The 114512-nt window shown below is 70.4% G+C and carries 110 protein-coding genes and 7 pseudogenes (1 of these 117 cut by a window edge); 75 read left to right on the forward strand and 42 right to left on the reverse strand.

Annotation, left to right across the window (positions count from 1 at the left end):
- Positions 1–51 precede the first annotated feature (51 nt).
- The 12 genes and pseudogenes from GBA65_RS08600 (at position 52) to ptsP (ending at position 10437) form a co-directional block, all read left to right on the forward strand.
- Positions 52–462, forward strand: coding sequence for a transcriptional regulator GutM (locus GBA65_RS08600; protein WP_166396223.1), 411 nt, complete (start codon positions 52–54; stop codon positions 460–462).
- 54 nt (positions 463–516) lie between these two features.
- The gene (srlA, locus tag GBA65_RS08605) at positions 517–1113 is read left to right on the forward strand and encodes a PTS glucitol/sorbitol transporter subunit IIC (protein ID WP_166396224.1); all 597 of its coding nucleotides are present in this window, start codon (positions 517–519) and stop codon (positions 1111–1113) included.
- 12 nt (positions 1114–1125) lie between these two features.
- Entirely contained in the window at positions 1126–2169 is a 1044-nt protein-coding gene (srlE, locus tag GBA65_RS08610) for a PTS glucitol/sorbitol transporter subunit IIB (protein WP_166396225.1), read from the forward strand.
- 32 nt (positions 2170–2201) lie between these two features.
- Positions 2202–2630 carry a PTS glucitol/sorbitol transporter subunit IIA gene (locus GBA65_RS08615; RefSeq protein ID WP_166396226.1) on the forward strand — a complete coding sequence of 143 codons (429 nt, stop codon included), beginning with the start codon at positions 2202–2204 and terminating at the stop codon, positions 2628–2630.
- Positions 2620–3876, forward strand: a complete 1257-nt coding sequence (locus GBA65_RS08620; RefSeq protein ID WP_207956257.1) for an NAD(P)H-dependent oxidoreductase — start codon at positions 2620–2622, stop codon at positions 3874–3876. The genes GBA65_RS08615 and GBA65_RS08620 overlap by 11 nt, the downstream gene beginning before the upstream one ends.
- A gap of 6 nt (positions 3877–3882) precedes the next feature.
- Positions 3883–4856 (forward strand): annotated as a pseudogene (locus tag GBA65_RS08625) (sugar-binding transcriptional regulator).
- A 51-nt stretch (positions 4857–4907) separates the two neighbouring features.
- The gene (locus tag GBA65_RS08630; protein WP_166398412.1) at positions 4908–5825 is read left to right on the forward strand and encodes a thiamine pyrophosphate-dependent dehydrogenase E1 component subunit alpha; all 918 of its coding nucleotides are present in this window, start codon (positions 4908–4910) and stop codon (positions 5823–5825) included.
- Complete coding sequence (locus GBA65_RS08635; RefSeq protein ID WP_166396228.1) at positions 5818–6822, forward strand: alpha-ketoacid dehydrogenase subunit beta; 1005 nt, start codon at positions 5818–5820, stop codon at positions 6820–6822. Before GBA65_RS08630 ends, GBA65_RS08635 begins: the two co-directional genes overlap by 8 nt.
- On the forward strand, positions 6823–8103 hold the full coding sequence (locus GBA65_RS08640) for a dihydrolipoamide acetyltransferase family protein (protein WP_166396229.1): 1281 nt from the start codon (positions 6823–6825) through the stop codon (positions 8101–8103).
- 23 nt (positions 8104–8126) lie between these two features.
- Positions 8127–8468, forward strand: coding sequence for a hypothetical protein (locus tag GBA65_RS08645; RefSeq protein ID WP_166396230.1), 342 nt, complete (start codon positions 8127–8129; stop codon positions 8466–8468).
- A 75-nt stretch (positions 8469–8543) separates the two neighbouring features.
- Positions 8544–8801 (forward strand): HPr family phosphocarrier protein, encoded by a 258-nt coding sequence (locus GBA65_RS08650; protein WP_166396231.1) that lies wholly within the window; start codon positions 8544–8546, stop codon positions 8799–8801.
- Positions 8802–8805: 4 nt separating this feature from the next.
- The gene (gene ptsP / locus GBA65_RS08655; RefSeq protein ID WP_166396232.1) at positions 8806–10437 is read left to right on the forward strand and encodes a phosphoenolpyruvate--protein phosphotransferase; all 1632 of its coding nucleotides are present in this window, start codon (positions 8806–8808) and stop codon (positions 10435–10437) included.
- 46 nt (positions 10438–10483) lie between these two features.
- On the opposite strand, the gene GBA65_RS08660 is transcribed toward ptsP, so the two are convergent.
- Positions 10484–10963, reverse strand: coding sequence for a universal stress protein (locus GBA65_RS08660; protein WP_166396233.1), 480 nt, complete (start codon positions 10961–10963; stop codon positions 10484–10486).
- A 219-nt stretch (positions 10964–11182) separates the two neighbouring features.
- On the opposite strand from GBA65_RS08660, the gene GBA65_RS08665 reads away from it, so the two are divergent.
- The 14 genes and pseudogenes from GBA65_RS08665 (at position 11183) to GBA65_RS08730 (ending at position 25641) form a co-directional block, all read left to right on the forward strand.
- Complete coding sequence (locus GBA65_RS08665) at positions 11183–12016, forward strand: shikimate dehydrogenase (RefSeq protein WP_166396234.1); 834 nt, start codon at positions 11183–11185, stop codon at positions 12014–12016.
- A 290-nt stretch (positions 12017–12306) separates the two neighbouring features.
- The gene (locus GBA65_RS08670) at positions 12307–13164 is read left to right on the forward strand and encodes a CoA transferase subunit A (RefSeq protein ID WP_166396235.1); all 858 of its coding nucleotides are present in this window, start codon (positions 12307–12309) and stop codon (positions 13162–13164) included.
- A complete protein-coding gene (locus tag GBA65_RS08675; RefSeq protein ID WP_166396236.1) occupies positions 13161–13952 on the forward strand; it encodes a CoA-transferase subunit beta in 792 nt (263 codons plus the stop codon). The genes GBA65_RS08670 and GBA65_RS08675 overlap by 4 nt, the downstream gene beginning before the upstream one ends.
- Before the next feature lie 67 nt (positions 13953–14019).
- Positions 14020–15282 (forward strand): thiolase family protein, encoded by a 1263-nt coding sequence (locus GBA65_RS08680; protein WP_166398413.1) that lies wholly within the window; start codon positions 14020–14022, stop codon positions 15280–15282.
- Positions 15283–15295: 13 nt separating this feature from the next.
- The gene (gene pcaH, locus GBA65_RS08685) at positions 15296–16015 is read left to right on the forward strand and encodes a protocatechuate 3,4-dioxygenase subunit beta (protein ID WP_166396237.1); all 720 of its coding nucleotides are present in this window, start codon (positions 15296–15298) and stop codon (positions 16013–16015) included.
- The gene (gene pcaG, locus GBA65_RS08690) at positions 16012–16710 is read left to right on the forward strand and encodes a protocatechuate 3,4-dioxygenase subunit alpha (RefSeq protein ID WP_207956259.1); all 699 of its coding nucleotides are present in this window, start codon (positions 16012–16014) and stop codon (positions 16708–16710) included. The genes pcaH and pcaG overlap by 4 nt, the downstream gene beginning before the upstream one ends.
- Positions 16707–17933 (forward strand): class-II fumarase/aspartase family protein, encoded by a 1227-nt coding sequence (locus GBA65_RS08695; protein ID WP_207956260.1) that lies wholly within the window; start codon positions 16707–16709, stop codon positions 17931–17933. Before pcaG ends, GBA65_RS08695 begins: the two co-directional genes overlap by 4 nt.
- Positions 17930–18724: a 3-oxoadipate enol-lactonase gene (gene pcaD / locus GBA65_RS08700; protein WP_166396238.1), complete on the forward strand. Its 795-nt coding sequence runs from the start codon at positions 17930–17932 to the stop codon at positions 18722–18724. The genes GBA65_RS08695 and pcaD overlap by 4 nt, the downstream gene beginning before the upstream one ends.
- Complete coding sequence (gene pcaC, locus GBA65_RS08705) at positions 18721–19125, forward strand: 4-carboxymuconolactone decarboxylase (RefSeq protein WP_228281768.1); 405 nt, start codon at positions 18721–18723, stop codon at positions 19123–19125. Before pcaD ends, pcaC begins: the two co-directional genes overlap by 4 nt.
- Before the next feature lie 63 nt (positions 19126–19188).
- Positions 19189–19899, forward strand: a complete 711-nt coding sequence (locus GBA65_RS08710; protein WP_166396239.1) for an alpha/beta fold hydrolase — start codon at positions 19189–19191, stop codon at positions 19897–19899.
- 36 nt (positions 19900–19935) lie between these two features.
- The gene (locus GBA65_RS08715; RefSeq protein ID WP_166396240.1) at positions 19936–21204 is read left to right on the forward strand and encodes a cytochrome P450; all 1269 of its coding nucleotides are present in this window, start codon (positions 19936–19938) and stop codon (positions 21202–21204) included.
- A 2-nt stretch (positions 21205–21206) separates the two neighbouring features.
- Positions 21207–22802: a benzoylformate decarboxylase gene (gene mdlC, locus GBA65_RS08720; protein WP_166398415.1), complete on the forward strand. Its 1596-nt coding sequence runs from the start codon at positions 21207–21209 to the stop codon at positions 22800–22802.
- A 34-nt stretch (positions 22803–22836) separates the two neighbouring features.
- Positions 22837–24180 (forward strand): MFS transporter, encoded by a 1344-nt coding sequence (locus tag GBA65_RS08725; protein ID WP_207956261.1) that lies wholly within the window; start codon positions 22837–22839, stop codon positions 24178–24180.
- A gap of 202 nt (positions 24181–24382) precedes the next feature.
- Positions 24383–25641, forward strand: a pseudogene (locus GBA65_RS08730) (4-hydroxybenzoate 3-monooxygenase).
- Positions 25642–25666: 25 nt separating this feature from the next.
- Here the strand turns inward: GBA65_RS08730 and GBA65_RS08735 are convergent.
- The 3 genes from GBA65_RS08735 to GBA65_RS08745 all read right to left on the reverse strand — a co-directional run bounded on the left by GBA65_RS08735 (position 25667) and on the right by GBA65_RS08745 (position 30943).
- Positions 25667–28474: a PAS domain S-box protein gene (locus tag GBA65_RS08735; RefSeq protein ID WP_166396241.1), complete on the reverse strand. Its 2808-nt coding sequence runs from the start codon at positions 28472–28474 to the stop codon at positions 25667–25669.
- 496 nt (positions 28475–28970) lie between these two features.
- A complete protein-coding gene (locus GBA65_RS08740; RefSeq protein ID WP_207956263.1) occupies positions 28971–29390 on the reverse strand; it encodes a GAF domain-containing protein in 420 nt (139 codons plus the stop codon).
- A gap of 161 nt (positions 29391–29551) precedes the next feature.
- Positions 29552–30943 (reverse strand): amidase, encoded by a 1392-nt coding sequence (locus tag GBA65_RS08745; protein ID WP_407691080.1) that lies wholly within the window; start codon positions 30941–30943, stop codon positions 29552–29554.
- Between the two features lie 408 nt (positions 30944–31351).
- On the opposite strand from GBA65_RS08745, the gene GBA65_RS08750 reads away from it, so the two are divergent.
- The 3 genes from GBA65_RS08750 (at position 31352) to GBA65_RS08760 (ending at position 34141) form a co-directional block, all read left to right on the forward strand.
- Entirely contained in the window at positions 31352–32254 is a 903-nt protein-coding gene (locus tag GBA65_RS08750; RefSeq protein WP_166396244.1) for a polysaccharide deacetylase family protein, read from the forward strand.
- A gap of 86 nt (positions 32255–32340) precedes the next feature.
- Positions 32341–33435, forward strand: coding sequence for a spore photoproduct lyase family protein (locus GBA65_RS08755; protein ID WP_166396245.1), 1095 nt, complete (start codon positions 32341–32343; stop codon positions 33433–33435).
- A gap of 214 nt (positions 33436–33649) precedes the next feature.
- Positions 33650–34141, forward strand: coding sequence for a hypothetical protein (locus GBA65_RS08760; RefSeq protein ID WP_207956264.1), 492 nt, complete (start codon positions 33650–33652; stop codon positions 34139–34141).
- 25 nt (positions 34142–34166) lie between these two features.
- Here GBA65_RS08760 and GBA65_RS08765 read toward each other — a convergent pair whose 3' ends face one another.
- Both GBA65_RS08765 and GBA65_RS08770 read right to left on the reverse strand, forming a co-directional pair.
- Positions 34167–34646, reverse strand: a complete 480-nt coding sequence (locus GBA65_RS08765; protein WP_166396247.1) for a hypothetical protein — start codon at positions 34644–34646, stop codon at positions 34167–34169.
- A 112-nt stretch (positions 34647–34758) separates the two neighbouring features.
- Complete coding sequence (locus GBA65_RS08770; RefSeq protein ID WP_166396248.1) at positions 34759–35613, reverse strand: TrmB family transcriptional regulator; 855 nt, start codon at positions 35611–35613, stop codon at positions 34759–34761.
- Between the two features lie 90 nt (positions 35614–35703).
- Here GBA65_RS08770 and GBA65_RS08775 point away from each other — a divergent pair, with 90 nt between their 5' ends.
- From GBA65_RS08775 to GBA65_RS08785, 3 genes are all read left to right on the forward strand, one after another.
- Positions 35704–36120 carry a DUF2000 domain-containing protein gene (locus GBA65_RS08775; RefSeq protein ID WP_207956265.1) on the forward strand — a complete coding sequence of 139 codons (417 nt, stop codon included), beginning with the start codon at positions 35704–35706 and terminating at the stop codon, positions 36118–36120.
- A gap of 59 nt (positions 36121–36179) precedes the next feature.
- Positions 36180–36509: a cupin domain-containing protein gene (locus GBA65_RS08780; RefSeq protein ID WP_166396249.1), complete on the forward strand. Its 330-nt coding sequence runs from the start codon at positions 36180–36182 to the stop codon at positions 36507–36509.
- Positions 36510–36578: 69 nt separating this feature from the next.
- On the forward strand, positions 36579–36773 hold the full coding sequence (locus tag GBA65_RS08785; RefSeq protein ID WP_166394802.1) for a hypothetical protein: 195 nt from the start codon (positions 36579–36581) through the stop codon (positions 36771–36773).
- Between the two features lie 3 nt (positions 36774–36776).
- Here GBA65_RS08785 and GBA65_RS08790 read toward each other — a convergent pair whose 3' ends face one another.
- The 8 genes and pseudogenes from GBA65_RS08790 to GBA65_RS08825 all read right to left on the reverse strand — a co-directional run bounded on the left by GBA65_RS08790 (position 36777) and on the right by GBA65_RS08825 (position 43816).
- Positions 36777–37583: a cyclase family protein gene (locus GBA65_RS08790; protein ID WP_166396250.1), complete on the reverse strand. Its 807-nt coding sequence runs from the start codon at positions 37581–37583 to the stop codon at positions 36777–36779.
- Between the two features lie 219 nt (positions 37584–37802).
- On the reverse strand, positions 37803–39053 hold the full coding sequence (locus GBA65_RS08795) for a nickel pincer cofactor-dependent isomerase, group 22 (protein WP_166396251.1): 1251 nt from the start codon (positions 39051–39053) through the stop codon (positions 37803–37805).
- A gap of 40 nt (positions 39054–39093) precedes the next feature.
- A complete protein-coding gene (locus GBA65_RS08800) occupies positions 39094–39975 on the reverse strand; it encodes an alpha/beta fold hydrolase (RefSeq protein WP_207956266.1) in 882 nt (293 codons plus the stop codon).
- Between the two features lie 4 nt (positions 39976–39979).
- Entirely contained in the window at positions 39980–40948 is a 969-nt protein-coding gene (gene pdxA / locus GBA65_RS08805; protein ID WP_166398419.1) for a 4-hydroxythreonine-4-phosphate dehydrogenase PdxA, read from the reverse strand.
- A gap of 34 nt (positions 40949–40982) precedes the next feature.
- The gene (locus GBA65_RS26290) at positions 40983–41339 is read right to left on the reverse strand and encodes a nucleotide-binding domain containing protein (protein WP_166396252.1); all 357 of its coding nucleotides are present in this window, start codon (positions 41337–41339) and stop codon (positions 40983–40985) included.
- A gap of 354 nt (positions 41340–41693) precedes the next feature.
- Positions 41694–42101 (reverse strand): four-carbon acid sugar kinase family protein, encoded by a 408-nt coding sequence (locus tag GBA65_RS26295; protein WP_407691053.1) that lies wholly within the window; start codon positions 42099–42101, stop codon positions 41694–41696.
- 137 nt (positions 42102–42238) lie between these two features.
- A pseudogene (locus GBA65_RS26300) lies at positions 42239–42977 on the reverse strand (SDR family NAD(P)-dependent oxidoreductase).
- 50 nt (positions 42978–43027) lie between these two features.
- Positions 43028–43816 (reverse strand): DeoR/GlpR family DNA-binding transcription regulator, encoded by a 789-nt coding sequence (locus GBA65_RS08825; RefSeq protein WP_166396253.1) that lies wholly within the window; start codon positions 43814–43816, stop codon positions 43028–43030.
- Positions 43817–44134: 318 nt separating this feature from the next.
- Between GBA65_RS08825 and GBA65_RS08830 the strand changes: the two genes are divergently transcribed.
- From GBA65_RS08830 to GBA65_RS08885, 14 genes and pseudogenes are all read left to right on the forward strand, one after another.
- Entirely contained in the window at positions 44135–45595 is a 1461-nt protein-coding gene (locus GBA65_RS08830) for an Nramp family divalent metal transporter (RefSeq protein ID WP_166396254.1), read from the forward strand.
- Between the two features lie 228 nt (positions 45596–45823).
- A pseudogene (locus GBA65_RS26305) lies at positions 45824–46636 on the forward strand (alcohol dehydrogenase catalytic domain-containing protein); the annotation flags it as partial.
- Positions 46637–46952: 316 nt separating this feature from the next.
- Positions 46953–47594 (forward strand): SDR family oxidoreductase, encoded by a 642-nt coding sequence (locus GBA65_RS24175; protein WP_228281773.1) that lies wholly within the window; start codon positions 46953–46955, stop codon positions 47592–47594.
- Positions 47595–47873: 279 nt separating this feature from the next.
- Positions 47874–48767, forward strand: a complete 894-nt coding sequence (locus GBA65_RS08840) for a glycine betaine ABC transporter substrate-binding protein (RefSeq protein ID WP_166396256.1) — start codon at positions 47874–47876, stop codon at positions 48765–48767.
- Positions 48768–48818: 51 nt separating this feature from the next.
- Positions 48819–49484 (forward strand): AMP-binding protein, encoded by a 666-nt coding sequence (locus tag GBA65_RS24180; protein WP_228281774.1) that lies wholly within the window; start codon positions 48819–48821, stop codon positions 49482–49484.
- 169 nt (positions 49485–49653) lie between these two features.
- Positions 49654–51645, forward strand: coding sequence for a thioester reductase domain-containing protein (locus tag GBA65_RS08845; RefSeq protein WP_407691081.1), 1992 nt, complete (start codon positions 49654–49656; stop codon positions 51643–51645).
- 205 nt (positions 51646–51850) lie between these two features.
- Positions 51851–52633, forward strand: coding sequence for an SDR family oxidoreductase (locus tag GBA65_RS08850; protein WP_166396258.1), 783 nt, complete (start codon positions 51851–51853; stop codon positions 52631–52633).
- 220 nt (positions 52634–52853) lie between these two features.
- Positions 52854–53594 (forward strand): (Fe-S)-binding protein, encoded by a 741-nt coding sequence (locus GBA65_RS08855; RefSeq protein ID WP_228281945.1) that lies wholly within the window; start codon positions 52854–52856, stop codon positions 53592–53594.
- Between the two features lie 2 nt (positions 53595–53596).
- Positions 53597–55066, forward strand: coding sequence for a LutB/LldF family L-lactate oxidation iron-sulfur protein (locus tag GBA65_RS08860; protein WP_166396260.1), 1470 nt, complete (start codon positions 53597–53599; stop codon positions 55064–55066).
- A 3-nt stretch (positions 55067–55069) separates the two neighbouring features.
- Positions 55070–55729 carry a LutC/YkgG family protein gene (locus GBA65_RS08865; RefSeq protein WP_166396261.1) on the forward strand — a complete coding sequence of 220 codons (660 nt, stop codon included), beginning with the start codon at positions 55070–55072 and terminating at the stop codon, positions 55727–55729.
- Positions 55730–55736: 7 nt separating this feature from the next.
- A complete protein-coding gene (locus tag GBA65_RS08870) occupies positions 55737–56516 on the forward strand; it encodes an HpcH/HpaI aldolase family protein (protein WP_166396262.1) in 780 nt (259 codons plus the stop codon).
- 76 nt (positions 56517–56592) lie between these two features.
- Positions 56593–56949 (forward strand): cupin domain-containing protein, encoded by a 357-nt coding sequence (locus tag GBA65_RS08875; RefSeq protein ID WP_166396263.1) that lies wholly within the window; start codon positions 56593–56595, stop codon positions 56947–56949.
- 85 nt (positions 56950–57034) lie between these two features.
- Complete coding sequence (locus GBA65_RS08880; RefSeq protein ID WP_166396264.1) at positions 57035–57661, forward strand: SGNH/GDSL hydrolase family protein; 627 nt, start codon at positions 57035–57037, stop codon at positions 57659–57661.
- 57 nt (positions 57662–57718) lie between these two features.
- Positions 57719–58609 carry an alpha/beta fold hydrolase gene (locus GBA65_RS08885; RefSeq protein ID WP_166396265.1) on the forward strand — a complete coding sequence of 297 codons (891 nt, stop codon included), beginning with the start codon at positions 57719–57721 and terminating at the stop codon, positions 58607–58609.
- Positions 58610–58737: 128 nt separating this feature from the next.
- Here the strand turns inward: GBA65_RS08885 and GBA65_RS08890 are convergent, their stop codons facing one another.
- The 3 genes from GBA65_RS08890 to GBA65_RS08900 all read right to left on the reverse strand — a co-directional run bounded on the left by GBA65_RS08890 (position 58738) and on the right by GBA65_RS08900 (position 60376).
- Positions 58738–59064, reverse strand: coding sequence for a hypothetical protein (locus tag GBA65_RS08890; protein WP_166396266.1), 327 nt, complete (start codon positions 59062–59064; stop codon positions 58738–58740).
- Between the two features lie 179 nt (positions 59065–59243).
- Positions 59244–59975, reverse strand: coding sequence for a sulfotransferase family protein (locus tag GBA65_RS08895; RefSeq protein WP_166396267.1), 732 nt, complete (start codon positions 59973–59975; stop codon positions 59244–59246).
- Positions 59976–60076: 101 nt separating this feature from the next.
- Positions 60077–60376, reverse strand: a complete 300-nt coding sequence (locus GBA65_RS08900; protein WP_166396268.1) for a hypothetical protein — start codon at positions 60374–60376, stop codon at positions 60077–60079.
- A gap of 186 nt (positions 60377–60562) precedes the next feature.
- Here GBA65_RS08900 and GBA65_RS08905 point away from each other — a divergent pair, with 186 nt between their 5' ends.
- From GBA65_RS08905 to GBA65_RS08915, 3 genes are all read left to right on the forward strand, one after another.
- On the forward strand, positions 60563–62143 hold the full coding sequence (locus tag GBA65_RS08905) for a gamma-glutamyltransferase (protein WP_228281946.1): 1581 nt from the start codon (positions 60563–60565) through the stop codon (positions 62141–62143).
- A gap of 61 nt (positions 62144–62204) precedes the next feature.
- A complete protein-coding gene (locus GBA65_RS08910) occupies positions 62205–62411 on the forward strand; it encodes a hypothetical protein (RefSeq protein ID WP_166396270.1) in 207 nt (68 codons plus the stop codon).
- A gap of 38 nt (positions 62412–62449) precedes the next feature.
- Positions 62450–62809 carry a hypothetical protein gene (locus tag GBA65_RS08915; RefSeq protein WP_166396271.1) on the forward strand — a complete coding sequence of 120 codons (360 nt, stop codon included), beginning with the start codon at positions 62450–62452 and terminating at the stop codon, positions 62807–62809.
- Positions 62810–63025: 216 nt separating this feature from the next.
- On the opposite strand, the gene GBA65_RS08920 is transcribed toward GBA65_RS08915, so the two are convergent.
- Entirely contained in the window at positions 63026–64783 is a 1758-nt protein-coding gene (locus GBA65_RS08920) for a dynamin family protein (RefSeq protein WP_166396272.1), read from the reverse strand.
- Positions 64784–64945: 162 nt separating this feature from the next.
- On the opposite strand from GBA65_RS08920, the gene GBA65_RS08925 reads away from it, so the two are divergent.
- The gene (locus GBA65_RS08925; protein WP_166396273.1) at positions 64946–65317 is read left to right on the forward strand and encodes a hypothetical protein; all 372 of its coding nucleotides are present in this window, start codon (positions 64946–64948) and stop codon (positions 65315–65317) included.
- Positions 65318–65324: 7 nt separating this feature from the next.
- Here GBA65_RS08925 and GBA65_RS08930 read toward each other — a convergent pair whose 3' ends face one another.
- Positions 65325–66254: a delta(1)-pyrroline-2-carboxylate reductase family protein gene (locus GBA65_RS08930; protein ID WP_166396274.1), complete on the reverse strand. Its 930-nt coding sequence runs from the start codon at positions 66252–66254 to the stop codon at positions 65325–65327.
- Between the two features lie 188 nt (positions 66255–66442).
- Between GBA65_RS08930 and GBA65_RS08935 the strand changes: the two genes are divergently transcribed.
- Positions 66443–67222 (forward strand): glycosyltransferase family 117 protein, encoded by a 780-nt coding sequence (locus GBA65_RS08935; RefSeq protein WP_166396275.1) that lies wholly within the window; start codon positions 66443–66445, stop codon positions 67220–67222.
- 802 nt (positions 67223–68024) lie between these two features.
- On the opposite strand, the gene GBA65_RS08940 is transcribed toward GBA65_RS08935, so the two are convergent.
- Positions 68025–68984, reverse strand: a complete 960-nt coding sequence (locus GBA65_RS08940; RefSeq protein WP_166396276.1) for a hypothetical protein — start codon at positions 68982–68984, stop codon at positions 68025–68027.
- Positions 68985–69235: 251 nt separating this feature from the next.
- Between GBA65_RS08940 and GBA65_RS08945 the strand changes: the two genes are divergently transcribed.
- Together GBA65_RS08945 and GBA65_RS08950 are read left to right on the forward strand one after the other, a co-directional pair.
- Complete coding sequence (locus GBA65_RS08945; RefSeq protein WP_166396277.1) at positions 69236–70741, forward strand: prenyltransferase/squalene oxidase repeat-containing protein; 1506 nt, start codon at positions 69236–69238, stop codon at positions 70739–70741.
- A 249-nt stretch (positions 70742–70990) separates the two neighbouring features.
- Positions 70991–72796, forward strand: a complete 1806-nt coding sequence (locus GBA65_RS08950) for a putative bifunctional diguanylate cyclase/phosphodiesterase (RefSeq protein ID WP_166396278.1) — start codon at positions 70991–70993, stop codon at positions 72794–72796.
- On the opposite strand, the gene GBA65_RS08955 is transcribed toward GBA65_RS08950, so the two are convergent.
- Complete coding sequence (locus tag GBA65_RS08955) at positions 72793–73914, reverse strand: flavin-containing monooxygenase (protein WP_166396279.1); 1122 nt, start codon at positions 73912–73914, stop codon at positions 72793–72795. The two genes, GBA65_RS08950 and GBA65_RS08955, sit on opposite strands and share 4 nt — an antisense overlap.
- Before the next feature lie 97 nt (positions 73915–74011).
- On the reverse strand, positions 74012–74998 hold the full coding sequence (locus GBA65_RS08960; RefSeq protein ID WP_207956270.1) for an NADPH:quinone oxidoreductase family protein: 987 nt from the start codon (positions 74996–74998) through the stop codon (positions 74012–74014).
- A gap of 145 nt (positions 74999–75143) precedes the next feature.
- Here GBA65_RS08960 and GBA65_RS08965 point away from each other — a divergent pair, with 145 nt between their 5' ends.
- The gene (locus GBA65_RS08965) at positions 75144–75806 is read left to right on the forward strand and encodes a CBS and ACT domain-containing protein (protein ID WP_166396280.1); all 663 of its coding nucleotides are present in this window, start codon (positions 75144–75146) and stop codon (positions 75804–75806) included.
- Positions 75807–75842: 36 nt separating this feature from the next.
- On the opposite strand, the gene GBA65_RS08970 is transcribed toward GBA65_RS08965, so the two are convergent.
- Positions 75843–76751 (reverse strand): NAD-dependent epimerase/dehydratase family protein, encoded by a 909-nt coding sequence (locus tag GBA65_RS08970; protein WP_166396281.1) that lies wholly within the window; start codon positions 76749–76751, stop codon positions 75843–75845.
- 90 nt (positions 76752–76841) lie between these two features.
- On the opposite strand from GBA65_RS08970, the gene GBA65_RS08975 reads away from it, so the two are divergent.
- Positions 76842–77897 carry an NAD-dependent epimerase/dehydratase family protein gene (locus GBA65_RS08975; protein WP_166396282.1) on the forward strand — a complete coding sequence of 352 codons (1056 nt, stop codon included), beginning with the start codon at positions 76842–76844 and terminating at the stop codon, positions 77895–77897.
- On the forward strand, positions 77894–79075 hold the full coding sequence (locus GBA65_RS08980) for a zinc-dependent alcohol dehydrogenase (RefSeq protein ID WP_166396283.1): 1182 nt from the start codon (positions 77894–77896) through the stop codon (positions 79073–79075). Before GBA65_RS08975 ends, GBA65_RS08980 begins: the two co-directional genes overlap by 4 nt.
- A 26-nt stretch (positions 79076–79101) precedes the next feature.
- Here GBA65_RS08980 and GBA65_RS08985 read toward each other — a convergent pair whose 3' ends face one another.
- From GBA65_RS08985 to GBA65_RS09000, 4 genes and pseudogenes are all read right to left on the reverse strand, one after another.
- Positions 79102–79860 (reverse strand): sulfite exporter TauE/SafE family protein, encoded by a 759-nt coding sequence (locus GBA65_RS08985; protein ID WP_207956271.1) that lies wholly within the window; start codon positions 79858–79860, stop codon positions 79102–79104.
- Between the two features lie 28 nt (positions 79861–79888).
- Positions 79889–80353, reverse strand: coding sequence for a nucleoside deaminase (locus GBA65_RS08990; RefSeq protein WP_166396284.1), 465 nt, complete (start codon positions 80351–80353; stop codon positions 79889–79891).
- 54 nt (positions 80354–80407) lie between these two features.
- On the reverse strand, positions 80408–81433 hold the full coding sequence (locus tag GBA65_RS08995) for an LLM class F420-dependent oxidoreductase (RefSeq protein ID WP_166396285.1): 1026 nt from the start codon (positions 81431–81433) through the stop codon (positions 80408–80410).
- Positions 81434–81443: 10 nt separating this feature from the next.
- Positions 81444–82413: pseudogene (locus GBA65_RS09000) on the reverse strand (quinone oxidoreductase family protein).
- A 114-nt stretch (positions 82414–82527) separates the two neighbouring features.
- Here GBA65_RS09000 and pknB point away from each other — a divergent pair.
- The 3 genes from pknB to mdlC (GBA65_RS09015) all read left to right on the forward strand — a co-directional run bounded on the left by pknB (position 82528) and on the right by mdlC (GBA65_RS09015) (position 86477).
- Positions 82528–84201, forward strand: coding sequence for a Stk1 family PASTA domain-containing Ser/Thr kinase (gene pknB / locus GBA65_RS09005; protein ID WP_166396286.1), 1674 nt, complete (start codon positions 82528–82530; stop codon positions 84199–84201).
- 160 nt (positions 84202–84361) lie between these two features.
- Entirely contained in the window at positions 84362–84808 is a 447-nt protein-coding gene (locus GBA65_RS09010; protein ID WP_407691054.1) for a GrpB family protein, read from the forward strand.
- Positions 84809–84893: 85 nt separating this feature from the next.
- Positions 84894–86477: a benzoylformate decarboxylase gene (mdlC, locus tag GBA65_RS09015; RefSeq protein WP_166396288.1), complete on the forward strand. Its 1584-nt coding sequence runs from the start codon at positions 84894–84896 to the stop codon at positions 86475–86477.
- A gap of 28 nt (positions 86478–86505) precedes the next feature.
- On the opposite strand, the gene GBA65_RS09020 is transcribed toward mdlC (GBA65_RS09015), so the two are convergent.
- The 9 genes from GBA65_RS09020 to GBA65_RS09065 all read right to left on the reverse strand — a co-directional run bounded on the left by GBA65_RS09020 (position 86506) and on the right by GBA65_RS09065 (position 92654).
- On the reverse strand, positions 86506–86691 hold the full coding sequence (locus tag GBA65_RS09020; protein WP_166396289.1) for a hypothetical protein: 186 nt from the start codon (positions 86689–86691) through the stop codon (positions 86506–86508).
- Positions 86688–87257 (reverse strand): peroxiredoxin family protein, encoded by a 570-nt coding sequence (locus GBA65_RS09025; protein WP_228281775.1) that lies wholly within the window; start codon positions 87255–87257, stop codon positions 86688–86690. The genes GBA65_RS09020 and GBA65_RS09025 overlap by 4 nt, the downstream gene beginning before the upstream one ends.
- A gap of 316 nt (positions 87258–87573) precedes the next feature.
- Complete coding sequence (locus GBA65_RS23005; protein ID WP_207956274.1) at positions 87574–88374, reverse strand: hypothetical protein; 801 nt, start codon at positions 88372–88374, stop codon at positions 87574–87576.
- Positions 88375–88493: 119 nt separating this feature from the next.
- On the reverse strand, positions 88494–89264 hold the full coding sequence (locus GBA65_RS09040; protein ID WP_166396290.1) for a class I SAM-dependent methyltransferase: 771 nt from the start codon (positions 89262–89264) through the stop codon (positions 88494–88496).
- A 58-nt stretch (positions 89265–89322) separates the two neighbouring features.
- A complete protein-coding gene (locus GBA65_RS09045; RefSeq protein ID WP_166396291.1) occupies positions 89323–89952 on the reverse strand; it encodes a flavin reductase family protein in 630 nt (209 codons plus the stop codon).
- Positions 89953–89990: 38 nt separating this feature from the next.
- A complete protein-coding gene (locus GBA65_RS09050) occupies positions 89991–90719 on the reverse strand; it encodes an esterase/lipase family protein (RefSeq protein ID WP_166396292.1) in 729 nt (242 codons plus the stop codon).
- 37 nt (positions 90720–90756) lie between these two features.
- Positions 90757–91383, reverse strand: a complete 627-nt coding sequence (locus tag GBA65_RS09055; RefSeq protein WP_166396293.1) for a MarC family protein — start codon at positions 91381–91383, stop codon at positions 90757–90759.
- A gap of 132 nt (positions 91384–91515) precedes the next feature.
- Positions 91516–91875 carry a glycosyltransferase gene (locus GBA65_RS09060; protein WP_207956275.1) on the reverse strand — a complete coding sequence of 120 codons (360 nt, stop codon included), beginning with the start codon at positions 91873–91875 and terminating at the stop codon, positions 91516–91518.
- An 8-nt stretch (positions 91876–91883) separates the two neighbouring features.
- On the reverse strand, positions 91884–92654 hold the full coding sequence (locus GBA65_RS09065) for a lipoate--protein ligase family protein (protein ID WP_166396294.1): 771 nt from the start codon (positions 92652–92654) through the stop codon (positions 91884–91886).
- A 64-nt stretch (positions 92655–92718) separates the two neighbouring features.
- Here GBA65_RS09065 and cofD point away from each other — a divergent pair, with 64 nt between their 5' ends.
- The 9 genes from cofD to GBA65_RS09115 all read left to right on the forward strand — a co-directional run bounded on the left by cofD (position 92719) and on the right by GBA65_RS09115 (position 101992).
- Positions 92719–93660 (forward strand): 2-phospho-L-lactate transferase, encoded by a 942-nt coding sequence (cofD, locus tag GBA65_RS09070; RefSeq protein ID WP_166396295.1) that lies wholly within the window; start codon positions 92719–92721, stop codon positions 93658–93660.
- A complete protein-coding gene (cofE, locus tag GBA65_RS09075; protein ID WP_166396296.1) occupies positions 93657–95012 on the forward strand; it encodes a coenzyme F420-0:L-glutamate ligase in 1356 nt (451 codons plus the stop codon). Before cofD ends, cofE begins: the two co-directional genes overlap by 4 nt.
- Positions 95013–95301: 289 nt before the next feature.
- Positions 95302–96060 (forward strand): phosphoadenylyl-sulfate reductase, encoded by a 759-nt coding sequence (locus GBA65_RS09080; RefSeq protein WP_166396297.1) that lies wholly within the window; start codon positions 95302–95304, stop codon positions 96058–96060.
- A complete protein-coding gene (locus tag GBA65_RS09085) occupies positions 96047–97687 on the forward strand; it encodes a nitrite/sulfite reductase (protein ID WP_166396298.1) in 1641 nt (546 codons plus the stop codon). The genes GBA65_RS09080 and GBA65_RS09085 overlap by 14 nt, the downstream gene beginning before the upstream one ends.
- Positions 97687–99030: a Coenzyme F420 hydrogenase/dehydrogenase, beta subunit C-terminal domain gene (locus GBA65_RS09095; protein WP_228281776.1), complete on the forward strand. Its 1344-nt coding sequence runs from the start codon at positions 97687–97689 to the stop codon at positions 99028–99030. The genes GBA65_RS09085 and GBA65_RS09095 overlap by 1 nt, the downstream gene beginning before the upstream one ends.
- Positions 99031–99381 carry a hypothetical protein gene (locus GBA65_RS09100; RefSeq protein ID WP_166396299.1) on the forward strand — a complete coding sequence of 117 codons (351 nt, stop codon included), beginning with the start codon at positions 99031–99033 and terminating at the stop codon, positions 99379–99381. It begins immediately after the preceding gene.
- Positions 99378–100565, forward strand: coding sequence for a sulfate adenylyltransferase (gene sat, locus GBA65_RS09105; protein ID WP_166396300.1), 1188 nt, complete (start codon positions 99378–99380; stop codon positions 100563–100565). The genes GBA65_RS09100 and sat overlap by 4 nt, the downstream gene beginning before the upstream one ends.
- A 57-nt stretch (positions 100566–100622) precedes the next feature.
- On the forward strand, positions 100623–101192 hold the full coding sequence (cysC, locus tag GBA65_RS09110; protein ID WP_166396301.1) for an adenylyl-sulfate kinase: 570 nt from the start codon (positions 100623–100625) through the stop codon (positions 101190–101192).
- A complete protein-coding gene (locus GBA65_RS09115) occupies positions 101189–101992 on the forward strand; it encodes a sulfite exporter TauE/SafE family protein (RefSeq protein WP_166396302.1) in 804 nt (267 codons plus the stop codon). Before cysC ends, GBA65_RS09115 begins: the two co-directional genes overlap by 4 nt.
- Here GBA65_RS09115 and GBA65_RS09120 read toward each other — a convergent pair.
- The 3 genes from GBA65_RS09120 to solA form a co-directional block, all read right to left on the reverse strand.
- Positions 101989–102573: a uracil-DNA glycosylase gene (locus GBA65_RS09120; protein ID WP_166396303.1), complete on the reverse strand. Its 585-nt coding sequence runs from the start codon at positions 102571–102573 to the stop codon at positions 101989–101991. The two genes, GBA65_RS09115 and GBA65_RS09120, sit on opposite strands and share 4 nt — an antisense overlap.
- 110 nt (positions 102574–102683) lie before the next feature.
- Positions 102684–104177 (reverse strand): aldehyde dehydrogenase family protein, encoded by a 1494-nt coding sequence (locus GBA65_RS09125; RefSeq protein ID WP_166396304.1) that lies wholly within the window; start codon positions 104175–104177, stop codon positions 102684–102686.
- A gap of 4 nt (positions 104178–104181) precedes the next feature.
- Positions 104182–105336 carry an N-methyl-L-tryptophan oxidase gene (gene solA / locus GBA65_RS09130; RefSeq protein WP_166398424.1) on the reverse strand — a complete coding sequence of 385 codons (1155 nt, stop codon included), beginning with the start codon at positions 105334–105336 and terminating at the stop codon, positions 104182–104184.
- 176 nt (positions 105337–105512) lie between these two features.
- Here solA and GBA65_RS09135 point away from each other — a divergent pair, with 176 nt between their 5' ends.
- Positions 105513–106217 carry a queuosine precursor transporter gene (locus GBA65_RS09135; protein WP_207956276.1) on the forward strand — a complete coding sequence of 235 codons (705 nt, stop codon included), beginning with the start codon at positions 105513–105515 and terminating at the stop codon, positions 106215–106217.
- 54 nt (positions 106218–106271) lie between these two features.
- Here the strand turns inward: GBA65_RS09135 and GBA65_RS09140 are convergent, their stop codons facing one another.
- Together GBA65_RS09140 and GBA65_RS09145 are read right to left on the reverse strand one after the other, a co-directional pair.
- The gene (locus GBA65_RS09140) at positions 106272–106667 is read right to left on the reverse strand and encodes a type II toxin-antitoxin system VapC family toxin (RefSeq protein WP_166396305.1); all 396 of its coding nucleotides are present in this window, start codon (positions 106665–106667) and stop codon (positions 106272–106274) included.
- A gap of 6 nt (positions 106668–106673) precedes the next feature.
- Positions 106674–106922 (reverse strand): FitA-like ribbon-helix-helix domain-containing protein, encoded by a 249-nt coding sequence (locus GBA65_RS09145; RefSeq protein ID WP_207956277.1) that lies wholly within the window; start codon positions 106920–106922, stop codon positions 106674–106676.
- A gap of 17 nt (positions 106923–106939) precedes the next feature.
- On the opposite strand from GBA65_RS09145, the pseudogene GBA65_RS26310 reads away from it, so the two are divergent.
- From GBA65_RS26310 to GBA65_RS24190, 3 genes and pseudogenes are all read left to right on the forward strand, one after another.
- Positions 106940–107314, forward strand: a pseudogene (locus tag GBA65_RS26310) (LLM class flavin-dependent oxidoreductase); the annotation flags it as partial.
- A gap of 118 nt (positions 107315–107432) precedes the next feature.
- A complete protein-coding gene (locus GBA65_RS25150; RefSeq protein ID WP_166396307.1) occupies positions 107433–108053 on the forward strand; it encodes an LLM class flavin-dependent oxidoreductase in 621 nt (206 codons plus the stop codon).
- Positions 108050–109114 carry a TIGR03668 family PPOX class F420-dependent oxidoreductase gene (locus tag GBA65_RS24190; protein ID WP_228281779.1) on the forward strand — a complete coding sequence of 355 codons (1065 nt, stop codon included), beginning with the start codon at positions 108050–108052 and terminating at the stop codon, positions 109112–109114. Before GBA65_RS25150 ends, GBA65_RS24190 begins: the two co-directional genes overlap by 4 nt.
- A 29-nt stretch (positions 109115–109143) precedes the next feature.
- On the opposite strand, the gene cofH is transcribed toward GBA65_RS24190, so the two are convergent.
- Positions 109144–111537 carry a 5-amino-6-(D-ribitylamino)uracil--L-tyrosine 4-hydroxyphenyl transferase CofH gene (cofH, locus tag GBA65_RS09165; protein ID WP_166396308.1) on the reverse strand — a complete coding sequence of 798 codons (2394 nt, stop codon included), beginning with the start codon at positions 111535–111537 and terminating at the stop codon, positions 109144–109146.
- 109 nt (positions 111538–111646) lie between these two features.
- Here cofH and GBA65_RS09170 point away from each other — a divergent pair.
- From GBA65_RS09170 to argH, 3 genes and pseudogenes are all read left to right on the forward strand, one after another.
- Positions 111647–112527: pseudogene (locus GBA65_RS09170) on the forward strand (sulfurtransferase).
- Between the two features lie 13 nt (positions 112528–112540).
- Complete coding sequence (locus tag GBA65_RS09175; RefSeq protein ID WP_166396309.1) at positions 112541–112966, forward strand: iron-sulfur cluster assembly scaffold protein; 426 nt, start codon at positions 112541–112543, stop codon at positions 112964–112966.
- Between the two features lie 163 nt (positions 112967–113129).
- On the forward strand, positions 113130–114512 hold the 5' portion of the coding sequence (gene argH, locus GBA65_RS09180) for an argininosuccinate lyase (RefSeq protein WP_166396310.1). Its footprint extends 24 nt past the window's final position; the window shows 1383 of its 1407 coding nt (coding positions 1–1383); its start codon is at positions 113130–113132; its stop codon lies off the right edge, out of view.

Raw genomic sequence — 114512 nt, forward strand, 5'->3', positions numbered from 1 at the left:
CGGATGCTAACTCGCCATGGGGGGCGAGGATCGGGAAGGAGGAGAGCGTTTATGCAGTTCTGGGTGCTTCTGTTGGTGGTTCTGGGTTTTCTGTGGCTGTTGCAGGCGGTCGGGACGTACTTTCAGATGGCGCATTACCGGAAGGTTCTCGGCGGGATCACGGCCGAGGCGGACGAGGGGTACGTCGGGGTCGGCAACGCGAAGTCGTACTTCGGCAAGGGCGTCATCCTGATGCTGGTGGTGGGTGAGGACGGCGTCGTGGGCAGGGCGCTCAGGATGCGGGGCAGGACGGTCTTCGCCAGGTTCGAGGACGCCGATCGGCTCGTGGGGCTCGGGATCGACGAGTTGAGGGACGGGGAACGAGAGGGTCCGGAAGATCCGGGGACCATGGCGGCCGCGCGGATGGCCGTCGAGCAGATAGACCGCATCCGCGCGCAGAAAGCGGGGGCCGCCGTGAGCTAGGGGAGAGGCGCATGGGGGTTGGGGAACCGTTGGTTGGCCGAAGGAGGAGGATACATGCAAGGGTTGTTCGTCGCGCTGCTCCAGGCAGAGGGTGAGCAGGCGACCGCTCAGACCGGGGGCGTCTTCGGCGCCCTGGGGAGGGCCGCCGAGTGGTTTATCGGGCTGTTCCAGGCGGGGGCCGAGACGTTCGTCGGCTTCGTCACCGGGATCATCCCGCTGTTGATCGTGCTGCTCACGTTCTTTTACTTCTTGATCAACGTGATCGGGCAGGATCGCGTGCAGCGCGCGGCGCGTTTCGCCGCCGGCAACGTCATCACCAGGTACACGCTTCTGCCGCTCATCGCGGTCTTCTTCCTCACGAACCCGATGGCGTACACCTTCGGGACGTTTCTGGAGGAGAAGTACAAGCCGGCGTTCTACGACTCGGCGGTCTCGTTCGTGCACCCGCCGCTCGGGCTCTTCCCGCACGTAAACGCGGCGGAGCTCTTCGTGTGGCTCGGCGTGGCGACCGGGATACAGCGCCTCGGGTTGCCGCTCGGGGACCTCGCGGTCAGGTACCTCATCGTGGGGCTTATCGTGATCTTTATCCGCGGGCTCGTGACGCAGTACATAACCCAATTCCTGGCGCGTCGTCAGGGCGTCGAGCTGTAGGGGAGGGGCGACGTGCAAGAGAGAGTGTTCAGGGCCGTAAAGGTGGAGCGGGGTCCCCAGGGTTGGGGCGGGCCGCTCGTCATCCAGCCCACCGCGGAGAAGGACAAGATCGTCGCGGTCACCGGCGGGGGCATCCCGGAGGTGGCGAGGCGGCTGGCCGAGCTGACGGGTGCGGAGGCGGTGGACGGCTTCAGGGCGCCGCCGCCGGAGAGCGAGATCGCCGCCGTAGTCGTGGACTGCGGCGGGACGGCGCGGGCCGGCGTCTACCCGAGGAAGCGCATCCCGACGATCAACCTCACCCCCGTGGGCCAGTCGGGACCGCTGGCGCAGTTCATAAAAGAGGACATCTACGTCTCCGGCGTGCGGGAGGCCAACATAACCCCGGCCGACGGCGAGACGACGGCCGCAGCATCGAACGGCGGCCAGGGCGCGGCGGCGAACCCGTTCGTCTCCTCGACCACCGACAGGGGCCCGGCGGCGGGGTCCGAGGCCGCCGCCGACTCCGACCAGGTGCGGGCGGGCGGCTTCACCGGGTTTATCGCCCGGTTCGGGCGAGGGATCGGCGGGGTCGTCGGGATCCTGTTCCAGAGCGGGCGCCAGTCCATCGACACGGTGATAAGGAACGTCCTGCCGTTTATCGCGTTCGTGACGCTCCTCATCGGCATCATCAACGCCTCGGGGCTGGGGAACCTCATCGCCAACACCCTCTCGCCGCTCGCGGGGAACCTGGTGGGGCTGCTGGTGCTCTCGGTGATCGTGGGCCTGCCGTTCCTCTCGCCGGTCCTCGGGCCGGGGGCCGTCATCGCGCAGGTCATAGGCGTCCTGATCGGCGACCAGATCGCGCGCGGCGCAATAGACCCGTCGTTCGCCCTGCCGGCGCTGTTCGCCTACAACGTGCAGGTCGGCTGCGACTTCGTGCCCGTGGGGCTGGCCCTGGGCGAGGCGAAGCCGAAGACCATCGAGATCGGCGTGCCGGCCGTGCTGTTCTCGCGCCAGATCACCGGCCCCCTGGCCGTGATCATCGCCTTCCTGTTCAGCTTCGGGCTCTACCAGTAGGGGCCCCGAGGAACCCGTAAGGAGGAACCTGCGTGGAACCCATTTATTCGACGGAGATCAAGGAGATAGGTCCGGAGGTCGAGGCATTTCTCGAGGAGAAGTACCTGATCCTGTTCGAGGTCGGCGCCCCCCCGGAGCTCGCGGAGATGAGCGTCCTCCACGACTGCTCGCACATGCGCGAGGAGCCGCCGGCCCCCGGGGACGTTCTCGCCATCGGCGAGAAGGAGTTCCGCGTGACGGCCGTCGGCGAGAAGGCCTGGAAGAACGTGGCCGAGCTCGGCCACGCGGTCTTCGTGTTCAACGGCGCCCGGGAGGCCGAGATGCCGGGCCAGATCTGCCTCGAGGAGGGAAGTACGCAGGGGCTCGCGGAGGCGGTGAAGCCCGGCGTCCGTCTGGAGATGAGGGCGGGCGCCGGCATCGGGGCCGCGAGGGGCGGGGAGGACGCCGCGCGTGAGTCTTAGGCGGAAGCTCGAAGCCCTCGGGCGCGAGGGGAGGCCCGTGCGGGTCGGCCTCGTGGGGGTGGGGCAGATGGGCCGGGGCTTCGTCGCCCAGGTCGCCGGCATCCCCGGCATGGAGGTCGTGGTCGCCGCCGACATGGACCCCAAGCGGGCGATGTCGGCCTTCCGGGAGACGGGGCGAGACCCCATCGAGGGCCTGAGCGGCACCCCCGAGCGCCCGGCCGCGACGGACGACGCCCTCGGGCTCGTCCGCTCGCCCACCGTCGACGTGGTCGTCGAGGCGACGGGCGTCACGGAGATCGGCGCCCGCGTCGCCTACGAGGCCATACAAGAGGGCAAGCACATGGTCATGCTCAACGCCGAGACCGACGTCACCGTCGGGGCGGTCCTCGGCCGCATGGCCGAGAGCGCCGGCGTCGTCTACACCGGCTCGGCCGGCGACGAGCCCGGCGCCATAATGGAGCTCTACGACTTCGCCCGGTCTTTAGGCTTCGAGGTCGTCGTCGCCGGCAAGGGGAAGAACAACCCGCTGGACGTCTCGGCCACCCCCGAGTCGCTCGCCGAGGAGGCGGGGCGCAAGAAGATGAACCCCAAGATGCTCGCCTCGTTCGTGGACGGCACCAAGACGATGGTCGAGATGGCCTCCGTCGCCAACGCGGTCGGCTTCTCCGTGGACGTGCCGAACATGCACGGGCCCGCAGAGACGGTGCCGAAGAAGCTCGGTGAGGTTTTCAGCCTCGAGGAGGAGGGGGGCATCCTGTCGGGCTACGGCACGGTGGACTACGTGCGCGGGGTCGCCCCCGGCGTCTTCGTCATCGTGCGCTCGGGGGAGGGAGCCGTGCGGGAGACGATGCAGTACCTCGGCATGGGGGAGGGCCCGAACCACGTCCTCTACCGCCCCTACCACCTCACGAGCCTCGAAACCCCGATCTCCGTCGCCCGCGCCGCGATCTACGGCGAGCCCACGATCGTCTCGCGGCCCGTACCGTCGGCCGAGGTGGTGGCGGTGGCGAAGCGCGACCTCGTCCCCGGCGAGAAGCTCGGCGGCATCGGTTCGGCGGACTACTACGGCGGCGTCTACAACGTCGCAGAGGCCGAGGAGATGCTCCCCTTGGGGCTCGCCGCCGGGGCGCGCGTCACGCGCCCGATACAGAAGGGGAGCGTCGTGCCGCGCTCGGGGGTCGAGATGGCCGGGGACTCGTTCGTGGTGGACCTGCGCCGGCTGCAGGACGCGGCCCTGAGGCAGTAGGCCGCGATGATCTCCCGTTACCCGGCCGACCGCCGAAACCTCTCCGAGGAGGACCACCTCATCCTCAAGGTCCTCCGGCTCTACTACGAGCGCCACCTCACCCAGAGCGAGGTCGCGCGCAGGATGGGTTTCTCGCGGCCGAAGGTCTCGAAGCTTATCTCCGAGGGGAGGGCGCGGGGGCTCGTCAAGATCGAGATAGCCACGCCGGGCGAGGACTTCGCCGCGTTGGAGATAGCCGTGGAGGATCGCCACGGCCTCGCGGAGGCGGTGGTGGCCTCCTCCGTGGGGGACCGCGGGGTCACCGAGCTCTCGGTCGGCGCCTCCGCCGCCGCGGTCCTCGGCCGGATCTGCACCCGCACGACGGTGCTCGGGATCTCCTGGGGCAGATCCTCCCGGGCCCTGGCGGACGTCCTGATCCCGCAGGCTTTTCTGTGCGGCAAGGTGGTGCCGCTCGTGGGGGGGATGGGCAGGGCCGAGGCCGCGCTGCACTCCAACCAGATCGCGGCGACCCTGGCCGAGAAGCTCTCCGCGGAGGCCCTCTACCTCTCGGCCCCGGCCATCGTCCCCTCGCCCCAGAGCCGGGCGGAGCTTCTGGAGACGCCGGGGATCGAGGACGTCCTGGCGGAGGGGCCGCGTGCGACGTGGCCGTCGTCGGGATCGGGGGCATCCTCTCCTCCTCGACGCTCGTGGGGGCGGGGTACTTCACCCCGGAGGAGTTTCTCGGCCTCAAGGAACGGGGCGCCGTCGGGGACGTCTGCTGCCATTTCCTCGACGCGGGGGGGGAGGCTTGCCTCCCGGGCTTCTCCGAGAGGGTCGTCGGCCTCACCCTCGATCAGCTCCGCGCGATCCCCAAGGTCATAGGGCTCGCCGCCGGGGCCGAGAAGGCCGAGAGCGTCGCGGCGGCGATCAGGGGCGGCTACGTCTCGACCCTGGTCTGCGACCGGGAGCTGGCCGAAGCGTTGTTGGAAGTCGGAAGATAAAGGAGGCCGCAATTGCAGAACGACGGTAAGCGGGTGGAGCTTCTAAGACAGATGCTCCTCAGCCGCCACTTCGACGAGAAGGTGAACGACCTCTACGCCGAGGGCAAGGTCCACGGCACGGCCCACTTCTACGTGGGACAGGAGTCCGTCGCCGTGGGGGCCATAGCCGCCCTGAAGGAAGGGGACGTAATAACGTCCACCCACCGTGGGCACGGGCACGCGATCGCCTTCGGGCTGGACGTGGACCGGATGGCGGCCGAGCTTCTCGGCCAGGCGACGGGCTACTGCCACGGCAAGGGCGGCTCGATGCACATCGCCGACGTCGGCGCGGGGATGCTCGGGGCGAACGGGATCGTCGGCGGAAGCATGGGGATCGCGTGCGGCGCCGCCTGGGCGTTCAAGAGGCGCGGGCAGGACAACGCCGCGATCTGCTTTTTCGGCGAGGGGGCGACGAACGAGGGGATCTTCCACGAGACGCTGAACATGGCGGCGATCTGGAAGCTCCCCGTCGTCTTTCTGTGCGAGAACAACCAGTACGGGATGTCCATGAGCGTCAAGAAGGCGACCGCGATCGAGAACATCTCCGACCGCGCCTCCGCCTACGGCATGCCCGGCGTCACCGTCGCAGGCTCGACGCTCGACGAAGTCTACAACGCCACGCGGGAGGCGCTGGAGCGGGCGCGCGCCGGCGAGGGGCCGACGCTGATGGAGGCGATCACCTACCGCTACCTCGGCCACTCCAAGAGCGACGCGAACCTGTACCGCACCCGCGAGGAGATCGCGACCTGGCGCAAGCAGGACCCGATACAACGCTTCGCCACCGTCCTCGAGGGCGAGGGCGTCCTGGAGCGGGACGAGTGGCGCAAGCTCGACGAAGAAACACGGCTGAGGATCGAGGAGGCCTTCGAGAAGGCCTCCCGAGAGCCGGATCCCCAGCCCGAATCCGCCCTGGAGGACGTCTATGCCTGAGCGCGAGATCACCTACCGCGAGGCCGTCCGCGAGGCGATGGTCGGCGCGATGCGGGAGAACGACGAGGTCTTTCTGATGGGAGAAGACGTCGGCGTCTACGGCGGGGCCTTCGGCGTCAGCCGCGGCATGATCGAGGAGTTCGGGGAGGAGCGGGTGGTCGACACCCCGATCTCCGAGGCCGGCTACGTCGGCCTGTGCACCGGCGCCGCCCTCATGGGGATGCGCCCGATCGCCGAGATCCAGTTCTCCGACTTCATGACGCACTGCATGGACCAGCTCGTCAACCAGGCCGCCAAGATCCGGTACATGTTCGGGGGCGAGGGCCGCGTCCCGATGGTGGTCCGTACCCCCGGAGGCGCCGGCACGGGTGCGGCCGCCCAGCACTCCCAGTCCCTCGAAGCCTGGTTCGTCCACACCCCGGGCCTCAAGGTCGTCATGCCGTCGACGCCCTACGACGCGAAGGGGCTGCTGCTCTCCGCGATCGACGACCCGAACACGGTGATCTTTTACGAGCACAAGCTCCTCTACAACAAGAAGGGCACCGTCCCCGAGGAGCCCTACCGCGTACCTTTAGGCGAGGCGAACGTGAGCCGGATCGGCGACGACGTCACGATCGTGACGGCCGGCCTGATGCACCACTACGTGCTCGAAGCGGCCGAGGCGCTCGCCGACGCGGGCGTCGAGGCCGAGGTGGTGGACCTTCGCACCCTCTCGCCGATGGACGACGCGGCCGTGCGGCGCTCCATCGAGAAGACCGGCAAGCTCGTCGTGGTCGAGGAGGACGTGAAGACGGCGGGCTGGGGGGCCGAGGTGGTCTCCCGGATCGTCGAGGGCGAGAGCTTCTACAGCCTGGACCGTGCCCCGGCGCGCGTGGCGGGGGCGGACGTCCCGATCCCGTACAACCGCGACCTCGAGGCCCACGTCCGCCCGACGCCCGAGAAGGTGGTCGAGGCGGTCAGGAACCTCGTCGACGCCCGCAAGGGGGTGTACGCCTAGATGGCGACCGAGCTGAAGGTCCCGAAGCTCGGCATGGACATGGAGGAGGCGAACATCCTCCGCTGGATCGTCGAGGAGGGCCAGTCGGTCGAGAAGGGCGACCCCGTCCTCGAGATCGACACCGACAAGGTCTCCTACGAGGTGGAAGCGAACGCCGACGGCGTCATCCGTCGGGTGCGCGGCGAGGAGGGCGAGACGGTCCCCGTCGGCGCCACCCTCGCCTACATAGCGGCCCCGGGCGAGGAGTTCGAGGAACCCGTCGGCGCCAACGGAGCCTCCTCTCCGGCCGCGCAGCCTTCGCTCCCCGACGCGGCCCCCACGGCGACGGAGGAGACGAGGGAGCACCGCAACGGCCGCCGCGGGGTACGCGCCTCCCCCGCCGCCCGGAGGGCCGCCGCCACGCGAGGGATCTTCATAGAAGACATCCCGGGCTCCGGACCCGGCGGGAGGATCTACCTCTCCGACGTCCTCGAGGCGGACGTCCGCCAAGCGACGCCTGACGAGGTGCCTCAGGAAGCGCCGCCCCGAACGCCCGCCGTCCCCGCGACGGGCGCACAGCATCCATCCGGGGCGCCCGCCCCCGTCGAGCCCCCTCCCGCGGAAGATGCCGAGCGCGAGCTTCTCTCTCGGGTCCGGCGCGTCGGCGCGGAGCGGACGGCGAAGAGCTTCGGGGACGTGCCGCACTTCTACCTCACCCGGGACCTGGAGGCGGACGGCCTCTTGGAGCTCCGGGAGCGCCTGAAGGCGAAGATGTACCCGGCCCTCTCCCTGACGGAGCTTTTCGCGCTCGCCATCGCGCGGACCCTGAAGGGCCACCCGCGCCTCAACGCGCGTTACGTGGACGGCGGGTACGTGGACTTGAACCGGCGGGTGAACCTCGGGATCGCGACGGCGACGGACGAGGGGCTCGTGGTGCCGGTCCTCAAGGGGGCCGACTCGCTACCCCTGCGCGAGCTCGTCCCGGCCGTGAAGGAGCTTATTGGTAGGGCGCGGGAGGGGAAGCTCGGGGCGGACGACCTCTCCGGCGGCACCTTCACCGTCTCCAACCTGGGTATGATGGGGGTAGACGCCTTCGACGCCATAATCAACGCCCCGCAGGCGGGGATTCTGGCGCTGGGACGGGTACGGACGGTCCCGGAGTGGCGGGAGGGGGCGTGGCTGCCGCTGCGCGTGATCTCCGCGACGCTCTCGGTGGATCACCGGGTGGCCGACGGGGCGGACGGGGCGCGGTTCCTCGGGGACCTGCAGGCGGCCCTGTCGGACTGGGAACTGTTGTTGTGAGGGGGAGCTGAGAGGGGACCGGCGTGAAGGTCGAGAACGAGGCTATCCTGAGGTGTCCGAACTGCCGGGTGGAGGGGCGGCACGGGCTCCTGTACCTGTCGAACCGCCTGCGCGCCAGCCGCTGCGACAACTGCGGCTACACGCAGATGTTCTCCGGCCACATCTACGCCGAGTACGCCAGGGACGTGACGGACCGGGCCACCTCCCTCCCGCGGAGGCTGGCCGGGCAGGCGATCCGCCACCCGCTCGACGTCTTCGGGTGGCCCGCGAAGGCCCTCCTCAAACCCCTCGGGCTCCTGAGCGAGGTGGGCAAGGTGACGGACTTCGAGCGCCGGAGCCACCGGCGCCCGGCCACGCGCGGCTGAAGACGCCGGAGAGCCGATAACCCGAACCAGATCTACGACCACGCGGGAGGCCCGCGTGATAGGAGGAGCAGCGGTATGGTCGAGAAAGAAGCGGTCGTAGGCCCCGAAGCCGGCCTCCACGCCCGCCCCGCCGCCAACTTCGTCAAAAAGGCCAAGCAGTTCGACTCGGAGATCAAGGTGGTCAAGGGCGGGCGCGAGGCGAACGCGAAGAGCACCCTCAAGATCATGACCCTGGGCGCGAAGAAGGACGACAGGATCCTCATCCGGGCCGAGGGGGAGGACGCGGAGGCGGCGGTGGACGCCCTCGTGGAGCTTATCTCGGCGGAGGAGTAGGCGCGTGGGAGCCCCACTGAAGCTCACCGGCGTGGCGGCCTCCGAGGGGGTCGCCGTCGGCCCGGCCTTCGTGCACGCCCCCAGAGAGCTCCGCCCCGAGCGCGAGAGCATCCCCAAAGGGACCGTGGAGGAGGAGATCGGCCGTTTCCGGGGGGCGGTCGAGGCCGTGGTCCGGACGCTCACGCAGACGGCCGAGGAGATGCGCGCCTCGGGGAGCGGGTCCGAGGCCGAGATCTTCGAGGCCCACGCGGAGATGGCCGAGGACCCGGAGCTCCACTCCGAGGTCGAGGAGCGCGTGGGAGACCTGACGAGCCCGGAGGCCGCCGTGCTCGCCGTCGGCGAGGAGTTCGCCGCCCTCTTCGCCGAGGCCGACGACGAGTACCTCGCCGCCCGCGCCGACGACGTCCGCGACGTCTCCTCCCAGATCGCCGCCGAGCTTATGGGCGGCAGGGCCGCCGGCCTCGCGGCGCTGGAGGAGCCCTGCGTCGTCCTGGCCCGCAACCTCGCCCCCTCGGACACTGCCCGCATCCCCAGGGGCGTGGCGCTCGGCTTCGTCGTCGCCGAAGGCTCCCGGACCTCGCACGTCTCGATCATGGCCCGCTCGATGGGCATCCCGGCGGTCGTGGGCGTCGGGACGGCGCTCGAAGGGGCGTTCGGGGCAAACGTCGTCGCCGTGGACGGGACGGAGGGCTACGCGGTCGCCGACCCGGACGAGGCGACGGTCACCGCCTTCGAGGAGAGACGAAAGGGCGCCGCCGCGGAGGCGACCGCGCTGGAGGAGTACAAGGGGATCGAGGCTCGGACGGGCGACGGGCGGCGCATCGAGGTCTCGGCGAACATAGGCTCCGCCGGGGAGGCCGACGGCGCGATCTCCTGGGGCGCCGAAGGGGTGGGGCTCTTCCGCACGGAGTTCCTTTTTATGGAGCGGCCCGAGCTGCCGACGGAGGAGGAGCAGTACGCGGCCTACCGCGGGGTCGCCGAGGCGTTCGGGAACCGGCCCGTCATCGTGCGCACGCTCGACGTCGGCGGCGACAAGGACCTGCCCGGCGTCAGCCAACCCGAGGAGGAGAACCCGTTTCTCGGGTGGCGCGGCATCCGCATGTGCCTGGACGTGCCGGAGCTCTTCAAGCCCCAGCTGCGCGCCATCCTGCGCGCCGCGCGCCACGGCAACCTCAAGGTAATGTTCCCGATGGTCGTGGAGGTCGGGGAGGTGAGGGCGGCGAAGGCGCTCCTCGACGAGTGCCGCGGGGAGCTGGAGGGCGAGGGGACGCCCTTCGGCGAGGTCGAGGTCGGGGTGATGGTCGAGACGCCCGCGGCGGCGATCTGCGCCGCGTCCCTGGCCCCGGAGGTCTCGTTCTTCTCCGTCGGGACGAACGACCTGGTCCAGTACACGCTCGCGGCGGACAGGGGCAACGAGCGCCTGACCCGCCTGCAGAGCGCGGACCACCCGGCCGTCCTCGCCCTCATCGAACGAACCTGCGAGGCGGCGCGGGCGGCGGGCATCTGGGTCGGGGTCTGCGGCGAGGCCGCCGGGGAGCCCGCGATGATACCGAAGCTCATAGCGATGGGCGTCACCGAGCTCAGCATGAGCGCCCCCTCGATCCCCCGGGCGAAAAAGATCATCTCCGAGACGTAGAAACCCCCGAAACGCGCCCCGCGCGCGTCTCGGAGCGGCCGCGCGGCTAGCGGCGCGCGGCCTCGCGGCGCGGCTGCGACTCGGCCGCCACGAGGACGGGCCTGCCGGCCCCACGCGTGACGCGCTCGGCGACGCCCGCCCCCGAGAACATCCGCTCGTACCACGGGCGTCGCTTGCCGCCGACGACGATAAGACCGGCCTCGATCTCCTCGCCGAGGACGACGGTCTCCTTCTCCGGCTTGCCCTCCTTGTAGTAGGAAGCGGCCACGGTCCCGCCCAGCTCGGATTCTATGCGCCTCACCCGGGCATCCAGCACGGCGAGCCCCCTCAGCCTCCTCCGCTCCAGCATAGCCTCGCTCCGCTCCTTCGCCGTCGTGTGCGGGTAGGGCAGCTCCGGCGCCGTGGAGACCACGTGCACGACGCACAGCTCTGAACCGGTGCCGTTCGCCAGCTCCGCCGCCGCATCCTCGGCCACGGCGGCCTCCGCAGAGCCGTCCGTCGCTAGCAAAATCTTCGTCGGAAACAAACCTTCTCCTACAAGAGTCGAACGATAAGTGCTAAATACACATAGAGGCTACCCCGCAGGAGCCATCTTGCAAACGCGATATGTGAAGGGGGCCACCCCTGACCCGGGCATCGTTCCGCGGGCGGGCTTGTTCCGTGGCGGCGGGTGCGCGATCCGCTAGACTCCCGCTTTGCGGGGTCGGGGGGCGTGTCGGGCGGCGAGGCCGGGGAGGTGGGGCGGATGATCAGCGGGAGGACGGGGGTGCTGGCCCTGATCGGGCAACCCGTCGGGCACAGCTTGAGCCCCCGGATGCACAACGCGTCCTTCGCCGCCGAGGGGTTGGATTTCGTCTACGTGTGCCTGGACGTGGACCCCGCCGACCTGCCCGCCGCGGTGAGGGGTGCTGCCGCCCTCGGGCTCCGCGGCTTCAACGTGACCATGCCCCACAAGCGGGCGATGGTCTCCCTAGTCGACGAGCTGGATGAGGGGGCCCGGGTCTCCGGGGCGGTCAACACCGTAGTGATCGAGGGCTCCACGCTCCGCGGCTACAACACCGACGGCGGCGGGATGGTCGAGGCTTGCAGGGAGGCCGGGATCGGGCTCTCCGGCCGCCGCGTCTTGCTCCTCGGTGCCGGGGGGGCCGCGGCCTCTGTCGCCGTCGCCCTCGGCGGCGAGGGGATCGGGGAGCTGCGCCTCTACAACCGCAACGTCGAGAACGCCGAAGCCCTCGCGCAGAAGCTCAGCGCCGCGGGCCTGGAGACGGTCGGGGTCTACGGGGCCGGCGCGCTCGACGAGGCCGCCGGGGACGCGGACGTCATCGTGAACGCCACGCCCCTCGGCATGAAGGACGGCGACGCCCTGCCGGTCCCCGAGGAGCTTCTCGAAGCGGGCAAGGCGGTCTGCGACGCCGTTTATCGTCCCGGCGGAGAGACCCTGCTCGTCCGGCGCGCCCGCGAGCGCGGCGCGCGCGTCGTCGCCGGCGAACGGATGCTGCTCTACCAGGGCGTGCTCGCGCAGAGGCTCTGGACCGGCCGGGAGCCGAACGTCGAGGCGATGAGCGAGGCGCTCTCCTAGCGGTTCGCGGAGGCGCACCGGGTCCTCCGGCCCGTCGGAGACGGCTCCCTCTTGCCGCACGAAATGCTCTGCTCGCGCCCCGTCCGGGGTTTGCGCTGGGGACGGGGGGCGAGCAGAATGGCGGGCCAGGGAGACGAGGAGGTCAGGAATGGGTAGCCCGGGAACGAGGACCGGAGCGGGCCGCGCAGGAGGGAGACGCACGGTGGGACGCGGTCCCGGGCTACCCCCGGAGCGTGACGGGGAAGCGGGAGTAGGGAGGAGACGGATGCAGCGCACACGAGGGGGCGGCGTTGGCTGAGATAACGGGGTTACGAGAGGCGGTAGCCGGGCTCGTCGGCGACGGGGACACCGTCGCGCTGGAGGGTTTCACGCACCTCATCCCGTTCGCCGCCGCCCACGAGATCGTCCGCCAGGGGAAGAGGGACCTGACCCTCGTGCGGATGACCCCCGACCTCGTCTACGACCAGATGATAGGGATGGGCGCGGCGAAGAAGCTCGTCTTCTCCTGGGGCGGCAACCCCGGCGTCGGCTCCCTGCACCGCTTCCGCGACGCCGTCGAGCGGGGCTGGCCCCTCCCCTTGGAGATCGAGGAGCACTCGCACGCCGGGATGGCCAACCGCTACGTCGCGGGCGCCTCGAACCTCCCCTTCGCGGTCCTGCGCGGCTACGTAGGCACCGACCTGCCGAAGGTGACCCCTACGATCGAGCCGATCGCGTGCCCGTTCACCGGGGAGGAGCTGACGGCGGTGCCGGCGCTGAACCCGGACGTGGCCGTGATCCACGCCCAGCAGGCGGACCGCAAGGGCAACGTGTTGCTGTGGGGGATCACGGGCATCCAGAAGGAGGCCGCGCTCTCGGCGAAGCGCGTGATCGTCACGGTCGAGGAGGTCGTCGACGCGTTCGAGGAGCACACCTTCGGGATCGTGCTGCCCTCGGTAGCGGTGGACGCGGTGTGCGCGGTGCCCCAGGGCGCGTACCCGTCCTACGCCCACGGCTACTACGCCCGGAGCAACGCCTTCTACGAGGCCTGGGACCCCATCGGGCGGGACCGCGAGAAGTTCCGGGGATGGATGGAGAGGCACGTGCTCGGGGTGGAGGACTTCTCCGAGCACCTACGGAGCATCCGGCAAGAGGGGGCGATGGGATGACGGAGGGGGAGGGGCGGGGCTACACCGCCGACGAGATGATGACGGTGGCGGCCTCGAGGAGGCTCGGGGACGGGACGGTCTGCTTCGTTGGGATCGGCATCCCGAGCCAGGCGGCGAACCTCGCCCGCCTCACCCACGCCCCCGGGTGCGTCCTGATCTACGAGTCCGGCACCATCGGGGCGAAGCCCGAGGTCTTGCCCCTCTCGATCGGCGACGGCGAGCTCGCCGAGCACGCCGACTCCGTGGTTTCGGTCCCCGAGATCTTCAACTACTGGTTGCAGGCGGGCCGGGTGGACGTCGGGTTCCTGGGGGCGGCCCAGATCGACCGCTTCGGGAACCTGAACACGACGGTCGTGGGCTCCTACGAGGAGCCGAAGGTCCGCCTGCCCGGCGCGGGCGGGGCGCCGGAGATCGCGGCCTCGGCGAAGGAGGTGTTCGTCGTCCTCCGCCAGTCCAGGCGGGCCTTCGTGGAGAAGTTGGCGTTCGTGACGTCCGTGGGGCACGCCGAGGGCGGGGACTCGCGCGAGGGGCTCGGGTACACGGGAGGGGGGCCTTCGGTGGTGATCACCGACCTCGGCATCCTGGAGCCCGACCCCGAGACGAGGGAGCTGACGCTCGTCGCGCTCCACCCGGGCTCTACCGTGGAGGAGGCGAGGGAGGCGACGGGCTGGGACCTCAAGGTCGCCGAGAACCTCGGGACGACCGAGCCACCGGGGGAGGGGGAGCTGCGGGTCTTGCGCGACCTCAAGGAGAGGACCGCCGCGGCGAGGAAGGAGAAGGTAGGATGAGGGCGATCGTCCGGGGCGTGGGGCCCCTGGCCGGAAGGAGCGTGTAGGCATGGCTTACGGAGGAGCGATACGCGAGGCCTGGATCGTCGGCGCGGTGAGGACCCCGATCGGGCGCCACGGCGGCGCCCTGAGCTCGGTCAGGCCCGACGACCTCGGGGCGGTCGCCCTGGGCGGCCTCATGGAGCGCGCCGGCGTCCCCGCCGAAGAGGTCGAGGACGTCTACTTCGGCTGCGCCAACCAGGCCGGCGAGGACAACCGCGACGTCGCCAGGATGAGCCTGCTCCTCGCCGGCTTCCCCGAGACGGTTGGCGGCGCCACGGTGAACCGCCTGTGCGGCTCGGGGCTCGAGGCCGTGGCGGGGGTGGCGCGCGCCGTGATGCTCGGCGAGGCCGACGCCTACGTGGGCGGCGGGGTGGAGTCCATGAGCCGCGCCCCGTGGGTGACGCCCAAGCCCGAGCGCGCCTTCCCGACCGGCAACGCCACGGCGTTCGACACCACCTTGGGCTGGCGCATGGTGAACCCGAGGATGGAGGAGATGGGCCACACCGACTCCCTCGGGACCACCGCCGAGAACCTGGCCCAGGAGCGGTTCCTCGTCACCCCGGACGAGGACGACCCGGAGGGGCTCGCCGACGACTACGACGTCTCGCGCGAGGCGCAGGACCGCTTCGCGCTCCACAGCCACGAGAAGGCCGTCGCCGCCCAGGACGGCAAGAGGTTCCGCGACGAGATCGTGCCCGTCACCGTGAAGGGCCGCAAGGGCGCCGAGACGGTCGTCGAGGCCGACGAGGGCCCGAGGCGCGACACGACGATGGAGAAGCTGGCGAAGCTGAGGCCCGCCTTCTCGGGCGAAGGATCCGTCACCGCCGGCAACTCCAGCTCCCTCAACGACGGGGCGGCGGCCGTCCTCGTGGTCTCCAAAGAGTACGCCGAGGCCCACGGCCTTACGCCCCTGGCGAAGGTCAGGAGCGTCGCGGTGGCGGGGGTGCCGCCGCGGGTCATGGGCATAGGGCCGGTGCCGGCCACCAGGAAGGCGCTCTCGCGCGCCGGCATCTCCATGGACGACGTCGGGCTGATCGAGCTCAACGAGGCGTTCGCGGCGCAGAGCCTCGCCGTCGTACACGAGTGGGGGATGGACCAAAGCGACGGGCGGCTGAACCCGAACGGCGGCGCGATCGCCCTCGGGCACCCCCTCGGGGCTTCCGGCGCCCGCATCCTGACGACCCTCGTGCACGAGATGAAGCGGCGACCCGACGTGCGCTACGGCCTCGCCACCATGTGCATCGGCGTCGGGCAGGGGATCGCCATGGTCGTCGAGAACGCGGCCTAGGGGGAGGAGAACCTTGGCGCAAGAATCACGCACAAGGATACCCGGCTACCGCCGCGACGACGACGGCTCCACCCTCCGCTACCCCGACTACGGCTCCACGCGCCTGCGCGTGCCCGAGAAGCCCCTGACCATCCTCCCGCACACCCTCACGGAGGTCACGGGCCCGGCCTACGGCCACGGGAAGGTCCGGCCCCTGGATAACGACCTCACTCGCCAGCACGAGGGCGAGCCTCTGGGAGAGCGCATCGTCGTCACGGGGCGCGTCCTCGACGGCGACGCACGGCCGGTGAGGAACACCCTCGTCGAGGTCTGGCAGGCCAACGCCGCCGGCCGCTACGTCCACGCCGGCGACCGCCACCCCGCCCCGCTGGACCCCAACTTCACGGGCGCCGGGCGGTGCCTCACCGACGAGGAGGGCCGCTACCGCTTCGTCACGATAAAGCCCGGGGCGTACCCGTGGAGAAACCACGAGAACGCGTGGCGCCCGGCCCACGTCCACTTCTCGCTCTTCGGGCCGGCGTTCGCCACCAGGCTCATCACGCAGATGTACTTCCCGGGCGACCCGCTCTTCTCGCAGGACCCGATCTTCCAGTCCGTCCGGGACCCCGAGGATCGGCAGCGCCTCGTCGCGAGGTTCGACCTCTCCCTGACCGAGCCGGAGTGGGCCCTCGGCTACAACTTCGACATCGTCCTGCGCGGGCGCGAGGCGACCCCGATGGAGGACCACCGGTGAGCCTACGGCGCCCGACGCCGTCCCAGACCGTCGGCCCCTTCTTCGCCCCCTCCCTCCTCGGCGAGGACCGCTCCGAGCTCGTCGCGCCGGACCGCCCGGGGGCCGTCCGCGTCGCGGGCACCGTGTACGACGGGGCGGGAGAGGCCGTGCCGGACGCGATGATCGAGGTGTGGCAGGCCAACGCCCACGGCCGCTACAGGCACCCCGAGGACGACCGGGAGGAGCTTCCGCTCGAGGAGGGCTTCGAGGGCTTCGGGCGCTTCGGCTCCGACCCGGACGGCACGTTCTCCTTCGTCACGGTGAAGCCCGGGCCCGTCCCTGGACCGGACGGCACGTCCATGCAGGCGCCTCACGTCGCCGTCTCGGTCTTCGCCCGCGGCCTCCTCAAGCGCCTCGCGACGCGCATCTACTTCCCCGACGAGGGGGAGGCGAACGCCGCCGACCCCGTCCTGCTCTCCGTCGAGGACCCTGGGCTCCGCGAGACGCTCGTGGCGAGGGACGAGGGGGCGCCGCCCTGCGCTTCGACATTCATCTACAGGGCGAGCGGCAGACCGCGTTCTTCGATGTCTGAGGAACTGTTCCGGCCCATCTTCGTCCCGGACGCGTTCCGGGAGGCGGTCGGGGGGCGTGCGTGGCTCGCGGCCATGCTCGAGGCCGAGGCGGCCCTCGCGGTCGCGGGGCCCGCGCCGGCGTGATCCCGCCCGAAGCCGCCGGGACGATCGCCTCGTGTTGCGACGCGGAGCGGTTCGATCCCGAGGAGATCGGGCGGGCCGGACGCGCCGCCGGCAACCCCGTCCCCGCGCTCGTGAAGGCCCTTACCGCCGCCGTTCGCGAGGTCTCCGAGGAGGCGGCCCGCCACGTCCACAGGGGCGCCACGTCCCAGGACGTAACCGACACCGCCGCGATGCTCGTCTGCGGGAGGGCCCTGGACCTCATTCTCGCCGAGGTGGACGGCATCGCCGCCGCCTGCGCCGCGCTCGCGGATGGGCACCGGGGCACCGTCATGCCGGGCAGGACGCTCCTGCAGCAGGCGCTCCCGGTGACGTTCGGGCTGAAGGCCGCGGGCTGGCTCGTCTCGGCGCTCGAGGCGAGGAGGCGGCTGCTCGACGTGCGTTCGAACGGGCTCGCCGCGCAGCTCGGGGGGGCGGCGGGGACGCTGGCGTCCCTGGGCGACTCCGGCCCCGCCGTCCTCGAGGAGTTCGCCCTGGAGCTCGGGCTGCCGGAGCCCATCGTGCCGTGGCACACGGACCGGACGAGGGTACACGGGATCGCGGACGCGCTCTCCCTCCTCGCGGGCGTCCTCGAGAAGGTCTCCGAGGACGTCGTCCTCATGGCCCAGACGGAGGTGGGGGAGGTCGCCGAGCCCGCGGGCGAGGGACGCGGCGGCTCCTCGACCCTGCCCCACAAGCGGAACCCGATCCTCTCCGTCACCGCCGCCGCCTCCTCGCGTCGCGCACGGGACCTCGCGCGGACCCTTCAAGGTTCGATGGTCGGGGAGCACGAGAGGGCGGCGGGCGCCTGGCACGCCGAGTGGGAGGCCCTCTCCGACGCGCTCGCCCTCGCCGGCGGGGCCGCGAGCGCGGTCCGCGAGGTCACGGAGGGCCTGGAGGTGCGCCCCGAGCGGATGCGGGAGAACCTCGACATTACGCACGGCCTTCTCCTTGCCGAGAACGTGACGACCGTCGCGGCGAGGGAGCTCGGCAGGCTCGAGGCCCACGAGCTCGTAAAGGCGGCCTCGCACCGGACGTTCGAGAACGGAAGCTCCCTGCGGGAGGAGATCCTGGCCGAGCCCGCCCTGAGCGACGTCCTCTCGCCCGAGGAGCTCGACGCCGCCCTCGACCCCCAGAGCTACCTCGGGTCGGCGGAGGCGTTCGTAGAGCGGGCCCTGGACTTCTACCGCAAGGAGGTCGGTACATGACGGCAGAGACCGTCGAGTTGAATCACGTGATCGAGGGCCCCGAGGACGCGCCCGTCCTCGTGTTGGCGAACTCCCTTGGCACCACCCTCGATATGTGGGACCCCCAGGTCCCCGCGCTCCGCGAGCGCTTCCGCCTCGTGCGCTACGACCACCGCGGCCAGGGCGCCTCGCCCGTCCCCCCCGGCCCCTACGGGATGGACGACCTCGGGCGCGACGTGCTCGCGCTGATGGACCGCCTCGGCGTCGAGCGCTTCTCCTTCGCGGGCCTCTCCATCGGCGGGATGGTCGGCATGTGGCTCGGGAGCGCGGCGCCCGAGCGCGTCGAGCGCCTCGTCCTCCTGTGCACCGCCGCCCGCTTCGACCCGCCCGACGCCTGGGAGGCGCGCGCTAAGGCCGTCCGGGCGGGGGGCGTCGACGCGGTCTCCGACGCGGTGCTGGAGCGCTGGTTCACGCCGGCCCTCCGTGAGGAGCGGCCCGACGTCTTGGGGTGGGCGGGGCGGATGCTCCGAAACTCGCCCCCCGAGGGCTACGCGGCGTGCTGCGAGGCGATAAGGGACGCCGACCTCGGGCCCGGGCTCGGCGACATCGCGGCCCCGACGCTCGTGGTCGCCGGCACCGACGACCCCGCCGCCCCCGTCGAGGAGGCCGAGACCATCCGGGACGGCATCCCCGGCGCCCGCCTCGCCGTGATCGAGCGGGCCGCCCACATCGCCAACGTCGAGAGGCCGGAGGAGGTCACGGCCGGGATCCTGGACCACCTGGAGCCTGTGGTGAAGGGCGGGCAGCGTTGAGCGACGGGACCGACGCCGCGCGCCGGGAGGAGGGGATGCGGGTCCGGCGGGAGGTCTTGGGCGACGCCCACGTGGACCGGGCGGTCGCGCGCACCACGCCGTTCACCGAAGGCTTCCAGGACTTCATCACGCGGTACGCGTGGGGCGAGATCTGGACGCGCCCCGGCCTCGACCGCCGCACGCGAAGCTGCGTCACCATGACCGCGATGGTGGCCCTGGGCAAGATGGAGGAGCTGGAGATGCACGTCCGCGCGGCCCTGCGCAACGGCCTCACCGAGGACGAGATAGGAGAAGTATTGCTACAGTGCGCGGTGTACTGCGGCGTGCCGGCCGCCAACGCCGCCTTCGCCGTGGCACAGCGCGTCCTCGCCGAGGAGAAGGACGAGAACGGGGAAACGTAGGGGAAAGGACCTTCTTATGAAGACGTTGCGTGGAGCAGGGGTAAGCAAGGCCGGAGCGGGCCGGTGAGCACCTTCGTGCTGGTGCACGGGGCCTGGCACGGGGCCTGGTGCTGGGAGAAGGTCACGCCCCTCCTCGAAGACGCCGGCCACGAGGTAGTGGTCCCGGACCTTCCCGGGCACGGCGAGGACGCGACGTCCGTCTCGGAGCTCTCCATGCAGGACTACGCGGACCGCGTCGTCCGCGTCCTCGACGAGCAGCCCGAGCCGGTGGTGCTCGTCGGGCACAGCATGGGCGGTCTCGTCATCAGCCTGGCCGCGGAGGCGAGGCCGGATCGGGTAAAGAAGCTCGTCTACCTGACCGGGTTTCTGCTGGAGGACGGCAAGACGCTCCTCTCCGTCGCCGAGAACGACGGGGAGGCCATCGTCCTCCCGAACCTCGTGCCGAACGAGGACGGGAGCGCGTTCACCGTCAACAACATCAAGGAAGTCTTCTACGGCGACTGCTCCCACGACGACGTGGCGAGGGCGCAGACCCGCCTCGTCCCGGAGCCCGCGTTCGCCTTCGGGACGCCGGTAGCGGTTACTGAGGGGAACTTCGGGCGCGTGCCGCGCGCGTACGTAGAGTGCGTCGGGGATCGGGCGATAGGCATCTCGGCCCAGAGGGGGATGCGCGAGAAGCTGCCGTGTGAGACCGTGGTCTCGATGGGGACCTCGCACTCGCCCTTCTTCTCCGCGCCGGAGGAGCTGGCCGGGCACCTCGTCGCGCTGGCGTAGGGCCGTAACGGGCCGCGGCCCGGAAAGGAGAGCCGGATGGGCCAGACCGTGGACCCGAAGAGCGCGGAGTATCCGGTAGATCCGGACTTCGACCCGCTCTCGCCGGGCTACCTCGCGGACCCCTACCCTTACTACGCGCGCTTTCGCAGGGAGGCCCCGATCTTCTACGCCCCGAAGATCGACTTCTGGGTCGTAAGCCGCTACGAGGACATAGCGAGGATCGTCAAGGACCCCCGGACCTTCTCGAACACGAGGGTTCAGGAGCCCATACATCCCTTGAGCGACGAGGCCCTCGCCGCGCTCAAGGGGGGCGTGCGCGTCACCCCGACGACCTCGACCGCCGACCCGCCGCTGCACAAGCGGACGCGCAAGCACGCCGCGAGGGCGTTCTCGGCCAAGCGCGTCGCCGGCCTCGAAGGGCGCATCCGGCAGATAACGGACGGCCTGATCGACGACATGATGCCCGAGGGCCGCGCGGACATGGTGCGCCGCTTCGCCTTCCCCCTGCCCGCGTCGGTGGTGTTCAGCTTGATCGGCTACCCCGAGAAGGACACCGAGCTCCTCAAGAGCTGGTGCTACGACCGGCTCAAGGTCTCCTTCGGCCGGCCGGACCCGGAGGAAGGGTTGCCGACGGTCGAGAAGATGAGCGCCCTCTTCGGCTACATCGAGAAGTTCGTCCACGGGCGGGCCGAGGACCTCCGGGACGATTACACCAGCGACCTCTTGCGCATCAGGGCCGAGGACGAGGAGAACCTCAGCTTGCAGGAGGTCGTCAGCATCGACTACAGCCTCTCCTTCGCCGGCCACGAGACGACGACGAGCCTGCTCTCCAACGGCCTCCGACGTCTGCTCGAAAGTCCTGGTCTTTGGGACGAGCTCAGGGAGGACCCGTCCCTGATCGAGAACGCCGTCGAGGAGATGCTCCGCCACGACACCTCCGTCATCGCGTGGCGCCGCCACGCGACGAGGCCCGTGGAGATCGCAGGGGTCGAGGTGCCCGAGGGGGCGCGCATCATGCTCCTCCTCGCCTCCGCCAACCACGACGAGGCCGTCTTCGACGACCCGGAGGTGTTCGACATCCGCCGCCCGAACGCGAAGGGGCACATAGCGTTCAGCCACGGCATCCACTTCTGCCTCGGGGCGCCGCTCGCCCGGCTGGAGGCGAAGATCGCCTTCGAGCACCTGACGAGGAGGCTCCCGGACCTCAGGCTCTCGCCGCCCGGACAGAACTTCGAGTTCAACGCGAACGCCCAGTTCCGCGGCCCGCAGGAGCTGTGGGCGGAGTGGGCGCCGACGGGGACCTAGGGATGCCGACGGTCCGGGAGGCGACGTACGATCTGCTCCGCTCGTACGGGGTCCGGACGTTCTTCGGCAACCCGGGCTCGAACGAGCTCCCGTTCCTCGACGGCTTCCCGGAGGACTTCCGCTACGTGCTCGGGCTGCACGAGGGGGCGGCCGTCGCGATGGCGGACGGGTACGCCCAGGCCTCGGGCGAGACGGTGCTCGTCAACCTGCACTCCGCGGCAGGCCTCGGGAACGCGATGGGCAGCCTCGTCAACGCGAAGACCTCCCGCACCCCGCTCGTCGTCACCGCCGGGCAGCAGGCCCGGGAGATGGTCCCGGTCGAGGCGCTGCTCGCCAACGTCGGCGCGACGCGCCTGCCGGAGCCCCTGGTCAAGTGGAGCAACGAGCCCTTGCGCCCCGAGGACGTACCCGCCGCCATCGCGCGCGCCTGTCACCTCGCCGCCCTGCCCCCGCGCGGGCCGGTCTTCGTCTCCCTCCCGCTCGACGACTGGTCCGCCGAGGCCGACGGGGAGAAGCTCCGCCTGCTCGAGGACCGCAGCGTGACGGGGAGGGCGGCGCCGGAGCCGTCCGTGACGCGCGCCCTCGCCGAGCGGCTCGACCGGGCGCGGAGCCCCGTCTTCGTCGTGGGGCCGGACGTGGACGAGGAGGGCGCATTCGAGGACGCAGTGAAGCTCGCGGAGCGGCGGCGGATGCCGGTCTGGGTCTCGCCCTCCACCTCCCGGTGCCCCTTCCCGACGGACCACGCGTGCTTCCGGGGCGTGCTGCCCACGGGGATAAAGGCCCTCTCCGGGACCCTCTCCGGGCACGACCTGATCCTGGTCGCCGGAGCCCCCGTCTTCCGCTACCACCAGTACCAGCCGGGCCCGTTCTTGCCGCCGGGCGCCTCCCTCGTCGCGATCACGAACGACCCCGACGAGGCCGCCCGTGCGCCGATGGGCGACGCCATCGTCGCCGACGTCGCCCTCGCGCTGCGCGCCCTCGTGGAGGCCGTCTCGCCCTCGACCGGGCCGGCCCCCGAGCCCCGGCAGCGCCCCGCCCCGGCCCCCATCACCTCGCCCCTGAGCGCCGAGGCCGTCTACGACGCCCTGGACGGCGTGCTCCCGCCGGACGCGGTGCTCGTGAACGAGTCGACGTCGGACAAGGCGGTGTTCTGGGAGCGGGTGACGATGTCGCGGCGGGGGAGCTACTACTTCGCGGCGGCCGGGGGCCTTGGGTTCGGGCTCGCGGCGGCGGTCGGGATAGGGCTGGCGCGGCCACAGCGTCCGGTCGTCGCCGTGATCGGGGACGGGTCCGCGCAGTACTCCATCCCCGCGCTGTGGAGCGCGGTCCGCTACGGCATTCCGGTGACGTTCCTGATCATGAGCAACGGCAGCTACGACGTCCTTGAGGACTTCGGCAGGCTGCTCGGGGTGACGGGCGTCCCCGGGATCGAGCTGCCCGGCCTCGACCACGTCGCGCTCGCCCGGGGCTACGGCATGGAAGGGCGACGGGTCGAGAGCCGCGAAGAGCTCGTCGAGGCGCTGAAAGAGGCGCTCGCCTCCGACGCGCCCCGGCTCGTCGAGGTGCCCGTCAGGCGGCGCGGGGAGGTGCGGGCTTGAGCGTACGGACGGTCGGCTTGAGAAGGGGGGAAGCGTGTCTGCCGGTACCGAATCGGTGAACGGGGGAGGCTCCAACGTCTACAGGTGGGTCGCGGCGCTGTGCTGGATCGCCGTGGCGGTCGAGGGGTTCGACGTAGTGGTGCTCGGGGCCGTCCTCCCGTCGCTCCTGCGCTACGAGCCCTGGGGCCTGACGGCGGCGGCCGCGGGTCTCATCACCTCCCTCACGCTCCTCGGGATGATGGTCGGGTCGCTGACCATCGGGACCGTCACGGACGTGATCGGCCGCCGCAAGACGATCCTGATCTGCGTCACGGCCTTCTCGCTCTTCACGGCCCTGTGCGCCGTCGCCCCGTCGCCGGAGGTCTTCGGGGCCCTGCGCTTCCTCGCCGGGCTCGGGCTCGGCGGGGTGCTGCCGACCGCGATCGCGCTCGTCGCGGAGTACGCGCGCAGGGACCGGGGCAGCGCCTCCGTGACGAACCTGATGACGGGCTACCACGTCGGGGCGGTCCTCACGGCGCTGCTCGCCATCCCGATCATCCCGGCCTTCGGCTGGCGGGCGATGTTCGTCGCCGGAGCCCTGCCCGCCCTCGTCATCATTCCGCTGATGCTCAGGAAGCTCCCGGAGTCCCTGAGCTTCCTGCTCGCGAAGGGCCGCACGGCGGAGGCCGAGGAGCTCGCCGGGCGCCTCGGCGTCAGGCTGGAGCCCGAGGCCGCCCGAGAGGTCGAGAGGGAGGAGAGGCGGGAGGATGCGGGGCCGCTGCGCACGATCTTCTCCGGGGGCTACCTCCCCGGCACCCTCGCCATGTTCGTCGCCTCGTTCATGGGCCTCCTGCTCGTCTACGGGCTCAACTCCTGGCTGCCGGAGATCATGCGCGGGGCCGGCTACCCCCTCGGGGCCGCGTTGACGTTCCTGTTGATCCTGAACGTCGGGGCCATCGCGGGGTTGATCGTCGCGGGGCCGGTCGCCGACAGGGTGGGGTCCAGGGTCTCGTGCGTCGCCTGGTTCGCCCTGGCGACGGTCTTCCTGTTCCTCCTCAGCGTCAGGCTGCCGCTGCCCGTGACCTACCTCATAGTCGCCGTGACGGGCTTCTGGGTCTTCAGCTCCCAGGTCCTCGTCTACGCCCTCGTGGGCAAGTACTACCCGACCACCGGCCGGGCCACCGCGATGGGCTGGGTCGCCGGGATAGGCAGGGTCGGCTCGATCTGCGGCCCGCTCATGGGCGGCTTCCTCGTCGGGGCCGGGCTCGCCCTGCCGTGGGGCTTCTACGCCTTCGCGCTCGCCGGCTTGATCGGGGCGATAGCCATCGCCGTGGTCCCCGCCTCCCCCGTCTACGAGACGAACCGTGCCCCCCTGCGCTCCGGGGCCACGGGGGGCTGAGTGCCGGCCCTCGGAGATAAGCAAACCGGCGCGCAACGCCGCGAGCCGGCTCGGGAGAGGCTTGCGGCGACGGACCGAAGGCGGAGTTAGCCCTACGACTACGGCGATCCAGCGGGCGGTTGGGCAAAGAAGCGCGACGTAGAGGGCCGAACGGAGGGCACCGAGAGCGAGCGGGGACGACACCCGTTCAAGGAGGCAACGAATGAGGACTCAGGTAGGCATCTTGGGCGGCGGGCCGGCGGGGCTGTTGCTCTCGCACCTTCTGCACCTGCGGGGATCGAGTCGGTCGTGATCGAGCTCAGGGGACGCGAGGAGATAGAGACGACGGTCCGCGCCGGCGTTCTCGAGCACGGCACGGCGGAGCTTCTGCGGGAGACGGGAGTAGGGGAGAGGATGGACCGGATCGGGGCGGTCCACCACGGCGTCGAGCTGCGCTTCGGCGGCCGGGGGCACCGCATCGACCTGACGGGGCTGACGGGACGGAGCATCGTGGTGTACGGCCAGCAGGAGGTCGTCAAGGACCTGAACGCCGCGCGTCTGGACGCCGGGGGGCAGATCCTCTTCGAGACCGCCGCCACCGGCCTGCGGGACCTCGAAACCGACGAGCCCAAGGTCCGCTTCCGCGGGGGCGCGAAGCTCGACCCCGAGGCCGGGGAGATCCGCTTCCGCGACGACGCGGAGGAAGAGGAGCTCGTCTGCGACTACGTCGTGGGGGCCGACGGCTTCTTCGGGCCGTCCCGATCCTTCGTCCCCGAGGGGGTACGCAAGGAGCACGTGCGAGCCTACCCGTTCGGCTGGTTCGGCATCCTTGTGAAGGGGCCGCCCGCAACGGAGGAGTTGATCTACTGCCTCCACGAGCGCGGCTTCGCCCTCGTGAGCACCCGCTCCCCGACGATACAGCGCCTCTACTTCCAGTGCGATCCGAACGACTCCGTCGAGAACTGGCCGGACGAGAAGATCTGGGAGGAGATGCACGCCCGCCTCGACACCGACGAGTGGACGCTCACCGAAGGCGAGATCTTCCAGAAGAGCATCGTCCAGATGCGCTCCTTTGTCTGCGAGCCGATGCGCCACGGCAGGCTCTTCCTCGCCGGCGACGCCGCGCACATCGTGCCGCCGACCGGCGCCAAGGGCATGAACCTCGCCGTCGCCGACGTCCGCGTCCTCGCCAGGGCGCTCGCCGAGGCCTACGCCTCCGGCGCGACGGATGCGCTGGACTCGTACTCCGAGACGTGCCTGAGGCGGGTGTGGAAGGCGAGCCGCTTCTCGTGGTGGATGACGTCGATGCTGCACCGCTTCCACGACGAGGACGACTTCCGCTACCGCATGCAGCTCGCCGAGCTCGACTACGTCAGCTCCTCGCGGGCCGCGGCGACGTCCCTCGCCGAGAACTACGTCGGCCTGCCGATGGAGTCCGCGGCGAGCGCGGACGAGCCCGCGCCGCAGGACGCGCTCCGTTAGGGGAGGCGGCTAGAGACCCTGCGGGCTACGCGCCCTCTCTCCCGTCGTCCGCCGGGAGCGTCGCGCCCCTCCCGAGCGCGGAGAGGGGGGCGCGGAGGGCGACGCGGGTTCCCCTCCCCGGGGCGGACTCGACCTCGAGCTCGCCGCCGAGCTCGCGCGCCCGCTGGCGCATCGAGTCGGTACCGAGGCCGCCCGAGGCCGAGCCGCCGGGGTCGAACCCGCGGCCGTCGTCGGAGACGGAGAGGACCAGCTCTTCGCCGATCAGGTCCAGCTCGACCCGGGCGTGGCGCGCCCCCGAGTGGCGGCGGACGTTGTTCAGGGCCTCCTGGGCTACGCGGACGATCTGCCTTGCGGCCTCCTCCGGGATCCAGCCCGGCGGGTCGTGGCCCACGCGGAGCTCGACCTCGTACTCCTTGCGGGACATGCGGCGGTTGAGCTGCACGAGGGAGCCGAGCGATTGGGCGAGCGAGCTGTCCAGCTCCTCCCCGAGGCGGAGCTCGAAGAGGGCGACCCTGAGGCCCTCGACGGAGCGCCGGATCGCCTCGGCGGTCTCTTCGAGGCCGTCGCCCCCTCCGTCCCCGGAGAGCGCCTGCTTTATCTGGATCCCCTGCAGGGCGTAGACGAGGTCGGAGAGCACGCCGTCGTGGAGGTCGCGGGCGATCCTGCGCCGCTCGGCCTCCCTGGTCTCGGTGAGCTTTTCCTCGGCCCGCCTCCTCGAGACCGCCGCGGCGAGCACGTTCGCGACGGAGCGGAGGAAGTTGAGGTCGTCCTCGGTGAAGGCGCGGCGCTCCCTGGTGTGCACCCCGAGCACCCCGAAGGGGTCCTCGCCGTGGATGACCACCGTCGCCCCGCCGACGATGCCGTACCCCTCGACCGCCGGCGAGCCGGCAGTACCCGCCTCCTCCCGCAGGTCCTCGACCACGACGGTGCGGCCGGAGGCGAGCGCCTCGTACGCCCGCTCCAGCAGGCCCGGGTCGGGGAGGTCCGGGCCGTCTTCGTCCCACCCGACGCGCGCGCCGAGCACGAGCTCGCCGTCCTCGGGCAGGAGCTCGAGCACCTCGCAGTACTCCGCGTCGAGTGCCTCCGCGACCAGCCTCACCGCGTCGTCCATCAGGGCGCGGGGGTCGGGCTCGGCGAGGGCGCGGCGGCCAAGCTCGGCGACGAGCGCCTGCTGGCGGGCCCTGGTCTTCGCCTCCTCCTCCGCCCGCAAGCGCTCCGTCACGTCGTGGGCGACGACGCAGAGGGCCTCGCCGTCCCCGTAGGGGATGACGCTCGCGCTCACCTCGGCGTCGACCACGGAGCCGTCCTTGCGCAGGTAGCGCCTCTCGCCGACGAAGCGGCGTCCCTCGCGGACGGTCCAGGTGACGTTGCGGTCTATGCTCTCGCGGTCGTGGCCGATAAGGTCGTAGAGCGTCATGCCCCGCATCTCCTCGGCCGTGTAGCCCAGAGACGCGTGCAGGGCGGCGTTCGATTCCAGGATGCGCTTCGTCTCGACGTCCACGAGGAAGATGTTCTCCGCCGCCTGCTCGACCACCGAGCGGTAGAGCTCCTCGCTCTGCGCCAGGGCCTCCTCCGTCCTCTTGCGGTCGGTGATCTCGTAGCGGATCGCGACGTACTGGTGGGGCTTGCCCCCCTCGTCGAGGAGCGGCACGATCGTCGTGTCGACCCAGTAGATCGAGCCGTCCTTCGCCCTGTTCTTGAGCTCCCCGCGCCACACCCCGCCGTTCGCGATCGTGCGCCAAAGGCCCCGGATGAACTCCTCGGGGTGGTGGCCGGAGTTGATGATCCGGTGGTCCTGCCCGAGAAGCTCCTCCCTGGAATACCCGGAGATCTCGCAGAACTTGTCGTTGACGTAGGTGATCCTGCCTCGCTGGTCGGTGAACGCGACGATCGCCGACTCATCCAGCGCGAACTTGAGGTCGGAGAGCTCCTTGAGGGAGCGCCGGAGGTCCTCCTCGGCCTTTCTGGTCCCGGTGACGTCTCGCTGCGTGCCCCACACCCGCGTCACGCGGCCGTCCTCGACGATGCCGGTGAGGTTGTTGAGGAAGTACTTGACGTTCCCCTCGCGGTCGGTCTCCACCGAGGGCGCGTCGGAGAGCGCGTACCCCGAGCGCACGCAGGCCCTCAGGAACTCGAGGTTCGACGGCTCGGAGCGGGGCAGCAGGTCGCCGGGGCGCGCCCCGATCAGGTCCTCCGCCCTCTCGTAGCCGTACATCCGCGCGGCGGCGTCGTTGCACTCGGCGAGGTAGCCGTGGCGGTAGAAGAGCTCGATCTGCTCGTCCTCGTGCAGGTCCACGGGGACGGGTGTCCCGACCTCCATCCGCCAGATCCCCTCGGTGCTCTGGGCGACAAAGGTCCGGTAGCGCTCCTCGCTCGCCTTGAGGGCCGCCTCGGCGTACGCGCGCTCCCTCCTTACCGTCGCCTCCCGGAGCTCCCGGGCCACGACGGGCGCCAGCCGCGCCAGGTTGCTCTTGGAGACGTAGTCGCGGGCCCCCTCGCGCATCGCCTCGACGGCGAGCTCCTCGCCCACGTTGCCCGAGACGACGACGAACGGCGTCTCGGGGCTCACCCGGCGCAGAAACTCGAGCGCCTTGGGCGCCCGCAGGCGCGGCAGGTAGTAGTCGGCGAGCACGACGTCCCAGGGCTCGCCCCGCTCCAGCGCCTGCCGCCACGCCTCCTCGACCCCCTCCAGGTCCTCCACCCGCTCGAAGACCACCCCGTAGCCGGCGCGGCGCAGCTCCATGACCACGAGCAGGGCGTCGTCGGGCGAGTCCTCCACGATGAGCACCCTGAGCGGCGTCTCGCCCGCGACCCCCCGCCGCCGCGCGTTCACAATACTTCCTCCGTGACGCCGCTGCCGACCCTCCCGCACCGAACGGACGCGAAGGCGAGCAGGTCGACGGGGAGAGCGCCGCGGCTCGCGAACGCGGGCGTCCCCGCCCTCCGGGGACGCCCCCTGGCCCCGAGCGGGCCGAGCCGGTCGGTCTCCCGCGCGCGCCGTGCGGGGGGTACACGGGGAGAACCTGTGTCCGGCCGTGCCGTTCTGCTCAAACCGTACCTCTTCTTCGGCCCCCGTCCGGCGGGCCCCTCCCGGACGGCGTCCGGGTCCCGGTGGTCCTCTGCGGTCCCACCTGAGGGGCGGGGGGAACGGTGCCCCCTCGTCGTTTCTATTATGGGGCAGGATAAGGGCCGTGACCACGTCTTCTGCGCGCCCGCGAGGGGGACGGCGCGCCCGGCCCGTTACCCGATCGCGACGCGTGATGCGTCGCCGCGGAGCCCCCGGACGGTACCTTGTAGGGTCGGGCCGGGGATGCTCGTTGCGGGTGGGGCTACTCCTCGTCCTCGAGCCGCCGGACGAGCTCCTGGGCCAGCTTGGCCATCAGCTCGAGGTCGCGCTCGGCGAGCCAGGGGTCGGACGAGTGGCTCAGGCAGCAGAGCGTGCCGTAGGGGCGACCGTCGGAGAGCACGAGCGGGAAGCCCGCGTAGGCGCCGATGGCGGCCTCCCGCGTCATCTCGAGGTCGCGCACGATCTCCTGGTTGGCGGCGTCGGCGATAACGCCCGGCAGGCTGCCCTCCATCACGCGCTTGCAGTAGGAGTGCTCCAGGGGGATGCTCTCTCCCTCCTCGAAGCCGAACGAGGAGGCGTCCCCGCTCACCGCCCGGAAGACCAGCCGCCCGTCGACGAACTCCGTGACTATGGCGATGTCCATGTCGAGAGCTTCCTTCGCCGACGCGAGCACGCTCTCCACGACCTCCTGCGGCGGAACCCTCGTTTCTCGACTCGACAAATCCACCTCCAAAGGGATACGAGCAGACGCCCGCGAGCCTACAAACGACCTGTTTCTTTGCGAGACCCGGATATTTTAGCTCGTTCGGCATCTTAGTTGCCAACGAAACGGATACCGCCACGTCAATTAACGACGGGCGGGCGACGCTTGCCGTGTCCTGTGACACTTTCGAAGGCGTGGGCCAGCCTCAGGACGCCCAGGTCGTCGCGGGGGCGGCCCACGATCTGCAGGCCCACGGGCAGCCCCTCGGGGGTGAAGCCGCAGGGGACGGAGATCGCCGGTAGGCCCATGACGGTGACGAGGTAGCAGGACTTCATCCAGTCGATGTAGGTCTCCATCTCCACCCCGTCTATCTCCGTGGGGTAGCGGAGCCCGACGTCGAAAGGAAGCACCTGGGCGACGGGCAGGACCAGAAACTCGTAGGCGTCCATAAACTCGCGCGCCGCGTGGTAGAGCTCAACGCGCCGTCGCTCTGCCCACCCGACGCTCGGGCCGCTCAGGCGCGCCCCCTCCTCTATGTTCCATGCCACCGTGTCCTTCATCTGCCCGCGATGCTTCTTCAAAAGCTCCCCGTAGGCCAGCTCGAAGCGCCAGGCGCGCAGGATCTTGAAGACCTCGTCCGCGCCCGCGAGGTCGGGCTCGGCCTCGTCCACCGCGCAGCCCAGGGCCTCGAGGACGCGGCGCCCGCCCTCGACCACCCCCGTCACCCGGACGTCCACCGGCAGCCCGCCGAGGTCCCTGCTCCACGCCACGCGCACCCCGCGGAAGTCGCGGTCGAGGGGCCGGGCGAAGGTGCCGCCGGGTTCGGAGATCGAGAGGGGAGAGCGCGGGTCCGGGCCGGCGATGGCGCTCAGCACGAGGGCCACGTCCTCGACGGTGCGGGCCATCGGGCCCTCGACCGAGAGGGGGTGCGGCGCGACGTCGGGCCAGGTCGGGACCCTGCCGGGGGAGGGCCGCAGGCCCACGACGTTGCAGAACGAGGCCGGGTTTCTCAGGGAGCCGCCCATGTCGCTACCGTCGGCGATGGGGAGCATCCCGCAGGCCAGGGCCGCCGCCGCGCCGCCGCTCGAGCCGCCGCTCGTCTTCGTCGCATCGTAGGGGTTGAGCGTCTCCCCGAAGACCTCGTTGAAGGTCTGGGAGCCCGCGCCGAACTCGGGGGTGTTGGTCTTACCGACCGTGACGGCGCCCGCCGCCCTCAGCCGCTCCACGATCAGGGCGTCCGTCTCCGGCACGAAGTCCGCGAAGATGGGGGAGCCGAAGGTAGTCCTGATGCCGCGCGTCAGCGCGAGGTCCTTGTGAGCCACCGGGAGCCCGTGCAGGGGCCCGACCGGCAGGCCCCTCGCGAGCACCTCGTCCGCGGCGCGGGCCCCCTCCATCGCCCGCTCCGGCAGGAGAGTGACGACGGCGTTGATCCGGGGGTTGACGGCCTCGATCCTCTCCAGGTGCGCCTCCATCACCTCGGTCGCCGACAGCTCGCCCCGCCGGATCCGCCCGGCAAGCTCCGTGGCCGTCATAGAACAGATTTCGTCCGCCAAGTACCCGTACCTCCCCGCGCGAGGCCCGCGATCACGCGACGCCCGCTCGTTCCCGGACCCGAGAAGAAGCCCCCCGGACGACCGCGCACCCCGCGGCACGGGCTCCCGCACCGTGGCGCCGCCGGTCGGAGGGACCTTCCACGACGCCGGCCATCATATAAGCGACCGCCGACCGCCGAAACCGCCCCCAGCGGGACCTCCGCCGTGTAGCGGGGTCAGGGGGCAGCGCTCCTCGTCGCTCGCGACAGCGACGGTCCTCTCCTTGGAACGCGGGTCACGGTCTCGGCGGTGCTGGTCGGCGGCCTGGAGCTCATCGTCTGCCGGGTTTCTTTGAGGGGGTTTCTTGTAGAATGCCGGCCGTCGAGAAACCGTGAGGGAGGGGGAAGGATGGCCGAAAAAGAGATCTACTGCGCCTTCGGCGTCGACGTCGACGCGGTCGCGGGATGGCTCGGCTCCTACGGGGGAGAGGACTCGCCCGACGACATCTCGCGGGGCCTCTTCGCCGGCGAGGTCGGGAGCCCGCGGCTCCTGAAGCTCTTCGAGAAGTACGACCTCCGGACGACGTGGTTCATCCCCGGCCACTCCATCGAGACCTTCCCCGAGCAGATGAAGGCCGTCGTGGACGCCGGGCACGAGGTCGGGACGCACGGCTACTCGCACGAGAACCCGGTCGCCATGACCCCGCAGCAGGAGCGCGACGTGCTAGAGAGGTGCATCGAGCTCGTGGACGACCTCACCGGCAAGAGGCCGGTCGGAAACGTGGCCCCGTGGTGGGAGCCCTCCAACACGACGAACGAGCTCCTCCTGGAGTTCGGCTACAAGTACGACCACTCCCTCCAGCACGACGACTTCACCCCCTACTACGCCCGCGTCGGCGACGAGTGGACCAGGATCGACTACTCCAAGAAGGCCGAGGAGTGGATGAAGCCGCTCGTGCGCGGCGAGGAGACCGACCTCATAAAGATCCCGGCGAACTGGTACCTCGACGACCTGCCCCCGATGATGTTCATAAAGGGCTCGCCGAACTCCCACGGCTTCGTCAACCCCAGGGACATCGAGCAGATGTGGAGGGACCAGTTCGACTGGGTCCACCGCGAGATGGACTACGCCGTCTACGCCTTCACGATCCACCCTGACGTCTCCGGCCGCCCGCAGGTCCTCCTGATGCTCGAGCGCATGATCGAGTACATCAACGGCCACGACGGCGTGAAGTGGGCGACCTTTGAAGAGATCGCCGACGACTTCGCCCGGCGCCGGCCCCGCGAAGACGCCGTCCCCAGCCCTACCTAGGAAAATCTCCGAGCGTGCGCTTGCCCCGCGACGGGTTCGTGATCCCTCACCCCGTAGGGACCTACGTTTCGGCGTAGACTCCGAGGATGGAGGAACGGGGTCGGGGGGCAGGGACGCGCGGGGCGCGCCCGCTTTTGGAGATAGGCAGGATCTTCCACGAGCCGGACGTCGCCGCCTACGAGCGGGGGCGTGAGATCCTGGCGCGCTTCCCCGACGCCGAGCGCGTCGAGGTGCCGTCCCACTGGAACATAAAGGGCCTTCACGGCAACGAGGGTCTCGTCGGCGACTGGGTCGGGATCAAGCGCGGCGTCCTCGTCCTCGGCGTCAAGAAGTCGCTCTCTTGCCGCCCCAACGGCAGGAGCGCGGACTTTATCGCCCCTTCCCACTCGAACGGCTGCGCGATGGCGTGCGCCTACTGCTACGTCCCCCGCCGCAAGGGCTACGCCAACCCCATTACCACCTTCGTGAACATCGGGGGGATCATGGGCAACATCGAGCGCCACGCGAAGAGGCAGGGCCTCAAGATGGAGCCGAACCAGGTCGATCCGAGATTCTGGGTCTACGACATCGGCGAGAACGGCGACTGCTCCGTCGACGCCACCGTGAGCGACAACGTGAGGGACATCGTCGACCTCTTCAAGGAGCTGCCGAACGCCAAGGCCTCCTTCGCCACGAAGTACGTCAACCGCGACCTCCTCGGTTACGACCCGCAGGGCAAGACGCGCATCCGGTTCAGCCTCATGCCCGAGGGGATCTCGAAGGTCGTGGACGTGAGGACGAGCCGCGTCCGGGAGCGCATCGCGGCGATCAACGACTTCGTCGAGGCGGGCTACGAGGTGCACGTCAACTTCAGCCCCGTGATCGTCTACGAGGGCTGGCGCGCCGACTACACGGAGCTTTTCGCCCAGCTCGACGACGCCCTCTCCACGCGGGCGAAGGCGCAGCTCGCCTGCGAGGTCATCTTCCTCACGCACAACGCCGGGCTCCACGAGGTCAACCTCGGCTGGCACCCGAAGGCCGAGGACCTTCTGTGGACCCCCGACCTCCAGGAGCGCAAGGTCTCCCAGAACGGCGCCCCGAACGTCCGCTACCGCACGGGCAAGAAGGGCAGGATGGTCAAGCTCTTCGAGGGGATGCTCGCCGAGCACCTACCGTACTGCACCGTCCGCTACGCCTTCTAGCGTCGCGCGGAGCGCGTCTCCGCCCGAGCGCGAGGCCCTCGACCCGGATCCCACCCTTCGGAGACTCCCTCGCTGGTGTGGTAGCTTAACGCGCATTACGGTTCGGAAGATTCGAGAGGATGCCATCATGAGGGCGGGAGCGGAGATTGTTTTGCCTGTCGAGGAGCGGGGTTTGGCCTGCGGGGTGCTCGCGGGAACGCGGAGGGCCTGAGGGGTGGTGAGCGGCGCGCGTGCCCGGGCCTTGTTGCCGATCTTGTTCGCGCTCGCCCTCGGGGCGGCGCTCGCGGGCTGCGGCTCGGAGGAGGAAGGGGCCGGAAGCCCGCCCGCCGAGCCGGCGGAGCAGGCGGCGCCCGCGGAGACCGTCGAGGCGACGGCCCCCGAGGAGACCGGGGGCGACGCAGAGGCCTCCGTGCGCACGGCGACCGTGAGGCTGTCGGGGTCGGAGGGGACGGTCTACGCGGGGAGCTACGGGAACCTCGACGGTTCGGAGTACGCCGAGGGGCTGCTGGAGGGGGAGCCCGTCGAGTTCACGGTGGACCTGCGAGAGTCCGGCTTCGACGTCGTCAACGCGTCCTTCGCCAAGCCTAACGGCAACTACGACGGCGTGCTGAAGATCGAGATACTCGCGAACGGCGAGGTCGTCGCCGAGCAGGAGGCCGAGACGCAGTACGGCACGCTGAACCTGACCTGGAGCTCGGAGGGGTAGCGGAAGCCGCTCCCCGAAGCCCGGGCTACGACCGTCCCAGCGGTCCGGACGGTGGCCGGTCCGCGGGCAGGACGTAGTACAGGGCGCCGTCGTGGCTCTCGACGCGCAGGTGCCCCTCGTTGGCGAGCTTCAGAAGCATCCCCTCCGCCTCGCCGACCGTGAGCGGGGTCTCCAGCGCCGCCCCGACGGGCGTGATCGCCCCGCCCGAGTCCCGGAGCGCGAGCAGCAGCGACTTCTCGGCCCCGAAACCCGACGGGCCGCGAGTACCGCGAGGGCGCCACGCGGCCCACAGCAGGAGCGCGGCGGGTGGGAGCCAGCACGCCAGCGCCAGCCACAGCCCCGGCGCTCGGGCGAGCGCCGCGTACGAGGCAACCAGCGCCGGAAGGAGGATGGTCAGGCCCAGGGCGAGCGGGACCCGAGATTCTCCGACGAACGCCTGCCCGGACCCGCCGCCCCCCCGGCGCCGCTCCCCGCCACCCCGTTCCCGCAGGTCCACGTAAGCCACCGTAACTCCTCCCGTCCCCGGACTAGGCTTCCAGTCCCCAAGCAACGATAATGCTAAGGCAGCAGGGCTTCATTTCGGTAACGGCTTGTTAAGAACTTCGGGCGGTCGAGCCTTACGCTCCGTCGTCTACCCTCGTCTCGAGCAGCGACGCGACGCCGGCGATCGGGGCGCCGCCGAACTTCTCGCGCAGGCGCACGAGGCTCGGCCCGAAGCTCGCTTCGAGGGTCTCCCTGTGCGAGAGCAGCATCTCGGCGATGTAGAGGTCGTGCCTTATCTGCTCGGTGATCGGGACGACCATGCCGGGGTGGGAGGACCACGCGGCGCGGCTCTCGCCCCCGAGCGAGACGATGCCCGCCACGATCTCCCTCGCATCGGCGCTCAAGATGATCCAACGTCCCCCGAACTGTTTCGTGATCTCCTCGGCGAGGTCGTGGAGGTAGATCCTCGCGAAGGGATAGTCCGGCTCCCCGTAGGCGACCACCGTCACCTCGACGCCCCTCCCCGCGGCCTCGGCCAGGTCGTCGCGGAGCTCCGGCGCGTCCTCCCTCCACACCTGGAGCAAGAGGCTCCCCTCGGCCCTCCCGATCACCTCGCGGGCCCGGGCCAGTATCTCCGCCCGCCCGGTGATGTCCCAGATAAGCTCCGAGGGGTTGGTCTCGGCCGCGTACCGCTCCAGACCCTCCTCCGCCACCCTTAGCGACTCCTCGGCCTTGCGGCGCCGCGCGAGGATCAACTCCCGCGCCGGCAGCGGCGCGTAGCGGACCGGATCCCCGTGGCTTACCAGCACCTCGCCCCGCCCGACCATCCCCCGCAACACCTCGTAGACCTTCGACCGCGGCACCCCCGACGCACGCGCGATGCCGTACCCGGACAGGGGCGACTCCCTCAACAGCGCGAGGTAGACCTTCGACTCGTACGGGGTGAACCCGAGGTCCCCGAGGGCCGGGATCAGGGGAGAACCTTCCATGCGCCCAACTATAGTCCACCCGCTTGCGCCTGCCAAACCACCCTGTTACCTTGGGGTAGCTACTACAGTAGTCACTAAAAAGGAGGGTGGGTGGACGACGGGGCGGTCAAGTGCGTAATGGTAATCTCCGGGTCGTTGCCGGTGGGGCTCGCGGTGAACGCGGCCGGGGTGTTGGCGGCGACGCTGGGACGCAGGGTGGAGGCCCTCGTCGGGCCGGACGTGGTGGACGGGTCGGGGGAGAGGCACGCGGGGCTCGTCCGCATACCGATCCCCGTCCTCAAGGCCGACGAGGAGGCGATAAAGAGCGTACGGGTGAGGGCGGCCGCGTTGGAGGACTTGCTCGTCGTGGACGTCACGGAGACCGCCCAGTCGTCGAGGACGTACGAGGAGTACGAGGACCGGATGGCCTCCACGCGAGGGGACGGGCTCGGGTACCTCGGCGTGGCGCTCTACGGCGAGAAGAGGGCCGTCAACAAGCTCACCGGCAGCTTGCCGCTGCTCAGGTAGATCGGGGGCGCTCGCGAAGCGCGAATAACGCCTCGGAACGAGAGCGAAAGGAAGAGCTCATGGATCATTTTCCGGCCTGGATCGGCGACCTGCCGGAGGTCGACGCGCCGTTCAACGGGTTGGAGGGGCGGCTGCTCTCGGGTCCGCGCGGCCAGACGGTCTTCTTCGTGGCGACGAAGGACCTCGACGTGACGCCGCACTCGCACGGGGCCCAGTACGGCATCGTCCTGGCCGGGCGCGTCGAGCTGCGTAAGGGCGGGGAGGAGCGCGTCCTCGGCCCGGGGGAGACCTACGAGATAGCCGCGGGCGAGGAGCACGCCGCGCGGGTGGCGGCGGGGACCGCCCTCGTCGAGGTCTTTCAGGAGCCCGACAGGTACGCACCGAAGTAGGGGGCGTGCTGGTGCTCCCGTTCGGGCGGGCGTAGAGTGGGGGCGACCATACGGGAGGAGGCTGGGCGCGTGCGGTGGGTACTCTTGATCCTGGGCGGGCTGATGGTGGTCGTGGGCGGGACGTGGCTGTTGCAGGGGGTCGGGATCCTGCCCGGCAGCTTCATGACCGGGCAGGCGTTCTGGGCCGTCGTCGGGGCGGTGGTGCTCGTCGCCGGGGCTGCGTTGTGTTCCGCCGGCGTGCGCGCGGGGCGGCGCCGCAGGTAACCCCTAGCCCGGCAGAAAGGCCACGGCTCTCCCGGGGCCTCCGGAGGAGCCGGCGATCTTCAGGGGCAGGAAGACGAAGAAGGCCCCGCGCGTGGGGAGCTCGCCGAGGTTCGTCAGGATCTCCACGTAGCGCAGGCCCCGGCTCAGGCCCTCCTGGTGGACGGGGACGCCGTCGTGGGCGGAGCCGATGCTGGGGGCGTCTATGCCGATCGTCGTGACGCCCTTCTCGTGCAGGTAGATCGCCATGTCCGGCGACGGGGCCGGCCATCCCGGCGCGTCCCCCGTCACGAGCGAGCCGTGCATGAACCTCAGCCCCTCGTCCCCCTCGACGTAGAACCGATCCCACCCCGTCCTGAGCAGCACGACCTCGCCCGCCGAGATGGGGCCGTTCTCCTCCTCCCAGGCGCGCAGGTGGTCCGCCGTGATGAACGGGCTCACCCCGGGCTCGCCCTCCTCGGCCAGGAACCGCACGTCCACGACCACCGCCGGGCCCATCAGGTCCCCGACCGGAACCTTGTCGCCGGTCTCCGCGCCCAGGGCGCTGGCGTAGGGAAGGCCGGACCCCTCGGGCGGGATAAAGTGGGTGGGGGCGTCGAAGTGGGTGCCGCAGTGCTCGTCTATGAGGACGAAGTTCGTCTGGTAGGGGGCGGCGCTGATGGTCTTGCCCGTCGGTCCCTCGGCCTCGGCGAACCAGTTCCAGTTTTTGTGGGCGTACCTCATGTGCCCCGGCCACGTCCCCGGCAGGCGCTCCGAGAGCGTCACCGAGAGATCCACGACGTTCGCACCGGACAGCGTTTTGGGGTCCATCATGCCTCCTCGGATTGTTTTCGGGCCTGAGTGGCGGGGCAGCGGTCTCCAGCGTCCCGCCGCAGCGCGTCCACGCCGCTCCGCAACACCTCCACCCCCGACGCCTCGGCCCCCTCGGCGTTCGGGTGAGCGCCACCGGTTCGTCCCTGTAGCGGACGGGAGCCTCGCACGGGCCGCAGCGCTCGTTCGGCCCCTTCTCGCCCCGAACCAGTTGCGCACGGGCTAGAAGGCCTCCAGGTTGCCGGTGTCGTCGAAGCGGAGGGGCTCGGGGTCCGAGACGACCTCGGCGCCGGCGCTTTGCGTCACCTCGTCCACCAGGTGCTCGGAGACGTAGAGGTGCTCGAGGTGGAGGGTGTTCGGGATGCGGACGAAGCGGGTCTCCGGGGGCGGGACGCCCCAGTTGCAGCGGACGGCGGCCGAGAGCGCCTCGCGGTCGTTCTCGACGACCATCGGGATCTTGGCCCGCTCCAGAAAGGTGCTCGTGAGGACGTTGGCGTTCATCGCGGCGAGGTCGAGCTTCTCGAAGAGGCGCCGCGTCGTGAGGTCGGCTAGGCCCACGCCGAGGGCGTTGCCGTGCGACTCCTCGCTCACGTCGCCGACGACGACGTACTTCACCCGCGGCCTCTCGGGCTCCTCCTCGCCCGGGATGCGGAAGCGGCCGATGACGTTCGTGTCCATCCCCGTCCCCGAGTAGTTCTTGCCAAGGGCGTCCACGAAGAGGACGTCGATCTCCGCGACCGGAATCTCCGGCATCAGCCCCTTGTACTCCGCCAGCAGCTCCTCCTCGCGGCGCGGGATCTCCCCCGGCGGGATCGCCTCGAGGAGCGCCGGCTCGTCGTAGGCGTTCTCGACCGACGCGACGCCGAACAGGACCTTCCCGGAGTCGACGACCTCGCGGCCGACCTCGACCATAAAGTCCCGGATGCCCTCGACGCCGTAGCCGTGAAGGGCGAGGGCCTGCTTGTGCTTGCCGAGGCCGATGGAGGCCATCTTCAGCAGGCCGCTCTCCCAGGGCCCGCGAAAATCCGTGTGGGCCTTGACCCTGTTCACCACCACGACGCCGTCGGACTCGTGGGAGATCCTGTCCATGTACACCGGCACGCCGCGCGCCGTCTCCCCGAGCTGCACGACGTGCATCGAAGACCGGATCGGCGCCCCGCACAGCTCCTCCGTCACCCCGAGGCTCCTGAGGATCTCGACCTGCCCCTCGGCCGTAGCCCCCCCGTGGCTCCCCATCGCCGGCACGATAAACGGCTCGGCCCCCATCTCCTCGAGGATGGCGACGAGGGAGCGGAGGATGACGTCTATCTCGGCGATGCCCCGGGACCCGGCGGTCAGCGCGATCTCCATCCCCGGACGGACGCGGGAGGCGATCTCGTCGCGCTCCACCTCCTCCCGAAGCCTCGCCTCCACGTCGCCGACGCGGGGCCTCGGGAACCTCTGCCTTATCTTGACCACCCTCGGAAACTCCACCCTGGGACTCCTTCCGCTACGCCGTCCCCCGCGACCAACCTTACAACGACCCGAAGAACCGCGCGATCTCCGCGTTCGCGAGCTCCGGCTTCTCGTAGTGGACGAAGTGCCCGGCCTCCGGGACCGGCGTGAGCTCGAACTCCGCAAAGTACTCCCCGAGCCTGTCGGCCCACCGGACCTTCAGGATGGGGTCGCTCTCCCCCCACAGAAAGCGCGCGGGCGTCTCTATCTTCGGCAGCTCCGGCGCCCCCTCGCGCATCAGCTTCATGCGGGCTTCGCCCGTGCTCACGTACCAGTCGAAGCCGCCGCGCAGGTTGCCGGGGCGCATGAAGTTGTCCACCCAGAGGTCGAGGGCCGCGTCGAAGAGGCCGGGCTCGTGGGCCCAGTGGTCGAGAAAGTGCTTCAGGTAGATCCCGCAGGTCCTCCGGCTCTCCCCGACGATCTCCTGGGCCCACGGCTGCCGGTGGAACGACTGGTACCAGATCTCCGCCACGCTCTCCGGCTCGGCCCAGCGCCTCCCGATCCCGGGGTAGGTGCAGTTGAAGAAGAACAGCCCCGTCAGGCGCTCGGGGTAGCGGCGCGCGAACTGCTGCGCCACGGAGGACCCGACGTCGTGGCTCACGAGCCCGATCTTCTCGAACCCCAGGGCGTCCGCGAGCCCCCGAAGGTCCTCCACCAGGTCGTCGAGCAGCCGGCTCGGCGGGTCGGGCAACGGGACCTTCTCCGTCTCCCCGAACCCGCGCAGGTCCGGGACGACGACGTCGAAGGCCTCGGCGAGCGGCGCTACGTTCTTGCGCCATACGTACCAGAACTCCGACCAGCCGTGGAGCAGCAAGATCGGGGTCCCCGTCCCGTGCCGAACGTAGTGCATCCGGATGCCGTTGGCCTCGACGTACCTGTGGTTCCAGGACGGTTCGGTCACGCCCCTACTCCTCTCCGGCCTCGGCCAGGGTACGCGCGAGGTCGAGGGCCGCGCGCATGCTCTTGTGGTCGGCCTTGCCGGTGCCGGCGATGTCGAAGGCGGTGCCGTGGTCGACGCTCGTCCGGAAGAACGGGAGCCCGACGGTGACGTTGACCCCGGTGTCGAAGCCCATGAGCTTGATGGGGATGTGCCCCTGGTCGTGGTACTGGACCACGACGATGTCGAACTCGCCCCGCCGGGCGCGCATCATCACGGTGTCCGGCGGCCAGGGGCCGGAGGCGTCTATGCCCTCGTCTGCCGCGCTCTCGACCGCCGGCCTTATCCGCTCTGCGTCCTCCGTCCCGAAGAGGCCGTTCTCCCCGGCGTGGGGGTTCAGGCCCGCGACGGCGACCCTGGGGTGTTCGACCCCGAGCTTGCGCAAGGAGGCGTGCGCGAGGCGGATCACGGCGAGCTCCCGCTCCGTCGTCGCCCGCTCCACCGCCTCTTTAAGCGCGACGTGCGTCGAGACGTGGATGACCTTGAGCTCGGGGGTGACGAGCATCATCGCGTAGTCCCGCGTGCCGGTGAGGCCGGCGAGGATCTCGGTGTGCCCCGGGTAGCGGTGCCCCGCGAGGTGCATCGCCTCCTTGTTCAGGGGCGCCGTGGCGATCGCCGCCACGCGCCCGGCGCTCGCCAGCTCTATCGCCCTCTCGAGGTACCGGTACGCCGCCTCCCCGGCCCGCGCGTCGAGCTCGCCGAAGGGCAGGTCGCGGGGGAGCTCGCTCGCCGCGACCACGTCGACCGTCCCCTCCTCGAAAGTCGCCTCCTCCGGCTCGGAGATCCCTTTGACCTCCAGCGGGAGCGAGAGGAGCGAGACCGCGCGCTCCATGACCCCTGTGTCCCCGACGACGAGGGCGCGGTTCTCGGCGCGGAAACCCTCGTCGGCGAAGGTCCTGGCGACGATCTCCGGTCCTACCCCGGCGGGGTCTCCCATCGTGACCGCTACGAGGGGTGGCGTCGTCTGCAATTCAATCCTTCCCGTCGCGCGTGAGCGCCTCGACGATGTCCGCGAGCGTACCATCTTCCCCGAACCCGCCCGCCTTCGTAACCACGGGGTAGGGACGCGGCCCGATCAGGGTCCCCACCGGAATCCCCGCCCCGACCTCCCCGACGAGCCGTATCCCGGACGCCCCGAGCCCCCGGGCCACCCCGACCGCCGTGTCCCCCCCGGTCAGGACCAGCGCGTCGAAGATCCCCTCTTCGGAGAGCCGCGCCACGACCCCGGCGAGCGTCTCCACGACCTCCCCGGCATCGGCGCCCCGATCCTCCGGCGAGTACACCGCGGCGTGCCGCCCCCGCGACAGCGCCCCGCGCGCGGCGACCACCGCCTCCTCGACCGCCCCGCCCCGACGGGCACCGCCTCGTGCTCCCCGGCGAGCCGCCGGAGCTGCCCCGGGAGACCCCGCTGAGAGAACCGACGACGACGAGCACCGCGCGGGCGGGTTCGAGGGTGGGGGAGGGCCCCCCGCTGCGCGGTCCCGGATGCACCCTGCCGAAGGCGAGGGCGAGCCCCGCCGAGCCCGTCCAGAGCACCGCCGAAGGGTCCGGCACCGCCCGCACCAGCGCCTCCAGATGCCCCTCCTCCTCCGCGTCCGCGACGACGCATCGGGCGCCCGCGAGCGCGCGGCGGACCTCCCCGGGGTTCGCGAGATCCTCGACGCTCAGGGAGTGGACGGGGCTCAACTCTTCGAGCAGGGTCGGGAGGTGCCCCTCGTGGACGGGGCACGCGGGTCCTTGCGCGCCTCGGTCTCGTGGACGGGGACGCCGCGGGCGAGTTGGACGCCGCCCTTCGTGGTTCGGCCGGCCCGGGGAAGGCCGGCGCCACGATCGCCTTCTCCCGCCCCGTCGCCCGAGGGCCGCGGAGAGCTCGGCGGAGATCGGGCCGCGCAGGGTCGAGTCGATCTTCTTGTAGACGACGCCCGCGCCCCGCACGGCGTGCGCCGCCTCCACGACGCGCCTGGCGGCGAACCCCGGGGGCATCGCGCGCGAGTCCGTGTCCACGGCGACGGCGTCCAACTCCCCGCCGGCCGGGGATCGGAGCCTCGGAAGACGACCGCGGTCCGGTAGCCGCAGCGGGCGAGCTGCACGCCGGTGTCCGCCGCCCCGTCAGGTCGTCGGCTATCACGGCCACCCGCGTTCGGCCCCGGCCCCTCGCGCCGCGCTCACCCGCCGGCCGCCGCGGGCGACCCGCTCCTCCCCTTGCGGAGGGTCGAACGCCGGCGGCTCACTGAGCCAGGTACCCGCCGTCGACGGGCAGGATCGCCCCGGTCACGAACGAGGCCTCGTCCGAGGCGAGAAAGAGGATGGCGGCGGCGACCTCGGAGGGCTCGCCGAGGCGCTTTACGGGGTGGGCCTCCTTCATGGGCGCCTTGTAGCTCTCCGGGAGGGAGGCGACGGCCTCGGTCGCGATCGTGCCGGGCGCCACGGCGTTGACCCTTATGCCCCTGTCCGCCCACTCGACGGCGAGGTGCTTGGTGATCCCGGAGGCGACGAACTTGGCCGGGCCGTAGGTGGACTGGTCCTTCTGCCCGGCGAGCCCGGAGATGGACGAGAGGCAGACGATGGAGCCGCCGGACCCGCGGTCCAGCATCGCCTCGATGGCGTACTTGCAGGTGAGGAACATCCCCGCCCGTCGACGGCCATCACGTGGTCCCAATCCTCGGGGTCGCATCCACGATGTTGTTGAGCGGGATGACGCCCGCGTTCGCGACGAGCACGTCTATCCCCCCGAAACGGTCGACGCAGGCCCGGATCATGGTCTGCGCATCCTCCGGCTTCGAGACGTCCCCAACGACCGCCTCGGCGGGCTTCCCCGCCCGCTCGAGCTCTGCGCCGAGCTCCGAGAGCCCGTCCCCGTCCACGTCCGTCACGACGAGGCTCGCGCCCTCGCGCGCGAAAAGCTCCGCCGTCGCCCGCCCGATCCCCTTCGCCGCCCCGGTGACGACCGCGGCCTTGCCCTGCAGCCTGCCCAACCCTCGTGTGCTCTCTTCAGCCAAGATGCCGCCTTTCTAAACTAGACGATGTGTACGCGCAGCCGGCCGGAGGCGTCCATGGCCTCCACGGCGGCCTCCGGGGTCCCCTCGTCGGTGACGAGGTCGTGGATTGCCCCCGCCCGGGCCACCTCGAAGAACGCGGGGGGACGGAACTTGCTGTGATCGGCGAGCAGGACCACCCGTCTGGCGGCCCCGACCATCGCCCGCTTGGCCTCGACGACCGAGAGGCTTGACTCGCTCAGGACGTCGCCGGAGATCGCGTGCATCCCGAGGAGCGCCACGTCGACGTGCAGCCCCTTCAAGAAAGACCCGAGCAGGGGCCCGAGCAGCGTAAAGGAACCGCGCCTCACCTCCCCGCCCGGGATGACCACCCCGACCTCGGGGGCCTCCGCGAGCACCGAGGCGATCGCGACGTCGTTCGTGACGGCGGTGATGGGGAGCCTCCTGCGCCCGAGCGCCTCCGCCGCCGCGAGCACGGTCGAGGAGGAGTCGAAGATGACGCTCTGCCCGGCCTCGAGCAGCGAGACCGCGTGCTCCCCGATCCTGGCCTTCTCCCGGCGGTTGTGGCGCCGCCGGTCCTTGAAGAGGAGCTCGGAGGTCGTGCGCTCGACGGTCACCGCCCCGCCCCGCGAGCGGCGCAGGAAGCCCTCGCGCTCCAACGCCCCGAGGTCGCGGCGTACCGTCGAGGGGGAGACGTCGAGCGCGTGGGCGATCTCCGAGACCGAGGCCGACCCGCGCAGGCTCACCAGCCCCCGTACCTCGGCCCGTCGCTGCGCCGGTATCCTCCTGTCCCCGTCGCCATTCTGCACGGCGCTTCCCCTCTTGCATGCCCCTGTTCCCGAGCCGCAAGCTACCACAGCCCCGCACCAGCCGCCAGATTCGAGCAGGGGACTCCGGCTCCCCTCCACAACCGAACACACGGCCCTCGGCGCCGAGCATCCGGGCGTTCCTCCGGCGAATGCTCCGCCGCGCGGCGGGCTTCGCCGCGCGGCGGAGCCTGGCATCTCGAGCATCGAAGGTGCTCGAAAATGGACCGAATTGCGCGCTGCTGATGGTTTTTGACACGGATATAGCGTTTCGCTAACATGCCAGACGGGACAAGGGCATCAAAGGGAGGAGTTGCAAGCATGGCTGACGTCGTCGAGCGTCCCGGGCAGGTAGCCTCCGAGCTACCGACCAAGTACCTACCGGGGGTCGAGTATCGGGACTTACCGGAGCCGTTGCCGCTCAGAAAGATCGTGGGGGCGAGCGTCGTGCTGCTCGCGACGGCTCTCGGGTCCGGCGAGCTCATAATCTGGCCTTACATCACGACGCAGGTCGGGATCGGGCTTTTGTGGCTCGCGTTCGTCGGGTTCTCTATGCAGTACTTCCTGAACATGGAGATCGAGCGCTACACCCTGGCGACCGGGGAGACCGCGGTCGTGGGCTTCACGCGCTACTGGAAGCCGTGGGGGATCATCTTCGTCCTCGGGGCGTTCTTACCGAACGCGTGGCCCGGGTGGGCGACGGGAGGGGCGACGGTGCTCTCCTACCTCTTCGGCTTCGGCGAGGGGGCCGTGCCGATACTCGCGATCATCGGGCTCATCGCCATAGGCGTCGCGATAACGGTCTCGCCGGTCATCTACCAGACCGTCGAGAAGGTCCAGTTCGTGCTGGTCGGGATCATCGCGGTGTTCATGGTCGTCGCGCTGGTCTTCGCCACCAACGCGTCGGCGTGGGCCGGGATCGTGACCGAGGCGCCTTCGGGGGTCGCGAACTTCCCGAGCGCCCTGAGCCAGCTCGGGATCGCCACGCTTCTCGGTGCGATCGCCTTCGCCGGGGCCGGCGGCGCGAACAACCTCACCCAGAGCAACTACATCCGCGACAAGGGGATGGGCATGGGGGCTCGCATCCCGCGGCTCGTCTCCCCGATCACCGGCGAGGAGGTCGCCGCCCCCTCCCTCGGGTACATGATGAAGACCGACGAGGAGAACATGCGCCGCTGGAGGGGCTGGTGGAAGGTCGCCAACCGCGAGCAGCTCCTCACGTTCTACGCCATCGGCCTCATCACGCTCATCGGTCTCTCGGTCGTGGTCGCCTCGCTGGGTATCACCAGCGACGCCGCGGACACCACGTTCCTGCAGACGGAGGCTCAGGTACTCAGCGAGAGGATAGGGAACTGGTTCGGGGTCTTCTTCTACGTCGCCGCCTTCGCGATCCTCTTCTCCACGAACCTCGGGATCATCGACTACGTCAGCCGCGTCGTCGCCGACTCGCTGAAGGTGAGCTTCTTCCGCGAGAGCCACGCCATCACCGAGAGCCGCGTCTACGTCGCGACCGTCTGGCTCATGATCGTCGCGGGCTCCATCATCCTGCTCTCCGGCTTCGACCAGCCGCTCTTGCTCCTCATCATCGCCGCCTCGGGCGGTGGCGTCGTCATGGCGCTGTACTCGTGGATGCTGATCAAGCTGAACACCAGCGGGCTGCCGGAGCCGATCAAGCTCAAGGGCGCGCGGCTCGTGATCATGTACGTGATCTCCGTGTTCTTCTCGTTCTTCTCGATCCTGCTGCTGTACGACGTGATCAGGACGAACCTCTTCGGGGGCTAGGGGCGCGGCCGGTTGCTCAAGCTGCTCTGGCTGCGGCTGCTCGTGGCCCTCACGGTCTTCGCCGTGCTGGCAACGATCGCGTACCTTCTCGGGCTGCTCGACTAGGGCGGCCCGAAGCTATCGCGGGTACGCGTGGCCCGGCCACGATCTTGCGATCCTGACTAGCGACTTCTGAAGGAGAGGAGGCCGAACCCGATGAAGGCGGTCGTTTGGAACGGTCCGGAGGAGATGGCAGTCGAGGAGGTCCCGGAGCCGAGGGTCGAGCGCGGGACGCTCGTCGTGCGCCCGGATGCCGCCGGGATCTGCGGCTCGGAGGTCGAGGGGTACCTGGGCAAGATGGGGAACCGCACCCCGCCGCTGGTGATGGGCCACGAGTTCGCCGGGACCGTGGTCGAGGTGGGGGAGGGGGTGGACCGGGGCCTCGTGGGGCGCGTCGTCGCCGTCAACCCCCTCGCCTCGGACGAGACCTGCCGGCTCTGCCGGAAGGGGCTCACGAATCTCTGCCCCGCGCGCACCCTTATCGGCATCCACCACCCCGGCGGCTTCGCCGAGAGGGTCCGCGTCCCCGCGCGCAACGCCTACCCGCTGCCGGAGGGGCTCCCGGACGCGCCCCGCGTGGGCGCCCTGGCCGAGCCCCTGGCTAACGGGGTCCACGCGGTCCGGCTCGGCACGGCGGGCGAGGAGCCCGTCGAGAGCGCCGTGGTGATCGGGGCGGGCACCATCGGCCTGATGTGCCTGCAGGCCGCCGTCCTCTCCGGCATCCCGGACGTGCGCGTCGTCGAGCCGCACGAGGCGCGCCGCCGGGCGGCCCTCGGCCTCGGGGCGGGCGCGGCACACGCGACGCCGGACGAGGCGTGGGAGGAGTTGCGGGCCGGCTCGGACGGCCTGGGGGCGGATCTCGTCGTGGACGCCGTGGGCGCGGAGGCGACGCGGCGGGGGGCGATCGGGCTGCTGCGCCCCGGGGGGCGGGCCGTGATGGTGGGACTGCACGACGACGAGACCTCCCTCGGGTTCCACGGGGTCGTGCGCGGCCAGATCTCCGTGCAGGGCTCCTACGCCTACACGGCGCCCGACTACGAGCAGGCCCTCGCCTGGCTCGTCGAGGGGCGGGCCGGGATCGGGGAGCTCCCGCCGGTCCTCCCGCTGGAGGAGGGGCCGTCGGCCTTCGCCGACCTCGTGCGGGGCCCCACCGCGCAGATAAAGGTCTTTCTCGCCGGGGGGCTCGATGACGGAACCTACGCCGCTCTCGGGAAGACCGCGGTCGTGACGGGGCGAGCAGCGGGATCGGGCTCGCGACAGCGAACCTCTTCGCCGACGTGGGGCGAAGGTCCACGGCGCCGCCCGTCGCCGGGCGTCGATGGAGGAGGGGGCCGGGGAGGGACGGATAAGCTCCGGCGCCTTCGTGCCGCACGCCCTCGACGTCACCGACGCCGAGGCGGTCGGCCGCACGCTCGTGGGCGTGGGGGAGGAGAGCGGCATCGACGTCCTCGTCTGCGCCGCCGGGACGAACGTGAAGGGGCGCCGCCTGGAGGAGCTGACGCCGGAGGTCTGGGAGAACCTGCTCGCCGTGAACCTCTCCGGGGCGTTCTACGCCGTGCGGGCCGCGCTGCCCTACCTGCGCGCCTCGGGGGGGCTCGTGATCCTGGTGAGCAGCGTCTCGGGCGCCTGGCCGGACATGTCCGGGCCGGCCTACGGCGCGTCCAAGGCCGGGATGAGCCAGTTCGCCCACGCGGCGGGCTTCGAGGAGCACGCCAACGGGGTTCGCTTCACCTCGGTCAACCCCGGCATCGTGGACACCCCCATCCTGGACAACCGCCCCGAGCCGCCGAGCCCCGAGATACGCGCCGCGAGCCTCAGCCCCGAGGACGTCGCCGCCACCTGCCTCTTCCTCGCCACCCTGCCGCCGCGCGCCTACGTCCCGGAGCTCACCATCCTCCCGACCCGGCTTCAAGCCCTCGGCAAGAGCTCGACCGCGAGCCCCCCGTTGCCGGGACGATGACCCTCGCGAGCCGCCGACGAGTCCCCACCCCGGCGGCCGCCTCCATCCCGAGCCGCGAACGGGTGGCCTAGGGACTACCGCCGGCTGGGGCTCCACCGCGGAGGCCCGGCCGGCGGTGGCGCGGCGCGAGACCGTGCAGACCAACGGCGCCCGGGGTGCCAAGCATGGTTTGGGGAGCGGTTGGAATTTGCAACCCCATGCTATTTAGCATATGGTATGCGCCTTCACCCGCAGAGCCGTGGGTCGAAGGCGTCGTGTAAGCGTAGAAGGGAAGGGTGAATGTTTCTTCGTCGCAAGGTTATGCTGGCGGTCGTGCTGGGGCTGTTCGCGGGGCTGTTGGCCGCGGGCTGCGGCGGGGGTCAGGGCGGTGGTTCCGGGTCCGGCGACGACAGGTCCCTCACGATCGGCTACATAAACTGGGACGAGGACGTGGCCGTCGCCAACCTCTCTCAGATCCTGCTCGAAGAAGAGCTCGACTACGAGGTCGAGCTGCAGCTTCTGGACGTCGGGCCGCTCTTCGAGGGGGTGGCGAGCGGCGACCTCGACGCCTTCCAGGACGTGTGGCTGCCCACCACGCACGAGACGTACTGGAACGAGTTCCAGGACCAGGTCGTCGACCTCGGGCAGTGGTACGAGGGCGAGGCCAGCCTGGGCATCGCCGTCCCGGAGTACGCCGAGGCGCGGACCATAGGCGACCTCGCGCAGTACCGCGACGAGTTCGGCGGCAGGATCGTGGGCATCGAGCCCGGGTCCGGGATCATGGGGGTCACCAAGGACGAGGCCGTCCCGGCCTACGGCCTGGACGACTACGAGGTGGTCGATTCGAGCACCCCGGCGATGCTCGGGCAGGTGGAGAGCTCGCTGGAGAACCAGGAGCCCATAGCCTTCACCGCCTGGAAGCCGCACTGGATGTTCACGGCCTACGACATCCGCTACCTGGAGGACCCCGAGGGCGCGATGGGCGAGGCGGAGCAGCTCTCGGCGATAGCCCGCGAGGGGCTGGAGGAGGACGCCCCCGAGGCCTTCGACTTCCTGGACAAGCTCACCCTCAACGAGGAGCAGCTCGGCGAGCTGGAGCTGGCGATACAGGAGGCTGAGAACCCCGAGGAGGGGACGCGCGCCTGGCTGGAGGAGAACCGCGACGTGGTCGAGGCCTGGCTGCCCCAGGGCTAGCGGCAGACGATTAGAGGGCCGAAGCGTACCACCCTGGGTAGTGAGGAGACGATGAACGGCGAGACGCAGGAGAACGCCCTGCTGCACGAGCTCTTCGAGGAGCAGGCGCGCCGAACACCGCAGGCGCCCGCGGTCGTGGGCCCCTGGGGCACGACGACCTACGGCGAGCTGGACCGTCGGACGGGCCGCCTCGCGGCCCATCTCCGGAGACTGGGGGTCGGCCCGGACGTCACGGTGGGCGTGTACATGGAGCGGAGCCCGGAGTTCGTGGTGGCGTGCCTGGCGGCCCTGAGGGCGGGAGGGGCTTTTCTACCGCTGGAGCTCGCTTATCCGGAGTCCATGATCGAGGAGGTCCTGGCCGACGCGGGGCCCCGCGTCGTCGTAACGACGGCGGAGCTGGGGGAGAACCTCCCCGAAGGCGCGGAGAAGGTCCTCCTGAGCGACGACTGGGAGGCCGGGCTCTCCGAGGGTGGACCCGGGGAGGGGACCCGTCCCACCCTCGACAGCCTCGCCTTCGTCTCCTACTCCTCCGGCACCACCGGGAAGCCCAAGGGCATCGCCAACCCGCACCGGGCCGCGGTGCGCTCCTACGCGTGGCGCTTCGGCCTCGTGGATTACGGCCCCGGGGACGTCGTGGGGTGCAACGTCTTCTTCATCTGGGAGATGCTCCGGCCGCTCCTCAGGGGCGGGCAGTCTGCCCCATCCCGGACGACGTGATCTACGACCCCACGGCCCTCGTGGGCTACCTTCGGGAGCACGGGGTGACGGAGGTGCTCTTCACCCCGTCGCTCCTCGAAGCCGTCCTCGACGGCGGCGGGAGGACCTCGCGGAGGGGCTCTCGGCCCTGCGGACCCTGTGGCTCAACGGCGAGGTCGTCACCAAGACGCTGGCGCGCCGGGCGCTGCGTACCCTGGCGGGCAAGAAAATCTTCAACCTGTACAGCATCAGCGAGACGCACGAGATCTCCGCGGGCGAGCTGCGGGAGCTCGTCGAGAGCGCCGACTCGACCTACTGCCCCGTGGGAAGACCCGCGGACCCGGACCACCTCTACGTCCTCGACGAGGACGCGCGCCCGGTCGGGGAAGGGATACCGGGGGAGCTCTACGTCGGCGGCGAGGGGCTGGCCCGCGGCTACGTCAACCTGCCCGAGAAGACCGCCGAGCGCTTCATCCCGGACCCCTTCGCGGGCGCCGACGCCCGGATGTACCGCTCGGGGGATCGGGCCCGGATGCTGCCCGACGGGAACCTGGAGATCATGGGCCGCATCGACTTCATGGTGAAGGTGCGCGGCTACAGCATCGAGCTCGGGGCGGTCGAGGCCGCCATCGAGGAGCGCCTCGCGGTGACGAACTGCGTCGTGGTCGCCGACGGCGAGGAGGGCACGGACAAGCGACTCGTCGCGTACCTCGTCCCCGACCCCGCGGGCGGCGCGAGGGACGGCCGGCTCGCGGGGTGGGGCATCGACCCCGCGACCGGCCACAGCGCGGGCGCCCGGCGCGCCCTCCAGGACGCGCTGCCGCACTACATGATCCCGGCGGTCTACGTCGAGGCCGAGGCGCTTCCGCTCCAGGACGCCACCGGCAAGGTGGACCGCGAGAACCTCCCGCCGCCCCCCGCTCGCGGCGCGGCGGAGCCCGACGCCCCGGAGGAGCCCGCCCTCCCCGCGGACGCGTCCCGCCCGGAGAAGGAGGAACGCCTCGCCCGCATCTTCGAGCGCGTCCTCCGGCTCGAGCGGGGCTACGTCCGTCCCGAGGACGACTTCTTCGAGGCCGGGGGCCACTCGCTAGCGGCGGCCGAGCTCGCCGGAAGGGTCGAGGACGCCTTCGGGGTCCGCCTCCCGACGAGCGGGATCGTCGAGAGCCCCACCGTCGCGGGCCTCCTGGACGCCATCGAGGCGCTGGGGAGGGGCGGCGCGAGGCGCGAGGCGCAGGGGCACGACCTGCTCGTGGAGGCCGCGCTGGAGACGGGTATCTCCCCGGAGGGCGCCGCCGACGGGGTGAAGCGCCTGGGCGAGGCCGAGAGCGTCTTCCTCACGGGGGCCACCGGCTTTCTCGGCGCCTTCCTCCTCGACGGGCTGCTCTCGAAGACGGAGGCGAAGGTGCACTGCCTCGTCCGTCGGCGCCCGAGCGGCGACCCGATGTCCCCCCTGCGCGACGCCCTCAAGGGCTACGGGCTGTGGAACGCCGAGATGTCGGAGCGCCTCGTGCCCGTGACGGGGGACCTCTCCGAGCCCTTGCTCGGCCTCTCGGAGGAGGCCTTCGAGGAGCAGGCCGACGAGGTCGACGCCGTGATCCACGCGGGCGCGATGGTCAACCTGATCTACCCCTACTCCGCCCTCAAGCCCGCGAACGTCGACGGCACCCGCGAGGTCCTGCGGCTCGCGTGCCGCAGAAGGGCCAAGCCCCTGCACCACGTCTCCACGAACGGCGTCTTCGGGCGGGGCCGGGGGTTGTGCGAGGAGGACACGGACCTCGACGACCTCGCCGGAGCCCAGCCCGACGGCTACGGCCGGTCCAAGTGGGTGGCCGAGAAGCTCGTGATGGAGGCCGCCGGGCGCGGGCTGCCGGTCTCCGTGTACCGCCCCGGCAACATCTCGGGGCACAGCGCGACCGGCTCCTCCAACCCGAAGGACTTTCTGGGCGCCGTCATCTCCGAGTCCGCCCGCGCGGGCCTCGCCCCGAAGATAGACGGCTGGCGCATGGAGATGACCCCGGTGGACTTCGTAGCCGGCGCGATCCTCGGCCTCGCCGACTATCCGGGCGCCCCCGGCAAGACCTTCCACCTCGCCAACCCCGAGCCCCCTCTTCCGAGCGGGTCTTCGGCTGGATCGAGGGCCTCGGCTACGACCTCCAACGCCCCGACTACCCCGACTGGCTGAGCGCTATCCGCGCCACGCCCGCCGAGACGGAGGCCGGCGAGGTCGTGCGCACCGCCGCCCCGACGACGCGGCGGAGGTTAAGGACGACAACGTCTACGCCGACCGCAACACCCGCCGAGCCCTGGGCGCGGGCGGCCCCCGCCGGCCGAAGATCGACGCCGAGCTCCTCGAGACCTACGCGCGGTCTTTCGCCGAACGCGGCTGGATGCCGTCCCCGAACGCGTCCGGCAGGGGGCAAGACGATAAGCGGGGGAGGCTCGGCGGCAAGGTCGCGGTCGTCACCGGGGCGTCGAGCGGCATCGGGGCCGCGGTCGCCGGCGCCCTCGCCGCCGAAGGCGCCGGCGTCGCGCTGGCGGCCCGCCGCGCGGACGCCCTGCGGGAGGTACAGGCGGGGCTCGTCGAGGGGGCCGGGAGTATCGCCGAGGCGACGGACGTCACCGACCGCGAGGGCGTCCGGGCGCTCGTCGCGCGCGCGGAGCGGGAGCTCGGGCCGGTCGACTTCCTCGTGAACTGCGCCGGCGTCATGTACTACACGCTCATGAAGAACCTCCGCGAGGAGGAGTGGGAGGGGACCGTCGAGGTCAACTGCAAGGGGACGCTGAACTGCGTCGGCGCCGTCCTGCCCGGCATGCTCTCCCGCGGGGGCGGGCACATCGTGACGATCTCCTCGGACGCCGGGCGCAAGGTCTACCCGGGCCTCGCCGTCTACTCGGCGAGCAAGTTCTTTGTCGAGGCGCTCTCGCAGGGCTTGAGGCTGGAGACGGCGGGGACGGGCGTCAGGGTGACGACGGTCCAGCCGGGCAACGTGGACACCGGCCTCGCCTCCCTGAGCAACGACGAGGAGGCCATCCAATCCTACGGCGAGCCCACCGGTGCTCGCGTCCTCGACCCCGAAGACGTGGCGGCCTCCGTCCTCTACGCGCTCGCCCAGCCGGATCACGTCGCCGTCAACGAGATCCTCGTGCAGCCGCGCGACGAGCCAGCCTGACGGCCCGGAAGTGCCGCATCTAGCGACCACCCCCGCCGAGATGAGGAGAACACGCCCGTAGAGCTCGGTTTACGGGCGTGGTGAGCAGGGGCGCGTTCCAGGCGTTCGCGACCGCCCTCGAAGCGGCACGGCTCGCGGCCGGCGCGGCGGGAGGGACCGGGCCGTTGCTATACTGCGGCACGGGATCGAGGGACGCGAGGGGAAGGACTACTGCTTGAGGGTGGCGCTGTTCGTTCCTTGTTACGTGGATCAGATCTACCCCGGCGTGGCCGTCGCCACGGTACGGGTCTTGCGCTCCCTGGGCATCGAGGTCTCCTACCCCGAGGGCCAGACCTGCTGCGGGCAGCCGGCCTTCAACTCCGGCTTCTTCCGGGAGGCGCGCAGCGTCGCCGGCCACCTCATGGGCGTCTTCGAGAACGACCGCTCGGACTACGTCGTCTGCCCCTCCGGTTCCTGCTCCGCGATGGTCGCCCACTACTATCCCGTGCTCTTCGAGGAGCGGCGGGGGGAGAGGGAGAGGGCCGAGGCGCTCGCGGGCCGCGTGAGGGAGCTCTCGGACTTTCTGGTCAACGTGGCGGGGGCGGAGGCTTCGGACCTGGGATCTCGCTTCGAGGGGAGGGCCGTCTTCCATGCCGGATGCCACCAGCGCCGCGAGCTCGGGGTCCTGGAGGAGCCGCGCCGCCTCCTGGGGGGCGTCGAGGGCCTGGAGCTTCTGGAGTGGGAGAACGAGGAGCTCTGCTGCGGATTCGGGGGGACGTTCTCCGTGAAGATGCCCCAGGTCTCCACCGCGATGGCCGACGAGAAGGTGAAGGCGCTGGAGGGGAGCGGGGCCGACACCCTCGTCTCCTGCGATTCGAGCTGCCTGATGCACCTCGGCGGGCGGCTGGCGCGCAAGGGCCACGGCACGCGCGTGATGCACCTCGCCGAGGTGCTGGACCCCGAGCACGGGAGGGTCGTTTAGCGATGGAGACGAGGAAGCCCGCCCGCGAGCGGGATACGACGGACCGCCGCCGCGAGGGGATAGAGAGCCCCGTCGAGGGCTTCAACGAGCGCGGCGGCCGGGCGGCGAGAGACGAGGCCCTGCGCGGCGCCCTGAGGCTCTTCGCCACCAAGGTGGTGCCCGCGCGCAACGCCACCCTCGCGGCGCTCCCCGAGGCCCCCGAGCTCCGGGAGCGGGCGTACCGCATCAAAAGGGAGACGATGGCGAACCTCGACCGCTACCTCGAGGAGATGGCCGAGGCCGTCGAGGCCCGGGGAGGGAGCGTCCACTTCGCCTCCGACGGCGAGGACGTCGTCCGCTACGTCGGCGAGCTCGCCCGGCGGCGCGGGGCAAAGGTCATCGCCAAGTCCAAGAGCATGGCGACCGAGGAGATAGAGCTCAACCGCCGCCTCGAGGAGGGCTACGCCGACCTCGGGCTCGAGATCGTGGAGACCGACCTCGGCGAGTGGATCGCCCAGCTCGCCGGCGACACGCCGTCGCACATCATCGGACCCATCCTGCACATGAACGCCGAAAGGGTCGCGGAGATCCTCTCGGAGGTCGCCGGAGAAGAGCTGCCGCCGGACGCGACGGTCCTGTCGCGCTTCGCCCGCGGGCGCCTGCGCGAGAAGTTCCTCACGGCGGACATCGGGATCACGGGGGCGAACTTCGGCGTCGCGGAGTCCGGCACGGTCGTCACCGTCACCAACGAGGGGAACGGCCGGCTCGTCACGAGCGTCCCGCCCGTCCACGTCGTGGTGATGGGGATAGAGAAGATGATCCCGCGCTTCGAGGACCTCTCGGTGTTCACGCGGCTGCTGGCCCGGAGCGGGACGGGCCAGAAGCTCACGGTCTACACGAACTTCGTCACGGGGCCGCGCGGGCCCGGCGAGCTCGACGGGGCTGAGGAGTTCCACCTCGTCCTGCTGGACAACGGCCGCTCGAACCTCCTGGGCACCCCGTTCGAGGAGGCCCTCTACTGCATCCGCTGCGGCTCCTGCCTGAACGTCTGCCCGGTCTACCGCCAGACCGGCGGCCACGCCTACGGCTCGACCTACTCCGGCCCCATAGGCGCCGTGATCACCCCGCTCCTCAAGGGCGACGAGGAGGCGAAGGACCTGCCCCACGCCTCCTCCCTCTGCGGCGCCTGCTCCGAGACCTGCCCCGTCGGCATCCCGCTGCACGACCTCCTCCTGAAGCTCCGCAACCGCCAGGTCGAGGAGGGCATGGCGGGGAAGACCCAGACCGCGGCCTTCAAGGTCTTCGAGAACACGATGAAGAGCCCCGCCCTCTACAACATCTCCGGCAAGCTCGGCCGCGCCGCCCAGAGGCCGCTGGTCAGGGAGGGCACCGTCCGGCCCGTCCCCGGACCCTTACGCGGCTGGACGGGCTCCCGGGAACTGCCCCCGCTCGCGCCGAAGCCCTTCCGCGAGCTCTGGAGAGGGGGGATCTAGCCCGTGGCAGACCGCGCCCGGTTTCTCGAGAACGTCCGCCACAGGACGCGCACCGGCCGCTACAAGCCCACCCGCGCCCCGGACTCCGTGTGGACCCCGAAGGGCGCCCCCGTCCCCGACCCCATAGCGGACCCCGTCGCCCGCTTTCTGGAGGAGCTCGGCGCCGTCGGCGGCCACGGCGCGCGCGTCCAGAGCCTGGACGAGGCCCGGGATCACGTCGTCTCGCTCGCCCGCGAGCGCGGGGCGGGGGCCCTGGTGCGCTGGGACGACGAGGAGCTGGCGGGGTTCGACGCGCCGCTCGCGGGGGCGGGCGTGGAGGTCGCGATCTGGCGGGACCTCGAGGACTTCAGGGCGGTTGCGGGGTTGGCGGACGTCGGCCTCTCGACCGCTTCGTGGGCGATCGCCGAGACCGGCAGCCTCGTGCTGGAGAGCGGCCCCGGACGCGGACGCAGCGTGACCCTCCTGCCGCCGACCTACGTGGCGGTGCTGAGGGCCGAGCGCGTCCTGGGCACGGTCGCCGAGGCCGTAGGCAAGTACGCCGGGGGGAGGCTCCCCGCGAACGTCTGCTTCCACACGGGCCCGAGCCGCTCCGGGGACATCGAGATGTCGCTCGTGACCGGGATGCACGGGCCCGGGGACGTCCACGTCGTCGTGGTGGGGTAGGGGAGCCGTGGCGAACTCCCTACGACAAGCATGGTCCGAGGGGCGCCCGGCGTTCGGGATGTGGATCATGATGCCGGGCCCCGCCTTCGGCGTCGAGCTCGTCTCCGCCGCGCGCCCGGACTACGTGTGCATCGACTGCCAGCACGGGCTGGCGGACCTCGGGGCGCTGGTCCCGATGCTCGCGGCGGCGGAGGCCGCGGGCTCCACCCCGCTCGTCCGCGTGCCCCGCAACGACCCCGCCGACATCGGCAGGGTCCTCGACGCCGGGGCGCGGGGCATCGTCGTCCCGCTCGTCAACGACGCCTCGGAGGCCGCCCGCGCCGCCCGGGCCTGCCGCTACCCGCCGGAGGGCGACCGCTCCTACGGCCCGGCCCGGGCCTCGGTCGTGCTCGGCACCACGGACCCGCGCGCCCTGAGCCGGGAGGTCGTGTGCCTCGTCATGGTCGAGAAGCGGGAGGGCCTGGAGAACGTGGAGGAGATCGCCGCCACGGACGGCGTCGACGGCATCTACGTCGGCCCCGCGGACCTCGCCCTCTCGCTCGGCCTCGCCCCGACCCTCGACGTCGTCGAGCCGGCGCACGCCGAGGCCGTCGCGAGGGTAAAGGACGCGTGCAAGAACCGGGGCATCGCCGCCGGCATCCACACCGCCTCCGCCGAGGTCTCCAGGAGGCACGCCAGAGCCGGCTTCGACATGATCACCGCCGGCACCGACTCCACGCTCCTGGCCGAGGCCGCCCGCGCGCGGCTGGACGCGGTCCGCGGCGAGAGCGCGCCCACGGAGGGCTGACGGCGGGTCGGCCATACGCCCGACGGGCGCGGCCGTCCGCCGCACGGCCGCGCCGGTAGCCGTCTAGAATCCCCGCATGCGCGAAGCGGACCCGGTCGACCTCCACGAGAGCCTCGCGGCGGGCTCCGGCGCCGGCGCGGTCTGGACCCTCGAGGGGAGCAGGGACCTCAACGCCAACCTCGTACGATTCCCGGCGGGAGGGGGCGTGGACGAGCACGTGAACGAGGAGGTGGACGTGCTCGTCGTCGGCGTCGCGGGGGTGGGCCGCGTCGCGGTGGACGGCCGCGCCTTCCCTCTGCGTTCGGGGGTCGTCGTCTTCGTCCCCAGAGGGGCCCGCCGCTCGACGAGAAGCGAGTCCGCGGACTTCGCCTACCTCACCGTGCATCGTCGCCGGGGGCCGCTCAGGGTCGCCGGGACGGACGGCGACCCTTGAACCTTCTGCCGCAGGAGGCGCCCTGCGCGGAAGCGCCGGAGCTTGCGCCCGCGTTCGGCCTGGTCCATGCAAAGGAGAGCTCTTCTTGAAGACCATCTTGTGCTACGGCGACTCGAACACCTGGGGCTACGACCCCGCGACGGGGGAGCGCTTCGGTCCGGGCGCACGCTGGCCCGGGGTGCTCGCCCGGGAGCTCGGCGACGGGTACGCGGTGATCGAGGAGGGCCTGAACGGGCGGACCACGGTCTGGGACGACCCCATAGACCCCCACAGAAACGGGCGCGAGTACCTCGTCCCCTGCCTGGAGTCGCACGCGCCCCTGGACCTCGTCGCGATCGCGCTCGGCGTGAACGACCTCAAGGCGCGCCTCGCCCTCTCGGCCTCGGACATAGCGGACGGCGCGGGCGCGCTGGTCGAGACCGCCCAGAAGAGCGCCACCGGCCCGGACGGGGGCCCGCCCGCGGTCCTCCTCGTGGCCCCGCCCCCGGTCGGCGACCTCGGCGAGGCCGACGAGATGTTCGAAGGCGCCCTGGAGAAGTCTCGACGCTTCTCCCTTCACTACCGGCGAGTCGCCGACAAGTACGGGTGCGGCCTCCTCGACCTCGCCGGCATCGTCTCCGCCAGCGCCCTCGACGGCGTCCACTTCGAGGCGAGCGAGCACGCGAAGATCGGGCGCGAGGCCGCATCCAGGGTGAAGGACCTGCTCCGCTAGCGGAGCACCCGCCACGTCCGCGCGGCACCCGTCCCGCTCTCCTATAATGCCTGCCCTATGGCGAACGGGAGCTTCTGGAAGAGCGGCAGGGTACCGGGGGAGGTGGAGCTGGCGTACGGCCGCGTGGGGGAGGGGGCGAACCCCATCCTCGCCCTGCACGGCATCACCGCCCAGCACCGGGCCTACAACGCGGTCGCGCGCCGCCTCGCGCACCCCGACGGCATGGTCGCGCTCGACCTGCGCGGGCGCGGCGACTCCGAGAAGCCTCCCCCCGGCAACTACGGCCTCGACGCGCACGTGGGGGACGTCGTCCGCGCCCTCGACCACCTCGGGGTGGAGCGCGGCATCCTCTGCGGCCACTCCATGGGCGCCTTCGTGGCCCTCAGGGTAGCGCTGCTCCACCCCGACCGCGTCTCGGCCCTCGCCCTCCTCGACGGCGGCTGGCCGCGCCCGGAGGAAGAGCCGGACGAGGCCGACGCCGCGGCGATACAGGAGGGCCTCGAACGAGCCTTCCGGCGCCTGGACATGGTCTTCGAGACGCCGGAGGACTACCTGAACTTCTGGTTCCCGAACCAGAACCTCACCTACGACGACCTCCCGCCGGACCTGGCCGACTACTACCGCTACGACCTGCAAGGGGTAGAGGGCGGCTACCAGCCCAAAGCCTCTATCGACGCCGCGCGCGAGGACTCGGACTCCGTCTCCTCCGGGGCTCCGACGCTCGAAGAGATGAAGAACATTACGCATCCGGTCTCCCTGGTGCGAGCCGCCGAGGGCTTCTTTCCGGGGACCGCGCCGCTCATCTCCGACGAGACCCGGGACGCCATGCTCGGGGCATTGAATATCCGCTCGGAGACCGTCGTGCCCGGCACGACGCACTACACGATGATGTTCGAGCCTTCCGCCACCACGACCGCGGGCTTTCTGGACTCCCGGGCGGGCTCATGAGGTAGGGCACGCGGACTTTTGGTCAGCCCGGGATGACTCGACTGCAATGCATGGTATAATGCAGACTTCGGGAACCTCTCCGGGCGGGGGGAGGTTCCCGACTTACGTTCCGGGGCGTCGCCCTTACGTTACTGCTGGTCCTTCGGGCGCGTGACCTCTTCGCAGACCACGTAGTGCACCCTGTCGGCGGGGATGAGCCACTGCCTGCTCGCCTGGGAGGTGATGCGCAGGGGCTGGTTGTTCTGCAGCGAGTTGGAGATGTCCACGAGGGCGCTCTCGGCGTCCTGCTGGTTCTCGTAGACGCCGTACCTCATCCTCGGGAGGGAGTACCCGACCGTGGAGCCCGTGTGCGCGCCGGGGGCCTCGTCGCGGCCGGCGGAGGCCCATTCCTCTTCCCTGTCCTGCTGCGGGTGCTTGCCGGGATCGACGAGCCAGACGATTACGCTGTATGCCACGATGCTCCTCCTGTTCGCCACGTGCTTGCATAAACTACGATTGACCCGATATCTATCCCCTGCGCCGTTGGGCCATAAACGCGGGCGAACGGCCCTCCCGCCGCGTTCGTGTACGCTCGCCCATCGCGGGAGAAGAGGACCGCCCGAGGGGGAGAAGGCCGAGCTCGGGGCCCGCGGCCCTACCTGAGAAGGCGGTGCGCCAGCAGCCCGAGGCTCGCCAGCGCGAGGCCGACGACCGGGACGGCCACGGGGAGCACGAAGCGCCGCCGGACCTTCCCCAGAAACGACTTCGTGTCGTTAAGGTGGGGGAAGGGTCGCCCCGCGGGCTCCTCGACGCCGAGAAACTCGCAAAGGGGGCCCCAGCCCTGCTTCACGCTGTAGACGAGGAGCCTCCCGGCGGGGACGCGCTCCTTCACCTCCTCGATGTGGCGCTCGTAGACGCCGATCGCGTGCTCCCTGTCCTCGAAGCGCCCCGAGAAGGCGCCGTCCCAGATCACGCCCTCCGTCATCCGGGTGGCGTGACGGGTCTTGGGCGCGACGAGGCGCAGGAAGGAGAGGACGGGGGAGGCGTAGGGGGTCTTGGGCACCCCGTAGATGGTGTTCAGGGTGCTCTCGTACCAGCGGTCGGGGTCGCGGACCGTGAGGATCACGCGCGCCTCCGGGTACGCCTCCGCGAGCTCCTCGTAGAAGGAGGCGGCCGGCCAGTCCAGGGCCGAGCGGTAGCCCTCCAGCAGGGAGCGCCAGTCCACCGTCTCGCCCCGGGCCGCCGCGGTCCACGCCTCGACGTGCTCCGGGCTCCGCACGGAGTCTTCCATGCTGTAGCAGGGGCCGAAGCCCAGCTCCTCCAGCGCCGCCTCCAGGGAGGTCGTCCCCGTCCTCCCGAAGCCGGCCCCGATGACCCTTACGCTCAAACGCCCCCTAGATCCATCGCCGAAGGAGTATTTGCCGTTCTGTCGCGACCTCTAAACGCGCGGTCGACGGGAGGGGCGGCGGGGGAGGGCGGCGGGAGGGGCTAACGCTCCTCGGGCCGGGCCTCGTGGCTCATGTCCGGGGCGCCCGTGAAGCCCTCGGGGCCGCCGGCCGAGAGCCGCTCGGGCTCCTGGACGCCGGCGAGCGCCCTGTCCAGGGCCTCCTCGTCCGTGGGGTCGGGGAGCTCGAGGCGGGAGGCCAGCGTGCGGTCGAGCTCCTCCTCCGAGAGCCCGCGCACCTCCTCGTTCATCCTCTTCACCTCCGGCTCCGGGAGGTCCGAGAGCCCGAGGTCGTTGACCATCAGGGCCACCAGCTTGCGCTCTTTTGTCCCGCGATCCGCCATCTGTCTGGCTCCTCTCGTCTGTGATGCATCGGCCGTCGAGCGCCCAAGTCTACAACGCGCCCCGCGACGGCGGCGGGGTACCGGGTTTTCGTTAAAGGTGGGATATAACTAGCCGTGCCCCGTGAGGGAGGGGGCGTCATGCAAGGCAGAACACCACGATTCTCGGGAGCTTGCGGTTTGAGGAAGATGCTCACCATCCTGCTTGTCCTTGGCCTCCTCGGCTCTTGCGGGGGCGCCGGGCCCGCGGCCCCCGAGGCCGCCCCGCGCGAGGAGGAGACGACCTCCGCGACGACGGGCGAGCCGACCGGCGAGACCTCGCCGGAGCCGACGGCCCCCGCGACCGTCGCGCAGACGGAGCCCGAGCCGCCGGAGGAGCCGGCGGTGCGGGCCACCTCGAGCACGCCCGATGCCCCGGCCGTCGGCGGCGAGGGCATGGTCAGCTCCGCCCACCCGCTCGCCACCGAGGCCGGCCTCGAGGTCCTCGCCGACGGCGGCAACGCCTTCGACGCCGCCGTCGCGGTCGCCGCCGCCCTCAACGTCGTCGAGCCGATGATGAGCGGGGCCGGAGGCTACGGCGCCCTCGTCGTCTACGACGCCGAGAAGGGGGAGACGCGCTACCTGGAGGCCGGGAGCCGCTTCCCGGCGTCGACCGACCCCTCGGTCTTCCGCCCGCCGACGCCCGGCTACGAGGCGAACCGCTGCGGGGCCCCCGCCGTCTCTGCGCCCGCCAACGTGGACGCCTGGGAGAAGCTCTCCGAGGAGTACGGCGACCTCGAGTGGAGCCGGCTCTTCGAGCCCGCCATAGGGTACGCCGAAAACGGCTTCGCCATCGACGGGGTGACGGCCGGTTGGATCGGCTCGGAGTACCCGGCCTTCCCCGAGAACGCCCGCGAGATCTACGGCAGGGACGGCGTCCCGCTCCAGACCGGGGAGACCCTCGTCCAGACCGACCTCGCAGGGTCCCTGCGCCAGATACAGCGCGAAGGCGCCGACTCCATGCACGGCGGCTCTCTGGGCGAGGCGATGGCCGCGACCGTCCAGGAGGGCGGCGGCTTCCTGACGCTCGACGACACCCGCGAGAACCGCGCCGAGTGGCTCGACACCATAAGCATCGGCTACCGCGGCAACGAGGTGGTCACGGCCTCGCCGCCCTCCACCTCCTGGGGCATGCTCCTCCGGCTCGGGGTGTTGAGCGAGTTCGACCTCACCCCGCAGGATCACAACACCTCCGACTACCTCCACGCCCTCACGGAGGTCTCCAAGCAGGGCGGGCAGGTCGCCAGGGAGTACGCCGCCGACCCGCCGTTCGACCTCCTGCTCTCGGAGGAGTACTGGGCCGAGCAGGCAGCGAACATGAGCCCCTACTACGCGAGCCCCTACGAGCCCTTCACCACCGTCGACTCCGCGGCCTCCTGCTCCCCGACGGGCTACACGCCCACCGGGCCGGCCAACAACGCGCAGGCGAACTCCCAGGGCTACACCACCCACTACGTCGTCGCCGACGGGGAGGGGAACGTCGTAAGCTCCACCCAGACCCTGGGCAACGTCTTCGGGAGCAAGGTCATGCCCGAGGGGACGGGGCTCTGGCTGAACGACGCGACCGCCTGGAGCCGCTTCGAGCCCGTCGGGAACGTCTTCGACGTCTACCCCGGACGGAAGAGCCTCTACGCCCTGTGCCCCGTCATCGTGCTGCGCGACGGGAAGCCCACCATCGCGCTGGGCACCCCCGGCGGGCGCACCATCCCCAGACCACGACCCAGATGCTGACCAACATGGTCGAGTTCGACATGGACGTGCAGGACGCCCTCTCCGCCCCAGGACGAGCTTCGTGATCCCGGACATCCTCGCCGTCGAGGAGGGCATAAGCCAGCCCGTCCGGGATGACCTGATCTCGCGCGGCCACAACGTACGCCCCGCGACCGCGGCCCTGGGCAACGCCCACGCCCTCACCATCGAGTACGACGAGGAGGGCAACCCGGTCCGCTTCAACGGGGGCGCCGACCCCCGCGGCGCCGGCTCGGCGGCGGGGTACTAGGAAGGAGACGCGAGCGGCGTGAAAGCATCGGGGATCTTTTGCTCTGGATCGTAGCGGGAGCCTCGCTCTTCGTGGTCGCGTTCGACGCGCTCGGCTCCCTCGCCGCCCGGCGGTTGGGCTTCCCCTACGCCGTCCTCACCGTGGTATCGTTGCTCGTCTATGGGACGACGGGGGCCCTTGCGGCGGACCAGTCCGGGGTTACGATGGGCACTCTGGCGGCGGGGATTGTGGGGCTCGTGGACTCAACCTTGGGCTGGGCGGTCTCCCGGAAGTTAGGGGCGGGGCGCCTCCCCAATGAGGCGCCCCGCCCCGGGGTGTCCGCGGGCACCGTCCTGCTCGTCTCGCTCCTCGCCGCGGCGATCGGGCTGGTCGGAGGCTCCGTGGTTACCGCGGGTTAGAGGCCGCGCCCCGCCGTAGCGGCTTCGGGGCTGGAGGGCGGGCGCGTCCCGTAAACGCGGCGGGAGATGGAAAGCGGCGCCGGTGATGCGGCTTATAACCGATGAAGCCCGGCGGCTTGGAGGGGGAATCCACAAAGGTTTCACACTCTGCGGGCCACCGGGCACAAGCATGGTACATGCGCGTCGCGCGCGGGGCAATACTGTTTTTCGTGTATGTCAGGAGCGGACGCCGGGCGCCCCGATCTCCGCGCGCAGCGCCTCGACCTCGTCCGTGATGCCGGAGAGCGAGCCCCTGGCCTCGGACATGCGGGCGTGCTCGGTGCGGACGAAGCGCGTGTAGGGGGCGATGGCCTCGCGCATCCGCTCGACCGAGCGCGAGAGCTCCGCCTCGAACTGCCTTCTCACCACCTCGACGAGCCGCTCGCGCAGGGCCTCGGTCTCCTGCGCGAACTCCGCCCGGGCCTTGCGGCGCCTGTTCGGCAGCACGAAGAGGCCGTAGCCGCCCAGGATCGCGACCGCGATAAGCCCGGTCACGTCGAGGAAGCGGGTCGTGAACAGCGTGACCACGAGCGCCCCGATGCCCAGAGCGCCCGCCCCCGAGGCGGCCGTGCGGGTGACCGCGTCCTGTATGGAGAGCGCCAGCTCCGCCGACTCGCGCTCGCGGTCGTAGCGGCGGACGACGTCCTGGGCGTTCCTGCCGACGGACTGGAGAAGCTGGTTGCGGTTGTACTCGAAGTTGTCCCCGACGTCGCCGATGATGTGCTCGTCGTAGCGGGCCTGGCGCCTGCGGTTCACGTACTCCACGACGCTGCGCCACTGCTTCAGGTTCCGGTCGACCATCCAGTCGATAAGCTCCTGGACCCGTTCGTCTATGAGCGCCTCGGTGTCGGCGACGACCTCTTCCTTGAAGCGTTCCTGCACCTTGTCGCGGCTCAACAGCTCGCGGATGTTGAGGAGCCTTATGTTCTCTTCCAGCCACGCGTCGCCGCGCTCGCTCATCCGCAGGACGATGTTCTCCAGCTCCGCGAGGCGCGCCTCGAAGTCCCGCCGCATGTCCTCGGTGTAAGCCTCGAGCTGCGACTCGACGTTCTCCGCCATCCTGAAGTCGTCCTCCAGGAGGCCGAGGCGCTCGTTCACCGCGAGCCCGTAGCGGCGGACGAGCTCCTCGACGACGCCCAGGGGGCTCTCCAGCTTGAGCCGGACCCGGCCCTCCTCGTCGAGGAGCCCCCGCACGTACCCCTCGAGCTCCCCGAAGCCGCTCGCGCTCAGGAGCGCGTCGGCCTCCAGGCCTCCGAGGCCGGAGGCCTTCGCCTTCCGGGCGAGGTAGGCGGAGACGAAGAAGATCGGCGGCTTCAGCCCGAGCATCGAGCGCACGCCCTCCTCCACGAAGGATCGGACCTGTTCGCGGGCCTCGTCGCCGCGCAGGAGGTCCACCTTGTTCACGACGAGCACGATCTTCTTGCCCCAGTCGCGGATAAGCTCCAGGTACCCGCGCTCCGACTCGGTGAAGGGCCTGTCCGCGGAGGTGACGAAGAGGACGAGGTCGCTCCGGGGGACGAAGCCCCGGCTGAGCTCCTCGTGGTGGCGGATGATGGCGTTGGTCCCCGGCGTGTCGACGATGGCGACCTCGCGCAGGAAGTCGTTCGGGTAGCCCCTCTCCAGGACCCCCTCCCGGCGCTCGCGGTCCTCCGGGCGCTCGGCGTAGCGCAAGACGGTGATGCGGTCCGTCGTGGGCGTGACGCCCTCCGTGGAGATCTCCGCCCCGAGCAGCGCGTTGATGAACGCGCTCTTGCCCGCGTTGAACTCCCCGACCACGACGAGCAGGAAAAGCTCCCCGATGTCGTCGAGCTTCTGGCGGACGAGCCCCACGTCCTCGGGCGGCGCGCCGAAACCCTCGAGGAACCCGACGACGCCCTCCAGGAGCGCCCGCTCGCGCTCCGCCAGATCCTTCCAACGCTCGTCGAGAATTCGCACCGCGCCCCCACGCCTCCGAGATCGAACGACACCGCGGATTGTACCCGGTCGGCCCCCCGCGCGGGCGCCGGGGTTCGTCCTCCGGCCCCTGTTCCGTCTCCCCGGCTAAAGGGTTTCGGGGTCGTGCCGATGATAAGCAGAGATCAGAGAGAGGAGATCCCTGTGATAGAGACGAACCTGGACGTGCACCAGGCGATGCAGGAGTTGATGGGCATCCACGGGGCGGTGGGCGCCTCGATCGTCGACTACGAGAGCGGGATGGTGCTCGCCGACGCGGGGAGCCACGTCGACCTCGAGTACACGGCGGCGCGTTTCTCGGACGTCGTGCGCATGAACCTCGACATCATGAAGGTCTCCGGGCTCGACGACGGCATGGAGGATATCCTGATCACCTACGACAACTCCTTCGTGCTGCTCCGCATCCTGCGCAACGCCGAAGGGCTCTTCATGCAACTGAACTTCAACAAGATCGGACCGAACATCGGGCTCGCGCGCTACAAGCTCGGCCAGGTAGACCGCCGCCTCACGATCTAGCCCTCCCTCAAAGCTCCCCGGCGAAGGCGAGGCGGGCGGCGGCGAGGTCCCACAGGGCGTGTCCGACGCTCTCGAAGACGATGGGCCCGTCCCTCTCCTCGAACCTCTCCGGGCCCCGGAGCGCGTCCTCCAGGGCGACGGCGTCCCCCCAGTCGAACGCGCCGGCTTCCCCGGCGGAGATCAGGTCCCCGGCCTCCTCGCGGGCGCCTTCGAGGTCGTCCACGACGACGCGCGCCGCCGCGACGAGCGGGGCCGGAAGCTCGACCATGTGCGGCCGGAAGGAGCCGACGGCCGCGACGAAGGCGTCGCCCCGCACCCCTTCGGACAGCACGGGTACCTCGCTCGTCGTCGCGGTGACGACGAGGGTCACCTCCCCGACGGCCCCGGCGAGCTCCCCCTCGACCGCCAGCGCCTCCATACCCAATCCCCTGGCGTGCTCGACGAGGGCGCGCTCCCCTTCCGCCCCGCGGGACCCCACGAAGACCTTCTCGGTGCCGAGCCCCTCCCGGAACGCCTCGAGGTGCGCCCTGCCCTGCGTGCCCGCCCCCAGGATCAGGAGCGGGCCGTCCGGCCTCGGGGCGAGGGACGAGGCCGCGAGGAGCGAGAGGGCCGCCGTGCGCCGCGCCGTCACGGTCGCGCCGTCGAGGACGCCGAGCCGCTCTCCGGTCGCCGCGCGCATCGCGACGACCTCGCCCCGGATCGTGGGCAGCCCCCGCTCGGCGTTGCCGGGGTGTACGGTGACGAGCTTCGTCACCGCGAGGGCCCCGTCGGCCGCGGGCATCACGAGCAGGGTCGCGCCGCCCCCGAGCGGGAGCCGGAGCCTCGGAGGGGCGTGCGCCTCGCCGGAGGCCTTCATCCCGAGCACCTCCCCGAGGGCCTCCGCGAGCGCGGGGTAGGGGAGGAGGGCCCGCGTCTCGGTCGCGTCGAACGTCCTCATGCGACGGGCAGGATACACCCGGGCCGCGAACTCGCGCGCTCGCCCGCGGGCGGGGCCGCGCGGGCTCGCTTGAAGCTTGAGGGGCAAAACGACTGTGGTACCCTATCCCGCTAGTGAAAGCGGGCGTCGAAGAGCCACCGAAGAAGAGAAAGCCGCTCCTGCGGAACTTCGCCGTACCCTCCGGTCTTGTGCCGGCCCGGAGGACGCTCGCCGTCTCGGTCGGTCTCCTCGTGGCCGGGTTCGCGCTCTTTCTCTACCTGAGGACGCTCGCCCCGACGGTGCTCTACTACGACCGTCCGACGCTCCTGGACTCGGCCATGTTCCAGGCGCAGCTCTCCACCCTGGGCGTGACGCACCCCACGGGGTACCCGACCTACACGATGCTCGGGCACCTCTTCACGTACCTGCCCATCGGGGACCCCGCGTACAGGATCAACCTGTTCTCCGCGATCGTGGGCGCCGCCGGGGTGCTCGTGCTCTACCTCGTCGGGCTCCGGCTGACCGGGAGCATCCTCGGGGCCGGGCTCGGGGCGCTCGCGTTCGGCATCGGCGACACGTACTGGAGCCAGGCGATCATCGCCGAGGTCTACACCCTCAACGTCCTGTTCATCACGACCGTGCTCCTCCTGTTGCTCGTGTGGAGGGACACGCGCCGGGACCGCTACCTCCTCGCCGCGTGCTTCCTCATGGGGCTCTCCCTCACGCACCACGTGACGAGCGGGCTCCTGCTGCCGGGGGCCGCCATCTTCGTCTTCGCGGTGGAGAAGAGGAAGTTCGTGCAGTGGCGCGTCGTCCTCAAGGGGGCGGGGCTCTTCCTCGTCGGGCTCCTGCCCTACCTGTACCTGCCCATACGCGCCTCGATGAACCCGCCGATGAACGAGGCGGACCCGACGACCCCGCGCGCTTCTGGGAGCTCGTCAACGGCGGGCAGCTCACCGGCGTCTTCGGGACCTTCGGGCCGGACCTGATCCCCCTGAGGCTCTCGTTCTTCGGGGGTACATGGGCGACGAGTTCCACGTCGTCCTGCTCTTCCTCGCGATGTTCGGGGCGATAGTCGCGGTCTTTCGGGACCGGGCCGCCGCCGCCCTCATCGGCTTCCTCTTCCTCGGCTGGCTGGCCTACGCGATCGAGTACGAGATCTTCGACTTCTTTCTGTACTTTATCCCGTCCTACCTTATGCTCGCCCTGTTCATGGTCTTCGGCGTCGCCGCCCTCTTCGACGGCGTCCGGAACCTGACCCGCGCCTCCCCGCCGGCCCTCGGGGCCGCGGCCGTCGTCCTGCTCTTCTCCCCGCTCCTCTACTTCACGCTCGCCGACGCCCGCAGCGACTACCGCAAGGTCGACCGCAGCGGCGACCTACAGGGGCGCGAGATCATCGAGGACGTCGCCAACAACGCCCTGCCGGACGCCACGATCCTGCACCACCGCAGCACGCTCTGGTACATGGTCCTCGTCGAGGAGCGCCGCCGCGACCTCACCCTCGTCAGCCCGTGGTACCCCTCCTGGCACCGCTACACCGACATCGTCTGGCCCGACGACATCGACCGCGCGACGGCGAACCTCCGCTGGGGGACCAGCGACTACACGGGCGTCGGCGCCGCCGAGGAGGCCGCCGAGCGGGCCGCCCCGTCTACATCCTCAACCAGCCGAGCGCCGGCCCCAGAACTTCTACGACGCCGGCTGGCAGACCGTGAAGGTCGAGGGCAACCTCTTCGAGCTCGTCCCGCCCGGCCGCGAGCCCTTCACGCCCATCGAGGAGCAGCAGGACGGTTAACGGCCCCCCCGCCCGTAGGCCTGCGGCGGCGCGGGCACGTCGGGGAAGACGGGGCGCCACATCCTCGTCACGGGGTGTACCCTGCCCAGCCCGACGGTCGCGCCCGAGCACCGCTCGTTGTACTCGATAAGCTCCCCCTGCGCCTCGGGCGGCAGCGCCTCGTAGTCCACGAGCGGCACCCGGCGCGAGAAGAGGTGGTCGTAGAGGATCTCGCGGAACTGCCGCTCGCTCAAATCCGGCGAGGGGTTGAGGGTCGCGTAGAGGTGCTCCTCGCCGCCCGCCAGGAGCGGCACGTCGAACATCTCGGGCTGGGTGTGGCCGATGTAGAAGCTCAGGTCCGGCACCGCGGCGCCGTAGTAGCCCTCGATCAGCTCCCGCCGGTCGGGCGGGCGCCCGTGCGTGGCCGCGAACTCCACGCTCAGGCGCGCTATCTTCTCCCACGGCGCGTCCGCGAAGAGCCCCAGCAGCAGCAGCGGCCCGTCGCCCGAGGCCGTCTCCTCCTCCAGCTCGGCGCAGGCCTCGAGCATCGGCCGGAAGACCGGGTCGACGAGCGCCTCCCTGTACTCCCCGTAGAAGCGCAGCCGTACCCCGGAGTCGAACAGCTCGCGGCAGACGGGGTCCTCCGCCAGCTTCAAGAGGCCGCTCATGGCGTAGCGCGTGTACTCCACGCCGCGGCGGAGGGTGACCGAGCCAAACTCGGGGGTCAGGACCACGCTCGCGCCGTGGTCGAACATCATGCGGTGGAGCTCGGCCTGGCGCCGGATCAGCACCGTCAGGTAGTCGCTCGCGCCGGAGTCGCGGCGCTTCCGCGAGAGATACCAGCGGCGCGTCCCGTTGTAGGGCCAGCCGACGACGAGGGGGGACGGGAAGCCCTTCACCGCCTCCGCCACCCGCTCCGGGGGCCAGTCCATCCACTCGGAGATCGAAGGGGACGAGTACGACGTCTCGGTGTTCAAACGGGCGCCTCCGTCGTTGGGGTCCAGCAGAGCGTCCCTCCACTATAGGGAAAAACCGGCTCCTCCGGAGCACCGGGTCCGCGCGACGTATCGGCTCAGGCGTTGCGGCGGCGCGACCCCGTTTGTAGAATCGCGATCCGGTAGGTGGCGGACAAATAGGAGGGGAACCGATGCTCTCGCGTGGCTCTGGCCGTACTCGTCCCTGGAACCCCCGGTCAAGTTGACCGGAGAAAGGAAGCGGAGGGCCGAGGATGCGTAGCTCCGCTTACCTGCGGCTCGCCGTAGACGAGCTCTTGCGGGCCGAAGATTCGCAGTTGATGCAATCCACGATCTACGACACGTGCTGGGCCGCCCGGTTGACGACCGAAGACGGCGGCATGGCATACCCGCACCTGCTGCCCTGGATACTGGACCGCCAGCAGGCGGACGGGAGCTGGGGCAGCCGCGTCCCGTACACGCACGACCGACTGCTGAGCACGCTGGTCGTGGTGGTGCTGCTCGCCCGCTTCGGGCACCGCCGCGACGACCAGGCGCGCAGGATCGCGGGGCAGCGCTACATCTGGCGGCACACGGACAAGCTGGAGCAGGACACCTACAGGACCATTGGGTTCGAGCTGATCCTGCCGAACCTCCTGGAGGAGGGGCGGGAGCTCGGCCTGGACCTCCCGTACACCCAGCTCGGGCACTACGAAGACGAGCGCGAGAAGAAGCTGAGCCTCCTGCCGCGGGAGAGGCTCTTCGACACCTGGACGACGGCGCTGCACTCCCTCGAGGCCTTCGCCGGCCGCATCGACGTCGAGGGGGCGGGGAAGCTCCTCCAGGAGGACGGCTCCATGGCGGCGTCTCCGTCTGCCACGGCCTGCTTTCTCTCGCAGACGCGCGACTGGCGGGAGCGCCACCCGCGCAGCACCACGTACCTCGAGGACCTGCTGGCGCGCGGCGGCGGCCTGCCCCCGGTCTCCCCCCACGACATCTTCATGCGCGCCTGGATCCTCTACTACCTGCACTACGGCGGCCTGACCGCGGAGCACGCCGGCGCGCTGAAGCCCCACCACGAGCACCTGATGAAGGCCTGGAGGCCCGAGGGGGTCGGCTTCTCCTCCAACGGCTTCCCCGACTCCGACGACACGGCGATGACCCTCCTCGCGCTCCACCGCGCCGGGTACGAGGTCGACGGGTCCTGCCTGCTCGCCTACGAGAGCGACCGCAACTTCGCCTCCTTCGAGCGCGAGAGGGACCCCTCCGTGAGCGCGAACCTGCACGTCCTGGAAGCATCGGAGACCATGCCCGAGGGCGACCGCGCCAGGGTCAGGGAGAAGATACTGGGCTACCTCATGCGCGCGCGCCACCACGGCACGTTCTGGAGGGACAAGTGGCACGCCTCCATCTACTACCCGACGAGCCGCGCCATGATGCTGCTTCCGTCCTACGTGCCGGACGAGATGGAGGAGACCCTGCGGTGGCTCCTGCACACGCAGCACGTCAACGGGGCCTGGGGCCAGCACGGCCCCACCGACGAGGAGACCGCCATCACCCTGCTCGCCTTGCTCCACCACCACCGCACCGTAAAGCCCCTCCCCCAGGAGCCGCTGAGCAGGGCCGCGTCGTACCTGGCGGCGAACGAGCGCCCGTTCAAGAACGACTACCACGAGCTGTGGATAGGCAAGACGCTCTACGCGCCGGCCTTCGCCATAAGGGCGGCCGTCCTGTCCGCCCTCAGCCTCTACGGGGACACGTTCGGAGAGGAAGTGTTCTGATCCGCCACACCCGGGCAGCCGATGCTGAGCGCCCTTACGTGATCGGGAGCGAAGCGTAGGGAGACCGGGGAAGCGGTCGCATCAGGCGGCCGGATGCGGCGCGTGAGGTGCTTCGGCTAAAGATCCTGGCCGTTTTGTCCGATCATATAGGGAGAAGGGTCGGCAATTGGTGGAGATCCGGTCCCGCAGAGGGTTGTTGGCGAACCCTCTGCGGGACGGGCACGAGCACATGACCATAGGGAGCTGGCGGTGCTGAAGGTCAACAACCCGGACTTGGACCTGCAAAGAAGAGGACACGTCCTCGCCGTCATACTGGTGGGGTTGGCGCTCGCCGCGGCTTTCGTGTCGGTGATCAACCTGGCCCAGGGGCAGTACCAGTACAACGCGTACAACGGCGCAGCGCTCCTGCTTATCGGCTCCTTGTACACGCTCAACCGCCTGGGCTACGTGCGCCTCGCCAGCCTGCTAACGGTCGCGTGTATGGCTTTCGGGCCGTTCCTCGCTTTCAACGAGCCCGACATGAGAACGGCCTACAGCATGCTGGTCGTTCCCCTGATAACGGCCAGCTTCCTGCTGACCCCGTGGGGAAGCTTCGTGGTCGCCGCTTCCGTCATCGCCGTTAGCGCGTGGATCGGGTTGTTCTCGGAGACCTTTTATTTCCCCCTGATCACCTTGCCCGTCATCGCCGGGCTCTCTTACCTCTTCGCGGATAGCCTGGATCGCGCGTACGTCAAGAACAGGCATATCGCATTGCACGACTCGCTCACGGATATGCCCAACCGCACCATGTTTCTGGACAAGCTGCACGGTGCCACGGCGCGCGCCGAGCGGGCGGGCAACATGGTCGCCGTGCTCTTCCTGGATCTCGACGATTTCAAGCGCGTCAACGACAGCCTCGGGCACAAGACGGGCGACGACCTCTTGATCCAGGTGGGGCAGCGTCTCCAGAGCACGCTGCGGGTCGGAGACACCGCCGCGCGGCTGGGCGGCGACGAGTTCACCGTGCTGTTGGAGGGCATCGAGGAGGGCGAGGAATCGGCGCGGGTGGCGCACAGGGTTAGGGAGCGTCTGGAGTCTCCGTTCGTGGTGGGAGGCGGGCACGAGGTCGTCGTGAAGGCGAGCGTGGGGATCGCCATGAGCGCGAACACGACGATCTCGGCGGGCGATCTCTTGCGAAACGCGAACGTTGCCATGTACAAGGCCAAGAAGGGTAAGCTCGGGTACGCCCTGTACGATCCGAGCATGCACGCCGAGGTTCTGGAGCGCCTGCGGCTGGAGAACGACATGCGCCGAGCCCTCGAAGAAGAAGAGTTCGAGGTGCATTACCAGCCCAAGGTCCAGCTGACGACCGGTGCGATGACGGGTGTGGAGGCGCTCGTGCGCTGGCGGCATCCGGAACGAGGCATGATCTCCCCGGGCCAGTTTATCCCGCTCGCCGAGGACACGGGTCTGATCGTACCCATAGGCATGTGGGTCTTGGAGACTGCCTGCCGTCAGGCCAAGGAGTGGGAGGCGCTTCACCCGGATTCGCCGCCCCTGATGATGGCGGTGAACCTTTCGGCGAGGCAGTTCCGGCACCCGAGCTTGATGGAGGACATCCTCGCGGCGTTGCAGAGGAGCGGGCTGGAGCCCCACAAGCTGCAGCTCGAGGTGACGGAGAGCGTCGTCATGGATAACAGCGAGCACGCCATCGGCGTTCTCAGGGAGCTGCGCAAGCTCGGGGTGAAGAGCGCCATGGACGACTTCGGAACGGGCTACTCATCCCTCGGGTACTTGAAGACGCTCCCGCTGAGCAACCTGAAGGTCGACCGCTCTTTCGTGAAGGGGTTGGGCGACAACGCCGAGGACTCGGCGATCGTGCGTCTCGTGGTGGACCTGGCCCACACCCTGGGGCTGAAGGTCACGGCCGAGGGCGTCGAGACCGCTGAGCAGGTGGCGCACCTCAAGGAGATGGGCTGCGACCTCGGCCAGGGCTTCTACTTCTCCCGTCCCCTGGCGAGCGAGGCGATGACCGAGCTGCTGGAGGCGGGCGTCCCCTTGTCCGGCACGGTTTAGAGGCTCCTGCCCGTCTCCCGCTGTAGGGGCAGCACGGGCGCCTCGGTCTCCGCAGCGTCGTGCGGTCGGGTGAGATCTTCTATCTTCTCCGCGAGAAACGCCGCGTCGCGGTGCACCCAGCCCAGGTGGCCGGATCCGCACTGGTACAGCCAGTCCAGGCCCAAGAAGTACAAACCGGGACTCTCGGTGACGCCGCGCTCGTGTACGGGAACTCCCGCCTCGTCGAAGACGGGCGCGTCCACCCAGGAGTAATCCTCTCTGTACCCGGTGGCCCAAACGACGCTTGCAACGTCGAAGCTGCGAGCCCCCTCGAGGATCACCGTCGCCCCGTCGGCGCGTAGCGTCCGGCCGAGGACCTCGATCCCGTGCTCGCGCCTGAACCGGGACACCTTGACGCCGATCAAGGGTACCTCCGTACGGCTCATCCATCTTCCGATGCGGCTATCCACGGAGACGTCCATCACGCCGATCTTGTGCATCCACCAGTTCAGGTCGCGCCCCAGGAACCTCTGCGGCGCGTACGGCACTTTTCTCCCCACGGATAGGTAGACCTTCCGGCTCCGCGACAACTCCCTCGCGATGTGTACGCCGGAGTTGCCGGCCCCTACCACGAGCGCGGCGCCGGGCGGGAGGGCCTCGGGGTTGCGGTACTCGGAGGAGTGTATCTGGAAGACTTGCGGGCCCAGCTCCGCCGCGATGGGCGGCACGTAGGGGCGGTGGAAGGCTCCGGTGGAGATGACGACCTGCCCTGCCTCGTAGGTGGTCGAGTCCGTCCGCACGAGGTAGCCCGAGGACTTCTTCTCGACGGCCCTCACGCGCGAGCGCAGGCGCACGGGCAGCTCGAACGCCCTCGCGTACGACTCGAGGTAGTCGGCGACCTCGTCCTTGGTGGGGTAGGTGTCCGGGGGGGCGGGGAACGGGAGGCCCGGGAGGCCGTTGTACTGCGAGGGCGTGAACAACCGTAGGGAGTCGAAGCGCGTGCGCCAGGAGTGTCCGACGGCGGGGGCGCCGTCGAGGATCACGAAGTTAAATCCTCGCCGCTTGAGGTAGTACCCGAGCGCCAGCCCGGCCTGCCCGCCACCCACGACGACCACGTCTACAGGCCCAACGGCTTGCAAAACATCACCCCACGATCTCCGGTGCCGCCCATAATATGCCACCCATCCGGCCCGCCCATTGTATTGCGTCCTACGCCGGAGCGCGGGGAGGGGTCGTTCAGCCCTTCGGCCTGGTGACGAGCTTACCGTAGGTCTTGCGGCTCCCGAGGAGGCCGAGGGCGTCGGGCAGGTTCTCGAACGGGACGGTGTCGTAGATCAGGGGGTCTATCCCCCGGAGGCGTAGAGCCCGACGAGAGCCTCGTGGTTCTCGGCCACTACCGCCGGCATGACCTTGTTGTAGAGGCCCCAGTGGAGGCCGACGACGGAGTAGTTTTTGACGAGGGCGTGGTTTGCGGGGCCTCGGGGATCCTGCCGGAGGCGAAGCCGACGACGAGGAGGCGCCCTCGAAGGCGACGCACCTGCGGGAGCGGTCGAAGACGTCGCCGCCCACGGGGTCGAAGATCACGTCGGCCCCGCGCCCGCCGGTCGCCTCCTTCACGGCGTCGACGAAGTCGTCCTCTCTGTAATCCAGCGAGAGCTCCGCCCCCAGGTCCTCGCAGACCCTGACCTTCTCGGGGCCGCCGGACGTGGAGATCACGCGCGCCCCCGCCGCCCTCGCGACCTGGATGGCGGCCGAGCCCACGCCCCCGGCGCCGGCGTGCACGAGCACGGTCTCCCCCTCCGCGAGGCCTGCCCTGCGATGGAGGCCCATGTACGCGGTCTGGTACACGATGTGCATCGCCGCCGCCTTCTCGTAGGGCATGTTCTCGGGGACGGGGAAGACGCCGCCCTCGGCCGGGGCGACGACCTTCTCGGCGAAGCCGCCGTCGGGGAGGGGCGGGGTGGCGAGCACCCTCGTGCCCGGGGCGAGGGCGACCCCCTCGCCGGCCCCGGCCACCGTTCCGGCGACCTCGGCGCCCGGGGTGAACGGGGGCTCCGGGCGCTCCTGGTACTTGCCCTGGCAGAGGAGGATGTCGAAGAAGTTGAGCGCCGCCGCCTCGACCTCGACGACGACCTCGCCGGGGCCGGGCTTCGGCTCCTCGACCTCCTCGAGCCTCAGGGCGTCCTTCGGGTCTCCCAGCTCGTGTACCCTCCAAGCGCGCATGCCCCGCTCCTCCCGTTCTCGGCGGACGAGGCCCGAGCTTAACACCGCCCGATGCCCGGCACCAAGCCGCGTTCTGGCGCCTCTCGGGGAGGGCTGGTAAGCTCCCGGGCGTACTTCTGCGGACATATTTTGGGGAGGACGGGAGATGCTAAGGGTGAGGGATGCCATGAGCAGGGAGGTCGTCGCGATCGGGCCGGACGCCGGGGTCGGTGAGGCCTGGGGCCTGTGCCGCGAGCGGGGGATACGGCACCTGCCGGTGGTGGAGGGCGAGAAGCTCGTCGGCATCGTCTCGGACAGGGACCTCAGGGACGTCAGCCCGCCGCGCGACACGCGCGACGAGGAGAACACCCTGGGGTACGTCCGCGTCCGGGAGATCATGAGCACGGACGTCGTCACGGTGCATCCCCTGGACACCATCGAGCACGCCGCGCGCACGATCTACGAGAAGAACTTCAACGGCCTCCCCGTCGTCGCCGACGGCGAGCTGGCGGGCATCATCACCTCGACGGACCTCGTGCGCATCCTCGTCGACCTCACCGGGGCCGGGAGCGAGGGCAGCTGGATCGAGGTGGAGGTCCCGAACGAGCCGGGGACGCTCGCCGGGATCACGGACGAGCTCCGCAACCGCCAGGTGAACATCGCGGGCATCTTCCTCGGCCCCGCCGGCCGCGAGACGTACCGCTCCATCGTCCTCAGGCTCGAGACCACCGACCCCTCGAGCATCGCAGAGACCCTCGAAGGCGCCGGGTACACCGTCACCACCACGGAGTCCACGGCCCCTCAGGACCGCAACGTAGAGCGCCGGTAGCGGGGAAGGGGACGGTGCTCCCGTCCCCCGGTTCCTCTAGGCGAAGAGCCCCTCGCCCGCGCCGGGCTTGAGGCTGCCGCTCTCGTCGAGGTAGTCGCGCCAGGAGCGCTTCGGGCTGTAGCCGAGCATCTTCTCGGCCTTGGCGATGGAGATGCCGGAGGCGTCCTCGCGGGGGAGCGGGGTCTTCAGCTCGACCTTGTCCCCGTAGTACTCGCGCACGATCTCCTCGAACGGCCGGCCGCCGACGTTGTCCGGGGAGGCGATGTAGAAGACCTCGTGGCCCGGCAGGTCGGACTCGGCGGCGAGGACTATGGCGTCGGCGAGGTCGTAGACGTCGATGTAGCTCCAGAAGTTGGGGGAGAGGACGCCAGCGTCGCGGACCTGCGGCCCGAGGTTGCGCTCGTAGTTGCCCTCGTGCTGCACCCAGGAGGGGCGGATGGAGATGCAGCGGATGTCGCTCCTCGTGATCGCGCCGTCCATCAGGAGCTCGCCGAAGTACTTGGCGGTCGCGTAGGGGTCCTGGGGCTTTATGGGGTGCTCCTCGTCTACGGGCACGTAGTCCGGGAGGAACGGGCGCTCGGGGAAGAAGAAGCCGGGCACGGTCTCGCTGGAGATGTTGACGTAGCGCGGCACCCCGAGCCGGATCGCCGCCTCCAGCGTGTTGAAGACGCCCATGAGGTTGTTGTGGAAGACGACGTGGGGCGGGTTGTGGGTCGGCTCCGGCAGCGCGGCGGCGTGGACGACGGCGTCCATCCCGTTCACCACGGCGTAGGCGTCGCCCGCGTCGGTGAGGTCGGCCTGTATGTATTCGGGGTCTGAATCCTCCGGGCGCTCGAAGACGGGCGGGATGAGGTCCGTCGCCCTCACCTCGTGCCCCTTCGCCTGGAGCGCCGCCACCGCCGCCCTGCCGACCTTGCCCGCGGATCCCGTCACCAGTACACGCAAGAAAATCCCTCCCACGATAGACAACACCGGCGATGGTACTACGGGAGGGACGCTGTTTCGCCCGCGAGAACGCAGGGTAAGCAGCCCTTCATGCGAGTAGTAGTCATCGGCGCCACGGGTAATATCGGAACGAGCGTCCTGCGCGCGCTCTCGAACGAGGATCGGGTCGACTCCGTACTCGGCGTGGCGCGGCGTCGGCCGGGCTTACGCATGGAGAAGGTCGAGTGGGCGACGGCGGACATCTCCCGGGACGACCTCGTCCCGGTCGTAAGGGGGGCGGACGCCGTCGTGCTCCTCGCTTGGCTCATACAGCCCTCCCGCGACCTCAACAAGCTGTGGATGGTGAACGTCGAGGGGAGCATGAGGGCGGCGCGGGCCGTCGCCGAGGCCGGGGTTCCGGCGCTCCTCTACGCCTCCTCGGTCGGGGCTTACTCGCCGGGGCCGAAGGACCGCGCCGTCGACGAGAGCTGGCCGACGGGCGGCACCCCGACCTCGTACTACGCCCGGGAGAAGGCCGAGGTCGAGCGGAGGCTGGACCGCTTCGAGGTCGAGCACCCGGGGGTGCGCGTCGTGAGGATGCGCCAGGCGCTCACGTTCAAGAGCGAGGCGGCGGAGGGGCAGCGGCGCCTCTTCGCAGGGCCGTTCTTCCCGGCGTTCGTCGCCCGTCCGGAGCTTATAAACCTCGTCCCGGCGATCCAGGGTCTGCGCGGTCAGGTGGTCCACTCCTTCGACGTGGGGGAGGCCTACCGGCTCGCGCTCCTGAACGAAGAGGCCCGGGGGGCCTACAACCTCGCCACGGAGCCCGTCGTCGACCCCGCGGAGCTCTCGCGCATCTTCGGCGCGCGGCCGGTGCCGGTGCCCGTGCAGCTCGCCCGGGCCGCCGCCCGCGTAAGCTGGCAGCTCAGGCTCCAGCCGGTGCCCGAGGGCTGGCTGGACCTCGCGCTGAACATCCCCGTCATGGACACGACGCGCGCCCGGACCGGGCTCGGCTGGACGCCGCGGTACGGCGCGGGGGAGACGCTGCTCGACGAGCTGAAGGGGATGAGGGAGGGCGCGGGGCTGGACACGCCGCCGCTCTCCCCGAAGACGAGCGGTCCTTTCAGGATCCGGGAGATATTGACGGGCGTGGGGAGGAGGGAGCCATGAAGGCACTGGTCTGGCACGGCAAGGAAGACGTGCGGGTGGACAACGTGCCTGACCCGGTCATCCGGCAGCCGACCGACGCGATCGTTCGCATAACCTCGACCGCGATCTGCGGCTCCGACCTCCACCTCTACAGCAAGCTCACCCCGATCATGCGCGAGGGCGACATCATCGGACACGAGCCGATGGGCATCGTCGAGGAGGTGGGCCGCGACGTCACGCACATAAAGCCCGGCGACCGGGTCGTGGTCCCGTTCAACATCTCGTGCGGCCACTGCTACTTCTGCGACCAGAGCCTCTTCTCGCAGTGCGAGACCACGCGCGATACCGGCAAGCTCGCCCAGACCGTCAACCTGCTCGGGCGCGGCCGGGGGGCCTCCCTCTTCGGCTACACGCACGTCTACGGGGCCGTCCCCGGCGGGCAAGCCGAGTACCTGCGCGTGCCGCAGGCCCACTTCGGTCCCATAAAGGTCCCCGAGGAGGCCCAGGACGCCCCCGACGAGCGCTTCCTGTACCTCTCCGACGTGCTGCCGACCTCGTGGCAGGCCGTCGCCTACGCCGACGTGCCCCGGGGCGGGACGCTCGCGATCTGGGGCTTAGGTCCCATCGGGCAGATGTGCGCCAGGATCGCGCTGCACCAGGGGGCCGGGCGCGTCATCGGGGTGGACAGGGTGCCGGAACGGCTCACGCTCGCGGCGAAGTACGGTGTGGAGACCGTCGACTTCTCGGCGGTCGACGACCCGGCGAGGCTCGTCGTGGAGATGACCGGCGGACGTGGGGCGGACTCGGTGATAGACGCGGTCGGCATGGAGGCGGCGGGCTCGTGGTACGACTCCGTCCTCCAAACCACCAAGATACAGCTCGACAAGCGGCGCGCCCTGCGCGACTGCATGGCCGCCGTCAGGCGCGGCGGGACGCTCTCTCTGAGCGGCGTCTACACCGGTCCTATCCAGATGTTCCCCCTGGGCGACCTCTTCGACATGCAGGTGCAGGTCCGCATGGGCCAGGCCAACGTCTGGCGCTGGGTCCCCGAGATCATGCCGCTCCTCGGCGACGACGACCCCCTTGGTACCGAGGACCTCAAGACCCACACCATGGCCCTGGACGACGCCCCTCTGGGCTACGAGATCTTCCAGAAGAAGCAGGACGGCGCCATCAAGTGCGTCCTGAAGCCGTCGTAGCCGGCCTAAAGGTCCCCGAACGGATCTCACCTCAGGAACAGCCACAGGGCGGCGAGGACCCCGTACGCGACGATGCCGCCCCTGAGCGCCCGGTCGCTCACGCGCTGGGCGAGGCGCGCTCCCACCCTTCCCCCCGCGAGGGAGGCGGCGCCGATGACGGCCGCGGCGGTCCAGTCGACGGGCGTAAGCAGGGCGAAGCCGAGGGCGGCGGCCCCTCCGATCACGAGCTGTAGCGCCGCCTTGAGGGCGTTGAGGCGTTGCAGCGTATCCTCGAAGAACAGGCCGAGGAGGGCGAGGACGGCGACGCCTAGAGCCGCCGAGAAGTAGCCGCCGTAGACCCCGGCGAGCGCCATACCGCCGATCGCCCCGGGGCCGGGCCTCTCCCGCAGGCCCGAGCGCTTGCCCAGCCGGCGCCCGATCACCGGCTGGAGGGCCAGGAGCGCGCAGGCGGCGAGGACGAGGAAGGGCACGATCCCCTCGAAGGCGGATTCGGAGCTCGCCAGGATCAGGGCGACCCCGGCGAGGCCGCCGACGGCGCTGGCGAGGGCGAGCGGGAGCACCCTGCGCCCCTGACCCCTCAGCCCCGCGCGGTAGCCGATGGCGCCCGTCACGTACCCCGGGAAGACGGCGACGTTGTTCGTGACGTTGGCGATCAACGGCGAGTACCCCACGGCTATGAGCGCGGGGAAGGTGATCAGAGAGCCCCCGCCCGCCGCGGCGTTCAACGCCCCCGCCACGAATCCGGCCACCGCGAGCAACACGGCGGCCCCGAGGCTCAGGTCCAAGGCGTACCGTCGTCTCTCCCCGCGCCCCTCAAGGGTTCAACTGCTGCCATCGCTCGTAGACCGCGAGGCCGGCCTCGTCCGGCTCGTGCCGCATGGGGAGCCGGCGCTCGGGCCAGGGTTTCGGGTACTCGTCGTAGAAGGTCTCTAGCTCGAAGTACCTCCCGTCGTCCTTGTAGTACCTGGCGTAACTGTCGCGCTCCGTGACGAAGACCACCCTGTCGGGGCTCGCGTAGTAGAGGGCGCCGAGGCACATGGGGCACGGGTGGGCGAGGACGTAGATCTCGCAGCCCGCGAGGCTCTCGGTACCGAGCTTCGTGCAAGCCTCCCTGATCGCGACGATCTCGGCGTGCGCGGTTGGGTCGTGCGTTTGTACGACGAGGTTCGGGCTCTCGGCGACGAGCTCGCCGCTCCGCAGGATCACGCACGCGAACGGCTTCCCGCCGCCCTCCACGTTCTCCATCGCCAGCTCGATCGTCCGCTTTATCGGGTCCAAGCCGGCCCACGCTCCCCCTCCGTGCTCCGTCTCCTCACGCGCGACGCCCCGGCCCTACCCTCCATCCACCGCTCCGATCGCCGCCCGCCAGAACTCGTCCCTCTCGCCGGGGACGAACGGCAGGTAGAGGGCCACGCGGTCGACGAGGCCCTCGTAGCGCTCCTTGAGGGCCGGCCCTACCCCGTCCGGCGGGGCCTCGACGGCGAAGGTGTGGAGCATCTCGTCGGTGATGAGGTTCGGCATCTCGTCCCACTTGCCGTCCCTGGCGAGACCGCCGAGGCGGTCGCCGACCTCGCCCCAGCCGTGGACGTCGAGGACGGTCCGGTAGGTGGGGGTGGAGGCGTAGAACGCGGCCTGGGCGCGCATCTTCTCCCGCTGCTCCGCCATGGCCTCCTCCGTCTCGCCGGTGACGACGAAGACGCTCGTCGCCAGCTCGACCTCCCGCGCGTCGCGGCCCTCCCCGGAGGCGCCCTCCTCCACGGCCGGCACGACGACCCGCCTGACGTACTCGGGGGTGTGGAAGGGGTGGACGTGGAAGCCGTCGCAGAGCTCACCGGCGAGGCGCGCCAGGCGCGTGTTCACGCCCGCGATGTAGACCGGGATCTCGGGATGCTCTATCGGCCCCGGGTTGAAGAACGGCGTCATGAGGGTGTGCTTGTAGAACTCGCCCTCGTATTTCAGCCTCCCCTCCGTCTGGAAAGACTCCCAGATCGCGCGGAGCGCCCTGATGTAGTCCGCAAGCCTGGAGGCGGGCTTGTCCCAGGGCATGGAGAAGCGGCGGGTGATGTGCGCCTTGACCTGGGTGCCGAGGCCGAGGATGAACCGTCCCTCCGAGATGTCCTGGAGGTCCCACGCGAGCTGCGCCGTCACCATCGGGGAGCGGGAGAACGCGATGGCGACGGAGTTTCCAAGGGAGAGGCCGCTCGTGGCGCCGGCCGCGACCGCGAGCGGGAGAAAGGAGTCGTGCTTCGTCTCGCTCGTCCACAGGCCCCCGAAGCCCAGGTCTTCTGCGGCGCGGGCGACCTCCGTAATGCCGCGCAGGTGCTTGCCGTCGACGGGGAGGCCGGCGTCTAGCTTCATCGTTTCCCCCTTACGGCAGCAGGATCAGCTTGCCGGTGGTCTTGCGGCCCTCGAGGTCGCGGTGGGCCTGGTCCGTCTCGGAGAGCTTGTAGGAGCCGCCGATGCGCACTGAGAGGTTGTTCTGCCCGATCCAGGTGAACAAGCTCTCGGCCCGCCACACGAGCTCCTCGCGCGTCGCGGTGTAGTGGGCGAGGGAGGGCCGGGTTACGAAGAGCCCGCCCTTCTGGTTGAGGACCTGCAGGTCCACCGGCGGGACGGGCCCGCTGGAGGCGCCGAAGAGGACGAGGTAGCCGCGCGGTTTCAGGGCGTCGAGGCTCCCGTCGAAGGTGGTCTTGCCGACGGAGTCGTAGACGACGTCGACCCCCTCGCCGTCCGTCAGGCGCCGCGTCTCCTCCGTGAAGTCCTTCTCGGTGTACAGGATGACCTCGTCCGCCCCCGCCCCGCGGGCGAGCTCGGCCTTCTCCTCCGTGGAGACGGTCCCGATGACCCTCGCCCCCCGCATCTTGGCGAGCTGGCAGAGCAGGAGCCCCACGCCCCCGGCGGCGGCGTGGACGAGCGCGGTCTGCCCCTCCTGCAGCGGGAACGTGCTGTGCGTGAGGTAGTGGGCCGTCATGCCCTGCAGCATGATCGCCGCCGCCACCCGGGCCTCGACGTAGGTCACGTTGAACGGCACGAGCTTGTCGACGGGGCGACGACGTACTCCGCATACGCCCCGGCACCATCGCGAAAGCGACGAAGTCCCCCTCGGAGAGCTCCTCGACCCCCTCGCCGACGGCCTCGACCTCGCCGGCGCCCTCGCGGCCCAGGGTGCGCGGCAGGTCGCCCGGGTAGAGCCCCGTCCTGTCGTAGACGTCGATGTAGTTCACCCCGCTCGCGGCCAGTCTGACGCGTGCCTCGCCGGGGCCCGGCTCCGGGACGGGGACGTCCTCGTAGCTCAATACCTCCGGACCCCCGAACTCGTTTATCCTGATCGCCTTCAAGCGCCACCCCCTGGAAAATCCGACCTTCCCTGACCTGTCGGGACATTGTAGCGGGGGAGCGAACGCCCCGGGCGCGACCTTTTGTAACCGCTTGATTGGAGTAGAATGCCGCGTATGGAGCAGATGGTGGTGGACAACCGCTACGCGCTGGTCCGGGCGCTCGGGAGTGGGGGGATGGCGAAGGTCTACCTCGCCCACGACGAGGTCCTGGGCCGCGACGTGGCGCTCAAGATGCTGCGCGGGGCCTACGCCGAGGACGGGGAGTTCGTCGAGCGCTTCAAGCGCGAGGCGCAGGCCGCAGCCCGGCTCTCGCACCCCAACATCGTCGCCGTCTACGACCGGGGCCGCGCCGAGGACGGCTCGTACTACATCGCGATGGAGTACGTCCCCGGCGGGACGCTGAAGGACAGGATCGTGCGCGACGGCGCCCTGGCGCCCGGGGTCGCGGCCGGGGTGGCCGAGCAGATCGCCGACGCGCTCTCGGCGGCGCACGAGGAGGGCGTGATCCACCGCGACATCAAGCCGCAGAACGCCCTGGTGACGCGCACCGGCGACGTGAAGGTGACGGACTTCGGCATCGCCCGAGCCGCCGCCAGCCCGTCGGTCACCGCGACGAGCGTGGTCCTCGGCACCGCCGCCTACATGTCCCCGGAGCAGGCCCAGGGCAAGACGGTCGGGCCGCAGAGCGACCTGTACTCCCTCGGCGTGGTCTTGTACGAGATGCTCACCGGCGCGCTCCCGTTCGAGGCGGAGAACCCCGTGGCCGTCTCCTTGAAGCACGTCAACGACCCGGCGCCCTCGCCGCGCGAGGCGAACCCCGAGGTCCCCGAGGCCCTCGACGCGATCACGCTGAGGCTCCTCGCCAAGGACCCGAACGACCGCTACCCGAGCGCCTCCGCCCTCGCCGACGACCTCTCGCGCATACAATCCGGCCTCGCCCCGACCGTCGTGGAGGCCGAGAAGACGAAGCTCTTGTCCGCGCCTCTCGCGCCGCTGCCGCGGGACCGGGGGCGCACGGCGAAGACGGCCGTGGCACCCCCGCGTCCCGCCCCCCAGACCGAGAACAGGAGGCGCGGGGGCGGCCTCCTCCGCCTCCTGGCCCCGCTGCTCGTCGGCGTCGCGCTCCTCGCCGGGATCGCCTACGCCCTGACCGCCGGAGACAACGCGAACACGAACTCCGGCAACGAACAGCCCGCCGCACAAGCACCGAGCGTGCAGGTCCCGGACGTGCGCGGCCAGACCGAGGAGGCGGCGACCCAGACGCTGCAGGCGGCGGGCTTCGGGGTGGAGGCCGAGCGCGAGGAGAGCACCTGGGAGCAGTTCGATACGGTCGTGGACCAGTCGCCCTCGCCCGGCGAGAGCGTGGGGGAGAACGAGACCATCACCCTTACCGTCGGCAACGGCCCCGATGAGGTCGTGGTCCCGGATCTCGTCCTCGCTTCGGAGGCGGCGGCGACCCTCGAGTTCGAGGGGCTCGCGCTCGGGAGCGTCGAGGAGGTCTCGAGCGACTTCGTCCCCGCGGGACAGGTGATAGAGACGAACCCGGCGGAGGGGACCGAGGTCGACAGGGATACGGTCGTGGACATCGTCGTCAGCACCGGCCCGGCCACCGTCGCCGCGCCGAGCCAGCCCGTTCCCCCCGACGGCTCGGTACAGGGGGGCAGCAGGACGCGGGCGGAGGGCAGGTCCAGCCCGGCAACGGGGCAACGGAGGCGGGGGCAACGGCGGCGTCCCCGGCTTGAACGGTCAGATCCCCGGCGTGAACAACGGCAACGGTGGCAACGGTGATGGTGACGGCGGCGGGGGTAACGGCGGTGGAGACGGCGAAGAGGGGGAGAGGACTAGGGGAGCGCCACCGGCTCGTACGGCGGCATCGGGCCCCGGTCGGGTTCGCGTCGTCGCCTACGATCCGCGCTGGCCCGGGCTTTTCGAGCTCGAACGGGACCGCTTGGAGGCGGCCCTGGGAGAGCGGGCCGGGGCCATCGAGCACGTGGGCGGCACGGCCGTACCGGGGCTCGACGCCAAGCCGATCGTGGACCTCATGCTGGGCCTGGAGAGCCTCGAAGACGGCGCTCGTTGCGCCCGTTTGTTCGAGGGCGTCGGCTACGAGCAACGGGGCGAGGCGGGCGTGCCGGGCAGAATCTTCTTGAGAAAGTTCACTCCGTATCGCTACCACCTCAGCCTGGCGCCGGCCGGAGGCGAGTTCTGGGAGTGCCACCTGCTCTTTCGGGACTACCTGAGAACGCACCCGGCGACCGCCAGGGAGTACGCTCGGCTCAAGCACGAGCTCGCGGGCCGCTACCGCTACGACCGCGAGGCCTACACGGAGGCCAAGGCGGGCTTCGTCGAGGCGGTGGTCCGGCGCGCCAAGGCGGCGCGAGAACGGGGCGCGTAGAGGCGCCGATCCGGCGCGTCGGGCAGGCAAGGCACTCTGCTATATTGCCGGGAGGGCGAGGGTCTCTACAAGGGGGTGGCGCGGCATGGCGACGGTCCGCGAGGCTACGATGGATCTCCTGCGCGAGCTGGGGATGACCACGATCTTCGGCAACCCGGGCTCGACGGAGCTGCCGTTCTTGAGGGATCTGCCCGAGGACTTCCGCTACGTCCTCGGGCTGCAGGAGGCGCCCGTCCTCGGGATGGCCGAGGGGTACGCCAGGGAGACCGGACGCGCGGCGCTCGTCAACCTGCACACGGGGCCCGGCCTGGGCAACGCGATGGGCAACCTCGTGACGGCGTGGCACAACAAGACCCCGCTCGTCGTCACGGCCGGGCAGCAGGACCGGCGGCACATCGCGCTGGAGCCCTTGCTCACCGGCAAGCTCGTCGAGTTGGCGAGGCCCTACGTCAAGCGGAGCCACGAGCCCTACCGGGCCGAGGACGTGCCCCGCGAGCTCCACCGCGCCTACCACACCGCCATGCAGAACCCGCAAGGGCCGGTCTTCGTCTCCATCCCCATGAACGACTGGGACGTCGAGGCGGAGCCCTTCGAGGCGCGCGAGATCTCCCACCGCTCCGCCCCGGACCCCGACGCGCTGGCCGAGGTCGCGGAGATGATTGCCGGGGCGAGGAGGCCCGCGATCGTGGCCGGGCCGGGGATCTCGCGCGCCGGGGCCTTCTACGACGCGGTGGCGCTCGCGGAGAAGGCCCGGGTGGAGGTCTGGGCGGCACCGAACTCCCCGCTGAACGGCTTCCCGGAGGACCACCCGCTCTTCGCCGGTCACCTCGTTCTCGCCCAGAAGAAGCTCGCCGAGACCCTCGCGCCCTACGACCTCGTGCTCGTCCTCGGCGCCCAGGTCTTCCAGTACTACCCGTACTTGCCCGGGCCCGTGGTCGAGGGGGGGACGCGGCTCGTCCAGATCACCGACGACCCCGAGGAGGCGAACGGCGCCGCGGCCGGGACGAGCATCGTCGGGGACGTGGGGCTCGCGATCCGGGGCCTCGTCGAGGCGCTCCCCGAGCCGGACCGGCCGTCGCCCGCCCCGAGGGAGCGACCGTCGGCGCCGGAGGCCTCGACGCCGATGTCCGTGGACTACGTCATGCACGCCCTCGCGGGGGTCCTCCCCGAGGACGCGATGGTCGCGGACGAGTCCGCCTCCAGCAAGCCCCGGCTCCACAAGTACATCCGGCCGGGGAGCCCCGGCGGGTACCTGACCTCGGCGGCCGGCGGCCTCGGGTACTGCCTCCCGGCCGCCGTCGGCCTCAAGCTCGCCAACCCGGGCCGTCCGGTGGTGTGCGTGATCGGGGACGGCTCGGTGATGTACTCGGTGCAGGCGCTCTGGAGCGCGGCCCGGTACGGGGCGGAGATCCTGGTCGTGGTGATCAACAACCGCGGCTACTCCATCCTCAAGGGCTTCCGCGACGCCCTCGGCATCCCCGACACCGTCCCTGGCCTCGACCTCCCCGACCTGGACGTCGTCCGCGTGGCCGAGGGCCTGGGCGTCCCGGGGGAGACGATCGAGAGCCCCGAAGCCCTCGGCGAGGCGCTCGAACGCGGCCTGAACGCGGGCGGGACCCGCCTTCTCAACGTGCTCGTCGACCCGACCGTCCCCAAGCTCCTGAGCTAGGGCGCCCGCCCGTCGAGCGGGCTCTGCCTTATCTGCCCTTCTGCTTGCGGGTCTCCCGGATCGCCTCCGCGTACCCGCTCGTCATCCCCTGGTAGCGATCGGCCTCGTCGTGGGCCTCTCGCCCCCCGGGACCCCTTTCGGCGAAGCGCTTCTTAAGGGCGACGGTGGTGAAGTAGACGCCGCGGTAGTAGGGGACGAGTTGCTCGAGGGTCATCGGCGGTCTCTCGGGCCGGACGGTCGAGGCCTCTGCCTCGTCGGCGGAGAGGCTGACCTCCGGCCGGGCGTCGGGGGCTGCCCCGCGTCACCCTCCAGCCCGTCTAGCGCCTCGAAGATGGGCTCATCCCCGGGCCGGTCGGCGAAGTCGCTCCCCGCGTAGACGTAGCGCGCCGTCCCCGAACGGTCGACGACCAGGATAGCGGGCACCGCGACGCCCTCCCTGTCGTTCCACAGGTCGTAGAGCTTCGAGAGCTCCCCCCTCGCGTCGCTCAGGAGCGCGAAGGGAAGGTCGAGCTTCCGGACCATCTCCCTGTTGTGCACCGGAGGGTCGACGCTGATCCCGGCGATCCTCGCGCCGCGGTCCTCGAACTGCCCGTACTCCCTGGCATAGCTGACCAGCTGCCCGTTGCAGTACGGTCACCAGTCGCCCCGGTAGAAGACCAGAACGATCGGCCCCTCTTCCAGCTCCCTCGCCAGGTTGAAGGGCCTGCCGCGCTCGTCCGGCAGCTCGAAGTTGGGTACCTTCTCCCCGACGGCCGGGGTCGTGCCTAGCTTCTCCGTCACGCGAACCTCCAGATCTCTCGTTCACGGGCAACATACCCCAACCCAAAGTCTGGAATGCATGGCGAGGAGCCAGTACACCCCGCTGGCTCGTTCGTGCTCGCGGAACCGACCTCGACCGGAGGGTCTTCGTAGGACCGACCCGAACGTGGATCGGTGCGTGGCGGAAGCCTCCCGCGGCGGAGGCGTACAGGCGGGCTACGAGAGGCGAGGGGCGTTGCTGCGGCGCGTCTCGCTTTCGGTCGTGAGGGAGACGCGCCGCAAGGCTTCGCGATGCGTCCGTGGTCTGGAACGCCCTAGCGAAGAGCGTGCCACTCGCTCAGAAGCCGCCACCGCCGCCGCCTCCTCCGTCGAAGCCGCCGCCGCCGTCGAAGCCGCCGCCATCGAACCATCCGCCGCCCGAACCGGCTCCGTCGCCCCAGGTGGCGTCGGTCCACGAGTCCGAGGTGGAGAGAGCGCCGCCGAGATCGGGCAGGCCGTCCGGGCTCATGTCCGCGGTCGGTACCACGAAGGGCGCGGGGTATGCGGCGCCGTCTCTCCGCTCCTCCTCGAGGTCTTGCATCTCCCTCAGCTCGGGGTGTAGTGCGTCCATGACCAGCAAGGAGGAGCCGGCGAGTCCGAGAAAGCGGTAGGCGCGTTCCAGATCCCGTTCCATCCACTCGCCGAAGCATTTCTCGCCGAGATCGCGGTTATGTTCGAGCTGCGATCGGGCCGCTTCGCCGGAGCGGGTGATCTCCCAGCGTGTGGCGGGGAAGATCAGGAACCGCCTCCTCTCCCTGCGTTGGTAGAGCCCGCGCCGCTCCAGGGCGGGGAGCACCTCGGCCCTGACGTAGCCGTCGAGCGAGCCGTAGCGCCTGCGCACCGCTCGCGCGAGCTTCGTCACGTGAACGCCGGTGCCCTGGGAGGTCCCGGCGCGGGCCCCGTCGAAGACCTCTTGTATGGAATCCAGGGCTCGTTCGCCCGTCGGGCGCGCCTCGGGTCCGCGGAGCAAGAGACCCTCCTCCCCGCTGGTGAGGACGCGGCGTGCGATCGACTCGAGCACGCCAAGCCTGAAGGCCTCCACCCCCGATCCCTTCGGCCCATCGAGCAGCACGCAAGTCTCGGGGCCGTCGGCCCCCAACGATCCACCTTCGATCCATCGAACGCGGGATCCATCGCTCTCCTCCCCGACACGCCGCCCCGCCACCCACCGCTACCCTACCCGCGGGGGATTGAAGGGCAAGGCCGGATCGGACGCCCCTAGCGGCGGGTGGCCCCGGCGAAGAAGACGACGTTGTGGACCTCGAGCGGGTCGGGGTCGAAGCCGGCGTGGTCGAGGAGGCTCGTGACCTGAGCCTCCTCGAAGAAGCGGATGCCGCCCGTCGAGAGGAAGCGCTGGAGGCGCCGGCCGCGCGGGCTGGCGGCGCGGAGGAGGCCCATGATGGCGATCCGCCCGCCGGGAGCGAGCACCCGGCGCGTCTCCCTGAGCACGCGCGCCGGGTCGCCGAACTCGTTGAGCGACCCGCCGCAGACCGCGCCCGCGAACGCCCCGTCGGCGAAGGGGAGCGCCTCCGCGTCGGCCCGGGCGAGGGAGGGGACCGCGCCGGGACGGAGGGCGCGCGTGCGGCGGGCGGCCTCCTTGAGCATGGAGGGCGAGATGTCGATGCCGAGGACGTCGCCCCGGTCGCCGAGGCTCGCGGCGAGGCCCCGGGAGTAGAGGCCGGCGGAGCAGCCGAGGTCGAGGTAGAGGCCGCCGCGCTCGACCCGGACGAGGTCCCGGATCTTGACCAGCTCCTGCTCGTTCGCGAACTTTCGGCCGGTGAGGAGCGTGAGGGAGCGCCTGCGCCAGAGCGGCTCGTAGGAGCGGCCCGCTCCGGGGAGGAAGTTGGTCAGGTTGGCGACGTTGTCCGCGCCGGTCCTGCGGCCGAGCAGGTCGAGGTAGCCGTCCTTCACGGGGTAGGTCCGGCCCGTCGCCGGGTCGCGCGCGAGGCCGGAGGTGAGGTAGCCGTCCTGCTCCGTGCCCCCGTCCACTCCAGGCCGTCCCCGCCTCCGGGGCGCACGATCCCGAGCAGGGACCGGCGGAACACGCTTAGCCGCGCCCGCCGCGCGGGGTCCTGCGGCCCATGCGCGCGTCGAAGCCGCGCACCGAGTCGACGAAGGCGCCGAACTCCCCGCCGCTCTGCGCAGCACCCCCCAGGGCCGGGTAGGAGCCCTCGTGGAAGACGAGGGGGCCCTTGCGCGCGTCGCCCATGTGCACCGCGACGACGCGCCCGAGGAACAGGGCGTGGTCTCCGCCGGGGTAGACCGTCTCCAGCTCGCACTCGATCGCGGCCATCGCCCCCGCCGCCAGCGGCGCCCCCGTCACGCCGAACCCGCCGCCCAGAGAGTTCACCGCCGGCAGGCCGCTGGAGCGCTCGGGCGACGAGAACAGCCGGCTCAGGCCCTCCTGATCCGCGGCGAGCAGGCTGACGGCGTAGTAGCCCTCTTCCCTGATGCGCGTGTTCAGCCGGGCGTCTTTGTGGACGCTGACCAGGAAGAGGAGCGGGTCGAGGGAGACGGAGAGGACGGCGTTCGCCGTCATCGCCTCCGTGCCCTCGCCGTTCCCCGTCGTCACGACCGAGACGCCGGTCGGGAAGAGCCCCATCGCGGCGCGCAGCGAGGGCGCCTCCGCCGGGCGCGTCTCCCAACCGTACTTCTCCAGGCCCTCTGCTGACGGCAACTCTCCGCCCCTTCCGTACTCGTCGACCGTTGACGCTACTACGCGCCGGGTTCTTTCACAAGGCGCCCGCTCACGCGCAGGCCCTCGGGCCACCAGCGCTCGACGGTCTCCGTGTCCGAGCCGTACCAGCGCCCGGACGGGCCGCCGTACAGGCGGCTGTGGTACACGCCGTCGAGGACCAGCTTCTCCGAGCCCTCCAGAAGGGCGGACGGGACCGGAACCTTGCCGTCGCCCGGGACCCGTCCGTCCTCCACGAACCGCTCGTAGCGCCCGCGCGCCCTGCCGGAGCGCGAGCCGTCCACCGCCGCCCCGGCGACGGAGAGGTAGCGGAGCCCCGACGGGGCGTGCAGGGCGCCCGGGAAGAGCTCGTTCACCCCGGCGATGGGGGCGAGGGGGCCGGCCTCGGGGACGTTGTGCGGGGTGCCCAGGGTTACGAGGTGCGAGACCCTGCGGTGCCCCGAGTAGCGCCGGCCGCCGTAGGGCGGGTCGCCGCCTATGTAGGTCCGGGCGAGGATGCCCCCGGCGGAGAAGCCGACGAGCACCGCCCTGTCCGCCTCGCTGCCCAGGAGCGCCCGATCCACCGTGGTCGCCACCTCGAAGACGATCTGGCCGTACCCGCGGTACCGCGCCAGCCCCCAGTCGAAGGGCGTGATCGGCACGACGCTCACCTCGCGCCCCGAGAGCTCGCCCAGGATCCTCGCCACGCCCCGGTAGCTCGCGGGCCAGGACATGTGCCCGCCCACGATCACGATAGGTCCGTCCGCCATGGGGCGATTATAGCCGTCGGCCCCCGTCACCCGGGAGCTACAGCGCGAAGCTCTCCTTGATCCCGTCGAGGACGAACTGGACGGCGAGGGCGGCGAGCAGGACGCCGAGGACGCGGGCGAGGACGTCGGCCCCGGTCTCCCCGAAGACCTTCAAGACGTGCGGGGCGAGGAGCAGCGAGGTGAGGGTCATCAGGAGCACCACGAGGAGGACGCCCAGGAAGGCGGCGACCTCCAGGGTGCCGCCGCCACCGGTGTAGAGGAGGACGGTGGTCAGCGAGCCGGGGCCGGCGATCAGCGGGACGGCGAGCGGGAAGACGGAGACGTCGTCCGCGCCGCCCTCGTCGGCGAGCTCCTCGCCCTCCTCGCCCGTGCGGCGGACGCCGGAGGGGCGGCCGAAGATCATGTCGAGCGAGAGCAGGAAGAGGAGGGCGCCGCCGGCGATCCTGAACGCGGGAAACCCGATGCCCAAAGCTCCCAGGAGCGTCTGCCCCACGAACGCGAACAGGAACAGGATGGCCGCCCCGAGCATCGTCCCGCGTATCGCGGCTTCGCGCCTGTACCCGGCGGATCTACCCCGGGTGAGGCCGACGAAGATCGGCGCCAGCCCCAACGGGTCCACGACGACGAGGAGGGTGACGAAGGCGTTGAAGACGAACTCGGACACCGCCGGATTATAGGTCCGGTAGAAGCCCGCAGCGCGCCACCTAGGTTTGTTAGGAGAAGCCGCGCACCCGCAGGGTTCAGGGCAGGTCGAGCCGGAGCCGGCCCCCGAGCGGCTCGCGGCGTGGAAGGGTGGCTACCCCCCGGCCGGGGCCTGCGCCGGGCTTCCGGCGATGATCTCGACCGCTCGCGCGACGCCGTCCTCCGCCCGTATCTCGTCCCCCAGCTCGGCGGCGCGACGGCGCATCCCCTCGTCCCCGGTGACGGCGCGGATGGCGGCGGCCAACCCTTCGATCGTGAGCCTTCTCTGCGGCACGGGCCCGGGTCCCGCCCCCGGGGCGTGGACCCGCCTGCCCCAGAAGAGCTGGTCGCCGAAGTTGGACGGGAAGACGGCGGCCGGCTTGCCGGCGCGCAGCCCCTCGGCGGTCGTGCCCGCCCCGCCGTGATGCACCACCGCCGCCGTCTCCGGCGACTGCCCGATGTTGCCGTCGGGCACCGTTCCTTCTACAAGTTGCTCGCGACCGGCCCTGTCGGTCCCGGACCCGCCCGCCAGCTCTCGCGCAGGGAGCGGGCCCTCTCGAACGTGACCTCCCCGATCTCCCCGCGTTCCGCCCCGCCGTAGCTCTCCGAGACGGCGTCGGCGAGCGCCTCGACCACGGCCGGCACGCCTGCTCGGGGCAGGTCTCCGACGCCGCTCGGGCGGAACGGGAGGCCCAGAGCGCCGTAGAAGCGCGTGAGGGCGTGCCGTATCTCCGCCGTCCGCGTCACCAGGACGAGCGCTTCGAGCCTGGCGGCCCGGCGGGTCACGCGCTGGGCGAGGCCCGCCACCTTGAACCCCTCCGGTCCGCCGACCCGGACGGAGTACGCGCCGGGGCAGAACTCGCCCTCGACCTCCCCGGGCTCCGCCTCGACGCCGACCCTCGCAAGCGCGTCCACGACGATCTCGGCGCCCTCCGCGTACCGCTCGTAGAGGCCGTGGCGCATGTCCTCGACCGGGAAGGTGATGGAGAAGGAGATGGAGCCCTCGTTCGCGGCCACCGCCCCGCCGCCCGAGTTTCGGATCAGGACCGGGAAGCCGTCGCCTTCGACGAGCCTCCTGGCCTCGGGGAAGCCCGGCAGGCGCGTCTCCGGCCGCGTGGCCCCTACGTAGCGCGAGGAGCTCCACAGAAGGGTGGTCGCGCCGCGCGAGCCGGCGGCGACCTCCTCGAGGACGGCCTGCTGGAGACCGAAGCCGTCCTCGGGGAGTTTGAGGCTCTCGGCTACCAGAATCCGCACGGTGCTAAGATAGCAGCTTGAAGATTTCGATGGTCCCGGCTCAGAACATCCCCGAAGGAGTCCCGTGCGCGTAGTCGCGCTCGCGGGCGGGGTGGGCGGCGCGAAGCTCGCCGCCGGCCTCGAAGCCGTCCTGGAGCCGGGCGAGCTCGTCGTCGTCACCAACACCGCCGACGACTTCGAGCTGTGGGGCCTGCGCATCTGCCCGGACCTCGACACCGTGATGTACACCCTCGCGGGCCTCGCCAACCCGGAGACCGGCTGGGGCGTGAGGGACGAGTCGTTCGACGCCCTGGCCATGATCTCCCGCTACGGCGAGGACGCCTGGTTCAGGCTCGGCGACCGGGACCTCGCGACCCACGTCCTGCGGACCCAGCGCCTGCGCGCCGGCTCGAGCCTGACGGAGGTGACCGCCGGCCTCGCGGGGGCGCTCGGACTCCGGAGCGCGCTCCTGCCGATGTGCGACGAGCCCGTACGAACGGCGGTGAAGACGCCCGAGGGCCTCCTCGAGTTCCAGGATTACTTTGTCCGCCGGGGCCAACGGGACGAGGTGCTCGGGGTCGAGCTGCGCGGCATCGACGGAGCCCGCGTGCCGGAGGGGGTCGAGGCCGCCCTCGGGGCGGCGGACGCGATCGTCCTGTGCCCCTCGAACCCCGTCGTGAGCATCGGGCCCATACTCGCCGTCCCCGGGATGCAGGAGGTCCTCCTGCGCTCCTCCGCGCCGAAGGTCGCGGTGAGCCCGATCGTTGGCGGGAAGGCGCTCAAGGGGCCGGCGGACGAGATGATGCGCACGCTCGGGCACGAGGTCTCCGCGCTCGGCGTCGCCCGCATGTACGAGGAGCTGGCGACCGGGTTCCTCATCGACCGCTCCGACGCCGGGGAGGGACCGGAGATCGAGGGCCTCGGCATGCGCGTGAAGACCACGGACGCCGTGATGCGCGACGAGGGGGACCGCGCGCGCCTCGCGCGCGAGGTTCTGGAGCTCTGCTCGGACCTGGGCGCGCGTTGAGCCTCTACGCGGTCGTGCCGGTGAAGGACCTCGCCGGGGCGAAGAGCCGGCTCGGCCCGGTGCTCGACCCCAGGGGCAGGGCGACCCTCACGCTGACCATGATGCGAAACGTCCTCTCGGCGCTCCGGGAGGCGGAGGTCGAGCGCGCCTACGTCGTGAGCCCGGACCCCGACGTCCTCGACGCCGCGAGGGCTGCGGGCGCCACACCCCTCCGTCAGCGGAGCCGCGGCATGAACCCGGCCCTCGAGGAGGCCCGCGAGAGGGCCGTCGCCGACGGGGCGACCTCGCTGCTGGTCTTCCCGGCCGACCTCCCGCTCCTCAGGGCGGCGGACGTCGAGGCGGTCGTGGGGGCGGGAGACGGGGGGCGGGGGAGGCTCGCGGCGGTCGCCCCGGACGCCGCCGGGAAGGGGACGAACGGCCTGCTCCTGAGCCCGCCGGACGCGCTCCCGTTCCTCTTCGGCGCGGACAGCTTCGCGGCGCACCTCGGCGCGGCCGGAGAGCGCGGGGTGGAGGCGCGCGTCGTCGAGCGGCCGAACGTCGGCTTCGACCTCGACACCGCGGACGATTTGCGCCGGCTCGCAGAGCCCGCCGTCGCGGCGCAGGGCCGTCCGGGCGAGCTACGGGTGATGCCGGTGCCGGGCTTCCCGGAGGTTCGGAGCGGGGAGGACCTCCCCGGGCTCGTGGCGCGCTCGGTGGGGGACGACCTGCGCGCGGGGGACGTCGTCGTCGTGACGCACAAGGTGATCAGCAAAGCCGAGGGGCGCCTCGTCGACCTGCGGACGATCGAGCCCTCGGCCTTCGCCAAGGGCTTCGGAGCCCGCTGGGAGAAGGACCCCCGCCAGATCGAGGTCGTCCTCAGGGAGTCGAGGCGCATCGTGCGCATGGAGCGCGGCATCATCATCTCGGAGACCCACCACGGCTTCGTCTGCGCGAACGCCGGCGTGGACGCCTCGAACGTCCCCGGCGAGGAGACGGTCTGCCTCCTCCCCCTCGACCCCGACGCCTCCGCCGCCCGCATCCGCGACGCCCTCGTGGCCCGCGCCGGGGCGGACGTCGCCGTGGTCGTCTCCGACTCGTTCGGCCGGCCCTGGCGCAACGGCATCACGGACGTCGCCGTCGGCGTCGCGGGCATGGAGCCCCTGATCGACTACCGGGGAGGTTTCGACCCCCACGGGCACCCCCTCACCGCGAGCATCCTCGCCGTCGCCGACGAGCTCGCCGCCGCCGCCGAGCTCGTGATGGGGAAGACGGACGGCATCCCCGTCGCCGTCGTCCGCGGCTACGCCTACGGCAGGGGCGACGGGTCCGGCAAGGACCTGCTCATGGAGCCCGAGAAGGACATGTTCAGGTAGGCCCGAAAAGGGGCAGAAAAGTCCCCTATCGGGCGGTTTCCTCCGCGCCTCGCAAGGAATTTTCGTAAATCCGACAAAAAATGTCGTATTTCGCGTTGACGCTCCGGGGGGCGTTGCCTAGTATCTGTTCCGTGGACTTGCGAGGCACACGAGCAGACGTTCTCGGGGGTACGAGGCGGGCACTTCGGTTATCCGAATGCGATGTCTCGTTTGTTGCGCTTGCGCCTGATCCCATTCCGGTCCTCTGGGCCATTCGAATTTCTTCCATCTCATTTCAGAGAGGAGCACGATGTCTAAAGCTCTGTCATCCGCGCGGTACGACTACGTCCCCAGCCCCGAGGAGCTCGAGCAGATCAACGAGCGGCTCGAGGGCGCGACGCCGCAGGAGATCATCGAGTGGGCGATCGGGACGTACGGGGAGGGGTTGGCCCTCTCGGCGTCGTTCGGCGGCCCGGAGGGGATGTCGCTGCTCGACATGATCTCCGGCCTCACCGACAAGGTGACGGTGCTGACGATCGACACCGGGTTCCTTTTCCGGGAGACGGTCGAGTTTCGCGAGGAGGTCATGGGGGGGCGCTACAAGCTGCCCCTGGAGGTCTTGAGGAGCGAGCTCTCCATCGAGGAGCAGGTCGAGCGTTACGGCGAGGAGATGAGGACCTGCACGCCGGACCTGTGCTGCCAGGTGCGCAAGGTCCAGCCGCTCGCCAAGGCGCTCAAGCGCTACGACGCGTGGATGACCGGCATCAGGCGCGGCCAGACGCCGCAGCGGGCCAACACCCCGATCGTGGCGTGGGACGAGCGCTACGGGGCGGCGAAGATCGCGCCGTTCGCGGCCGTGGAGGAGGACTGGGTACACGAGTACGTCGCCGAGCACGGCGTGCCGGTCAACCCGCTGCTCCACAAGGGCTACAAGAGCATCGGCTGCGAGCCGCAGACGCGGCCCGTCGCCCCGGACGAGGACCCGAGGGCCGGGCGCTGGAGCGGGCTGGACAAGACGGAGTGCGGGATCCACTTCGTGGGGGGACGGATTTCGCGTGGAAACGCTTAGAAAGCACGACAAGCTCAACAGGGTCGAGAAGATAAAGCTCGACCGTCACCCGCTAGAGGTGCGCGAGGCGATCATCCAGACGTACTCGCAGCGCGGCATAAAGGCCATGGACGAGGTGCCCGGCGAGGTCGAGCGGCTCAAGTGGGTCGGGATCTACCCGCAGAAGCAGGGCGGGGACGCGTTCATGATGCGCATGAAGGTGCCGGGCGGCGTCCTGACGCCGGAGCAGGCGGAGACCATCGGCCAGATCGCCATAGACTTCGCCAACGGCCCCATCCCGAACCCGCACTTCGGCAACAACTTCCTCGACCTGACCACGCGCCAGGACATCCAGATGCACTGGATCCAGATGGAGAACGTGCCGGAGATCTGGCGGAGGCTCGAGGAGGTGGGGATGACGACCGTCCAGGCCTGCGGCGACTCCGCCCGCAACGTCCTCGGCTGCCCCGTCTCCGGCCTCGGCCACGACGAGGTCATCGACGCCTTCCCGGTCGCCCAGGCCATCAACGACTTCTTCACCGGCAACCGCGAGTACGCGAACCTGCCCCGGAAGTTCAAGATGAGCGTGACGGGCTGCACGGAGGACTGCGCGCAGGCCGAGATCAACGACATCGGCCTCCTGCCCGCCCGCCTTCCGGACGGCACGCTCGGCTTCAACTTGCGCGTCGGCGGTGGCCTCTCGGACGGCCCGAGGATGGCGTCGGACATCGACGTCTTCGTCAGGCCGGAGCAGGCCGTGGAGCTCACGCGGGCCATCGCCCAGATCTTCGGCGAGCTCGGCAACCGCGAGAACCGCTGGACGAACCGCATGCGCTACCTCGTCCAGGAGCTCGGCCCCGAGGGCTTCCGCGAGGAGCTCGCGAAGCGCGCCGCCTTCGAGCTGACGCCCGCCGGCGAGGACCTCACGAAGCACTACCGCGGCGACCACGTCGGCGTTCACCCGCAGAAGGAAGAGGGCCTGTACTACGTCGGGCTCAACGTGCCCGTGGGGCGCATGAGCGGCGAGCACTTCGTCGAGGCGGCGAGGCTCGCGAAGCGCTACGGCGGCGAGGTCCGGCTCGCCACCGACCAGAACCTCGTCATCACGCACGTCCCCGAGGAGAAGCTCGACGAGCTGCTCGCGGAGCCCCTCTTGAAGCGGTTCTCGCCGAAGCCCGGCGCTTTCGAGCGCGGGATCGTGGCTTGCACCGGTAACGAGTTCTGCCGCTTCGCGATAGTGGAGACGAAGATCCGGGCCGTCGAGTGGGCCAAGGAGATGGACGAGCGGGTCGGCGACGTCGGCCAGGACGCCATCAGGATGCACTTCTCGGGCTGCTCGGCCTCCTGCGCCCAGCCCCAGATCGGGGACATCGGCTTCCGCGGCGAGACCGCGAAGACGAAGAACGCCCTCGTCGAGGGCGTGGACATCGGCCTGGGCGGCTCCTTGGGGCGGGACGCGGCGTTTATCGACTGGGTCGAGGGGGCGAAGCCCGCCGACGACGTGCCGGACGCGCTCGTCGCGGTCTTCGAGAAGTTCAAGGAGGAGCGCCGGGACGGCGAGAGGTTCCACGAGTGGGCCCGCCGCCGGCCGAACAAGGAGTTACGCGGCGCCCTGAGGAGCGCCGGCAGGAACAGGGGGCGGGGCTAATGGCCGGGTTCGACATCCGGGAGTTGATGAACGACATCGACGAGGCGCCCGGCAAGGTCTGGTTCTGGGATTTGGAGAAGGCGGTCATCGACGCCGAGCGGTGCGTGCAGTGCGGCGTCTGCGTCGCGGCGTGCCCGACCGACTCCATCGGGATCGGGAGCGACGACCTGCCGGAGCTCGTAAAAATGTGCACGGGCTGCTCGCTGTGCTGGGACTTCTGCCCGCGCGGGGGGCTTCAGTACGAGGCGACGTGGAAGCTCGAAGACGCGAAGATGGTCGAAGAGGAAGGGCTCTTCCGGGGGGAGTCGGAGGAGGAGCGCCGGGACGAGGAGCTCGACGAGTTCGAGGAGCGGCAGCTCGAGAAGATCACGGGGAACAACGCCGCCGCCGCGAAGGCGTCGGGGATGAGCGTCCCGGACGGCGTCTCCGGCAACGCCCTCGGGACGGTGCACGAGACGTACACCGCCCGGATAAACCCGATGATCGAGGGCGCCCAGGACGGCGGGTTCGTCAGCGCGCTCCTGATCGAGCTTCTCGAGAAGGGCGAGATCGACGGCGCTCTCGTCGCCCGCGAGTCGGAGACCGAGCGGTGGAAGGGCGAGGCGTTTCTCGCCAGGACCCCCGACGAGGTCCGCGAGGCCGCGGGCTCCTTCTACAACCAGACGCTCGCCCTGGGGCACGTGGACTTCAAGGGCTACGACCTGCCGCCGAACCCGAGGATCGCCGTGGTGGGAACGCCGTGCGAGGTCGAGGGGATCAAGGCGATGCAGGCCCGCCCGTGGACGTGGGGCTCCTCCCAGGTCGAGGCGATTACCCTGACCATTGCGCTCCTGTGCACGAAGAGCTTCAACTACGAGAAGCTGATGCTCGACGAGATCCGGGACAAGCGAGGCGTCGACCTCGACAACGTCGGCAGGGTCGACATCATCCGCGGCAAGATGATCGTTCAGGACCTCGACGGCGAGACCATCTTCGAGGAGCCGATCAAGGACTTCCACGGCGCCGCCCTTAAGGGCTGCGACGAGTGCGCGGACTTTATGGGGCACGCGGCGGACATCTCCGTCGGGAGCGTCGGGAGCGCCGACGGGTACTCTTCGATCATCATCCGCAGCGACGAAGGCCTGGACGCGTTCGAGCACGTCCGCTCGAAGCTCGAGCTGCGCGACCTTGACAAGCCGGAGGCTTTGGATAAGCTTGACGCCTTGGACAAGAGGATCGCGTTCAAGAGCCTCAAGAGGGCTTTTGACCCCGAGGCTCCTCTCTTTATCGACTACGAGGAGCACCTGGAGAACTACTCCGGGACGGATCGGGCGCCGGTCGCACACGAAGCGGTGAGGTACTAGTTGAGCGAGACGCGGAGAAGCCTACCCATGCCCCCCGAGCCTTATGCGCTGCGCGCGGAGACGCGCGCCCTGCTCGAGGAGCGCCCCGAGGATGGCATGAAGACCATAAACGACGCCCGATTCGTCGCCGAGACCCTCTGGGAGGAGTGGGGCGACGGTCTGGAGGAGGCCGGAATGCCATACGATACGTTCCTGACCATCGCCCGGGGCTACGCCGGTGAGCTGAGGCTCTGGGTCGTCGGCGAGCGGATCTGGGAGCACTGCGCCGCCGGCCTCGCGGGCCGCGTGACGCGCCGCCTGCCGGACGCCGGCTGCGGCAAGCAGCTCGCCTCCGCGGGGGCCAGCCGATGAGCGCCGCCGACTACACGGCGATAGCGCCGCACGGCGGGGAGCTCGTCGACCGGCGGGCGCCCGTGGACGAGCGCTCCGAGAGGCTCAAGGCCGCCCAGGGGCTTCAGAAGGTCGCGCTCGGGCCGCGCGCCCTCTCGGACCTAGAGATGATCTCGACCGGCGTCTTCTCGCCGCTCAAGGGCTTCATGGGCCGGGAGGACTACAACGCCGTCGTCGAGACGATGCACCTGGCGAACGGGCTCGTGTGGAGCATGCCGATCACGCTGTCGGCGAACGGGGACGAGGCGGACGGCGTCCGCGAGGGCGACGAGGTCGCGCTCACGGACGGGACGGGCAACGTGCTGGCGACGATGACCGTGACGGACCGCTACGGCTACGACAAGATCCACGAGGCCAAGAACGTCTACCGGACCGAAGACGGGGACCACCCCGGCGTGGCCGCGCTGTACCGGCAGGGCGAGACCCTGCTCGGCGGCGAGATAACGCTGCTCGTCGACGAGCCGAACCCGAGGCCGTTCCCCGGCTACTACCGCGAGCCGGCCGAGCTCCGGGCGCTGTTCGCGGAGAAGGGCTGGAAGAAGGTCGTGGGCTTCCAGACCCGAAACCCCGTCCACCGCGCGCACGAGTACATCCAGAAGAGCGCGCTGGAGACCGTGGACGGGCTGCTCCTCAACCCCCTCGTCGGCGAGACCAAGTCCGACGACATCTCGGCGGCGGTCAGGATGAAGTCCTACGAGACGATCCTGGAGAGGTACTACCCCAAGGACCGCACGGTGCTCTCGGTCTTCCCGGCCGCGATGCGCTACGCCGGGCCGAGGGAGGCCGTGTTCCATGCCATGTGCCGTAAAAACTACGGCTGCACGCACTTCATTATCGGGCGCGACCACGCCGGGGTGGGCAGCTACTACGGCACCTACGAGGCGCAGGAGATCTTCAACGAGTTCGAGGGCGAGGAGCTCGGGATCACGCCGCTCATGTTCGAGCACGCCTTCTACTGCACGAGTTGCGACGGCATGGCGACGACGAAGACCTGCCCGCACGACAAGGAGAACCACGTCTTCTTTAGCGGGACGAGGGTGCGCGAGATGCTCCACAACGGTGAGTACCCGCCGCAGGAGTTCTCCCGCCCCGAGGTCGTCGAGGTGCTCATAGAGGGCCTCCGCTCCGAGAAGAACGGCCGGTAAGAGACGCCAAAGTACCCCGCGGGGATAAGCCTCGCGGGGCCGAAGATGGGAGCAGCAATGGAGAATGGGAAGCTGGATCGCGGTTTTACGCTATGGTTTACGGGGCTCTCCGGGGCCGGCAAGACGACCATCGCCGAGATCGTCGAGAAGGAGCTGAGGCGTAGGATCGGGAGCGTCGAGGTCCTCGACGGGGACATCGTCAGGACCAACCTCTCCAAGGGCCTCGGCTTCAGCCGGGAGGACCGGGATACGAACGTGCTGAGGATCGGGTTCGTGGCGAACATCCTGACGCGCAACGGCGTCGGCGTGATCGTCTCGGCCATCTCGCCGTTCAAGGAGGTCCGGGACCAGGTGCGCCACCAGATCGGCGAGGACTTTGTCGAGATCTTCGTGGACGCGCCGGTCGAGGTCTGCGCCGAGCGCGACGTGAAGGGCCTGTACAAGAAGGCCTACTCCGGCGAGATCCCGCAGTTCACGGGCGTCTCCGACCCCTACGAGCCGCCGACCGCGCCCGAGCTCCACATCAAGACCAACCAGGAGGAGCCCCGCGAGAGCGCCGCGCGCGTCGTCGCGCTGCTCGAGGAGAAGGGCTACCTGGAGCCGGTGGAGGAGCTCAACCGCGCGTGATCGACGCCACCCCCGCCCTGTTTGGCCTGCTGGTCGGTTTTCTGGTGGGCCTTACGGGGGTGGGGGGCGGCTCGCTCATGACGCCCTTCCTCGTCATCACGATGGGCGTCCCCGCCCCGACCGCGGTCGGCACGGACCTCGTCTACGCCACCGTCACGAAGGTGGTCGGGTCCGTGCAGCACTACCGCCAACGGTCGGTGAACTTGCAAGTCGCCGTGTTCCTGGGCCTCGGCAGCCTCCCGGCCAGCCTCCTCGGCGTGGGGACGCTGGAGTGGATCAAGGCGAGCTACGACGAAGAGTCGGTCCGCTCGATCATGATCACGATCATCGCGGCGACCCTCGTCCTCGTGGGCTCGTCCCTGATCTACCGCACCTTCTTTATGCGCGAGAGGCCGGCGAGCGCCTCGGATAAGCCGACCTGGGACGGCAAGAGCCCGATGAGCCTCAAGCGGCGCCTCTTCACGGTACTGTTCGGCACCATGGGCGGTTACCTCGTCGGGCTCACCTCGATAGGCTCCGGGAGCATCATGGCGATCATACTGCTCCTCCTCTACCCGCTGGCCCCCGCGGTCGTGGTCGGCACGGACATCGCCCACGCCACGGTCCTCTCGCTCGTCACGGGCCTCGCCCACGCCTCGCAGGGGAACGTGGACTGGGGCCTCGCCGGTACGCTCCTACTGGGCAGCGTCCCCGGCGTCCTGGTGGGGAGCCGCCTCGCGCCCTACCTCCCCGGCAAGCCCCTACGCGTCATCCTCGCGTGCATGCTGATCTTCGTCGGCGCCCGCCTGCTCCTGACCTAGGAGCCCCTCGCGGCGTCGCGGGCCGCCTTGAGGTCCCCGATCGCCTCCTCCCGCGCCTCGTCGTAGCTCGGGGTGCCCTGGAGGCGAAGCAGGTAGGCGGGATGGTAGGTAGCGATGGCGGGCAGGTCGAGGATGGACTCCCTCAGCACGCCGCGGTCCTTCTTCATGGCGAAGGACTTGTCTATGAGCGCCTTGGACGGCGTGTTGCCGAGCAACACGAGGACGTCGGGGCCCACGGCCCTCAGCTCGGGGAGCAGGATCTCGACGCCCTCCCGGACCTCCCCGACCCTCGGCGGACGGTTCTTCGTGCGGCCGTCCTTCTCGGCGGTCGGGCGGACCTTGACGGTGTTCGTGACGTAGACCTCCGAGCGGTCGATGCCGGCCTCCTCCAGAAGCTCGTTCAGGAGCTTGCCGGCCCTGCCCACGAACGGCTTACCGGCCCGGTCCTCCTGCTCGCCCGGCGCCTCGCCGACGATGGCGACGGTAGCGCCCACCGGGCCCTCGCCGAAGACGGCGTTGGGGCCGAGACGTTCGGTCGACTGGCGCTTGAGGTCCTCCCAGGTCGCCTGCCTCTCTTCCACGACTAGCCCGCCTCCGGGGGTAGGGGACGGGCAGGTTCTCTCAAGTTGAATTCTGTTCTTAGCATGGCCCCGATCCTACCCCGACTTCGAGCCGGCAAACGGGGGTTTCCTTACACCTCGTCGATCTGGGCCTTCTGGAGCTTGCCGGAATAGTCCACGTAGATGGACTTCCACTCGGTGAAGGAGTCGAGGGCCTGCTGGCCGACCTCGCGGTGGCCGCCGGTCGCCTTCGTGCCGCCGAAGGGGAGCTGTATCTCGGCGCCGATGGTCCCGGCGTTGACGTAGTTGATGCCGGTGTAGAGGTCGCGCATGGCCCGGAAGGCCGTGTTGACGTCCCGCGTGTAGATCGCCGAGGAGAGGCCGTACGGGGTGCCGTTGTTCACCCGGACGGCCTCCTCGTAGGAGGAGACCGGGATGACGCAGACGGCGGGGCCGAAGATCTCCTCCTGCGCTATCCTCATCCCGGGGTCCACCCCGCCCCAGATCGTGGGCCGGAAGAAGTTCCCCTTCGAGAGGTCTCCCTCCGTCGCCCGCTCGCCGCCGCAGAGCAGGGTGGCGCCCTCCTCCTTCGCGACCTCCACGTAGCCCGAAACCTTGCGGAGGGCCTCCTCGTTCACGAGCGGGCCGACGTCCGTGCCCTCGTCCAGCGGGTCGCCGAGCTTCAGGGCGTTTGCCGCACGAACCAGTCCCTCCGTGAACTCGTCGAGGACGCGCTCGTGCACGATCAGGCGGCTCGCGGCTGTGCAGCGCTGGCCGGCGGTCCCGAAGGCGCTCCAGACGGCGCCCTCCACCGCGAGGTCCACGTCGGCGTCGTCCATGAGGATGATCGCGTTCTTGCCGCCCATCTCGGTGGCGACCTTTTTGTGGGTCCTGTGGGCCTCGCGGGCGATGCTCACCCCGACGGCGGTCGAGCCGGTGAAGGAGACCCCGGCGACTCCTGGGTGCTCGACGAGTGCGGCGCCCGCCTCCTCGCCGAGGCCGAAGACGGTGTTGAAGACCCCTTCGGGGAGGCCGGCGTCGAGGAGGAGCTGGGTGAAGAGCCGGGCGCACTCCGGGGCGTCCTCGGCTGGCTTTAGGACTATCGTGTTGCCGGCGACGAGGGCCGGGAAGCTCTTCCAGGATGGGATGGCGACGGGGAAGTTCCACGGCGTGATCAGGCCGACCACCCCGATGGGCATCCTGATGCTCATGGCGAACTTCTCCGGGAGCTCGGCCGGGACGGTGTCGCCGAGCATGCGCCGCCCCTCGCCCGCGGCGAAGAAGGCCATATCGATGCCCTCCTGCACGTCGCCGCGCGCCTCGGAGAGGACCTTGCCCATCTCCCGGCTCATCGCGCGGGCGAACTCCTCCTTGCGCTCCGCCATGAGCGCGCCCGCGCGGTACAGGATCTCGCCGCGCTTCGGCGCCGGGTAGAGCCGCCAGCCCTCGAACGCCGCCCGAGCCTTCTCGACGGCCCTGCCCACGTCCTCCGCCCCCGAACGGGCGTAGAGGCCCAGAAGCTCCCCATCCGTCGGGCTGCGGTTCTCGAACCACCCCCCGGAGGCCGCCTCGCGCACCTCGCCCCCGATGTGGTTTCCTACGCTCCGCGCCCGCGTCTCGGTCATCTCTTTATCCTCCTGTCGCGTCTCGGACGTTGCCCGTCGCGGCGTCCCGCGGCTCCGGCGCGAACCGGGCGGGGGAGAAGAGCCCGATGGGGTGTTCCGTCGAGCCCTCGGTCGCCAGGTCGGCCAGGATCTCGCCGACGACGGTGCAGAACTTGTAGCCGTGCCCGGAGAAGCCCGCCGCGACCGCGACCGCCTCGAACTCCGGGTGCGGCGCGAGGACGAAGTCGAGGTCCGGGGTGTTCGTGTACATGCACGCCCGCGCGTCGACGCAGCGCCCCGCGAGCGCCGGGACGTGCTCCGAGAGGTACCCGCGCAGGCGGGAGATCTCCCCCTCGCGGACCTCCCGGTCGATGGTCCGCGGGGTGCAGGGGACCCCGCCGGCCCTGTAGAACGCGGCCTTCACGGTCTCCCCGCCGTCCACCGCCGGGAAGGCGTAGAACATGTTGCCGTCGTCCGGCTCCCAGATAAAGATCGGGAACCGCTCGGGGAGGAACGGCTCTACGCCGCCCCCGGGCTCGAACCAGTACATGACCTGTCGCTCGACTTCGAGCGGCAGACCGAGGTCCGTCAGGAGCTCCGGCGCCCACGCGCCGGCGCAAATCACGAGCCTCTCGGCCTCGTAGGTCCCCTTCGGGGGCTCGACCTCTACCCGGTCCCCGGAGGGTGCGGCCTCCCAGCGCGTCACGGGTTCTTCGAAGCGGAGGTCGGCCCCGAGCTCCGAGGCCCGCGAGAGGTGCGCCATCACCGAGCGCTCCGGCCGCACGAAGCCCGCGCGGCGCTCGTACAGGGCGACGGTGTGGGGGGCGGGGGCGAGGGCGGGGAAGCGGCGCCGGAGCTCCCGGTGGTCGAGCACCTCGTGGGGGAGGTCGTGAGACCTCGCGCTCCTGACGCTCCTGGCGACGAGCTCGCCGCTCTCCGACCCGAGCATCAGGCCGCCCGTGAGCGAGAGGAGGTCGTCGCCCGCTTCCCGCTCTAACCCTTCCCACAGCTCGTAGGCGCGCAGCACCAGCGGGACGTAGGCCGGGTCCTCGAAGTACGCCTGCCGGATTATCCGGCTCTCGCCGTGGCTGGATCCCAGCGCGTGGGCCGGGGAGAACTGCTCCAGGCCGAGGACCCGCTTCCCCCTGAGCGAGAGGGCGTACGCGGCCGCGCTCCCCATCCCGCCCAGGCCTACCACGATCGCGTCGTACAAAGGCGCTCCTTCCCTCTCCCGCCATTCTAGCGGCGCGCACCCTCGGGGGCACCCCTCGTTGACCGCCGTCGCCCGCGGTGTTATCACTTGCCGAGGGAGCCCGAGCGCTCCCGTTTTCGTGTCGGACTTTTCGGGAGGTCGTATTGTCGGATCGGGGCGTCGCCGGCGAGAGGGAACAGGGGTACTCGCTCGCGTTCGTGGTCGTCGTCGCGGTCTTCGTGACCTGCCTCGTCGTCGCCAACGTGACGGCCGTCAAGCTCGTCGGGGTCTTCGGGCTCGTGCTCGACGCGGGCACCCTGATCTTCCCCCTCAGCTACATCTTCGGGGACATCCTCACGGAGGTCTACGGCTTCCGGGCGGCGCGGCGCGTGATCTGGCTGGCCTTCCTCTGCAACCTCCTGGCCGTCGGCGTGATCTCGCTGGCCGGCGCCCTGCCCCCGGCCCCGATCTGGGAGGGACAGGAGGCCTACGAGACGATCCTCGGCTACGCCCCGCGCCTCCTCGCCGCCTCCTTCGTCGCCTACCTCGTCGGCGAGCTCGCGAACTCCTTCGTCCTCGCGAAGCTGAAGGTCGCCACGGAGGGCCGCCACCTGTGGGCGCGCACCATCGGCTCCACCCTCGTCGGCCAGGGCCTCGACTCCGCGATCTTCGTGACCCTTGCCTTCGCCGGGACGATCCCCACGAGCGCCCTGATCCCCATAATCCTCACCCAGTGGGTCCTGAAGAGCGCCTACGAGGCCCTCGCCACGCCGTTTACGTACCTCGTCGTGAACCGCCTGAAGCGCCGCGAGGGCGTCGACGTCTACGACCGCGACACGAGCTTCAACCCGCTCCCGCTCGGCAGGTAGCGAGTTCGCGTCGCACCGCGTGCGGCGGACCGGGTCATTGGGGATGCTCTTCGCCTAACCGAACAACTCGACCGTCGCGCTGTGCCCGGGGGCACGAGCAAGTCTTCCGTCCGTGGTAATCAACGGTGCGTCGAGAGCCTCAGCCAGCGCCACGTAGGCCGCGTCGTAAGCGGTGAGGTTTTCGCGCAGCTCCCAGACGCGGCCGGCGAGTGGGGCATGAGGGTAGAGGGAGACGTCCACGTCCAGAAGGTCCTCGAGAGCTTCGTCGCCCCGGGTACGCGACATCTTCCCGCGAAGGGCGTGGCGACGCAGACCATGGAGCACCTCGACGTTGAGCAGATGCGGCGCGTGCAGGCTCTCGCCGGGGGCTTGGAACCTACGGCTTATCGCCGCGGCAGGCTCCAACCTGAGCAGCCAGGCCAGCACCGCCGAAGCATCGAGTACGATCAAGGACCGTCAGCCGAGACCGCGAGGATCGTCCGCGTCCCGCAAGCGCCGGATCGTCACGTCCGGCGGTTCATCCAACTCGACCGGCTCGCGCTGCGCCAGGCGCTCCATAAGCTCCTGGAGGGTCGGCTTTTCGGCCACCCGCTCTATCTCCGAGAGGAGGTAATCCGAGAGCGTCATCCCCGCTTTCGCCGCGCGGACCTTCAGCGTGCGGTGCAGATCGTCCGGCACGTTCCGTATCTGGATCATCTTGGCCATGCGGACAAAAGTATCACATGTGGAGCACATGCTGGATCCGAGGCACCTGTGGGTTAGAGTATGCGGCGACTGGGCGATCTCGACGGAGGTACATCTTGACCCATAACGGCGCTCCGACCTTCGGGCTCTGGTACGACTTCCGGCAGGAGTTGCCGTTCACGGGGAGGTACGCGGACTTCTACGCCGAGTGCCTGGAGGAGATCTCCGAGGGCGAATCCCTCGGCTTCTCGGACGTGTGGCTCTCCGAGCACCACTTTGTCGACGACGGGTACCTGCCGAGCCCGCTCGTGGTGGCCGCCGCGATCGCGGCGCGCACGACGCGCATCGGCATAGGAACGAACGTCCTGCTCCTCCCGATGCACCACCCCTTGCGCGTCGCCGAGGACGCGGCCGTGGTGGATCTCGTCTCCGGGGGCAGGTTCACGCTCGGGTGGGGCTCGGGTACGTCCGGCACGAGTTCGACGCCCTCGGCTTCAACCCCAAGAACCGGCCGTCGCTGTTGGAGGAGGGGTGGAGATCATACGCAGGGCGTGGAACGAGGGGCGCACGGGATTCGAGGGGCGGCGCTGGAGCCTCCCCGACCTCCCCTTCGAGCCGCGCCCGGGGCGGGAGATCCCGATCTACCTCGGCGGCTACACGGAGCCCGCCCTCGACCGCGCCGCCCGCCTCGCGGACGGCTTCCTCGCCTCCAGCGGCCGGGCCGCCCTCGGAGAGACGCGCGCCGTCCTGATGGAGAGGGCCGAGGCCCGCGGCCGGGACGCCTCTACCTTCCCCTTCTACGCCTCCACGACCGTCTTCGTGCACGAGAACGGCGAGAGGGCCTGGGATCTCGTCGCACCCGGCCTCGCCTACCAGGCGAGCCGCTACGCCGAGTGGGGCGCCGACCCCGAGGGGCCCACGCCACACCGCCTCCGCCCGGAGGACCTCCCCCGGAACAAGTTCTTCGTCGGGACGCCGGACGAGGTGGCCGGGAGGCTCGTGGCGCTCCACGAGGAGGCCCCGTACGACCACCTCTGCTTCTGGGGCCGTCTCCCGGGGATCACCCACGAGCAATCCCTCGCCAACATGCGCCTCTTCGCCGAGGAGGTCGCGCCAAGGGTGCGCGAGGGCGTGGGGGAGAGGACCGGTTGAGGGCCCGGACCGACATCCTCTCGGCGGAGGAGACCGCCTTCCTCACGCGCCAGCGCGTCGCCCGGCTCGCCACGGCGGACGCCGACGGTGCGCCGCACGCCATCCCCGTCTGCTTCGCCTCCGACGGCCGAAGCCTCTACATAGCCCTCGACGAGAAGCCCAAGGACGTCCCCGTTTCCCGCCTCAAGCGCGTCCGCAACATCCTGGAGAACCCGAGCGTCGCCCTCGTGGCGGACCGCTACGCCGAGGACTGGGACCTCCTCGCCTACGTCATGGTGCGCGGGAGGGCCGGGCTCGTCGAGCCCGGGGCGGACGATCACGCCGCCGCCGTCAGGCTGCTGCGCGGCAAGTACCACCAGTACGAGCGGATGCGGATAGAGGAGAACCCCGTCATCGCCATACGCCCCGAGCGCGTCGCCTCCTGGGGCGCCCTCGACGCCCCCGACGGCGGGGCCGAGCCGCTGCTCGAGGCCCTCAGGGGGCGTCGCTCCGTCCGGCGCTACCTAGACCGCGAGGTGCCCCGTGAGGCCGTGGAGAAGGTCGTGGAGGCCGCGCGCTGGGCCCCTTCGCCACACGGTACCCAGCCCTGGCGCTTCGCCGTCGTCACGAAGCGGGAGACGAAGGAGCGCCTCGCCGGCGCGATGGGGGAGGAGTGGCGCAGAAACCTGGAGATGGACGGCCAGGACGCCGCCGTCGTCGAGAAACGGCTGGAGGGCTCGCGGGGCCGCCTGCTCGACGCGCCCGTCCTGCTCCTGATCTGCCTCTACGGGGGCGACCTCGACGCCTACCCGGACCCCGAGCGCCAGCGCAACGAGACCACGATGGCCGTCCAGTCGCTGGGCGCCGCCGCGCAGAACGCCCTGTTAGCCGCCTATGAGCAGGGCCTCGACGCGGGCTGGATGTGCGCCCCGCTGTTCTGCCCGGAGGAGGTGGCGAGCGCTTTGGGCCTCGACCCCGAGCTCGTCCCGCACGCCCTCCTTACCCTGGGCTACGCCGCGGGCGACCCGCCGAAGCGGCGCGGGCGCAGGCCGCTCGACGACCTGGTGGTCTACAGGGACTAGGAGCCCCGGCGGGAGCTCCTAGTCCCTGGTTACCGGGTCGGGGAGTACGCCCGCTCCGGCGTGCCGTAGAGGGTGGTGCGGCGGCGGGGGGTGCGGCCGATCTCGAGGATCATGCGCTCCAGCTCGGGCGGCGTCATCTCCTGGCCGTGGCTGGCGCCTGCGGCGCGGGAGATGCTCTCGTTCATCAGCGTGCCGCCGAGGTCGTTGCAGCCGGCCTGGAGGCAGAGCTTCGCGCCCTCCTCGCCGAGCTTCACCCAGGAGACCTGGATGTTGTCGATGTAGCCGTGCAGCGAGATCCTCGCGACGGCGTGCATCTTCACGGTCTCGGCGAAGGTCGGGCCGCGGCGGCTCTTGCCCTGGAGAAAGAGCGGGGCCCCCATGTGGACGAACGGGAGCGGGACGAACTCCGTGAAGCCGCCCGTCTCGGCCTGGATGTCGCGCAGCACGGTGAGGTGGCGGGCCCAGTTTACGGGGCCGTCGACGTGGCCGAACATGATCGTCGCCGTCGAGCGGAGCCCCACGGCGTGCGCGGCGCGCATCACGTCGGACCACTCCTGCGTGTTCACCTTGTCGGGGCAGATGATCTCACGGATTTCGTCGTCCAGGACCTCGGCGGCCGTCCCAGGCAGCGTCCCGAGGCCCGCATCCTTGAGGTCCACGAGAAACTCCTCGACCGGGACGCCGAGCGTCTGCGCCCCCTGGAAGACCTCCAGCGGCGTGAAGGCGTGGACGTGCATCTCGGGCACCTCGTCCTTGACGGCCCGGAGGTACTCGATGTAGTTGTCCCCGGTGAACTTCGCGTGGATGCCCCCGACCATGCAGACCTCGGTCGCGCCCTTCTCCCACGCCTCCCGCGCCCTGCGGGCTACCTCGGAGGGGTCGAGGAGGTACGGGTCGCCGCGCAGGTTCAGAGACTTCGGGCCCTTGGAGAACGCGCAGAAGCGGCAGCGGAAGTAGCACAGGTTCGTGTAGTTTATGTTCCGGTTGATCACGTACGTGATCTCGTCGCCGACCACCTCCTGCCGGAGCTCGTCGGCCACGCGGCAGAGCTCCGAGAGCTCCGTGCCGCGGGCGGTGAAGAGCAGGGAGATCTCCTCCTCGTCGAGGTCGCGCTCCCCGGAGGCCGCCAGAGCCCTCGCGAACTCGGGGCGCATCCCGGAGGGGCGCCCCCCGCGCGCCTCCCGGACGGTCTCGGTTGGGATGGGCTCCGTCGTGCCGGGCGACCAGTCCTCCACGCGGGCGAAGCCCTCGGCGTCCTGCGCGGCGAGCACCCGCGGCCGGATCTCCTCGTCCACCCATCGCTCCGCCCCCGACGCGTAGGAGGGGTGGAGCGCGAGCCGCTCGAGCAGCAGGTACCCCTCGGCCTCCGTCGCCCTGCGCAGCTCTTCGAGGTGGGGCCAGGGCCGCTCGGGGTTGACGTGGTCCGGGGTGACGGGGGAGACCCCGCCCCAGTCGTTTATGCCGGCCCCGATGTACCTGGCGTACGACTGCCCCGCGTCCGCCGCGCCGCCCGCGAGGTTCGGCGGCGCCTGCACGGCGACGTCTCCGGGCAGGAGGAGCCGGGCGAGGGCTATGGTGGCGAGCATCTCTTTCTCGTCGGGCTCGGGGGCGAGGGCCATCCTCGTCCCCGGCTTCGCCCGAAAGTTCTGGACGATGCACTCCTGGACGTGGCCGTGCCTCTCGTGGACCGTCCGGATCTCGAGCAGGGCGTCGACCCTCTCCTCGACGGTCTCCCCGATCCCGATGAGGATGCCGGTCGTGAAAGGCACCCCCTGGCGGCCGGCGGCCTCCAGCGTCTCCAGCCTGCGGGCGGGCACCTTGTCCGGGGAGGCCCAGTGGGCCATGTCGCGCCCCAGGAGTCGCTCGGAGATGCCCTCCAGCATGATCCCCTGGGAGACCGAGACCTCGCGCAGCGCGCGGACCTCGTCCTCGGAGAGCACCCCGGGGTTCGCGTGCGGCAGCAGCCCCGTCTCTTGCAGGACGAGCCGGCAGCAGTGGACGAGGTACTCGATCGTGGAGGAGAACCCCATCTCCCGGAGCTCCCGCTTCGCCTCCGGGTAGCGCTTCTCCGGCTTGTCCCCGAGCGTGAAGAGCGCCTCCTTGCACCCGGCCTCGGCGCCGGCGCGCGCGATCTCGAGCACCTCCTCCGGCGTGAGGTAGGCCCTCTCGCCGGGGCGCGGCCCGTGCGCGAAGGTGCAATAGCCGCAGTTGTCCCGGCAGAGCTTCGTCAGCGGGATAAACACCTTGCGCGAGTACGAGATCCTGGGCCCGAAGAGGCGGTCGCGCACGCGCGCCGCGGCCTCCATCGCCGGCCCCGGAGCCTCGTGGGCGAACCGTCCGAGATCGCGGGCCTCCTCGCGCCCCAGGGCGCCCCCGGAGACCGACTTGCCGATCAGACCTGCGTAACTCTCTTGTGCTCTCATGGTCGGGGAGTATACCCCCCGACCCGCCGGCCCGAGCATATCCGACAAACCTTGTCGGATATGGTTTAGAATAGCCGTTCGTGCGGTTGAAAGAAGAGAGAGGAGAAGCGTGACCGAGAAGCAGATCGAAGAGAAGGGGTACGTGCACCCGGAGGCTCTGGTGACGACGCAGTGGGTGGCCGACAACCTCCACGACACCGAGAACGTGCGCATCGTCGAGAGCGACGAGGACGTTTTGCTCTACGACGTCGGCCACGTCCCCAACGCGGTGAAGGTCGACTGGGTCGAGGACCTCAACGACCCCTCACCCGAGACTACGTCGACCCGGAGAGGTTCGCCGCGCTGATGCGCGAGAAGGGCATAGGCCCCGACACGACGGTGGTCTTCTACGGGGACAAGAACAACTGGTGGGCCACCTACGCCCTGTGGGTCTTCCGCCTCTTCGGCCACGACAACGTGCGGGTGATGGACGGCGGCAGGGTGAAGTGGGAGGCCGAGGGCCGCGAGATGACGCAGGAGGTCCCCTCCTTCCCGCCGGCCGACTACCCCGTCCCCAGCCGCGACGACGAGAAGATCAGGGCGTTCATGGCGGAGGTCAGGGAGCACTCCGCGAAGGGCGGCCCGATGGTGGACGTGAGGAGCCCGGGGGAGTACAAGGGCGAGCTCCTGCACATGCCGGACTACCCGCAGGAGGGGGCGCTTAGGGGCGGCCACATCCCGGGGGCGGCGAACGTGCCGTGGGCGCGGGCGGTTAACGAGGACGGGACGTTCAAGTCGGCTGAGGAGCTAAGGGCGATCTACGAGGGCGAGGCGGGGCTGCCATCGCCGTCGGAGGCCTCCGACGAGGTGATCGCGTACTGCAGGATCGGGGAGCGTTCGTCCCACACGTGGTTCGTCTTGACGTACCTCTTGGGGTACGACAGGGTGCGCAACTACGACGGCTCGTGGACGGAGTGGGGCAACTCCGTGCGCGCCCCCATAGAGAGGTAGGGGCGGCCGAACCTTGGATCGCCAACAGCAGATAGCGGCCCTCGTGGACCACGCGAGGAACCCCCGCCACGAGGGCGGGCTGGAGTACGCCGACGTGGTCATGCCCGGCGGCAGCCCCGAGTGCGGGGGCTCCGTCGTGGTCCACCTCAGGGGCGAGGGCGACCGGATCGCCGGCCTCTCGTTCACGGGGCAGGGCGACACGATCAGCATGGGCGCGACGAGCATGGTCATGCAGCTCGTGCGAGACGAGAACCTGACGATGGACGAGGTCCTCGACCTCGACTACGACGCCTTCGTGGACCGCGTCGGCCGCGAGGCCGTGGGGAGCCGCACCCGCAACGCCACGATGGGCCTCAGCGCCCTCAAGGCCGCGATAAGGAAGTACCAGAAGGACCGGCGCGCGCTCCCCGCCAAGGAGGACGAGCGCACGGTCGCGTAGAGACAGGATCGACTCGTCCCCACGCCGGCGGCGCCACCCAGGCCCGCCGGCGTCTCTGTTTGAGGAGCCCCGGAACGTTCTTCCGGTGCTCCTCGATGGAGGGGATCGGGGTTCGTCCCGGTTGGACAAACATCTCCGTTCGAGTCATCTAAACTGCCTGATCATGAGCGAACGAGACAACGGCCCCCTCTGGGGCGGCAGGTTCGGGACGACGCCGGCGGAGGCCTTCGAGAGGTTGAACGCCTCGATCCCCTTCGACGCGCGGCTCGCGCCGTACGACATCCGGGGCTCCATCGCCCACGCCAGGATGCTCGGCGAGCGCGGGATCGTCTCCGGCGAGGAGGCCGCCGAGCTCGAGCGCGGCCTGCGGGCCGTGCTGGAGGAGGTCGAGGGGGGACGGTTCTCCTGGACGCTCTCCGATGAGGACGTCCACACGGCGGTCGAGCGCCGCCTGCGCGAGATCGTCGGGGACGTGGCGCTCAAGCTGCACACGGGCCGGAGCCGCAACGATCAGGTCGCGCTGGACCTGCACCTCTTCGTCCGCGACGCGGCGGAGCGCATGGGGGAGGCCCTGCTCGCGGTGATGCGCGCCATCGTCGAGGTCGCGGAGGCGAACCGCGACCTCGTCTTGCCGGGGTACACGCACCTGCAGCGCGCGCAGCCGATCCTGCTCTCCCACCACCTCCTCGCCCACTTCCGGGCCTTCGAGCGCGACCTGACTCGCTTACGGATGGCCCGCGAGGCCGCCTCCGCCTCGCCGCTCGGGGCTGCGGCGCTTGGCGGGACGCCGCACCCCGTGGAGCCGGCGCTCACGGCGAAGACGCTAGGGATGGAGCCCCTCCTCAACTCGCTCGACGCCGTCTCCGAGCGCGACTTCGCCCTCGACCTGCTCTACGCCGCGGCCGTCCTCGGGATCCACCTGAGCCGCCTCGGCGAGGAGTGGGTGCTGTGGACGAGCGCCGAGTTCGGATTCGCCCGGCTGAGCGACGCCTACTCTTCGGGCTCCTCGATCATGCCGCAGAAAAAGAACCCGGACGCCTACGAGCTGATGCGCGGCAAGGCGGGCCGCCTCGTCGGCAACCTGACCGCGCTCCTCGTCACGCTCAAGGGGTTGCCGCTCGGCTACCAGAAGGACCTCCAGGAGGACAAGGAGCCGATCTTCGACTCGGTGGACGCCGTCCTCGCCGTCCTCGCCGTCCTCCCCGAGATGCTCCGTACCGCTACCTTCGACGGCGAGCGGATGGCGAACGCCGCCGGGGGCTTCGCGCTCGCCACCGAGCTCGCCGACTTTCTGGCCGCGCGCGGCGTGCCGTTCCGGGAGGCACACCGCGCCGTCGGACGCCTCGTCCGCCGCTGCGAGGAGGCCGGGCTCCCCTTCGAAGAGGTCCCCGAGGATGAGCTCGTCGCCGCTCATCCGGCCCTGGCCGATCTGCCCAGGGAATTACTCACCCCGAAGGGCAGCGTCGCGAACAAGAGCTCCCCGGGGTCCACGTCGCCCGACTCCGTGGACGCGCAGCTCGCGAGGGCTCGCGGTCTCCTCCGCGAG

Source organism: Rubrobacter marinus (assembly GCF_011492965.1).
Lineage (GTDB): Bacteria > Actinomycetota > Rubrobacteria > Rubrobacterales > Rubrobacteraceae > Rubrobacter_F > Rubrobacter_F marinus.

Coding starts and splice junctions, on each gene's coding strand:
- GBA65_RS09095 (WP_228281776.1), top strand. CDS start 97,687: ATGGCCGGGTTCGACATCCGGGAGTTGATGAACGACATCGACGAGGCG.
- GBA65_RS08635 (WP_166396228.1), top strand. CDS start 5,818: ATGCCTGAGCGCGAGATCACCTACCGCGAGGCCGTCCGCGAGGCGATG.
- GBA65_RS24180 (WP_228281774.1), top strand. CDS start 48,819: ATGAACGGCGAGACGCAGGAGAACGCCCTGCTGCACGAGCTCTTCGAG.
- GBA65_RS08980 (WP_166396283.1), top strand. CDS start 77,894: ATGAAGGCACTGGTCTGGCACGGCAAGGAAGACGTGCGGGTGGACAAC.
- GBA65_RS08945 (WP_166396277.1), top strand. CDS start 69,236: ATGCGTAGCTCCGCTTACCTGCGGCTCGCCGTAGACGAGCTCTTGCGG.
- mdlC (WP_166398415.1), top strand. CDS start 21,207: ATGCCGACGGTCCGGGAGGCGACGTACGATCTGCTCCGCTCGTACGGG.
- mdlC (WP_166396288.1), top strand. CDS start 84,894: ATGGCGACGGTCCGCGAGGCTACGATGGATCTCCTGCGCGAGCTGGGG.
- GBA65_RS08975 (WP_166396282.1), top strand. CDS start 76,842: ATGCGAGTAGTAGTCATCGGCGCCACGGGTAATATCGGAACGAGCGTC.
- pcaD (WP_166396238.1), top strand. CDS start 17,930: ATGACGGCAGAGACCGTCGAGTTGAATCACGTGATCGAGGGCCCCGAG.
- GBA65_RS08995 (WP_166396285.1), bottom strand. CDS start 81,433: ATGAAGCTAGACGCCGGCCTCCCCGTCGACGGCAAGCACCTGCGCGGC.
- GBA65_RS08875 (WP_166396263.1), top strand. CDS start 56,593: ATGCGCGAAGCGGACCCGGTCGACCTCCACGAGAGCCTCGCGGCGGGC.
- GBA65_RS08960 (WP_207956270.1), bottom strand. CDS start 74,998: ATGCGCGCTTGGAGGGTACACGAGCTGGGAGACCCGAAGGACGCCCTG.
- GBA65_RS08860 (WP_166396260.1), top strand. CDS start 53,597: ATGGAGACGAGGAAGCCCGCCCGCGAGCGGGATACGACGGACCGCCGC.
- GBA65_RS09050 (WP_166396292.1), bottom strand. CDS start 90,719: ATGGCGGACGGACCTATCGTGATCGTGGGCGGGCACATGTCCTGGCCC.
- GBA65_RS09145 (WP_207956277.1), bottom strand. CDS start 106,922: ATGGCCAAGATGATCCAGATACGGAACGTGCCGGACGATCTGCACCGC.
- GBA65_RS08640 (WP_166396229.1), top strand. CDS start 6,823: ATGGCGACCGAGCTGAAGGTCCCGAAGCTCGGCATGGACATGGAGGAG.
- GBA65_RS08600 (WP_166396223.1), top strand. CDS start 52: ATGCAGTTCTGGGTGCTTCTGTTGGTGGTTCTGGGTTTTCTGTGGCTG.
- GBA65_RS08840 (WP_166396256.1), top strand. CDS start 47,874: ATGTTTCTTCGTCGCAAGGTTATGCTGGCGGTCGTGCTGGGGCTGTTC.
- GBA65_RS08675 (WP_166396236.1), top strand. CDS start 13,161: ATGACGGAGGGGGAGGGGCGGGGCTACACCGCCGACGAGATGATGACG.
- GBA65_RS08830 (WP_166396254.1), top strand. CDS start 44,135: ATGGCTGACGTCGTCGAGCGTCCCGGGCAGGTAGCCTCCGAGCTACCG.
- GBA65_RS08770 (WP_166396248.1), bottom strand. CDS start 35,613: ATGGAAGGTTCTCCCCTGATCCCGGCCCTCGGGGACCTCGGGTTCACC.
- pdxA (WP_166398419.1), bottom strand. CDS start 40,948: ATGGGAGACCCCGCCGGGGTAGGACCGGAGATCGTCGCCAGGACCTTC.
- GBA65_RS24175 (WP_228281773.1), top strand. CDS start 46,953: ATGGAGGAGGGGGCCGGGGAGGGACGGATAAGCTCCGGCGCCTTCGTG.
- GBA65_RS08780 (WP_166396249.1), top strand. CDS start 36,180: ATGGATCATTTTCCGGCCTGGATCGGCGACCTGCCGGAGGTCGACGCG.
- cysC (WP_166396301.1), top strand. CDS start 100,623: ATGGAGAATGGGAAGCTGGATCGCGGTTTTACGCTATGGTTTACGGGG.
- solA (WP_166398424.1), bottom strand. CDS start 105,336: ATGGGGAGCGCGGCCGCGTACGCCCTCTCGCTCAGGGGGAAGCGGGTC.
- GBA65_RS08930 (WP_166396274.1), bottom strand. CDS start 66,254: ATGAGGACGTTCGACGCGACCGAGACGCGGGCCCTCCTCCCCTACCCC.
- GBA65_RS08630 (WP_166398412.1), top strand. CDS start 4,908: ATGCTCCTCAGCCGCCACTTCGACGAGAAGGTGAACGACCTCTACGCC.
- GBA65_RS08745 (WP_407691080.1), bottom strand. CDS start 30,943: ATGACGGCCACGGAGCTTGCCGGGCGGATCCGGCGGGGCGAGCTGTCG.
- GBA65_RS08750 (WP_166396244.1), top strand. CDS start 31,352: ATGGCCGAAAAAGAGATCTACTGCGCCTTCGGCGTCGACGTCGACGCG.
- GBA65_RS09020 (WP_166396289.1), bottom strand. CDS start 86,691: ATGACCCTCGAGCAACTCGTCCCCTACTACCGCGGCGTCTACTTCACC.
- GBA65_RS08850 (WP_166396258.1), top strand. CDS start 51,851: ATGCCGTCCCCGAACGCGTCCGGCAGGGGGCAAGACGATAAGCGGGGG.
- GBA65_RS09125 (WP_166396304.1), bottom strand. CDS start 104,177: ATGACCGAGACGCGGGCGCGGAGCGTAGGAAACCACATCGGGGGCGAG.
- cofH (WP_166396308.1), bottom strand. CDS start 111,537: ATGAGAGCACAAGAGAGTTACGCAGGTCTGATCGGCAAGTCGGTCTCC.
- GBA65_RS08885 (WP_166396265.1), top strand. CDS start 57,719: ATGGCGAACGGGAGCTTCTGGAAGAGCGGCAGGGTACCGGGGGAGGTG.
- GBA65_RS08965 (WP_166396280.1), top strand. CDS start 75,144: ATGCTAAGGGTGAGGGATGCCATGAGCAGGGAGGTCGTCGCGATCGGG.
- pknB (WP_166396286.1), top strand. CDS start 82,528: ATGGAGCAGATGGTGGTGGACAACCGCTACGCGCTGGTCCGGGCGCTC.
- sat (WP_166396300.1), top strand. CDS start 99,378: ATGAGCGCCGCCGACTACACGGCGATAGCGCCGCACGGCGGGGAGCTC.
- GBA65_RS08715 (WP_166396240.1), top strand. CDS start 19,936: ATGGGCCAGACCGTGGACCCGAAGAGCGCGGAGTATCCGGTAGATCCG.
- GBA65_RS08790 (WP_166396250.1), bottom strand. CDS start 37,583: ATGATGGACCCCAAAACGCTGTCCGGTGCGAACGTCGTGGATCTCTCG.
- GBA65_RS09080 (WP_166396297.1), top strand. CDS start 95,302: ATGTCTAAAGCTCTGTCATCCGCGCGGTACGACTACGTCCCCAGCCCC.
- srlA (WP_166396224.1), top strand. CDS start 517: ATGCAAGGGTTGTTCGTCGCGCTGCTCCAGGCAGAGGGTGAGCAGGCG.
- GBA65_RS08650 (WP_166396231.1), top strand. CDS start 8,544: ATGGTCGAGAAAGAAGCGGTCGTAGGCCCCGAAGCCGGCCTCCACGCC.
- GBA65_RS08665 (WP_166396234.1), top strand. CDS start 11,183: ATGATCAGCGGGAGGACGGGGGTGCTGGCCCTGATCGGGCAACCCGTC.
- GBA65_RS08900 (WP_166396268.1), bottom strand. CDS start 60,376: ATGGCGGATCGCGGGACAAAAGAGCGCAAGCTGGTGGCCCTGATGGTC.
- GBA65_RS08905 (WP_228281946.1), top strand. CDS start 60,563: ATGCTCACCATCCTGCTTGTCCTTGGCCTCCTCGGCTCTTGCGGGGGC.
- GBA65_RS08755 (WP_166396245.1), top strand. CDS start 32,341: ATGGAGGAACGGGGTCGGGGGGCAGGGACGCGCGGGGCGCGCCCGCTT.